Origin of the sequence: Terasakiella sp. SH-1 (assembly GCF_004564135.1) — a bacterium.
Classification (GTDB): Bacteria; Pseudomonadota; Alphaproteobacteria; order Rhodospirillales; family Terasakiellaceae; genus Terasakiella.
On sequence record NZ_CP038255.1, the window covers coordinates 262,299 to 377,641 of the forward strand.

The 115,343-nt window shown below is 48.5% G+C and carries 109 protein-coding genes, 2 tRNA genes and 4 pseudogenes (2 of these 115 cut by a window edge); 64 read left to right on the forward strand and 51 right to left on the reverse strand.

The window, feature by feature from the left end:
* Window positions 1-1,404 carry the 3' portion of a hypothetical protein gene (locus tag E4K71_RS01195; protein WP_135075373.1) on the forward strand. 951 nt of this gene lie to the left of the window's left edge, so only the last 1,404 of its 2,355 coding nucleotides appear in the window; its start codon lies off the left edge, out of view; it ends in the stop codon at window positions 1,402-1,404.
* A gap of 29 nt (window positions 1,405-1,433) precedes the next feature.
* Window positions 1,434-4,439 (forward strand): FecR domain-containing protein, encoded by a 3,006-nt coding sequence (locus E4K71_RS01200; protein ID WP_135075376.1) that lies wholly within the window; start codon window positions 1,434-1,436, stop codon window positions 4,437-4,439.
* On the opposite strand, the gene E4K71_RS01205 is transcribed toward E4K71_RS01200, so the two are convergent.
* Window positions 4,436-5,707 carry an adenosylmethionine--8-amino-7-oxononanoate transaminase gene (locus tag E4K71_RS01205; protein WP_135075379.1) on the reverse strand — a complete coding sequence of 424 codons (1,272 nt, stop codon included), beginning with the start codon at window positions 5,705-5,707 and terminating at the stop codon, window positions 4,436-4,438. The two genes, E4K71_RS01200 and E4K71_RS01205, sit on opposite strands and share 4 nt — an antisense overlap.
* Before the next feature lie 75 nt (window positions 5,708-5,782).
* Window positions 5,783-6,148, reverse strand: coding sequence for a DUF1476 domain-containing protein (locus E4K71_RS01210; protein WP_135075382.1), 366 nt, complete (start codon window positions 6,146-6,148; stop codon window positions 5,783-5,785).
* Between the two features lie 112 nt (window positions 6,149-6,260).
* Between E4K71_RS01210 and E4K71_RS01215 the strand changes: the two genes are divergently transcribed.
* A complete protein-coding gene (locus tag E4K71_RS01215) occupies window positions 6,261-7,004 on the forward strand; it encodes an NRDE family protein (protein WP_135075385.1) in 744 nt (247 codons plus the stop codon).
* On the opposite strand, the gene E4K71_RS01220 is transcribed toward E4K71_RS01215, so the two are convergent.
* Window positions 7,001-7,489 (reverse strand): GNAT family N-acetyltransferase, encoded by a 489-nt coding sequence (locus tag E4K71_RS01220; protein WP_135075388.1) that lies wholly within the window; start codon window positions 7,487-7,489, stop codon window positions 7,001-7,003. The two genes, E4K71_RS01215 and E4K71_RS01220, sit on opposite strands and share 4 nt — an antisense overlap.
* 266 nt (window positions 7,490-7,755) lie before the next feature.
* Window positions 7,756-8,052: a YciI family protein gene (locus E4K71_RS01225; protein ID WP_135075391.1), complete on the reverse strand. Its 297-nt coding sequence runs from the start codon at window positions 8,050-8,052 to the stop codon at window positions 7,756-7,758.
* A 55-nt stretch (window positions 8,053-8,107) separates the two neighbouring features.
* On the opposite strand from E4K71_RS01225, the gene E4K71_RS01230 reads away from it, so the two are divergent.
* Entirely contained in the window at window positions 8,108-8,980 is an 873-nt protein-coding gene (locus tag E4K71_RS01230) for a DMT family transporter (protein ID WP_135075394.1), read from the forward strand.
* A gap of 75 nt (window positions 8,981-9,055) precedes the next feature.
* Here E4K71_RS01230 and E4K71_RS01235 read toward each other — a convergent pair whose 3' ends face one another.
* Window positions 9,056-11,017 carry a sodium:solute symporter family protein gene (locus tag E4K71_RS01235; RefSeq protein ID WP_135081943.1) on the reverse strand — a complete coding sequence of 654 codons (1,962 nt, stop codon included), beginning with the start codon at window positions 11,015-11,017 and terminating at the stop codon, window positions 9,056-9,058.
* A gap of 245 nt (window positions 11,018-11,262) precedes the next feature.
* Between E4K71_RS01235 and E4K71_RS01240 the strand changes: the two genes are divergently transcribed.
* Window positions 11,263-12,639, forward strand: a complete 1,377-nt coding sequence (locus E4K71_RS01240; protein WP_240796856.1) for a DUF294 nucleotidyltransferase-like domain-containing protein — start codon at window positions 11,263-11,265, stop codon at window positions 12,637-12,639.
* 7 nt (window positions 12,640-12,646) lie between these two features.
* Here the strand turns inward: E4K71_RS01240 and E4K71_RS01245 are convergent, their stop codons facing one another.
* From E4K71_RS01245 to E4K71_RS01270, 6 genes are all read right to left on the reverse strand, one after another.
* Entirely contained in the window at window positions 12,647-13,210 is a 564-nt protein-coding gene (locus E4K71_RS01245) for a hypothetical protein (protein WP_135075402.1), read from the reverse strand.
* A gap of 120 nt (window positions 13,211-13,330) precedes the next feature.
* Complete coding sequence (locus E4K71_RS01250) at window positions 13,331-14,692, reverse strand: 3-deoxy-7-phosphoheptulonate synthase class II (protein WP_135075405.1); 1,362 nt, start codon at window positions 14,690-14,692, stop codon at window positions 13,331-13,333.
* 184 nt (window positions 14,693-14,876) lie between these two features.
* On the reverse strand, window positions 14,877-16,640 hold the full coding sequence (locus tag E4K71_RS01255; protein WP_135075408.1) for an outer membrane beta-barrel protein: 1,764 nt from the start codon (window positions 16,638-16,640) through the stop codon (window positions 14,877-14,879).
* A 273-nt stretch (window positions 16,641-16,913) separates the two neighbouring features.
* Window positions 16,914-18,269, reverse strand: coding sequence for a glutathione-disulfide reductase (gor, locus tag E4K71_RS01260; protein WP_135075411.1), 1,356 nt, complete (start codon window positions 18,267-18,269; stop codon window positions 16,914-16,916).
* A gap of 67 nt (window positions 18,270-18,336) precedes the next feature.
* The gene (locus tag E4K71_RS01265) at window positions 18,337-18,582 is read right to left on the reverse strand and encodes a glutaredoxin domain-containing protein (protein WP_135075414.1); all 246 of its coding nucleotides are present in this window, start codon (window positions 18,580-18,582) and stop codon (window positions 18,337-18,339) included.
* 84 nt (window positions 18,583-18,666) lie between these two features.
* The gene (locus E4K71_RS01270; protein ID WP_135075417.1) at window positions 18,667-19,191 is read right to left on the reverse strand and encodes a peroxiredoxin; all 525 of its coding nucleotides are present in this window, start codon (window positions 19,189-19,191) and stop codon (window positions 18,667-18,669) included.
* Window positions 19,192-19,372: 181 nt separating this feature from the next.
* On the opposite strand from E4K71_RS01270, the gene E4K71_RS01275 reads away from it, so the two are divergent.
* Both E4K71_RS01275 and E4K71_RS01280 read left to right on the forward strand, forming a co-directional pair.
* Window positions 19,373-20,746, forward strand: a complete 1,374-nt coding sequence (locus tag E4K71_RS01275; protein ID WP_135075420.1) for a deoxyguanosinetriphosphate triphosphohydrolase — start codon at window positions 19,373-19,375, stop codon at window positions 20,744-20,746.
* A gap of 21 nt (window positions 20,747-20,767) precedes the next feature.
* Window positions 20,768-21,511, forward strand: a complete 744-nt coding sequence (locus tag E4K71_RS01280) for a transporter substrate-binding domain-containing protein (RefSeq protein WP_167730190.1) — start codon at window positions 20,768-20,770, stop codon at window positions 21,509-21,511.
* 12 nt (window positions 21,512-21,523) lie between these two features.
* On the opposite strand, the gene queE is transcribed toward E4K71_RS01280, so the two are convergent.
* From queE to E4K71_RS01305, 5 genes are all read right to left on the reverse strand, one after another.
* Window positions 21,524-22,237: a 7-carboxy-7-deazaguanine synthase QueE gene (gene queE / locus E4K71_RS01285; protein ID WP_135075428.1), complete on the reverse strand. Its 714-nt coding sequence runs from the start codon at window positions 22,235-22,237 to the stop codon at window positions 21,524-21,526.
* The gene (locus E4K71_RS01290; RefSeq protein WP_135075431.1) at window positions 22,234-22,590 is read right to left on the reverse strand and encodes a 6-carboxytetrahydropterin synthase; all 357 of its coding nucleotides are present in this window, start codon (window positions 22,588-22,590) and stop codon (window positions 22,234-22,236) included. Before E4K71_RS01290 ends, queE begins: the two co-directional genes overlap by 4 nt.
* A 2-nt stretch (window positions 22,591-22,592) precedes the next feature.
* Window positions 22,593-23,303, reverse strand: a complete 711-nt coding sequence (gene queC, locus E4K71_RS01295) for a 7-cyano-7-deazaguanine synthase QueC (RefSeq protein ID WP_135075434.1) — start codon at window positions 23,301-23,303, stop codon at window positions 22,593-22,595.
* 109 nt (window positions 23,304-23,412) lie between these two features.
* Window positions 23,413-25,101, reverse strand: a complete 1,689-nt coding sequence (locus E4K71_RS01300) for an AMP-binding protein (protein WP_135075437.1) — start codon at window positions 25,099-25,101, stop codon at window positions 23,413-23,415.
* A 113-nt stretch (window positions 25,102-25,214) separates the two neighbouring features.
* Window positions 25,215-25,598 (reverse strand): hypothetical protein, encoded by a 384-nt coding sequence (locus tag E4K71_RS01305; RefSeq protein ID WP_135075440.1) that lies wholly within the window; start codon window positions 25,596-25,598, stop codon window positions 25,215-25,217.
* Window positions 25,599-25,723: 125 nt separating this feature from the next.
* On the opposite strand from E4K71_RS01305, the gene E4K71_RS01310 reads away from it, so the two are divergent.
* Both E4K71_RS01310 and E4K71_RS01315 read left to right on the forward strand, forming a co-directional pair.
* Complete coding sequence (locus tag E4K71_RS01310; protein ID WP_135075443.1) at window positions 25,724-27,310, forward strand: peptide chain release factor 3; 1,587 nt, start codon at window positions 25,724-25,726, stop codon at window positions 27,308-27,310.
* A 198-nt stretch (window positions 27,311-27,508) separates the two neighbouring features.
* A complete protein-coding gene (locus E4K71_RS01315) occupies window positions 27,509-29,281 on the forward strand; it encodes an ATP-binding protein (protein ID WP_167730193.1) in 1,773 nt (590 codons plus the stop codon).
* An 18-nt stretch (window positions 29,282-29,299) separates the two neighbouring features.
* Here E4K71_RS01315 and E4K71_RS01320 read toward each other — a convergent pair whose 3' ends face one another.
* The gene (locus E4K71_RS01320; protein WP_135075449.1) at window positions 29,300-31,165 is read right to left on the reverse strand and encodes a caspase family protein; all 1,866 of its coding nucleotides are present in this window, start codon (window positions 31,163-31,165) and stop codon (window positions 29,300-29,302) included.
* Between the two features lie 37 nt (window positions 31,166-31,202).
* Complete coding sequence (locus E4K71_RS01325; protein ID WP_135075452.1) at window positions 31,203-31,568, reverse strand: glycine zipper 2TM domain-containing protein; 366 nt, start codon at window positions 31,566-31,568, stop codon at window positions 31,203-31,205.
* Window positions 31,569-31,713: 145 nt separating this feature from the next.
* On the opposite strand from E4K71_RS01325, the gene E4K71_RS01330 reads away from it, so the two are divergent.
* From E4K71_RS01330 to E4K71_RS01410, 17 genes are all read left to right on the forward strand, one after another.
* A complete protein-coding gene (locus tag E4K71_RS01330) occupies window positions 31,714-32,559 on the forward strand; it encodes a hypothetical protein (protein ID WP_135075455.1) in 846 nt (281 codons plus the stop codon).
* Between the two features lie 14 nt (window positions 32,560-32,573).
* A complete protein-coding gene (locus E4K71_RS01335) occupies window positions 32,574-33,014 on the forward strand; it encodes a hypothetical protein (protein WP_135075458.1) in 441 nt (146 codons plus the stop codon).
* A complete protein-coding gene (locus E4K71_RS01340; protein WP_135075462.1) occupies window positions 33,011-33,730 on the forward strand; it encodes a lytic transglycosylase domain-containing protein in 720 nt (239 codons plus the stop codon). Before E4K71_RS01335 ends, E4K71_RS01340 begins: the two co-directional genes overlap by 4 nt.
* Before the next feature lie 52 nt (window positions 33,731-33,782).
* A complete protein-coding gene (locus E4K71_RS01345) occupies window positions 33,783-35,249 on the forward strand; it encodes a hypothetical protein (protein WP_135075465.1) in 1,467 nt (488 codons plus the stop codon).
* Window positions 35,246-35,767 carry a hypothetical protein gene (locus tag E4K71_RS01350; RefSeq protein ID WP_135075468.1) on the forward strand — a complete coding sequence of 174 codons (522 nt, stop codon included), beginning with the start codon at window positions 35,246-35,248 and terminating at the stop codon, window positions 35,765-35,767. Before E4K71_RS01345 ends, E4K71_RS01350 begins: the two co-directional genes overlap by 4 nt.
* Window positions 35,764-36,819 carry a DUF4384 domain-containing protein gene (locus E4K71_RS01355; protein WP_135075471.1) on the forward strand — a complete coding sequence of 352 codons (1,056 nt, stop codon included), beginning with the start codon at window positions 35,764-35,766 and terminating at the stop codon, window positions 36,817-36,819. The genes E4K71_RS01350 and E4K71_RS01355 overlap by 4 nt, the downstream gene beginning before the upstream one ends.
* Before the next feature lie 156 nt (window positions 36,820-36,975).
* Entirely contained in the window at window positions 36,976-37,545 is a 570-nt protein-coding gene (locus tag E4K71_RS01360; RefSeq protein ID WP_135075474.1) for a hypothetical protein, read from the forward strand.
* Between the two features lie 18 nt (window positions 37,546-37,563).
* Window positions 37,564-38,472, forward strand: coding sequence for a hypothetical protein (locus tag E4K71_RS01365; RefSeq protein ID WP_135075477.1), 909 nt, complete (start codon window positions 37,564-37,566; stop codon window positions 38,470-38,472).
* Between the two features lie 24 nt (window positions 38,473-38,496).
* On the forward strand, window positions 38,497-38,883 hold the full coding sequence (locus tag E4K71_RS01370; protein WP_135075481.1) for a hypothetical protein: 387 nt from the start codon (window positions 38,497-38,499) through the stop codon (window positions 38,881-38,883).
* Between the two features lies 1 nt (window position 38,884).
* A complete protein-coding gene (locus E4K71_RS01375) occupies window positions 38,885-39,382 on the forward strand; it encodes a hypothetical protein (RefSeq protein ID WP_135075483.1) in 498 nt (165 codons plus the stop codon).
* The gene (locus tag E4K71_RS01380; protein WP_135075486.1) at window positions 39,379-39,849 is read left to right on the forward strand and encodes a hypothetical protein; all 471 of its coding nucleotides are present in this window, start codon (window positions 39,379-39,381) and stop codon (window positions 39,847-39,849) included. The genes E4K71_RS01375 and E4K71_RS01380 overlap by 4 nt, the downstream gene beginning before the upstream one ends.
* A gap of 12 nt (window positions 39,850-39,861) precedes the next feature.
* Window positions 39,862-40,779, forward strand: a complete 918-nt coding sequence (locus E4K71_RS01385; RefSeq protein WP_135075489.1) for a hypothetical protein — start codon at window positions 39,862-39,864, stop codon at window positions 40,777-40,779.
* Window positions 40,779-41,429, forward strand: a complete 651-nt coding sequence (locus E4K71_RS01390) for a hypothetical protein (protein WP_135075492.1) — start codon at window positions 40,779-40,781, stop codon at window positions 41,427-41,429. The genes E4K71_RS01385 and E4K71_RS01390 overlap by 1 nt, the downstream gene beginning before the upstream one ends.
* Before the next feature lie 114 nt (window positions 41,430-41,543).
* The gene (locus E4K71_RS01395; RefSeq protein WP_135075495.1) at window positions 41,544-42,500 is read left to right on the forward strand and encodes an NADH:ubiquinone oxidoreductase; all 957 of its coding nucleotides are present in this window, start codon (window positions 41,544-41,546) and stop codon (window positions 42,498-42,500) included.
* A gap of 11 nt (window positions 42,501-42,511) precedes the next feature.
* Window positions 42,512-44,017, forward strand: a complete 1,506-nt coding sequence (locus tag E4K71_RS01400) for a nickel-dependent hydrogenase large subunit (protein WP_135075498.1) — start codon at window positions 42,512-42,514, stop codon at window positions 44,015-44,017.
* The gene (locus tag E4K71_RS01405; RefSeq protein ID WP_135075501.1) at window positions 44,014-44,508 is read left to right on the forward strand and encodes a hydrogenase maturation protease; all 495 of its coding nucleotides are present in this window, start codon (window positions 44,014-44,016) and stop codon (window positions 44,506-44,508) included. The genes E4K71_RS01400 and E4K71_RS01405 overlap by 4 nt, the downstream gene beginning before the upstream one ends.
* A complete protein-coding gene (locus E4K71_RS01410; RefSeq protein WP_135075504.1) occupies window positions 44,505-47,456 on the forward strand; it encodes a PAS domain S-box protein in 2,952 nt (983 codons plus the stop codon). The genes E4K71_RS01405 and E4K71_RS01410 overlap by 4 nt, the downstream gene beginning before the upstream one ends.
* Here the strand turns inward: E4K71_RS01410 and E4K71_RS01415 are convergent.
* Window positions 47,449-48,648: a TIGR03862 family flavoprotein gene (locus tag E4K71_RS01415; RefSeq protein ID WP_135075506.1), complete on the reverse strand. Its 1,200-nt coding sequence runs from the start codon at window positions 48,646-48,648 to the stop codon at window positions 47,449-47,451. The genes E4K71_RS01410 and E4K71_RS01415 overlap by 8 nt on opposite strands.
* 225 nt (window positions 48,649-48,873) lie before the next feature.
* Between E4K71_RS01415 and E4K71_RS01420 the strand changes: the two genes are divergently transcribed.
* From E4K71_RS01420 to mamZ, 8 genes are all read left to right on the forward strand, one after another.
* Window positions 48,874-49,581, forward strand: coding sequence for a Crp/Fnr family transcriptional regulator (locus E4K71_RS01420; RefSeq protein ID WP_135075508.1), 708 nt, complete (start codon window positions 48,874-48,876; stop codon window positions 49,579-49,581).
* Window positions 49,582-49,796: 215 nt separating this feature from the next.
* Window positions 49,797-50,708 (forward strand): vWA domain-containing protein, encoded by a 912-nt coding sequence (locus E4K71_RS01425; RefSeq protein ID WP_135075511.1) that lies wholly within the window; start codon window positions 49,797-49,799, stop codon window positions 50,706-50,708.
* Window positions 50,709-50,717: 9 nt separating this feature from the next.
* Window positions 50,718-51,692: a protein phosphatase 2C domain-containing protein gene (locus E4K71_RS01430; RefSeq protein ID WP_135075514.1), complete on the forward strand. Its 975-nt coding sequence runs from the start codon at window positions 50,718-50,720 to the stop codon at window positions 51,690-51,692.
* A gap of 44 nt (window positions 51,693-51,736) precedes the next feature.
* Window positions 51,737-52,660, forward strand: a complete 924-nt coding sequence (locus tag E4K71_RS01435; RefSeq protein WP_135075517.1) for a protein kinase family protein — start codon at window positions 51,737-51,739, stop codon at window positions 52,658-52,660.
* A gap of 9 nt (window positions 52,661-52,669) precedes the next feature.
* Window positions 52,670-52,969: a polyhydroxyalkanoic acid system family protein gene (locus E4K71_RS01440; protein ID WP_135075520.1), complete on the forward strand. Its 300-nt coding sequence runs from the start codon at window positions 52,670-52,672 to the stop codon at window positions 52,967-52,969.
* Window positions 52,970-53,147: 178 nt separating this feature from the next.
* Entirely contained in the window at window positions 53,148-54,503 is a 1,356-nt protein-coding gene (locus tag E4K71_RS18315) for a pentapeptide repeat-containing protein (protein ID WP_206201935.1), read from the forward strand.
* Between the two features lie 211 nt (window positions 54,504-54,714).
* Window positions 54,715-55,512 (forward strand): magnetochrome domain-containing protein, encoded by a 798-nt coding sequence (locus E4K71_RS01455; protein ID WP_135075522.1) that lies wholly within the window; start codon window positions 54,715-54,717, stop codon window positions 55,510-55,512.
* 4 nt (window positions 55,513-55,516) lie between these two features.
* Complete coding sequence (gene mamZ / locus E4K71_RS01460) at window positions 55,517-57,511, forward strand: magnetosome biogenesis transporter MamZ (RefSeq protein ID WP_135075525.1); 1,995 nt, start codon at window positions 55,517-55,519, stop codon at window positions 57,509-57,511.
* Between the two features lie 65 nt (window positions 57,512-57,576).
* Here mamZ and E4K71_RS01465 read toward each other — a convergent pair whose 3' ends face one another.
* The 12 genes from E4K71_RS01465 to E4K71_RS01520 form a co-directional block, all read right to left on the reverse strand.
* A complete protein-coding gene (locus E4K71_RS01465) occupies window positions 57,577-58,488 on the reverse strand; it encodes a vWA domain-containing protein (protein WP_135075528.1) in 912 nt (303 codons plus the stop codon).
* Window positions 58,489-58,777: 289 nt separating this feature from the next.
* Window positions 58,778-59,338 carry a magnetosome protein MamT gene (mamT, locus tag E4K71_RS01470; protein ID WP_240796857.1) on the reverse strand — a complete coding sequence of 187 codons (561 nt, stop codon included), beginning with the start codon at window positions 59,336-59,338 and terminating at the stop codon, window positions 58,778-58,780.
* Window positions 59,317-59,907, reverse strand: a complete 591-nt coding sequence (gene mamS, locus E4K71_RS01475; protein ID WP_135075531.1) for a magnetosome protein MamS — start codon at window positions 59,905-59,907, stop codon at window positions 59,317-59,319. Before mamS ends, mamT begins: the two co-directional genes overlap by 22 nt.
* A gap of 23 nt (window positions 59,908-59,930) precedes the next feature.
* Window positions 59,931-60,800 (reverse strand): magnetosome biogenesis CDF transporter MamB, encoded by an 870-nt coding sequence (gene mamB, locus E4K71_RS01480; RefSeq protein WP_135075091.1) that lies wholly within the window; start codon window positions 60,798-60,800, stop codon window positions 59,931-59,933.
* Window positions 60,790-61,044 carry a helix-turn-helix domain-containing protein gene (locus E4K71_RS01485; RefSeq protein WP_135075088.1) on the reverse strand — a complete coding sequence of 85 codons (255 nt, stop codon included), beginning with the start codon at window positions 61,042-61,044 and terminating at the stop codon, window positions 60,790-60,792. Before E4K71_RS01485 ends, mamB begins: the two co-directional genes overlap by 11 nt.
* A complete protein-coding gene (gene mamQ / locus E4K71_RS01490) occupies window positions 61,044-61,871 on the reverse strand; it encodes a magnetosome protein MamQ (RefSeq protein WP_135075085.1) in 828 nt (275 codons plus the stop codon). The genes E4K71_RS01485 and mamQ overlap by 1 nt, the downstream gene beginning before the upstream one ends.
* A 31-nt stretch (window positions 61,872-61,902) precedes the next feature.
* Window positions 61,903-62,550 carry a magnetosome protein MamA gene (gene mamA / locus E4K71_RS01495; RefSeq protein WP_135075082.1) on the reverse strand — a complete coding sequence of 216 codons (648 nt, stop codon included), beginning with the start codon at window positions 62,548-62,550 and terminating at the stop codon, window positions 61,903-61,905.
* Window positions 62,547-63,578: a magnetosome magnetite formation protein MamP gene (gene mamP / locus E4K71_RS01500; RefSeq protein ID WP_135075079.1), complete on the reverse strand. Its 1,032-nt coding sequence runs from the start codon at window positions 63,576-63,578 to the stop codon at window positions 62,547-62,549. Before mamP ends, mamA begins: the two co-directional genes overlap by 4 nt.
* A 1-nt stretch (window position 63,579) precedes the next feature.
* On the reverse strand, window positions 63,580-64,626 hold the full coding sequence (locus E4K71_RS01505; RefSeq protein WP_135075533.1) for a serine protease: 1,047 nt from the start codon (window positions 64,624-64,626) through the stop codon (window positions 63,580-63,582).
* Window positions 64,627-64,687: 61 nt separating this feature from the next.
* A complete protein-coding gene (gene mamM / locus E4K71_RS01510; RefSeq protein ID WP_135075073.1) occupies window positions 64,688-65,650 on the reverse strand; it encodes a magnetosome biogenesis CDF transporter MamM in 963 nt (320 codons plus the stop codon).
* A 64-nt stretch (window positions 65,651-65,714) separates the two neighbouring features.
* Window positions 65,715-65,945: a LapA family protein gene (locus E4K71_RS01515; RefSeq protein WP_135075070.1), complete on the reverse strand. Its 231-nt coding sequence runs from the start codon at window positions 65,943-65,945 to the stop codon at window positions 65,715-65,717.
* Between the two features lie 23 nt (window positions 65,946-65,968).
* The gene (locus tag E4K71_RS01520) at window positions 65,969-66,361 is read right to left on the reverse strand and encodes a hypothetical protein (RefSeq protein ID WP_135075537.1); all 393 of its coding nucleotides are present in this window, start codon (window positions 66,359-66,361) and stop codon (window positions 65,969-65,971) included.
* Between the two features lie 351 nt (window positions 66,362-66,712).
* On the opposite strand from E4K71_RS01520, the gene mamC reads away from it, so the two are divergent.
* Window positions 66,713-67,063: a magnetosome protein MamC gene (mamC, locus tag E4K71_RS01525; RefSeq protein ID WP_135075540.1), complete on the forward strand. Its 351-nt coding sequence runs from the start codon at window positions 66,713-66,715 to the stop codon at window positions 67,061-67,063.
* Window positions 67,064-67,219: 156 nt separating this feature from the next.
* On the opposite strand, the gene E4K71_RS01530 is transcribed toward mamC, so the two are convergent.
* Window positions 67,220-67,672, reverse strand: coding sequence for a hypothetical protein (locus tag E4K71_RS01530; protein WP_135075543.1), 453 nt, complete (start codon window positions 67,670-67,672; stop codon window positions 67,220-67,222).
* Window positions 67,673-67,766: 94 nt separating this feature from the next.
* Entirely contained in the window at window positions 67,767-69,104 is a 1,338-nt protein-coding gene (locus tag E4K71_RS01535; protein WP_167730195.1) for an amino acid carrier protein, read from the reverse strand.
* Between the two features lie 297 nt (window positions 69,105-69,401).
* Here E4K71_RS01535 and E4K71_RS01540 point away from each other — a divergent pair, with 297 nt between their 5' ends.
* The 4 genes from E4K71_RS01540 (at window position 69,402) to E4K71_RS01555 (ending at window position 73,797) form a co-directional block, all read left to right on the forward strand.
* On the forward strand, window positions 69,402-70,427 hold the full coding sequence (locus tag E4K71_RS01540) for a Fe(3+) ABC transporter substrate-binding protein (protein WP_135075548.1): 1,026 nt from the start codon (window positions 69,402-69,404) through the stop codon (window positions 70,425-70,427).
* A gap of 115 nt (window positions 70,428-70,542) precedes the next feature.
* Window positions 70,543-72,234 (forward strand): iron ABC transporter permease, encoded by a 1,692-nt coding sequence (locus E4K71_RS01545; protein ID WP_135075551.1) that lies wholly within the window; start codon window positions 70,543-70,545, stop codon window positions 72,232-72,234.
* A gap of 18 nt (window positions 72,235-72,252) precedes the next feature.
* Window positions 72,253-73,368: an ABC transporter ATP-binding protein gene (locus tag E4K71_RS01550; RefSeq protein ID WP_135075554.1), complete on the forward strand. Its 1,116-nt coding sequence runs from the start codon at window positions 72,253-72,255 to the stop codon at window positions 73,366-73,368.
* Window positions 73,369-73,389: 21 nt separating this feature from the next.
* Complete coding sequence (locus tag E4K71_RS01555; RefSeq protein WP_167730197.1) at window positions 73,390-73,797, forward strand: hemerythrin domain-containing protein; 408 nt, start codon at window positions 73,390-73,392, stop codon at window positions 73,795-73,797.
* A gap of 30 nt (window positions 73,798-73,827) precedes the next feature.
* Here the strand turns inward: E4K71_RS01555 and E4K71_RS01560 are convergent, their stop codons facing one another.
* From E4K71_RS01560 to hcp, 4 genes are all read right to left on the reverse strand, one after another.
* On the reverse strand, window positions 73,828-74,805 hold the full coding sequence (locus E4K71_RS01560) for a sterol desaturase family protein (protein WP_135075559.1): 978 nt from the start codon (window positions 74,803-74,805) through the stop codon (window positions 73,828-73,830).
* A gap of 73 nt (window positions 74,806-74,878) precedes the next feature.
* Window positions 74,879-76,291, reverse strand: a complete 1,413-nt coding sequence (locus E4K71_RS01565; protein WP_135075562.1) for a DUF4856 domain-containing protein — start codon at window positions 76,289-76,291, stop codon at window positions 74,879-74,881.
* Between the two features lie 294 nt (window positions 76,292-76,585).
* A complete protein-coding gene (locus E4K71_RS01570; RefSeq protein WP_167730200.1) occupies window positions 76,586-77,632 on the reverse strand; it encodes a 2Fe-2S iron-sulfur cluster binding domain-containing protein in 1,047 nt (348 codons plus the stop codon).
* A 64-nt stretch (window positions 77,633-77,696) separates the two neighbouring features.
* Window positions 77,697-79,352, reverse strand: a complete 1,656-nt coding sequence (hcp, locus tag E4K71_RS01575; RefSeq protein WP_135075568.1) for a hydroxylamine reductase — start codon at window positions 79,350-79,352, stop codon at window positions 77,697-77,699.
* A 144-nt stretch (window positions 79,353-79,496) separates the two neighbouring features.
* Between hcp and E4K71_RS18525 the strand changes: the two genes are divergently transcribed.
* From E4K71_RS18525 to E4K71_RS01600, 6 genes and pseudogenes are all read left to right on the forward strand, one after another.
* On the forward strand, window positions 79,497-79,622 hold the full coding sequence (locus E4K71_RS18525) for a hypothetical protein (protein ID WP_276321850.1): 126 nt from the start codon (window positions 79,497-79,499) through the stop codon (window positions 79,620-79,622).
* A gap of 317 nt (window positions 79,623-79,939) precedes the next feature.
* A pseudogene (locus tag E4K71_RS01580) lies at window positions 79,940-80,065 on the forward strand (DDE-type integrase/transposase/recombinase); the annotation flags it as partial.
* 316 nt (window positions 80,066-80,381) lie between these two features.
* Complete coding sequence (locus E4K71_RS01585; protein WP_135075571.1) at window positions 80,382-80,660, forward strand: helix-turn-helix transcriptional regulator; 279 nt, start codon at window positions 80,382-80,384, stop codon at window positions 80,658-80,660.
* Between the two features lie 112 nt (window positions 80,661-80,772).
* The gene (locus tag E4K71_RS01590; RefSeq protein WP_240796858.1) at window positions 80,773-82,323 is read left to right on the forward strand and encodes a recombinase family protein; all 1,551 of its coding nucleotides are present in this window, start codon (window positions 80,773-80,775) and stop codon (window positions 82,321-82,323) included.
* On the forward strand, window positions 82,323-83,183 hold the full coding sequence (locus E4K71_RS01595) for a plasmid partitioning protein RepB C-terminal domain-containing protein (protein WP_135075574.1): 861 nt from the start codon (window positions 82,323-82,325) through the stop codon (window positions 83,181-83,183). Before E4K71_RS01590 ends, E4K71_RS01595 begins: the two co-directional genes overlap by 1 nt.
* Complete coding sequence (locus E4K71_RS01600) at window positions 83,180-84,079, forward strand: plasmid partitioning protein RepB C-terminal domain-containing protein (protein ID WP_135075577.1); 900 nt, start codon at window positions 83,180-83,182, stop codon at window positions 84,077-84,079. Before E4K71_RS01595 ends, E4K71_RS01600 begins: the two co-directional genes overlap by 4 nt.
* Before the next feature lie 48 nt (window positions 84,080-84,127).
* Here E4K71_RS01600 and E4K71_RS01605 read toward each other — a convergent pair whose 3' ends face one another.
* A complete protein-coding gene (locus E4K71_RS01605) occupies window positions 84,128-84,808 on the reverse strand; it encodes an alginate lyase family protein (protein WP_135075580.1) in 681 nt (226 codons plus the stop codon).
* A 119-nt stretch (window positions 84,809-84,927) separates the two neighbouring features.
* Between E4K71_RS01605 and E4K71_RS01610 the strand changes: the two are divergent.
* Window positions 84,928-85,413: pseudogene (locus tag E4K71_RS01610) on the forward strand (helix-turn-helix domain-containing protein); the annotation flags it as partial.
* Between the two features lie 759 nt (window positions 85,414-86,172).
* Here the strand turns inward: E4K71_RS01610 and E4K71_RS01615 are convergent.
* Window positions 86,173-86,263: transfer RNA gene (locus E4K71_RS01615), tRNA-Ser, on the reverse strand.
* 200 nt (window positions 86,264-86,463) lie between these two features.
* Here E4K71_RS01615 and E4K71_RS01620 point away from each other — a divergent pair.
* The 10 genes from E4K71_RS01620 (at window position 86,464) to E4K71_RS01665 (ending at window position 96,660) form a co-directional block, all read left to right on the forward strand.
* Complete coding sequence (locus E4K71_RS01620; RefSeq protein WP_135075583.1) at window positions 86,464-87,159, forward strand: cytidylate kinase-like family protein; 696 nt, start codon at window positions 86,464-86,466, stop codon at window positions 87,157-87,159.
* Window positions 87,160-87,268: 109 nt separating this feature from the next.
* Window positions 87,269-88,249, forward strand: a complete 981-nt coding sequence (locus E4K71_RS01625; protein WP_135075586.1) for a calcium/sodium antiporter — start codon at window positions 87,269-87,271, stop codon at window positions 88,247-88,249.
* Complete coding sequence (locus E4K71_RS01630; protein WP_135075589.1) at window positions 88,250-89,005, forward strand: SDR family oxidoreductase; 756 nt, start codon at window positions 88,250-88,252, stop codon at window positions 89,003-89,005.
* A 13-nt stretch (window positions 89,006-89,018) separates the two neighbouring features.
* Window positions 89,019-89,432, forward strand: a complete 414-nt coding sequence (folB, locus tag E4K71_RS01635) for a dihydroneopterin aldolase (RefSeq protein ID WP_135075592.1) — start codon at window positions 89,019-89,021, stop codon at window positions 89,430-89,432.
* Window positions 89,433-89,847: 415 nt separating this feature from the next.
* On the forward strand, window positions 89,848-90,393 hold the full coding sequence (locus E4K71_RS01640) for a gamma-glutamylcyclotransferase (protein ID WP_135075595.1): 546 nt from the start codon (window positions 89,848-89,850) through the stop codon (window positions 90,391-90,393).
* Window positions 90,394-90,502: 109 nt separating this feature from the next.
* Entirely contained in the window at window positions 90,503-91,675 is a 1,173-nt protein-coding gene (locus E4K71_RS01645; RefSeq protein WP_135075598.1) for an aspartate aminotransferase family protein, read from the forward strand.
* Between the two features lie 3 nt (window positions 91,676-91,678).
* A complete protein-coding gene (gene argF / locus E4K71_RS01650; RefSeq protein ID WP_135075601.1) occupies window positions 91,679-92,587 on the forward strand; it encodes an ornithine carbamoyltransferase in 909 nt (302 codons plus the stop codon).
* A 123-nt stretch (window positions 92,588-92,710) separates the two neighbouring features.
* Window positions 92,711-93,634 carry an Hsp33 family molecular chaperone HslO gene (locus E4K71_RS01655; protein ID WP_135075604.1) on the forward strand — a complete coding sequence of 308 codons (924 nt, stop codon included), beginning with the start codon at window positions 92,711-92,713 and terminating at the stop codon, window positions 93,632-93,634.
* Window positions 93,635-93,662: 28 nt separating this feature from the next.
* Window positions 93,663-94,229: a hypothetical protein gene (locus E4K71_RS01660; RefSeq protein WP_135075607.1), complete on the forward strand. Its 567-nt coding sequence runs from the start codon at window positions 93,663-93,665 to the stop codon at window positions 94,227-94,229.
* A gap of 94 nt (window positions 94,230-94,323) precedes the next feature.
* The gene (locus E4K71_RS01665) at window positions 94,324-96,660 is read left to right on the forward strand and encodes an ATP-binding protein (RefSeq protein ID WP_135075610.1); all 2,337 of its coding nucleotides are present in this window, start codon (window positions 94,324-94,326) and stop codon (window positions 96,658-96,660) included.
* On the opposite strand, the gene E4K71_RS01670 is transcribed toward E4K71_RS01665, so the two are convergent.
* Both E4K71_RS01670 and E4K71_RS01675 read right to left on the reverse strand, forming a co-directional pair.
* A complete protein-coding gene (locus E4K71_RS01670; protein WP_206201936.1) occupies window positions 96,595-98,049 on the reverse strand; it encodes a TrkH family potassium uptake protein in 1,455 nt (484 codons plus the stop codon). The two genes, E4K71_RS01665 and E4K71_RS01670, sit on opposite strands and share 66 nt — an antisense overlap.
* Before the next feature lie 75 nt (window positions 98,050-98,124).
* Window positions 98,125-98,583: a hypothetical protein gene (locus E4K71_RS01675; protein WP_135075614.1), complete on the reverse strand. Its 459-nt coding sequence runs from the start codon at window positions 98,581-98,583 to the stop codon at window positions 98,125-98,127.
* Window positions 98,584-98,740: 157 nt separating this feature from the next.
* Here E4K71_RS01675 and E4K71_RS01680 point away from each other — a divergent pair, with 157 nt between their 5' ends.
* Window positions 98,741-99,742 carry a YeiH family protein gene (locus E4K71_RS01680; protein ID WP_135075617.1) on the forward strand — a complete coding sequence of 334 codons (1,002 nt, stop codon included), beginning with the start codon at window positions 98,741-98,743 and terminating at the stop codon, window positions 99,740-99,742.
* On the opposite strand, the gene E4K71_RS01685 is transcribed toward E4K71_RS01680, so the two are convergent.
* On the reverse strand, window positions 99,739-100,248 hold the full coding sequence (locus E4K71_RS01685; RefSeq protein WP_135075620.1) for an SH3 domain-containing protein: 510 nt from the start codon (window positions 100,246-100,248) through the stop codon (window positions 99,739-99,741). The genes E4K71_RS01680 and E4K71_RS01685 overlap by 4 nt on opposite strands.
* 154 nt (window positions 100,249-100,402) lie before the next feature.
* Between E4K71_RS01685 and E4K71_RS01690 the strand changes: the two genes are divergently transcribed.
* A complete protein-coding gene (locus E4K71_RS01690) occupies window positions 100,403-101,389 on the forward strand; it encodes a D-glycerate dehydrogenase (RefSeq protein ID WP_135075623.1) in 987 nt (328 codons plus the stop codon).
* A gap of 99 nt (window positions 101,390-101,488) precedes the next feature.
* Window positions 101,489-101,848, forward strand: coding sequence for a hypothetical protein (locus E4K71_RS01695; protein WP_135075626.1), 360 nt, complete (start codon window positions 101,489-101,491; stop codon window positions 101,846-101,848).
* Here E4K71_RS01695 and E4K71_RS01700 read toward each other — a convergent pair.
* A complete protein-coding gene (locus E4K71_RS01700; protein WP_135075629.1) occupies window positions 101,845-102,405 on the reverse strand; it encodes a gamma-glutamylcyclotransferase in 561 nt (186 codons plus the stop codon). The genes E4K71_RS01695 and E4K71_RS01700 overlap by 4 nt on opposite strands.
* Window positions 102,406-102,581: 176 nt before the next feature.
* Here E4K71_RS01700 and E4K71_RS01705 point away from each other — a divergent pair, with 176 nt between their 5' ends.
* A complete protein-coding gene (locus E4K71_RS01705; RefSeq protein WP_135075632.1) occupies window positions 102,582-104,537 on the forward strand; it encodes an acetoacetate--CoA ligase in 1,956 nt (651 codons plus the stop codon).
* 173 nt (window positions 104,538-104,710) lie between these two features.
* Window positions 104,711-105,853 (forward strand): HD domain-containing phosphohydrolase, encoded by a 1,143-nt coding sequence (locus E4K71_RS01710; protein ID WP_135075635.1) that lies wholly within the window; start codon window positions 104,711-104,713, stop codon window positions 105,851-105,853.
* Here E4K71_RS01710 and E4K71_RS01715 read toward each other — a convergent pair.
* From E4K71_RS01715 to E4K71_RS01730, 3 genes and pseudogenes are all read right to left on the reverse strand, one after another.
* Window positions 105,850-106,518 carry a Fe2+-dependent dioxygenase gene (locus E4K71_RS01715; RefSeq protein WP_135075638.1) on the reverse strand — a complete coding sequence of 223 codons (669 nt, stop codon included), beginning with the start codon at window positions 106,516-106,518 and terminating at the stop codon, window positions 105,850-105,852. The genes E4K71_RS01710 and E4K71_RS01715 overlap by 4 nt on opposite strands.
* An 89-nt stretch (window positions 106,519-106,607) precedes the next feature.
* Window positions 106,608-106,934: pseudogene (locus E4K71_RS01720) on the reverse strand (integrase core domain-containing protein); the annotation flags it as partial.
* A 286-nt stretch (window positions 106,935-107,220) separates the two neighbouring features.
* Window positions 107,221-107,294, reverse strand: a tRNA-Gly gene (locus E4K71_RS01730).
* 243 nt (window positions 107,295-107,537) lie between these two features.
* Here E4K71_RS01730 and E4K71_RS01735 point away from each other — a divergent pair.
* A pseudogene (locus E4K71_RS01735) lies at window positions 107,538-108,590 on the forward strand (IS3 family transposase).
* Between the two features lie 89 nt (window positions 108,591-108,679).
* Here E4K71_RS01735 and E4K71_RS01740 read toward each other — a convergent pair.
* The gene (locus E4K71_RS01740) at window positions 108,680-109,687 is read right to left on the reverse strand and encodes a response regulator (protein ID WP_167730202.1); all 1,008 of its coding nucleotides are present in this window, start codon (window positions 109,685-109,687) and stop codon (window positions 108,680-108,682) included.
* A 150-nt stretch (window positions 109,688-109,837) separates the two neighbouring features.
* Here E4K71_RS01740 and E4K71_RS01745 point away from each other — a divergent pair, with 150 nt between their 5' ends.
* Together E4K71_RS01745 and E4K71_RS01750 are read left to right on the forward strand one after the other, a co-directional pair.
* Complete coding sequence (locus E4K71_RS01745) at window positions 109,838-110,776, forward strand: radical SAM protein (RefSeq protein WP_135075651.1); 939 nt, start codon at window positions 109,838-109,840, stop codon at window positions 110,774-110,776.
* A gap of 80 nt (window positions 110,777-110,856) precedes the next feature.
* On the forward strand, window positions 110,857-111,777 hold the full coding sequence (locus tag E4K71_RS01750) for a hypothetical protein (RefSeq protein ID WP_135075654.1): 921 nt from the start codon (window positions 110,857-110,859) through the stop codon (window positions 111,775-111,777).
* A gap of 14 nt (window positions 111,778-111,791) precedes the next feature.
* On the opposite strand, the gene E4K71_RS01755 is transcribed toward E4K71_RS01750, so the two are convergent.
* The 4 genes in view from E4K71_RS01755 to E4K71_RS01770 are tightly spaced (at most 21 nt apart) and all read right to left on the reverse strand, a layout consistent with a single transcriptional unit that may run on beyond the window.
* Complete coding sequence (locus E4K71_RS01755; protein WP_135075657.1) at window positions 111,792-113,129, reverse strand: RsmD family RNA methyltransferase; 1,338 nt, start codon at window positions 113,127-113,129, stop codon at window positions 111,792-111,794.
* Window positions 113,130-113,133: 4 nt separating this feature from the next.
* Window positions 113,134-113,718, reverse strand: coding sequence for an ABC-type transport auxiliary lipoprotein family protein (locus E4K71_RS01760; protein WP_135075660.1), 585 nt, complete (start codon window positions 113,716-113,718; stop codon window positions 113,134-113,136).
* 21 nt (window positions 113,719-113,739) lie between these two features.
* On the reverse strand, window positions 113,740-114,708 hold the full coding sequence (locus tag E4K71_RS01765) for an MlaD family protein (RefSeq protein WP_135075663.1): 969 nt from the start codon (window positions 114,706-114,708) through the stop codon (window positions 113,740-113,742).
* Window positions 114,705-115,343, reverse strand: partial view of an ATP-binding cassette domain-containing protein gene (locus E4K71_RS01770; RefSeq protein ID WP_135075666.1) — the 3' portion only. Its footprint extends 192 nt past the window's final position; 639 of the gene's 831 nt are visible here — the last part of the coding sequence; its start codon lies off the right edge, out of view; it ends in the stop codon at window positions 114,705-114,707. Before E4K71_RS01770 ends, E4K71_RS01765 begins: the two co-directional genes overlap by 4 nt.

Sequence of the window (115,343 nt, forward strand, 5' to 3'; positions counted from 1 at the left end):
GGTTTGGGGCCGGATGGTTTTGTCACAGCCGGGGACACATTTGATTTTGGTGAGTTCGTTCTGAGCGAACCGTTTGACCTGCTGCCCCCACCCCCGCCTGATGAGGGGGATACATCAAAGGAGACGACCCCAGCACCGACATCTCCGCCGCCCGCTGTACCCGTGGTGAGTGGCGATGTGTTTTTGCAAGGGACTTATCTGGAGCTGGGGATTGCCGAAGCCGGCTCTTTGGGGACAACGGATGCAGCCCCGGATGCCTTTCATAATTCGACCTATTCAAACTTATCCATGCTGGCCGATGAGGATGGCTTTGACAGTGGGGAGGCCGTAAGCGAGGATTATTTTCTGCCGGGAACACCCACCGAAGGATTTGTGCTTACCCATAGCGGGCTGGCGACACCGCTCAAGAATATCGCACGTGAAGGTCATAGCGATATTGCGATGGAAACGTTTAATACATCTGGGGGGACAACCTTATCGGCAACCTCAAGCGGATCAACGGATTTTGCTGAGATCAGTCAGGTGATCTCTTACGATAAGGATGCAACTTTCTTTACAACCGAAGTCACCATTACCAATACATCCGGGGGGACGTTAAGCGGTCTGCGCTATATGCGCATTGCAGACCCTGATCAGGACAGTTCAACCATGACCGATAATGATGTGTTGAATAACCCGACTAATCCCGGACCTGCTGCTGTGATTGCCAAAGGGGCGATGACCGGGGATCATGTCGGTTTTCTCTCGGAAGATGCCAATGCACGGACATCTGCGACAAGCTGGCAGTATGATCCCAATAATGCGGCTGTTTATGACACCCCCACAGACCCGGATGGTGCGTCTGGGGATTTAACCATCCATATGACTTTTGAAGAAACCAGTTTGGCTGCCGGGGCGAGTGTGACGTTCACATTTTATACTTCTATCAGTGAGGCCACTGCGGGCCATGACCTGTTGATGGGATCAAATGGGGCTGATAATATGACATCTGCTGCGGGCAATGACCGTTTATATGGTTTTGACGGGGTTGATGTGCTGGATGGTGGAACAGGCAATGACATGTTATGGGGCGGGGCTGGTAATGATCAGCTGACAGGTGGAAGCGGTACGGACAAATTCCATTTTATTGCCTCACAAGGAACCGACACCATCACCGATTTCACCACCAGTGAGGATGTGATTTCCATTGATAAGGCCAGTTATGGTATTACATCTATTAATTATGAAGTCATCGCTACGGCCTATGACGGCACCAATGCGACAACCGGGTCCAATGTGATTCAGGATAGTAACGGGGATATCTGGGTTGATACCAATGATACGGCCGCAGGTGGATATTCCATTGTGACCAGTGTGGGCGCAGGCACCACCGTAACGGCCAGCGATGTTGAATTGTCGGAGTAACAGGATGTATCGTCAAGGAAGAGAAAGACATGGCTGACGATATGATGTTTGACCTTAACCAAATGGGTGAGCAAGGGGTCGAACTTGCACAGCTTGCCACATCAAGTGAAGCCGCAGGTCGGGTTGAAACGATTAACGGCACGGTTACGGTGCGTCGTTTAAGCGGGGAAACTGAAAACCTGAATGAGGGTGATGCCATTTATATGGGCGATACGCTGGAGGTCAGTGCACAGGGAAATGTCGGGTTGATTTTTGCCGATGACACCACAGTTGCACTGGGCGAAGGCGCGCAGCTTGTCATTGATGAAATGGTCTATGACCCGGAAGGGGAAAGTGGCTCTTTGGCTTTAAGTGTTGCTGACGGGGTGTTTTCTTTTGTTTCCGGCCAAATCTCCAAAACCGGGGATGAGGCAATGGTGTTGAATACACCCGTTGCCAGTATTGGTGTGCGTGGGACCAAAGGGGCAGGTGTTGCAGCGCCTGAAGGGTCTGAAAACCAGATTACCCTGATGCCTGAAGACGATGGTCAGCTGGGTGAAATCATTGTGCGCAATGATGCCGGTGTTCAGGTCTTAAACCAGCCCAATCAATCGGTTGCCATGACCAGCCGATTTGAAGCCCCACCTCCCCCCATTGTGATGAGTGCTGAACAGATTCAACAAGCCTATGGCAGTGCCTTGTCTGTTTTGCCCCCTCCGCCCAAGCGGCGTGGGGAAAATGAAGCCGATGTGACGCAAAGTGAAGGGGAAGAAGGCGAGGGCGAAACCGCAGAAGAAAGCGTTGAAGAAACCCAAGAAAACGCACAAGACGATGATGATGGTGAGGCCAACGCTGAAGAAGAGCTTGTCGCCGTTGAGGAAGAAGAAGCCCTTCAAGAAGAACGCCCCGAATCTGTTGTTGAAACCGAACCTATGTTTGCGGATATGGGCGGTCCCCTTGGTGAGACCCCGATTGTAGGGGGGGATGGTGAAGGGGATTTGATCGGTGGAGCAGGTGAGGATGGTGTCTTTGATGAAAAAGGCCACCCTTTTGCCGGTGATGATATTGGACTGGGCTTTGATGATTTGGGTTTGGTTGATCCCAATCGTTTATTGACCGATTTTGGTGGGGAACTCCCCCCGCCACTGCCCGATGATGATACACCTCCTGATTTGCCCCCGCCTGATGCAGGCCCTGCTCCAGAAACCACAGCGGCAAATGTCATCAATGGCACGGCAGCGGGAGAACAGCGCCTGGGAAGTGAGGGGGATGAAACCTTTTTCATGGCGGGTGGTGATGATTGGGTCATGGGGGATGACGGGAATGATATCATCTATGGGGAAGATGGAAATGATACCATCTATGGTGATGCCCCCATTATTGGGCGGATCAGTACAGATTCACTGGGGCTGGAAATCAGTCCGGCAACAGATGTGTCATTGGCGACATTGCCAACCCGGCTGTTTGCAGATACCGCAGGAAATCTGATTACGGTATTTGGGACCGGATCAACATCTTTGGTGAGCGATGATACCAATAGTGTGGATGATATCTATGTGAAAAAGCAGGGCGACCTTGTGTTAGGGAGTTCCAATGCCAGTGGGGTTGCAGGAAACGCAGCATCCTATAATGGCATTGTCTCAGGTGATGGGACCTATCTGCTTTTTGAGTCATTGGCGACCAATTTGGATGGGGGAGCGGGCTCTCACTCACAGGTCTATCGCAAAGACCTGATTACAGGAGAGGTGAAAAAAGTCAGCACTCTTAGCGATGGGACAACTGAAGGGGATAATATTTCTAAAATTCTGTCTGTTTCAGATGATGGAAATCTGGTGGTGTTTAGCACATATGCAACGAATTTTGCCTCAGATATTTCTGCCACGGATACAAATGGAGGGTATGATATCTTCCTGAAAAATATGACAGATGATTCCCTTCATTTGGTTAGCCGCAATGTAACGGCAACCTTGGGAACCGGGGGGGCGCAATCAACGCAAGCCGTGATTTCCGGGGATGGCAGCAAGATTGTTTTTCAAAGTGAAGCAAATGACCTGTGGGATTCCAATGCGGACAATGCCTCAGATGATACCAATACGGGATATGATATCTTCATCTATGAGGTGGCAACCCAGAAGGTGAGCGATATTGCATCTGTTGATTCTGCCGAAGCGTTGATGACCGGATCAAATTCTTATAATCCGTCGATTACCGCTGATGGTCGTTATGTTGTTTTTGAATCTGATGCGACGGCTTTGGTTGGGGGCGATACGAATGCGCTGCGTGATATTTTCAGGCGCGATACGGTCAGTGGCGATACCATTCGGGTGAATACGGACTCAGCTGGTGGAGAAGCCACAGGCAACCATTCCTATAATGCGACGATTTCCGATGATGGGGATTTTGTTGTTTTTGAATCGCTTGCCACAAATCTGGTGTCTGGTGTCACATCCGGATCACATATTTATATCAAGCAAATCAGTACCGGAAAGATTGAGGTTCTAGACACATCGGCTATGGGAGATTTGGGGGATGGCAGTGCTTTTCAGCCCCATATTGCCGCCGATGGCAAGAGCATTTTATTTCAAAGCTCATCGACCAACCTGGTTGTTGGTGATGGTAACAGCAAACATGATATTTTCATGGTGAGCAATCCCTTCTTGTCAGATACAAGTGGGGGGAATGATATTTTATCTGGCGGACTGGGTAATGATACGTTGGTGGGCGGATATGGTAATGATATCCTGACGGGTGGCGATGGGGCCGATACCTTTGCCTTTGATGTGTCCAGCGGTAGCGATGTGATTACCGATTTCACAACCGGGACAGATAAAATTTCCATTGATATGGCGAGCTTTTCCCTATCAGCCGGTACCATCCAGTTTGAGCAGATTTCAGGTACTTATGATGGCACCAATGCATCAGCCAGTTCCAACATCATTGTTGATGATAATGGCGATGTGTTTGTTGATAACAATGGTACGGCAGCAGGGGGATATTCCGTTGTTGCCAATGTGGGTACGGCAACGGTTGTGGCCGGGGATATTGAAGAGCATTAAAGTTCAGACCATTGCGTCAGGACCTTCATCATTGTATCTGTCAGTTTATCCAGTTCATCATCACTGATGGTGAAGGCGGGGGTGAGATAGATGATGTCGCGAAACGGGCGTAGCCAGACGCCTTCTTCAACAAAACGTTTTTTCAACCAGTTACTGTCTTTGATATCGTCAACCTGAACCACACCAATGGCCCCAAGGGTACGCACATCTTTGACGCCCTTGATCTCTGCCATTGGGGCAAGGTTTTGTGTGAGTTTTTTGTTGATATGGGCAACCTGTTCAAGGCGGGGTTCACTTTCAAACAGGTCAAGGCTGGCATTGGCAGCTGCACAGGCCAGCGGGTTCGCCATATAGGTTGGCCCGTGTTGAAGCGCATCATCAAAATTGTCACTTAGGAACGCATCAAAAATATGGTCCTGGGCCACCGCACAGGCCAATGGACAAACCCCGGCTGTCAGTGCTTTGGACAGACAGATGATATCGGGGACAATTTCGGCATGGTCAATGGCAAACATACTGCCTGTGCGGCCAAAGCCTGTGAAAATTTCATCCACAATAAACAACAAGCCATGTTTCTGAACTGTTTCACACATGTTTTTTAGAACATCCGGGCTGAACATTTTCATGCCACCAGCCCCCTGGACCAAAGGTTCAGTAATGACACCGGCAATTTGGTCTTTGTTGGCTTCTAGAAATGTCTCAAATTGGGCCAGTTGTTCTGCTGTGCGCGGTACATCAATGACAAATTGGTCAAACAAGACATCGTTAAAGACATGATGCATACCTTCTTCCGGGTCAGCAATGGACATACAGCCCAATGTGTCCCCATGATAACCATCTTTGAAAGAGACGAATTTTGAACGGCCCTTGATGCCTTTGTTGATCCAGTACTGGATGGACATTTTCATGGCGACTTCGACGGAAACTGAACCGGAATCTACAAAGAAAACACGATTGAGATCACCGGGAAGCATATCTGCCAGTCGCTTGGCCAGTTTCAGGGCAGGTTCGTGGTTCAGGCCCCCAAACATGACATGAGGCATGAGGTCGAGCTGTGCCTTCATAGCTTCAATCACATGGGGCGGGTTATAGCCATGACAGGCGGTCCACCACGAAGCAATACCATCGGTCAGTTCGCGCCCGTCTTCCAGTGTGATGGTGCAGCCTTTTGTCGCGTGGGCAGCCAGCGGGGTCGGGGTGGTTTGCATTTGGCTATAGGGAAGCCAGATATGGGGAAAACCGTCAGTGAACCATTTGGGGGCTGTCATGGGGAATATCCTTATATGAAAAAAGCACTACCTTATGCACAGATAAGGTAGTGCTTTTCATGAACTTAAAAATACTTAGAGACGGTGATCACCATCAAGGGGGGCCGGGTATTCATCGCGGTAGGATTTCTGGGCATCTGTCAGGGCAGAGGTCAGAGCGGCTAACAATTCAGCATTACTGACGCTTTTGCCTGCTTCATCAAGATCTGCAGTGACTTTTGTAATCAGGTTATCATCGCCTGCGGCTTCCAGATCAAGTTGAGCCGCCTTGAGGGCATAACTTTCAGCCTCTTCGCCTTGCAGGCCGATTTTTTCAGCAACCCATGTGCCAAATAATTTGTCACGACGGGCACGGATTTTGAAATTCTGTTCTTCATCCAGTTTATATTGTGCTTCAAAGGCTTGTTCGCGTTCCTGGATGGCGCGTGCGATGTCACTCATGATTCTCCCCAATTCTTTTTAATTTATTACTCTATAAAAAATATATGCATTTCACTGGTCAAGACAAGCAAATACGGTTTAAATAATATGAAAAAATATGGGAAACTGACGCATGTGTACTGTTGTTATATTACGTCGACCTGATCATGATTGGCCTTTGTTAATCGGGGCGAACCGTGATGAGATGAGAAACCGCCCTTCGCAGCCTCCCATGCGCCATTGGGCTGATCGCCCCCATGTGGTTGCCGGGCTGGATGAGGAAGCTGGCGGCACTTGGCTGGGGATCAATGATGATGGGGTTGTTGCCTGTGTGCTTAATCGTTTTGGCACGCTTGGCAGTCATCCTGATTTTCGTTCCCGTGGTGAATTGCCCTTAGAAGCACTGGAGCATGCGGAGGCCGAAATCGCCGCAGAAGCTTTTGTAGACCTAAACCCGGAAGCTTATCGTCCCTTTAATATGGTGATTGCCGATTACAAGACGGCCTGGTGGATCAAGAATGACGGGATGACCATTCAGACGGTGGAAATTGAAGATGGCTTGTCCATGCTGTCAGCCCATGATTTGAATGATAAGGAAAAATCAGATCGTCTTCAGTTGCACCTGCCACGTTTTCGAAGTGCACCAGCCCCTGATCCAAACAGCGATGACTGGATGAGCTGGACGGCTTTATTGTCGAGCCGTAAAAGCATTGGTGATGCGCGAAGTGCCATGCAGATTGAAACAGACTTTGGTTTTGAAACCGTTTCATCCAGTTTGTTGGCAATCCCCAAACCTTGGGAAAAAGAGCGCAAACCCATTTGGAAATTCAGCCCCGGCAAGCCAAGCGATACGCCCTTTGATGACGTTCAGATTTAAGTCAGTTTCTTATACATGACATAGGCATCGACAAATCCATGGGTGGGGTGGTCGAAAACATCGGGCAGGCGTGCCATGGTTTCAAACCCAAGAGATGTCCAAAGGCGGTAGGCCCCTTCGTTGCTTGCCACGACCAGATTAAACTGCATGGCATGAAAGCCTAAGCGCTTCCCTTCTTTCTGTGAATGTGTGCACATGGTTGAGGCCACACCGCGCCCGCGTGCCTGTTCAGAAACGATATAGCCGCAATTACAAATGTGCGATCCTTGGCCGGGCTGGTTTGCCTTGATGTAATAGGTGCCCAGAATTTGCCCGTCGTCATCCACGCAAACATAGGTCGCCTTGGGGGCAATAATCCAGTTTTGATAGGTCTGATCTTTGCTGATATCGCGGGGGTAGGGGTAGGTTTCCCCAGCACGAAAAACAGGTTCAATCAGGGACCAGACGGCGTTCCAGTCTTTTTCTTCAAAGGGGCTGATTTTCATTAGGGTCAGGACCTCTTAATTTACTGAGTTTGGCGGAGCTAAAAATAAAGGCGGATTAGGCATGAAACTCGCCGCAGTGCCACCCACTGCAAGAGTTTTATAACGCTAGCCACCTTTATTTTTAGCCCGTCCCTTCGGGATTTGTAGAAAATGACGCAAAGGCCACGTCAATGACTTTTGAAAGAGAAATACTCTTCCTGCAAGTCATTTCCTTGCCTTGCGACATTTTTTACAAACCAAACGCAATAAATTAAGAGGTCCTGACCCTAGGCATCATCCAGTTTTGCAATTCTCATTTTATGGATTTCAAAAGATTGCCAGACATTTTGCTGGCTATAAGGATCATCAGCCAGCCATTGTTTGAGGGCATCTTCATCTTGAAGTTCTAAATAGAGGCTGGAGCCAACCATCTGGTCATGCTCATCTAAAATCGCCCCGCCGAGAATAAAAACACCTTTTTCTTTTTCCAGGCGTGCCCGTTCAAAATGGGCTGGGCGTGCAACAAGGCGACGCTCAAGCGCATCGGGGTCTTTGCCGTCTTTTGCAACAACTAGAAACTGCATGGTCACATCCTAAAAGTTTATAGCCTAATCCATCATAGCGTAGTATTTAGTTTTAATGGAAACTATTTCTCCCACCACACGCGCTGCCCTTTGGGTGCTGTTTTTCTGTATCACCATGGCCTGTTTATCGGGGATGATCCGTCATCTTTCTGGTGAAATTCCTGCCCTCGAAATGGTGTTTTTCAGGAACTTTTTCGGCTGGCTGTTTATGTTGCCTTTTGTCTGGTGGGCAGGTCTTTCCATTTTAAAGACAAAGCGTATCAAGATGCATGGGGTGCGTGCCCTTTTTGGTACAGCTGCCATGTCGTGCTGGTTTTTAGGTGTGACCATGATCCCGCTTTCTGATGCCACCGCGTTGAGCTTCACCGTCCCCCTATTCACCACATTAGGGGCTGTGTTGTTTTTAGGCGAAGTGGTGCGCATGCATCGTTGGATGGCGTTGATCATCGGGTTTATCGGGGCGCTTATCATTATTCGCCCCGGTATTGAAGAGATTGCTCCGGGGATGCTGGTGATTCTGGCTTCTTCTGTTTTTATCGCAGCGGCCTTTTTATCGGTGAAGCATCTCACCAGTTCAGAACACCCTTGGGCAATTGTATTTTATATGGGGCTGTTTATGTCGCCCCTGTCCTTGATTGGAGCTTCCACTGTTTGGGTCTGGCCTGAGCCGGAACATTACCCCTGGCTTATTGCCATGGGTGTCTTTGCCTCCAGTGGGCAAATTGGCATGGCGCAGGCTTTAAAGGCCGCTGATGCTTCGGTTTCCATGCCCTATACATTCAGCCACATGATCTTTGCTTCGCTCATCGGTTATGTGTTTTTTGATGAGCTGGCGGACCTGTGGACATGGGTGGGGGCCGTGGTGATTTTTAGCGCGACCTTTTATATTGCAAGGCGGGAAGCCAAGCTGGCGAAAAAGCACGCCTAAGTGTTGTCCTTGCAAATGCGGGGACCTTTTTGATTTGACAGTTTCCCGATCAGGTCGGGAATGACACTATGATGCTTAATGGCCCAGTCCCGGATCAGCGATATCTTCACTTAAGGCTTCGATTTCCTGTTCGGGCACGGTGGACATTTCCATGAAGTAAGCAAGGAACCACAACAGGGCGACACCCAGCAGCCAGAACATAATTTGCCAGGCCCAGATGGACGGGATGCCAAACAGCCAACCTTCTCGCCCGGCTGTGGGTGCCCCAAAGGCATCATTGCCCACCACCACACCGGGGCCAATCGCAAAGAAAATCCAGATGATGGTCACAGACCATGCAACCGGGATGAGTTTACGTTTGTTCGGTGTCAGGGCGGCATGTTCTTTCAGGAAAGTATGGAATGTACTTTTATGCGTCAGGTTATCTTCTTTTTGTGTTATCGCGGAAACGCCAACACAGACCAGCAGGTTCAGCACAATGCCCCAGCCCCCGGAATGGATGGTCAGCGGCCAACGTCCCCACAGGTCCAGCCCAATCAGATCAAGCAGGGCAACACCGTAATTATCGGTGAAGAAAACAGCGAGCAAGCCGACAACCAGTCCGGCACAGACACCGCGTGCTGTAAACCATTTAATCCAGCATACCCCAAGCAGGGCAGGCCACATTTGCAGGCCAAAGGCGACGGCCATGCCCCCCAGTAATACAAGGGTATCCTTATTGGTCAGCGCCACCACAAGGGCACCAAGTAAAATAAAGAGGACACTGACGCGGGCAACGAACTTTTGAATGCTGTGTCCGGCCTGGGGTTGTAGGCGGTGTTTATAGATGTCTCGGGTTAACATGGCCCCGGCGGTAGACATATAAGCTGCGCCTGCCGATTGCATGGCGGCCAAGGCGCAAACACCTAGAAAAGCAGCCAGCCACGGCATGTGGTCTTGCACCATGGTCAGGATATAAGGCACAAGCGTGTCGGGGGTATCTGAAATATCTGTAGGCAGACTCCAGTCAATGGGCACACCACTGCCTGCCAGTGATGGGGTTGCCCCCAGCAGATGAGTACTCATGCCTTGGGCGATGGAAACCACAAACAATAATCCACCCAAAATCAGGCCAGATACCCAAACCTGTTGTGGGGCAAATGGTTTGGGGGAATTGTTGCCAAAGCTCCACATGGAAAAAGCAGGTGATGCCTGTACCCCCATCATCGCCATGAGGAAGGTCAGGATCATCATGCCAGTCCAGGGACCACCGCTGTAGGTGGTTTCTTCAACCCCGCTAACACCTTGCATGACGCCGGGAACAGCGAGGTAGGAATTATAATTGCCGCCTCCGGCTCCTTTGGTTGTGCCCCACAGGCCGAATTCAGAACTGCCCATTTTTTCAAAACTGGTGAGCAAAGGATCAAGGCCACCAATGGCATAAATGGCAATGCCGCCCGTCAGGATGACGCCAACGGCAAGCAAGATACATTGAAAACTGTCGGCATAGGCGACCGCACGCATCCCGCCATAAACCACATAGAGAAAAACAGCCAAAGCCAGTAACAAGGTGCCTACTGTGGTGCTGATTAACCCGTCACTCAGCACATAAAACAGATAGCCTGCTGCCCCCAACTGTACCCCCATAAAGGGGATGGTGAACAGGACGGCGACAATCACGGTGAGGAAACGAATGCGATCGCTTTTATAATAATCGGCCAGCATTTCCCCAGGGGTGACATAGCCAAAGCGTTTGCCCAGCATCCATTGGCGTTTGAGGAAAATCACCCCGGTCAGCGGGATCATAATGGTGAAAAACGAGATATAGGCATAAGGAAAGCCATCACGATAGATCATTGCGGGATGGCCAAGGAAGGTCCAGCCGGAAAATGATATTGCTGTAGCGGCCAGAACAAACACCCAAACAGGCAGGCTGCGTCCGGCCAAAAAATAATCGCTGGCCGTGCGTGCCAGACGGGCACCGCGAATTCCCAAATAAATGCAAAAGGCCCAATAAGCTGCAATGAGTCCAAGCAGCCAGAACAGCTTCTCGTTCAACACAAATTCTCCCAGAATGTCGGGCCTGTTTTTATTTTTATGAAAGCCCCCTGTTTTTACGGGCGATTGTTACGCAATGTGAGACGGAATGCAACAAATCATATATAATCATATGATATACATGGCTCCATAATCCTTATAAGAGAAAGTCCTGCCCGTTTATGCGATCCCACACAGAAATATTTTCCCGCCGTGTTGAAAATTTCATGAAGCCTTGCGTGTTATGCGTGCCTGTGGGGAGCGCTGTGGGGGATGTTATTGCACAAATGACAGAAAAATCAGCACGCTTTTGTGTGGTTGTTGATGGTCATGGCAAATTGGCAGGGGTTTTGCGCAATCAGGATATTGTGGAACGGATTACCTTCAAGGTCAGCGAACACACCCTGATTGACGAGGTTATGGATAAAAATATCTATACGGTGGCCCCCCATGAATATCTCTATCATGCCATTGGACGGATGCGTCGCTCAGCCTTGCGTGAATTGATTGTGGTGAATGAGGCGACGCAGCCTGTGGGGATACTTCATCTTACCACGGCCATTGCGGTGGCTTCGGATTATCTCTTGCAACAAATTGATCGCTTAAGTGCGGAAGGCACGATTGAAAGTTTGCGTGACGTGAAATCCGCACAGGTGGAGCTGGCCCATGATATGTTTAAGGATCAGGTTGCAGCCCCTTTGATCCAGAAATTGCTCAGCCATGTGAATGACGATCTGATTGCCCGTGTTGTAAGTGCCAATCTTGCCCATATGGAGGCCGAAGGCTGGGGCACACCGCCTGTTGGTTTTTGCGTGATTGTGATGGGGTCCGGCGGGCGGGGGGAAAATTACCTCAGCCCGGATCAGGATAATGGTTTTATTCTGGATGAGTATCCAGACGCAGACCATAGCCGGGTCGATCATTTCTTTCGTGAATTGGCAGAACGTATGTGTAACAACCTTAACGAAATCGGCTTTCCCTATTGTCAAGGTCATGTGATGGCGACTAACCCTTTGTGGCGCAAAACCTTGCCACAATGGATTGATCAAGTCAGGTTGTGGGGGAAAAAACGCAATTCTGTGGCCTTGCGTCTGGCGGATATCTTTTTTGATTTCCAGCCTGTCTGGGGGCAAACTGAATTGGCTGAAGAATTACGACATGCTGTTTTGACAATGGTGCAGAGCAATCATTTCTTTTTACAGGAAATGTATCATGCTCAACGTGATCACCGCGTGGCGATTAATATTTTTGGCCGTTTGCGCGATGACCCGGATGATAAAGTCAATAAACGCACCGTGGATCTCAAATACCGTGCCTTGTTGCCTTTGGTTGAAGGGGTGCGGCTGCTCAGCCTGAAACATGGCCTTACAGAGACCTCCACTTTAAAGCGGATTGAAGGATTAAAGGAGGTTGGGGAGTTGAGTGATGGGGAAGCTGAATACCTTGGTTCCGCCTTTCATTTCCTGACTCAACTCTTGTTGCGCCGTCAGGTCAAGGATTTTGAGAATGACCGCCCCGTGAGCCGTTTTGTCAAAATTCGGCGTCTCAGCCACCGGGAAAAAGAAAGTCTGGTCAATTCCCTGCGCAATATCGAATCCTTTCGTAAACGCCTGAAAGGGGAATTCACCGGAGATGTGTTTTAAAGTTCTATTATAGTTTGGATTGAATTTGCTTAATCAAAGATAAGGCCCGTTCTGGATAGTCTGGCTTTGTGCCATTTTCACATAAGGTACCGTAAATAAGGGCATTTTGTCCCCATTGGCCTTGCGACATGAATTTCTCGCCCAAGCCCTTGCTATAGGCAATACATTGCATGTAAGGGCGTTGGAAAAACGCGTATTTAATATCATGTTTGTTCACCTTGAGGTCCCATGGGGGGATTTGCAGGGGGGTACCCAGAACCTCATGCCCGTTAAAAATTAGCTGGAAGTCTTTATCTGATACCGGAATACGAAAGCCCCCTCGGTATTGGTATTCATACATGCTCAAACCATTCTCCATATGAATCTCTTCAACATATTTTTGAGTAATACCGATATGAACGATTTTAGTTATGGTCTGGGACAACTTTGCGGGGAGGGTAACTTTACTTTTTTCTATGGAAATGTTTGTGTAAACAGGTTTCCCGTAATTTTGCCCATTGATATCTTTGATCCCTTCTGTCGCACAAGCTGCCATAATAAGGCACATCATAAAGGTAAAAATAAAGCGCATAACTTCCCCTCATTATAGTGCAATGAATATGATCTAAAGGTTGTTATGTGTCAATATAATGCATCAAAAAAAGCCTTGCCGGTTAGGCAAGGCTTTTTAAACTTTAACAGGAACTGAAGTTTAACCTTCGCGCTCTGCCTTAATGGCTTCAGACAGCAGGAAGGCCATTTCCAGGGCCTGATTGGCGTTCAGGCGTGGGTCACATTGGGTGTGGTAGCGATCACCCAGATCGCCTTCTTTCACTTCATAGGTCCCGCCGACACATTCTGTCACGTCTTGGCCGGTCATTTCGAAGTGAACACCACCAGCATGTGTGCCTGCTGCTTTATGGGCGGCAAAGAAGCCTTTGACTTCGCCCAGGATACGGTCGAAGTGACGGGTCTTATAACCGCCTTCCGCAGAAACCGTATTGCCATGCATCGGGTCACAAGACCACACCACATGACGACCTTCGGCTTTGACGCGTTCCAGAAGCGGCAGGAGACCATCTTCGATTTTACCATCGCCCATACGAGTGATCAGGGTCAGTTTACCGGCTTCGTTTTGTGGGTTGACCAGATCAATCAGTTCAATCAGCTCGTCCGGTGTCATGGTCGGGCCGACTTTACAGCCGATTGGGTTGGCAATGCCACGCATATATTCAATATGGGCTTCATCCAGCAAGCGTGTACGTTCGCCAATCCACAGCAGGTGGGCAGACGTGTCATACCATTCTTCGGTATCACGCGTGCTGTCCACACGGGTCATGGCTTGTTCGTAGTTCAGTAACAAGGCTTCGTGGGAAGTGTAGAATTCAGTTTCGCGCAAAGACGGTGTTGTCTCGCCATTGATGCCACAGGCATCCATGAAGGACAGCGCATCGGAAATACGCTGGGACAGGTCTTTGTAACGTTCGCCTTCCGGTGTGCCGGAAACAAAACCCAGGTTCCATGTGTGGACCTTGTTCAGGTTGGCATAGCCCCCTTGAGCCAGTGCACGCAGCAGGTTCAGGGTCGAAGCAGACTGGTTGTACATCTGGATCAAACGATCCGGGTCCGGAATGCGGGCCTCTTCTGTGAACTCGATACCATTGACCGCATCACCGCGGTAGCTCGGCAGGGTCACATCGCCTTGTGTTTCCACATCACTGGAGCGCGGCTTGGCAAATTGACCTGCCATACGACCAACCTTAACGATTGGGCAAGAGGCACCAAAGGTTAAAACCACAGCCATTTGCAGCAGCACGCGGAAGGTGTCGCGGATGTTGTTCGGGTGGAAGTCCGTAAAGGATTCAGCGCAGTCACCGCCTTGGAGCAAGAAGCCGTTGCCCATGGCAACCTGGCCCAGTTCCATCTTGAGGCGGCGAGCTTCTCCGGCAAAGACCAGCGGAGGATAAGAAGACAGAGTTTCTTCAACCTGTTTTACCTTCGCTTCGTCCGTATAGGTCGGGACCTGACGGATCGGTTTTGCGCGCCAACTGTCGGGGGTCCAAGTGTTTGCCATGATAGGAATCCTTAAATTCATCTGTTCTTAAAAAATCTAGAACTTCCCGTATAAAAGGGAATCGTTAAGATTTCCAGAAGAAAACGGACCGGGAATGTGAAAATTGCGTGAAAAGGCCAATAAAAAACACCCTGACATAAACCATATCAGGGTGCTTAGAAATCTTGAAAAAAGAACTTTGGGTTTAGAACTGTTTGTAAAGACCCAAAGAAATATTATGAACATCAGACTTACCGGAGTCATCAACGCTCTGGTTCACACCTGATTCTCGACCCAGGTTCGGCAGGAAGTCCCAGTTTGCACGCAAGCCAAAGCTCTCGTTAAGTGCGTATTTTGCACCCAGACCAACGGTCCAGCCTGTGCCTTTATCGCGTTCAACAACATTTGCACCTGCATCGTCCTGTTCACGGCCAACCTGCCATGCGGTTAAACCTGCCTTGGCAAATGGGACAAAGCGTTCTGTCATCGGGATGCTGTATGTGGCGCTCAGGCTCCCAACTGCGGCTTCGGCACGTTCGTTGGAGTTATCGTCATCAACAGATTTACCCAGATCCGCATAGGCGGCTTCGATACCGTAGGTTTCATTAAACTGATAACCGATAATGGCTTGATACGACAGGTCTCGACCTGTGTCATAGTCGCTGGATGCGCCTTCAAAGCCGTTATATTCAGATAGGCCGATGGTCCCGGCCACATAGATGCCATCATTATCCACATTTTGAAGTGGTGTGACGTCTTCGCGGCGCATGGGGCTGATGTGGTACATCAGGTTCAAGCCCAAAACAGAAACAGACGCTTCCCCAACAGGCTCCAAACCATCAGCAAGTTTGGTGATATTGCCCAGATCAGGGTAGAAGTCATAGTTGGCGCGCAGACTGAACTGGTTATCAATCTGATAGCTGGCCCCTAAGCCAACGGAATAGCTGTAACCATTGTCTTTGTAACGTCTGTTTGACTGATCCATATCAGTACGAGTCATACTGTATTTAACCAGTCCGGCCTTACCCAACAGGGCAAAACGTTCTGTGACAGGAAGGGTACCAACAAGATCAGCATTCCACATGGTCAGGTCAATGGTGTCCAGAGGGTAATCCTCATAAACCATATACTGGCCCAGATCGCGATATCCAGCTTCGACGGCAAGGTAGCTGTTATATTGATAGCCGAAGAAACCTTGCCAGGTCATTTCAGTGTCTTGGGCTTCGTTTTCGGGGTTTTGGTTTTCACAGCCTGCATCGCTTTCATCACAGATGCGGCCGTCAAAATCGGCCACAGCCAAACCTCCGCCCACATAAAAACCACTGTCGCTACCTTGACCAAGCGGAGCAACCTCTTCGAAAGGACGATCGCCATGGAGAATAAGGTTTAAGCTTACGCTGTCGTTATTCAAGACACCTGTTGCCTTTGTTCCACCGTGAATTCCTGCCATCTCTTCATAATGATCCCAGGCAGCACGAAGGGTCAGGTTTTCATCCATCTGATAATCCAGACCCAAGCCGACGGTCAGGTCTGCAGAGCGTTTTTTGTCGATCCCTGGATCACCACCACCGTCAACCAGTTTGGATGTGACAAAAGCCGCACCAATCTTACCATAGCTGGTGAACTGGGAGGTTAAGGGCACACGGCCTAAGGCATTGAGTTCCCAAGCCTTTGCTTCAAATGTGTCATAGAATTGGTCATCGTCATGGCCTTTACCCATAGAGATAAAGCCCCCCTCAATGGCAAAATGAGGGTTGATGTTGTATCCAACAAAGGCTTTGAGCGTTGCCCCTTCTGAACCGATGACAGCATCAGCAGCAGCGCTTTCTGCTTCACCGCCAGAGAATTTTGGGATACCGATACCTGCCCCAATATACAAATCTTTTGGTAATAGACTCTCATCTGCATAAGATGCCGATGTCGCAAGCACCAACAGGCTTGCCCCAAGAAGAAAACGATTCTTGTTCATTCTATAACCCCAATTCAGAATTGCATGTTTGGAAAATCTCTAATTCATATCAAGGCAAGAGTCAATTTAATTACAGTCAGGATTGGTTGTAAGTTATTGAAATGAAAATATTTTTCTATTTTAGGTGGTGATTGGCGCGGTGCATTCCCGCCTTTTTGCTTCTCTCAGGTTGATTAAGTTGAAAAAAGGCAGCTATAGTTAAAAAAACATGCTGCCTAATTCATTTAGGGAATCGCCCTTTAACTTAAGGGGATATGTTGATGACGTTCTCTGTTAAGGCCGCTTCTCACGCATGGTGACAAATTCCTCAGCCGCACTGGGGTGAATGCCGATGGTGGCGTCAAACTGGGCTTTGGTGGCCCCACATTTCATGGCGATGCCAATGCCTTGCATAATCTCAGCCGCATCTGGTCCCATCATGTGCGCCCCGATCACCTTGTCACTGACCGGATCAACAATCAGTTTCATGAAGGTGCGCTCATCACGTCCTGAGAGCGTATGTTTCATCGCCTTGAAGCTGGAGGTATAAACATCTACACGTTCATAGCGCTCACGTGCCTGTGCTTCGGTCAGGCCAACCACGCCGAGGGGCGGTTGGGAAAAGACTGCGGACGGAATATTGTCGTAATCCACACTGTTGCGATCTGCGCCATAGAGATGTTCGACCAGAGCCATACCTTCGGCCAATGCTACAGGGGTCAGGCAGACACGGTCTGTGACATCACCAATGGCATAGATGCTGTCTACATTTGTCTTATAGTTACGATCTACCTTGATTGCACCGCCATCAGAGATGTCTACCCCGATATTTTCAAGGCCAAGTCCGTCGATTTTGGGTTTGCGCCCTGTGGCATACATGATGGCATCGGTTTCAATGGTTTCGCCATCACCCAGGACAATTTCATAATGATTGTCTTTTTTAGTGATGCACTGCACGGTGGTTGATCCCATGATGTTAATGCCGCGCTTGGTCATTTCACGTTCCAGCTCAGATCGCAGGTCATCATCAAAGCCACGCAGGATACGGTCTGCACGGATGATTTCTGTGACTTCTGCGCCCATGCCTGCAAAAATTCCGGCAAATTCGACAGCGATATAGCCTCCGCCGACGATGACGATGCGACGGGGCAGTTCGGCCAGATCAAGCGCTTCGTTGGAGGTAATGGCATGCTCAATCCCTGGTACATTGGGCAAGGTCGGCCAGCCGCCAACGGCAATAATGATATTTTCGGCTGTATAGCGTTTACCGGCAACGTCGACGGTATGTTGATCCACAATTGTGCCACGCCCTTGCAGGGTCTCAACACCGTTGGAAGAGAGAATGTTGTTATAAATGCCGTTGAGGCGATCCAGTTCGCGATTTTTGGTCTCAATCAGTTTGGGCCAGTCGATTTTAGCATTTGTGCTACTCCAGCCAAACCCCTGAGAATCTTCAAAGGCAGAAGAATATTCAGAAGCATAGACCAGCAGCTTTTTAGGGACACAGCCGCGCAGTACACATGTCCCGCCGACGCGATCTTCTTCACAAACGGCCACGCGCTTACCCTTTTGGGCTGCCATGCGTGAAGCGCGCACACCGCCGGAGCCGGCACCGATAACAAGAAGGTCATAATCATATTGCTGGGACATTTTTAGCCTCTATTTCTATATCAATTAGGAGTCAAGATAAGCGGTTCTTTACGGTCGTCAAGCGAGGTTATTTTTTAAGCTTGGCAAAAATTGGTTCTTTATGGGCATCCAATACATCAAAGCCGCCGATTAAATGACCATCAATGATGATTTGTGGAACGGTGCGGGCCTCTGGCAGGCGTTCCTGCATTTCCTTGAATTTAGCCACGCTGCTGACATCATGTTCAATATAGTCAACATCATTTTCCTGAAACAGGGCTTTGGCCTTTTGGCAGAAGATACAGCTTTCTTTGGTATAGATTTCAACAGCCATGAGATGTTTCCTTTGTTCAAAAGTAAAAGAGGAAGGGGCTAGGGGTAAGGGGGCGGGGATGCCCCTTCCTCTTGGGGAAGAACCTTAGCGGTTCTTGAGATAGTTTAACATTGTATCTGCATCAGACACTTCAAACGGATCAGTTGGGCAGTTGTCGGAAAAACCGTCTTCAGAGAATAGTTGTTTAATCTCGCCATTTTCCACATACATGGAATAACGCCAGGAACGCATGCCGAAACCAAGGTTGGATTTATCAACCAGCATGCCCATCTTGCGGGTGAATTCTGCATTGCCGTCAGGCAGCATGAAGACGTTTTTACGCCCCAGTTTCAGGCCCCATTGGTACATGACGAAAGCGTCGTTGACAGACAGGCAGATGATTTCATCGACGCCTTGGGCTTTCAGCTCATCATAAAGTTCTTCAAAACGCGGCAGGTGGGTGGAAGAACAAGTTGGTGTGAAGGCACCGGGCAGGGCAAAGACAACGACATTTTTACCGTCAAAGATTTCAGCGCTTGTCAGGTCTTTCCATTCAAATGGATTGTCCCCTTCCAGGGCATCATTGCGTACGCGGGTTTTGAAAGTTACGTCAGGAACACGGTTTTGCATGTCTTTATCTCCAAAGTATGTGTCTGTGTTTGTGTCTGAAAAGGAAGATAGGGGAGTTCGTAAAATTAGTAAAATGAGTTATTTTTATCATATTGATAGGTTTTTTCTATTAATGAAAGAGGTTCCTTAAAAAGGCGCAATCCGCTAGTGTTTGCAACAGTCAACAGGGCGGAGAAAACGGATGATGAATTGGAAAGACCTGCTTTCAAGTGGCCGCATCGGGGTGAGTGGGGCAAGTGCCGGTGGGCGTGAAGAGAGCCCGTTTCTACTGGATCTGGACCGGATTACCTTTTCCTCTTTTTTCCGTCGTTTGCAGGATAAAACACAAGTCCACCCTTTGTCAGAAGGTGCACGGGTGCGTTCGCGCCTGACACATAGTATCGAAGTGGCTTCTGTTGGCCGCTCGCTTGGTTTTGGGGTGGGGCGTCAATTGATTGAGAGCGGCACTGATATTCCTGAACATATCACACCGCATGACTTTGGTTATATCGTGCAGGTTGCCTGTTTATCCCATGATATTGGCAACCCCCCGTTTGGGCATGCAGGGGAATCTGCCATTGGGCAGTGGTTTAAAGATAATGCAGAGACTGTATTTGATAAAACGATGACAGCCCCACAAAAAGCTGATTTGACAAGTTTTGAAGGCAATGCACAGGGGTTTCGTATTCTCAATAAACTGGATTATTTCCGTGCAGAAGGCGGTTTTCGCATGTCCTATGCCACATTAGGGGCCTTTACCAAATATCCGGGGGATGCATCTGAGAAATCCGTTTCTGTGATTGAGGCAAAAAAGGCAGGTTTTTGTCAGGCTGAAAAAGAAATTTTTTCACAAGTGGCAGATCGTCTGGGGCTTATTCAACATGGCACAGAAAACCTGTGGTGTCGCCATCCGCTGGCTTATTTGATGGAGGCGGCTGACGACATTTGTTATCGCGTGGCTGATTTGGAGGATGGTGTGACGATGGAATGTGTGTCTTTTGAAGCCGTGGAACATTATCTCGCCCCCTTGGCCTGGTCCCATAAACATGGGGATAGCATTGAGGAACGCCGGGAAAACCTGCTTCATGATGAATGGTATCGGGAAAAACCTCAAAATGAGAAACTGGGGTTCCTGCGATCAAAAGCCATCAGCAATTTGACACAGGCAACGGTAGATGCGTTTATCGCCCATCAAGAAGATTTGCTGAAAGGGCAGCTTAATGCCGAACTGCTGGCGCTTACACCATTTGCTGAAGAGGCTGCAGCCTGTAAGAAATTTGCGGGTCATTCTATTTTTGGAACCACACGTAAGCTGGAAATTGAAACGGCCAGTTTTGAAATTTTGGGGCAATTGCTGACGTCTTTCACAACGGCAATGCTGGATTTTGAACAGCGCAAAGGTGATATCACACAAACAACGCCACAAAATCAGCGTTTGTTGAAAATGATGGACTTGCCAACGACTTACAGTGATAACCGTTATGAACATTTATTACAGGTGACTGATTTCGTCTCTGGACTTAGTGACCGCGCTGCCGTAAACCTATACAAAGTGATTAAAGGGGTATCTCTTTAGTATTAGGTGATGGGAGGCCGGATGGCACGTTTTTGGCTGTTTTGGGCATTTTTATTTTGTTGGTTGATCCAGCCATTGGAAGCCAAGACATATCGTGTGGCCTTGGCTAACATTCCTCCTTATGCCTTTTATGATAGTAATGGTAGCCCTCAAGGTATTTTGGTTGACATTGCCCGAGAAGCTTTTGGCGGGCAGGGCCATGAGGTCTCTTTTCAATTCTTTCCCTGGCCCCGCGCAATTCAAAATGTAAAAGTCGGGCGGGTGGATGCGATTACACCTTTTTTTCGAAATGCACAGCGTGAGGAATATGTCTATTTCCTTGGGAAAGGGGGTGTCACAATGGACCTCCAGTTCTTTAAAGAGCAAACAAAAGCATTTCAGGTCTCAAATTTGGATGAAGCTGCTGGTTTGCGTATCGTGAAAGTGAGCAAGGCATCACTGGGACCGGACTTTGCTGCATGGGAAAAGGCCGGGCTGTTAAAGATTGATTATGTCCCAAATACGCAGGCGGGATTGAAAGTCCTGTTGGCTGGACGTTGTGACCTTCTGGCCAGTGTTAGTGCCATTGCGAAATTCAGTGCGCAAAACGCTGGTGTGGCAACAAATATCGTGCCTGCTGGTGTTCCTTTTGCACAGATGACGGCCTTTCTCGCTTTTTCCAAAGCAAGCATGAGCGAACAAGAAGCTCGTACAATTGCTAGTGAGTTGGACAAAATGCACAAAAATGGCCGGGTAAAAGAACTTGTTACAAAGTATACGCCGTAATAGGTCCTGACCCTAAGCCGCGCGTTTATTGCCCCAGGTTAGTACGTGGAGCTGAGGGAGAACGCAGGCTTCTTGCCAGCGGTCTTCTGCGACTTTTTCGGCCAGCCATCTTAAACGGTTCAGCACACCGGGGATATCGGCGTCCTGGGTATCATCGACCATATGATTGCCAGCTTGCAGGTAAAGTGGCAGGTGCGGGAAGAGTTTAGCGGCAAATTTGGCATATTCGTAATCAGCCTCATCAAAAATGACGATTTTCAGGCTGGTGTTGGTTTTATCGCCTGTGACCTCAATACATTCACTTAAGATTTCCCAATTTGTTTCAACCCCGGAAGAGGGGCCTTTGGGGCTAAGTGTCAGGTTATCCAGTTTGGCAAACCAGTCACGCGGTAAGCTGCCTTGGGTTTCCATGGAAAAGTCATAGCCTTTGGCCTGCCCCAGATCAATCAGGTCTTCCAGCGGTTGCATGGCCGGGTTGCCGCCAGACAGGGTGACGGACATGGGGGTATTTTGGCTTAAGCGTTCAATTTCCGCCATGACATCAACGCTCTGCACTTTACGCCAGTCTTTGGCATGGTCGGTATCGACAGCATAAAGGGTGTCACACCAGGAGCAGCGATAGTCACAGCCTGCGGTGCGCACGAAAATGGTCGGACGACCCATTTGTGCACCTTCACCCTGAATGGTTGGGCCAAAGATTTCACACAGATTAATCGGCTTGCTCATGGACGATACTCCGCCCAGGTTTTCGGCGTTTCACTGATCCGTACCGCGACGACTTCGGACCAGCGGGCGTGTGACCAGTCATAAAGATGTTTCGCCATCAGTTCCGCCGTGGTGTTGTTCTCGCCTAACACATCATTGAGGTGGCGGTGATCAAGATGGTCATCAATGTAATGTTTCAGGTCAGACAGTTCGCGGTAATCACGCACAAACCCAACACTGTTGAGTTCAGCGCCTTGCAAGATGACTTCACAAATATAATTATGACCATGCAGGCGCGAACAGGGGTGATCATCGGCCAACCCATGGAGCTGGTGGGAGGCTGAAAAATGAAACTGTTTTGAAATGGTGAACATGATTATTTTTCCTGTCCTGCCTGATAGTCTTCACGTGCCTTGATCCAGAAATCAGGATCGGCATATTCAGTGGGGTCTGTTGCACCAGCCAGATGGAAGGCTTCGCGCCGTTCCACGCAGGTGCCGCATCGCCCACAATGGACCTCGCCGCCTTTATAACAAGACCATGTGTCTTCATAAGGCACATTCAGTTTGATGCCTTCTTTGACGATGCCATCTTTGGGGATATGGACGAAGGGGGCATAAAGCTCCACATTGGCATAGCCATCCAAGGCATGGGCTTGCATTTTATTGAAACTGTCGATGAAATCAGGACGGCAATCGGGATAGATAAAATGATCCCCGCCATGAACAGCCGTTGCCACACAATCACAGTCTTGGGCCGCGGCTGCGCCAAAGGCGATGGTCAGCATGATGGCATTGCGGTTGGGCACCACGGTGGTTTTCATGGTGTCTTCGGCATAATGACCATCGGGCACATCCACATCATCGGTCAGGGCTGACCCCGTTAGCAAGGCCCCAATTGTGGTGATGTCAACCGTGTCATGGGGCACGCCCAAACGTTCTGCGCATAAGGCAGCATAAGCTGTCTCTTTCTTATGGCGTTGGCCGTAATCAAAAGAGATCAGTCTTTTCAGTTCATGTTCATGGGCCATTTTATAGGCCAGTGTGACGGAATCCAATCCGCCAGAGCAAATCACAATGGATTTCATTTGCAGGTATCCTTGTTTTATCCGGGTAGGCTGCGACCGGGGTGACCAAAAGGCCACACACAAATTTGTGCCAGCTTATGACAGAAAGTAACGTCTGAGGCAAGGGTGTTTAGGCGGTTTCAACATCCTGCAAATCTAAATCCTGGGTCATTTCCTTTTTCATGACGAATTTCTGAATTTTACCGGTCACGGTCATGGGGAAGTGTTCGACAAAACGGATGTATCTCGGCACTTTATAATGGGCAATTTGACCTGTGCAGAAGTCTTTTACATCTTGATCACTCAGCTCTTCACCTTCATGGAGGATGATCCAGGCGCTAATTTCTTCACCATATTTTTCATCTGGCACACCAAAAACCTGGACATCCATGATGGCGGGGTGACGATAGAGGTATTCTTCGATTTCACGGGGATAGATATTCTCACCACCACGAATAATCATATCTTTGACCCGCCCGGTGATATTGACGTAGCCTTCTTCGTCCATACAGGCGATGTCACCTGTGTGCATCCAGCCATCGTTATCAATGGCTTCTTGGGTTTTTTCCTCATCCCCCCAGTAGCCTTTCATGACACTATAGCCACGGGTGCACAGCTCGCCTTGTTGACCAAAGGACAGGGTGTCACCAGAAACATCAATGATTTTAACTTCTACGTGGGGATGGACCCGTCCCACCGTTGAGACGCGTTTTTCAACGGAATCTTCCGGTGTTGTCTGGGTGCTGACCGGGCTGGTTTCCGTCATGCCATAACAGATAGTGACCTCGCTCATATTCATTTGTTCCAGCACTTGTTTCATGGTTTCCACCGGACAGGGGGAACCTGCCATGACACCCGTTCTGAGGTTGCTTAAGTCATAGTCTTTGAAATCAGGTAAGGCCAGTTCGGCGATAAACATGGTCGGCACACCGTAAAGGGCGGTACATTTCTCATCACTCACAGCCTGAAGAACAGACTGCGGTTCAAAAGCTTCATCGGCAAAAATCATGGTTGCCCCATGGGTCAGACACCCCAGAACGCCCATCACCATGCCAAAACAATGATAAAGGGGCACAGGAATACATAAGCGATCCAGATCGGTGAAATTCTGGCGTGCCGTTACATTCTTACCGTTGTTGAGAATGTTTTTATGGCTAAGCGTCGCTCCTTTGGGAAAGCCCGTTGTGCCAGATGTAAACTGGATGTTGATGGCATCATCAGGGTCAAGGGAAGCGGCAATTTTGACCATTTTCTGATCTGATGCAGCCGTTCCAGCCTGGGCAATGTCATTGAAGGCCAGGAAACCTGCAGGCGCGTCATTGCCGATGACAATGGCATAATCCAGTGTTGGGAGTTTTTCTGATTTTAAAGAACCGGGTTCACAAGATGATATTTCAGGGGCAAGTTCTTCCACCATTGCCACATAATCGGATGTCTTAAAACGGCTTGCCATAACAAGGGCGCGACAGTCGACCTTGTTGAGGGCATATTCAAGTTCACAGACACGATAAGCCGGGTTAATCGTCACCAGAATAATCCCGACTTTGGCTGTCGCCAGTTGGGTTAAGACCCATTCTGCATTGTTGGGAGACCAGATGCCAAGACGATCGCCTTTTTCAAGCCCCAGTGCGAGAAGACCGGAAGCGACCTTATCAACCTGATGCTGGAGTTCTCTATAGGTCCAGCGAATGTTTTGATGGCAGCTGATTAAAGCCTCATTCCCCCCAAATTTCTGGACGGTTTCACCTAAGGCTTCATCAATGGTTTGATGGAGAAGTTCACTTTCCGTTGAACCGACTGTATGACTTACATTAGACATGACAAGCTACCCTATATGCATTTTGATTTCTTATAGGATAAGTAAAAAAACGGCCCTTTTCACGGCATATTACATTTTTTTACATCTTGTAAGAGCTGTAACAGGTAAGGGCGCTATTTTTTCTTCTTCTTGTCTTTTTTATCCTTCTTGGGCTTTTTGCTTTTCTTCTCTGTCGGTGCACCCAGATCAATCTGCACATTATGTTCACTGATCAGCCAGATATTGAGCAGGGTCTGGCTTGCCTTGGCCCAGTCGGGAACCACATCATCAACAGCCTTTTCCAGCGAGGCAATATAGGCAGAAGACGGCGTGGTTTTATCGCTGTTGGCATTTTTTGCCAAAGATTTAAAGCATTCCTTGGCTTCCCCCGGCACCCATGTGGCGAGCCACTCTTTGCCTTCGGCGCGTTTGCGTTCCATATAACTGGCTTGGGCATTGGCATGGCGGGCACGTTTTTGTCTCGCCGTGGGTTTTGCTGATGTGCTTGTATCAGTCATGATTATCATTCCTCCCGTGATTTTGTAACAGGGTATCAAGAAGCATGCGTTTCGTCAAAAAAAGGACTAGCCATTTTCCCCAATATGCCTATTGTCGGAAAAATTTTGTTTGAGTTGAGCATGCCATGACTTTTGAGACAGAAATCCACAAACGTCGCACATTTGCGATCATTTCCCACCCGGATGCGGGTAAAACCACCTTGACCGAAAAACTGTTGTTATTCGGGGGTGCTATTCAGATGGCGGGTGCGGTTAAGGCCAAAGGCGATCGTCGTCGGGCGCGTTCTGACTGGATGAAGGTGGAACAGGAACGCGGGATTTCTGTAGCCTCATCAGTAATGACATTTGATTATCTCAATAAAACCTTCAACCTGTTGGATACGCCGGGGCACGAAGATTTTTCAGAAGATACCTATCGCACCCTGACGGCGGTGGATTCTGCGGTCATGGTTTTGGATGCGGCCAAAGGTATTGAGAACCAGACCCGCAAATTGTTTGAAGTGTGCCGTCTGCGTGATGTGCCGATTACAACCTTTGTCAACAAGCTGGACCGTGAAGGTCGTGATCCGTTCGAAATTCTGGATGAAGTTGAACAGGAACTGGCTTTGGATGTGGTTCCAGCCAGCTGGCCCATTGGCATGGGGCGCAACTTCCTGGGCTGTTACGACCTGTTTAATGACAAACTGATTTTGGTGGATAAGGGCAATAACGACCAGATTGCCGAAGGGATTGAATGTCAGGGATTGGATGATCCAAAGCTGGACGAGCTGTTGCCCGCTGATGCGCTGGAAAAATTGCGTGAAGAAGTCGATATGGTGCGCGGCTTGTGCCCGGAATTTGACCTTGAAAGCTATCTTGGGGGGCATTTGACCCCGGTTTATTTCGGTTCGGCCATTAATACATTTGGTGTGCGTGAATTGCTGGAAGGTCTGGCCAATGCTGCACCAAGCCCGCGTCCGCAAGCCACTACCGATCGTGAGATTGAACCGACAGAAAAGAAAGTGTCCGGCTTTGTCTTTAAAATTCAGGCCAATATGGACCCGAAACACCGTGACCGTATTGCTTTTATTCGTTTGTGTTCAGGTCATTTTAAACGCGGCATGAAGCTTAAGCATGTGCGGACCAATAAAATGATCAACGTGCATAACCCGACTCTGTTTTTGGCCCAAGACAGGGAGTTGGCCGAAGAGGCGGTGGCCGGTGATATCATTGGTTTGCCGAACCACGGCAACTTGCGCATTGGGGATGCATTGACTGAAGGCGAGCCATTACGCTTTACCGGAATTCCAAGTTTTGCCCCGGAAATTTTGCAAAAGGCACGCCCTGAAGACCCGATGAAGGCCAAACATCTAGGTAAGGCCCTGCAACAGATTGCCGAAGAAGGGGCTGCACGTGTGTTTAAGCCGCTGATCGGGTCTGACTGGATTGTTGGTGTTGTAGGGGCATTGCAGTTTGAAGTACTGGCTGACAGGATTCGCACGGAATATAACATTCCGGTGATTTTTGAATCCACACAGCTTTACACAGCGCGCTGGGTGACTTGTTCAGATAATTTGAAACTAAAGAAATTTCTGGATGAAAATCGCGGGGCCATTGGCGATGATCATGATGAAGAGCCTGTCTTTTTAGCGCGTAATGCCTGGCATTTGGATAAGGCGCAGGAAGATTACCCGGAACTGGAATTCCATAAAACAAAAGAGCAAGTGATATAACGTTTTATGCAAGATCCTATTATTTCGTATTTTACCGAACAAGCGTTGCGTGATAGAAAGAAAACGCGTAGCTTGTTTGTGATAAGTAATCAGTAATAGGGTCTTTTTTACGTGTCGCTTTTTCCGGGAAGAGGTAAGTCAATTGGGGGTAAGCTGCGTCTTGCGCTTATGCCGCCCTTTGTGATGGCCGCATTGTTCATGGCGGGCCTGTTCGCATTTTTGACCTATACGGACCTTGAAGCCGAACTGGAAACCAAGCAAAAAACACTGGCTGATATTTATGCCACTGCCCTTTCTGATGCGGTCTGGAACCTGGATCAGTCTGGTGCCGAAGCGATTTTGGCGGCCCTTAGTTTGGACCCCGATGTCGCCGGTGCTGAAGTAAAAGAACAATTTTCCGGTGTTCTAGCAACTGTAGGCAATGCCTTGCCCGGTGACATGGCCGGGCCGTTGTTGGTACGTCGCGCCATTCGTTCTGATGCGGATGTCGGCGGGGAAACCATTGGGGAAGTGGTCATCCTGTTCCATAAGGAACGCCTTGAAGTCCTGTTGCAAGATTCTGTTATTCAGATTTCCGGCCTGTTGTTGCTGTTAATGCTGGTGTTGAGTGTCAGTGTGACAGGGGCAATCCGCCGTTATGTTTCTGACCCGCTGGAAACGCTTTTGCGTGGTATTCAGCGTACCGAAGGTAAGCACAGTCGTGACCCGATCCGTTGGCAGGCTGATGATGAATTTGGCATTGTGATTGATGCGTACAACCGGATGATTGAACGGTTGAGCGAAGAAGAAAAAGCCTTGATTCATGCCAAGAACACAGCGGAAAAAGCCAATAAGGCGAAATCTTCCTTCCTGGCAACCATGTCCCATGAATTGCGCACGCCGTTGAACGGGATTACTGGTATGGCGCAATTGATGGAAGATACGGGGCTGGATGATCGTCAACGCAATTACCTTCACAGTCTGCGCAGTTCCGGTGAATTATTGCTGGCTTTGGTGAATGATATTCTGGATTTCTCCAAGATCGAAGCCGGGGCACTGGAAATTGACCATCATGCCTTTTCACTGCATCAAATGGTGAAAACTGTTGAACAGTTGATTACAACACAGGCCAAAAGCAAAGGCATTCACCTTGAGGTGAGCTGTGATGTGGGGAAAGATGACTATTTCTGGGGTGATGGCTCAAAAATTGCTCAGGTGATGACGAACCTGGGCGGCAATGCGGTGAAATTCACTGATGAAGGTCATGTGAGCCTGCGCATTTCGGTTTTGGAAACAAGCACCGATGATGCGCTGATCCGTTTTGAAGTTGCCGATACAGGGATTGGTATCCCACAGGAACAGATGATTAATCTGTTTAATGCCTTTACACAGGTTGATACGTCTATTTCGCGCCGCTTTGGCGGTACGGGTCTGGGGCTGGCGATTTCAGCCGGGCTGGTTGAGACCATGGGGGGGGATCGTATTCATGTTGAAAGCGAACTGGGCCAAGGTACTCTCTTTTACTTTGAATTGCGTTTGCCCAAATCAGAAGCACCCAAGCATATGTGTGCAGCCGCCCCTCAGGCAGAGGTTATGCGCGAGCTAAACATCTTGTTGGTGGAAGATAACAAGATTAACCGCACGGTGGCCAAGGGCCTGCTGGAAAAAATGGGTCATCAGGTTTCCATGGCTCACGACGGGCAGGAAGGTGTCGATGCGGTTGTCGATGGGGATTACGACATCATTTTGATGGATATCCATATGCCACGCCTCAATGGTCTGGAAGCCACAAAACAGATCCGCAGTATGGATGACAAGGCCAAGGCCAATGTGCCGATTTTGGCCCTGACGGCAGATGTGATGCAAGATAGTATTGAGGAATATTCCAGTCATGGCATGCAGGGCTATGTTGCCAAACCTGTACGCCGCGAAGCATTGGCCGATGCCCTGTTGCCCTATATACTGGGGAATGAAGAAAGCAGTTATATTTAAGGTGTAAGGATTCCGCTTTTATCGCCTTGGTGGAGGGGGGCGCCGGAAAGGTGGCGGCGGTGGCCGTTTGAAACTTTGTCGGTCTGTTTTGACAAAAGGTTGATTGCGAACTGTATCATCAATGACAGCCTGATCCGGGATTTGACATAATGTGTGCAGGCGTTCTGCTTTGGCAATAAAGCGGCGGCGGGCTTGTTTTTCTTTAAATACAAAGGGGCCGTATTGGAAAATTTCCAGCTTGCTTGTTATTTTTCCGCCGATGTTCCTGATTCTGAATGCTCGTTTTTTTCGAGGCAGCTTTTGCCAAAACCCAGCCTGGACTTGATGGTCGTGGATATTAAAGTCACGGGCAAATTGTGCGTTGTGCTGTAAAGAAATAGAGGCCGTAATCCGGCAGTGATCCACATCGACCCTGATCCAGTTATAGTTAAATTTAGTGGATTGTCCGAGCTTATAATGTTGGATGAAACTTTGTTTGGCGAGTAGTGCCCCCATGGATTTCAAAGTGGTCTTGATTTGCATATAGGGCGAGACGGTCGTGCCCCAGTCATCATCCAGATTTTCTTCTTCAAGAGGTCGGCGTTCAACAATCTGGTTCTGTTTTTCAGTTTGTGGTTTTGGGGCCGGCAGGATGTCTTTGGCAGAAAGGCGGGTTTGCTTCTCCAGTTTCTCCAATCTGGCCTTGAGTTCGCGGATACTGCGATTTTCTTCTTCTGTCGCGATCTCTTTTTCTTCCCCTAAAAGATCGGCAAAGACATAGCCAATAATGCCATCACCGCGTTCAACTGCATACCAGGGCTGATCAATGATTTTGGCGGCGACATGGATGGGTTCGCCTTTGGGCAGTGTCATGACCCGTTTGGAACGTACCGTAGGTAAACGCCGGATATTGGCGTTTTTCAGGGCAAACATATTCTGTTCAACCGGATAGAGTTTAAATTCACTGGTATCAATGACGGGGGGCTCAACAACGTCTATGTCTTCTTCATCGCTTTCAATCTTTGCTGGGCGCTTGGGGTAAATCCCGTTTACAGCTGCAACCAGAACCTGTTCACGATTGCCTTGAATGGTGGGCATTTGATCCCGGTTATAGGTTCTGCGTGCCTTATAGCGCATGTCTTCACTTAGGAAACGAGAGACTTCTGCCAGCTTGACCTGACCGTCTTTATCTTGATCGGCTTCCCCGTACAGGGCACGCAGCAGATATTCGGTGAAAAGCCCATGCTGGCTTTCTTCGTCCCAGCTGGCAAGCTGGTCTTTGGAGGCTGCGGTGATGACGGTGAGTGTTTCTTTTTGATCAATATCGCTTGTTTTCTTCTTGGGTAGGATGGTTGCACCGGAGGCCCGTGAAATCAGACTGCCACCATGACTGTTCCCACTGAAACAGGCATCCAGAAAAACCGTAACCGATCTGGCCCCAACCTTTGACAGGTTTTCATAAAGAGTATCAATCGGGTAGCCATTGATCTCAGCGGTTTCAATTTCAGCATCGACAGGTAACAGGTAGTTTTGATTGTCATGTAGTCCGGGCAAGCCATGCCCGGAATAGAAGACATAGAGGTTAGAGACCTGCGGTTTGACATATTGAAAAGCCTTGCCGCGATGATTGCCCCGTCGGCCAAAGGCAGTTTGCATTTTTGCCTGAGTGGCGTCTTTGAGAAAAATGATATTTTCTTCGCGAATTTTCAGGACCGTGCGGGCAAAATGCTGCATAGCCGTTGCATCATTATGTGCAAAGGAAACCTCAGGAATATCCTGATCGACATAGGATTTATTGCCAATAATAATGGCAACGTCGTCATTTTGGGGTTCTGTGCCTTGGGCGGGAAGGGTTATTCCGGTCCAAAGCAAGGAACCCGTCAGGAGAAGATGCAGCGTTTTCATGTTGGTCCTGCCAATTTCAATGGGGTAATTTTACGCCTTAGTCATACCATTGGCAATGTCTACCATTCTTGTTGCAGATGAGAATATCATCACCATAGCGCACAACTCGCTTGTTCTTTTTAGGATAGCGTTTGTATCTGGGGGATTTGTCCCGATAAATTACACGGCGGCGTTCATATTCATCTTGTGCGATTTCATTGCCCAGAACTGCTCCAATAATGGTGCCTGCGGCTGTGGCAACGATGCGCCCCTTGCCCTTGCCAAGGGTGGACCCAAGCAAACCGCCCCCAACAGCACCGATAATCGTGCCAAGGGTGGCGTCATTATTGGCCTTAGCCTGTTGTGTTGCTGTCCCCAGTAATAATGTCGAAGCCATTAAAGCTGTGATGATCAAGCGTTTCATGGTCTTTGTCCTTCATCTAATTGCCTGTGTTCTGGTTATGTCGGGGCCAGAGGCCGTTTTTATTTTAGATGGGAAAATAAAAAAGAAGCTCTGATCCCTCCATAGCTTTGAGCAGATTGAAAACCTGTCAAAAAGGTGATGAAAGATGTTTAGAAAACTGATGTATACATTGGCTGCTTTAAGCCTTTCCACCACAGCCTTGGCGGCTGAAAAATCCCGTGTTCTTTATATGGGGGTGGATGAAGGGACCCAGTTGATTGAACGTGATCATCCGGCTTTTCGCCGGGTGTTTGATCATACGGGCAATTTTCTGGCCCATGAAAATATTCGCCTATTTGAAGAGCGTGCAGGTAAGGCTGTGGGCACGCGCTCTTTTGAAGAGGCGGTTGCTTTAGCGGCCAGTGCCAAACGCAAACAAATGGATGCGGTTGTGCTGATTTCTTTAAAACATATCCGTCATAACCTTGGGGTTAAAAGTAAAGACAAGCTGGTTGCCATTGCAAAGATTTTGGATGGGCGTACCCTTGATGTGGTTGATACGTTAAAGGTCAAAAGCCCAACCGCATCAGTGCGTGAGCGGGTTTGTCATCAACAATGTCGCCAAATGATCATACGCCGACATGTGCGTGAGGTCTTACCGGAGTTCAAGGACAAGCTGGCTAATCGGTTGCGGAAATTTCGCCCGATGAAACACCATGTTAAACAGGCGGAACCCTCTAAAATCACTTTGACTTTAAAGGGGTTTAACGCCCGTGAGGTTCGCCATATCGAAGATCGACTGGTGCGTTTATCTTCAACGCGTGATTTGAGTTCTTTGAAATCAAGCCCGTCAAAACCATCCTTTTGGCTGGAACGTCGCAAAAATGCGCCCAGTGTGCGTGCGGACCTAAGCAACGTCCTCCATACATTGGATTTACAAGCCCGCATTATTCAGACCCCCCGTTATGTTACTCTGGTCAAGGTTCAGCGTGACCTCGCCTTGCTGGATTAAGGGGAGGATGTGATATGAGCGATACAACACAGACAAATGCCATGGCGGAGATCGCATTGGCGCTGGCCATGGGGTTCTTTTCCATCATGGTGTTGACAATGGTGTCCATGGGCTCTGGCATGGTGACACAGGGCACAGCCTCAACAATTAAGGAAGAACCGATCTCTCTTGCCAAGACAGCTGAAAAAACCCCACCAAGTGAGGAACAGGGGGCAGGCGCACAGGTTAAACATGAAGATCTGGTGATTTTCTATAACGGGATGTTTCTAGATCATCGCCTAAAGCCCATTTCAAGTGTGCAGATCAGTAGGCGTGAGAAAATTATATTGGCTGTTTCCCCTGATTTGCCCATGTCTGAAACCATGCAGGTGCGCTCTCAGATCTCTTCAAACGATATGACGGTGGTTATGTTAAATGACATGTGGCTCAACGCCTTGAAGGAGGCCGGATTATGAAACATTTTGTGAAACTTATTTGTTTGTTGGTCCTGTTTTCCATGGGGCAAGCCGATGCAGCAACGCGTTTTGAAGTTAAACAAATGGTGATGGAAGAAGCCATAGATACGAACGTGCCTGTCTCTTTGGCTCTGGCTGTGGCGAAAGTTGAATCAGACTTTAACCCCAAGGCACTTAGTTCAGCTGGTGCGCGTGGCGTGATGCAGATTATGCCGAAAACCGCACGCGATGAATTTGGTGTTTCACCGCGCCGTTTGTGGGAGCCAGAAGTCAATATTCGTTTAGGGGTAGAATTTCTGGAACAACTTTATGATCAGTATGATGGTCGTTGGGAACTCGCGCTTTCCCATTACAATGGCGGTACGGTGAAGGGCAACCGACCACACAGCTATACCCGCAAATATATTGCCAAGGTGCAAAAATGGCAGAAAATCTATCAGGAACAGGCCAATCTGTGGGAAGCTTTGAGTGTAGAAGAAAACGCCTTTGATGAGAAAGAAGACTTCGAGCTGGTTGATTTCAGGGAATGGCGTTATCGCGGCGATCATGGCGATTGGCGGGATGAAGGGTCTTTACGCGATGATTTTGAAGACGACTGGCCTGAAACCCGTATTATCATTGTGGAACGTCAGCAGAAACAGGGCTGGCGCCGCCCACCGCCGCCACCTTTTGGCGGTTGGAAACAACGTCCCCCTCGTCCTCGCCATTTCCATTGATTAGGAAGGGGCTTCTGGATATTCTCTTTGCAAAGATCAAAGAGGGTAGCTCGTGGATAATACACAAAATATATTGTTAAAGGCTGGGGGGAAAGAACAGGTTCTGGTGGACTTTGGGGCCATTTGTGAAGCAACGACCACCGAAGGCTTGCCCAAATATGCCACCCGCCCGACCTTGGAAAATCTGGCGAAATTTATCACGGCCCAAGGTGTAGGCCCCAATAAAGACCTGGCCTTGTTTGAATTGTGCCATCTGGTGTACGGTGTTGCTGCGCTCAAGGGGAGCGAGGCGCTGGTGAATTTCTTTATAAGCCCGCACAAAGCAACTCCTGCCCAATATCGTGATTTTTTAAAAGGCGGGGACCATGAAAACGTCCATTATATGGAAGATCATATCCGCCTGAATATTGAGGGTAAATGCTTTGACATCCGTTTTGGCCGGATGCCCTTTTTGGTCTGCCTCTATGAGTTCCTTGTTGCGATGGACAGTTTTGCCCATTTTGCTCATTTCAATGATTTATTTTCAGTACTGATTGAACAAAAGTTGACGGATAAAGCCTTACGTGACTGTACGAACGCTTTGGCCGCAGAGTTACGCAAATATCGCATTGCCAATCTGGCGACAGCTCAGGCTGATGGGAAATTCGTGCAGGTTTACAAGTTCCTTCAGGAGCAAAGTCAACAAAATCAAATAATTTTGGATGATCATTCAGTTTTGAACTTCTGGTGCCTCCATAACGGAGGGAAAGATTACAGAGGATATAGAACTGTGTTTGATCTCTTTAGTGATTTTGCCAAGTCGTTTGAAGAAACGCAACGTATTGAAGCTTCCCATAATGCCCAGTCTCTTGGGGTGAACAGGGAAGAGGGTGAAGTTGATATCGCAAATGACGATGTACAAAGTGACATGCTGGCCGATTGGGTCATGCCCTTTAATACCTTTGATCAGGAAAGCTTTAAGGATGTACGTTTTTTCAAAAAGAAAACCGAACGTAATCCGGTTGAGAAATTGATGGCTTATGGCCCGGATGCCTTGCGTCTTCCCTTGGCCTTTATCCGTTATGAAATTTTCGGTCAGGTTCAGTCCGGGATCACGAATGATTTACAGGTCGGGCGTTCCAAAGAGACGCTTGAGCAGCGCATCACCTGTGAAGATGTGCTGACCTATGAAGAACGCATCGGCCAATGTGAAGTGATTTTGGAACATGTCAAAAAACTTCAAGCCTCCAGTCTGCATGTTTTATCGCAGAAACAAGACAATGTGGTGGCCTTCCCCGGTGGCGGGGCTGAGGCTGCACAAACGGCTTTTAAGAAAATGAACCGCAAGGGCTTTGATGAAATGGCCTTTGAACAGATGGATATTTTTGAACAGGCAGCTCAGGCCCTTGTGGTGATGGAACGTCAGCTTAATAAATATCTCGCCTTGTTGAAAGAACGTCATATTACAGACCAATTTGACGGGGATAAAACATCCTTTAGCACACAGTTTCAAAACCTCTATCAGGAGGTACTCTTATGATAACCATTAAAAAAGAACAGGCGGATGCGGCCAAAGAAAAATTCGTCGAACTACAAACCTATCGCCATTTGATGGCAAATAAGACGGGTGGTGGGATTTCGCCAACCCGGCTTTATTCCTTCATGAGGGGGGATGTGGATGACGAGGTCGCTGCGCAGCTGAAAGTTAATCTGGGTTTGCGCCGGGCCTATCGTAATTTGCTTAAATCCCAAGCTTTCTTCCATGTGCCAGAGGCACTGGCGGCAAGTACGGATGAGTATCCAGAACGCCACTGTGATGGCTGTGTTGTCCGCCTTCAGGTCTCACGCGCTCAGGAAAATCAGCTGTACCTGATTATTGAACTGAGCGATCAGCGACGTAACATTCCCTTTACCCTATCGGTTTTTGGCAGTGATGAAAGCTGTGAGATGCTGGATCTGCCTGATGCACGCAATGGGGTGATCCAGACGATTATTAACCGCCAGTCTGGTCTTGCCCGTCTGTTGGCTGACCCGAAAACGGAGATTTTCCTCAGGTGAAAAAGATCGCCATTCTCATTGCGACGACAGGTGGGCCTGTTTTGGTGGATCGCATTACGCCAGAACCGGCCCCGCAATCCATGGTCTGTTTGCGCCGTCAATCTGATGTGTTGCCTATCAGTGCGGATTATGATGATTTCGTGCGTCCGGGAAGTGGTGTCATCATGCGTGAATTTGGTCCTTATGAAGAAGGGGCCTTTCGTATGGATGTCAGCGGGCCGATTGGCACGGGGCTCAGTTGGCAATTGGGTATCTTTGCTGCCCATGCGGTCTTTAAATCAGATCAGTGTGAATTGTCTGATTTGGAAAATGCCGATTTGATCCTGTGGCTTTCAGGCACGGTGGACTATGACCTTAATGTGGGGGAGGTCGGCCATATGGCTGAAAAAGTGGAAAGTTCAGCCATTTTATTTGCAGATTATATTGCTCGTGGCACACCGATCTTGTTTGGAGCTGGTGTTGAAAATGCTAAATTTTTGGCAGAACACAAACCACCGAAGGGCATTGAGATTGCCAGCCTGAAGACCACCCATGACTTGTTGCCTTATCTGGGTGGGGCTGAGGACGAAAAAACAGATAAAAACGCTGCGGGTTTTTGGGTGATGGCAGGGTTCGTTCTTGCGGCTGTCGCTGGGTTGTTTTTCTTTACCCAGCAAAAAGAACAGACCGATATTTTCCCCCAAGAAACGCTTTCCAAGCTGGAAATTACCCTGACTTCTGATCAGGGTAAGGAACCCGTCTATTATTTTGGCGATGAACTAAACCTGATTGTTTCACTGAGCAAAGATGCCTGGGTTCATTGTTTTTATGAACAGGTTAACGGGGATGTCCTGAAAATCTATCCCAATGCCCAGGTCTCCGGTGATGGCTTTTTAGAGGCGGGTCGTCTCCATGTCCTGAGTGGTGGAACAGATAGTGAATTCATTATCCGGTTAGGCCCTCCTGCGGGAGAAGAAAAAGTCATCTGTTTGGCGAGTGCAGAGGACAGGGCCGTTGAAGAGCCTGTTGAAGATTTAGCCCAAGATAGTTTGTTTATTACGTTGAAGCCCTGACACCCCCGTCCTCGCGTATAGCAGGGACCTTTTTCAAGACGAGAAAGATTTCGCATCAAGTGCGAAATGACGACTTTTTTCTCCTGCCCATATAAAAAACACCTCTGTTCCCTCCATAAGGTTTGTAAGCACATTAACCAAACGGAGAGTAAGAGGATGTCTGCTTTATCCAAAACCAACAAGAAACGCGCACTGGCGGGCCTTTCCCTGTTGTGTGCCAGCGTGGCACTCAATGCCTGTGTGACGCAACCGCCGTCTTTTGGGGGCGGGATTGATTTTCGTCAGGCTCGCTTTAATGAAATTTCAGCGATGCGCGAATATCGCGACTGTCGCGACCATGCTTTGGAACTGGACCGTGAAGCTCAGACCAAGCATGATCCCGCAAAATACCTTGCCAGTGCCCGCATGATTGAAAAATGTGAGTCCAAGTTGGGTCCCGATGTGGCTGATGTCGCCACAGATGAACGGATGCGCGCTTATGCCCTGACCATTCAAAACCATTTGAAAGGCGGCAATATCGAAGGGGCGCGTGAGAACCTCGATAAATTCAGCACCAGTTTCCAAGGTCAGGATCTTTATTTTGCCGATGGGTCTTCGTTTATTCAAACCATGGAAGTGCTGTTGGGTAAACGTGGGGCAGGCTCTATTGGGCGCTATTCCGATGCCAATGTGAATGCGGAACTAAAATCTGAATTACGCCGCGTGCGCTATTGGGAACGCAATTAAGTAAAGGAGGCCCTGATCATGTCTGAATTTCCCCTTATCATTCATCGTGTAGAACCTAAAAAACTGGCCTTGGCCCTGGGGGCTGTCTTCTTGGGTGGTGTGGTTCTCATGGGGACAGCCTCGGTTGCGTTAAGTGCACCGAACTGGACACCACAAAGTTCGGAACGTCTGGTGAAATTACCACCGAGTTATCTTAAAAAATCCATTGATCATGATTTTGCCAATTCTGCCCTTGGCAGTGCGATTGCTGAAAAAGAAGAAAATATTTCCTTAAAAGGCGGGACATTGGGCGATTTACAAAAAGCCATTGAAACTGCCGACGGTGACGTACGTGGTGAGTTGCGCCATCAATTTTTGGCGGAAAAACGTAATTACCTTTCCATGATGTCAGAACGCAATGACCTGCGCCGCAAGCATTTGCGAACCAAAAAACGGTTGTTTGACGATATGATGGATCGCCTGTCTCAGGAAGAAGGGGCAATGACACCGGAAAAAGAAGAATTGATTGAACTGCAAAAGGCGGCAGCAGAACGTTTTGAAAGTTCGCTGGCACAGGTTGATCAACGCTTGTTTGAAGCCCCGGAACTGGAAGAAAGTAAATATTCCAAGGCGTACGCCCAAAATAGAACAGCCATTGAACAATTGGTTGCACGTATTGAAAACCATCGCATGAATCAAAGCCCTGTCTCTGAAAACGGTGTGGAATTGACCCGCGAAGAACATGTTCGCCGCATGATGGCTGATGTGCAAACCGAACTGGCCGTTCTGGATCAGGAAGAAACCATTCTTGGCTATATGGCGAAGCTGGTGGCACTGGATGCGATGGCACTGGCTGAAGAAGGACTGGATGAAGAGTTGCTCGACAGCGATGTAGCTGTGACCTCCATGACACCTGCCAAGAATGTATCGTTTTTCTTAAGTAACTGATTTTAATAGGGAAGGAGTAATCCCATGAAACCCAAGCTTATGATTTTTGCCGGTGCGGCCCTGATGGCTTTGGCAACAACCACAGCCCATGCTGATACGTTGGAAAATCTGGAACGTGAACGCTCTGTCACCATTCGCACTTTCTTTGATGCCAGTCTGACAACAGATCAACGCCAGGCCAAACTGGATAGCCAGCGTCGCCGCTTGGTGGATCTGGAACGTATGGTGATGCGTGATAAATCTCTGCGTGGCAAGAATACGAAAACAGTGCGGATTGCCTTTAAAAACTATGATGTGACATTTCTTGGCCATGCTTCGGCTGAAAAGGGCCACACCATGGTGGATCATTGGTTGATGCAATTTGGCGTCTCCACCGATGATTTGATGTCCACCCGTGTGGGGAGACGTTAAGATGTCTTCTTTCCTGCATATGGCTGATAGCGGGTCGCGTGCGCTAAGTTATCTGCTTGGGGCGATCTCTATCGGATTGGCAGGCGCTGTGTTTGCCACCTCTATGGCGCCAACGGCGATTGCCCAATGGACATTGGAAGTCTTTGGTGTTTCGTTTGTTACCCTGTTTTCCATGCTTGTGTTTCTGACCCTTTTTGCCTGGGTGCGTATGGGCCAGTTTGTGGAACGCAAAGATTTCTGGCTGGAGGTCGGGCTTCATGGGGCCAATGGTGTCTCCACACTGGCGCTGACCTTTACCTTGCTGGGGATCAGTTTAGGGATCGGCACATTGGCGGAACAGGAACTAACCCCTGAAACGGTTCAGCCGATTATTCGTGACCTGACCAAACATTTCTCATTGGCCTTTTTAACCACGGTTGTGGGGTTGCCCAGTGCGGCTGTCTTACGTGCGTTATTGAGTGTCAGTCACCAACGGTTAAATGAGGAGACACCATCATGAAATACCTTATCTTTAATGCGGCTGTTTTTCTCGCCCTTGGCTATTTGATCGCCGGGGGAAAGCCCGCTGATATGCAACAGCATGTGGAACGCAGTGTGCAGAAAGTCAAAGCCCAGGCAGAACGGATTGTTGAAAAGCCAGCACCGCCTAAAGTGACAAAGCCAATTGCGCAAAAAATTGTGGAAAGCGTGAAAAAACCACAACCTGTGAAAAAAGAGGTTCAGAAACCAGCAAGCCCGCCCCCACTGCCCAAAGCTGTGGATGTGGCAAAGGTTGAACCGAAAAAGGCACCGTCTCGTGCGCAGGCAACAGTTCAAAAAACAAAAGTTGCCCCTGTGATTGAACAGGCTGAAAAAACAGCGACAAAACCGGTTACAGCCCTAAGTGATGCAAAAGAACGCAGCAAAGCCTTGCGTCAGATGGTAGCGGATATGGAACAGATGTTCGCTGAAAAAATGACCCGCTAAGGATGATTGATCATGACCCGCCAAACAGCCCATAGACTATCCATTTTAACCACGTTGATTTTTATTGGCTGGGTGGTCTGGTTGTGGGTGATGGGAATGGAGTCTGATCAAAAACATGTTGAGGAGGTCCAGAAACCTCAGGTCGTCGAACGCACCAAGCCCCAGGAGGTTCAACAGGCTCAGGTCTTTATCTTGCCTGCGCCGCCCAAGGCAGAAGCGAAAAAACAGGATGTTGTTCCCGTTCAGGCTCCCCAAGAAAAAATAAAGCCTGCCCCGGTTAAAAAAGCAGAACCCGTTGAAAAAAAGCTTATACAAACTGTTCAAAAAGAACGCCCCCTTCAGAAACAAAAAACTCAAAAAGTTATTTCAGAACAGCAGGTTCAGCAGGTGAGCCCGGTGCAGGTTGCCAGTGGACGGGCGCTGTTGCGGGTGTTGGAACATGGCAAGGGGCCGCAAATTGAAATTGCATGGCCGCAGAAGGCAAAGGCCCGTGAAACCCTTTATGAGAATTTTCAGTCTTGTTTTGGAATGGAAAATGCGCTGATGGACCGGGCGGGTAATTTGTTTCGTATGGCAGAAGCCCGTGGTGTGCGCTGGGAAATTAATATGGATCGCTATAGCGGCTTTTTGCGCCAAGCTGCGGGGCGGCTTCCCCGTGGGGAGCAGCGGATTTATCAATCAGTGATCCGTCACCATAAAAGCCTGAAGGCCCCCATTGTTGTGCGTATTTTTCCACGCCGTGTGGATGCATCTTTGTTGGGGGGACTCAGGGCGGTGGTCGGGGATACATACATGCAGGCCAAATCCATACAGGCGCGTTATGATATCCAAAACCGCCAAATTGTCGTGCGTGATCTTATTTATGATGGTCGTCCGATTGCAGGGGTGATTGCCCTGACCCCTTATCAAAGATGTGCATGGAGGGTGTGATGAAAAAAGTAGTCCTTGTCTTGATCGGCTGTGGTTTGTTTCTTACAGCTTGTGTCACCCCACAATATCGCGAAGCTTCTTCTGTTGGGGCAGAACAGCAATTAAATGCGCTGGACATCAATTATCAGGTCACGGGTTTGTTTCATCGTGATCCCCCCGATTGTGTGACGGTGATGAAGGCGCAGGCTCCACAGGCTCCGCAGATGGGGGAGGTGCTGTCCGTTGCCTTGGCACGTCATTTGGGTGAAAAAGTTGATCGGGTGATTTTCCCGCGCAAACGAAAATCTATTGAACGCACACAGGGCTATGACCTGCAAGACCAAGGGGATCGCCGGCGTTATTCCCTTTATACAGGTTGTCGTTTTTATGCCGTGGCCCAGCTTTATGATCTCGGGGATGATTATGTTGGCTTTGCGGCTAAAAAACATGTGGGGGTACGTCTTGATTTACGCCGTATAGAAGATGACCAGCCCTTATGGCAGGCAGCCCATACGGTCTGGCGTGCAGAAGGCAACATGCCCCTTTCTCCTTTTAGTGTTATTGGTGGGGTAGCCAGTGCAACGGTTTTTAATAACGATTCTCAGGTTCTTCCCTCATTGGTTGATGATGCCATGCGCAGAATGGTCAAAACCCTGCCTTATAGCCTGTAAAACGGGATAAATAAGGTGTTTTTCGGGATTTAAAGTCGCAAAGCTTGACCACCCCTCCCGCCAAAGGGCATCATAATGAAAAGATTGGTAAAAACTCAATCTGGGGAGGTGTATATGAGCGCGATCACCAACCCGTCTTTGATGTGGATACAGGCGGGATCATGCAGCGGGGATTCCATGTCGTTGCTGTGTGCAGAAGATCCGGACTTTGCAGGGTTTTTAGAACGTAACAAGGTGGACTTGTTATGGCATCCCTCTTTATCTGTTGAACCAACAGATATGTTGCAAAAACATATTGATGACATTTGTAACGACCAGCGTGAATTGACGATCCTGTGTGTTGAAGGCAGCTTGATGCTTGGCCCCAATGGCACCGGGATGTTTGACAGTTGGCGCAATCAGCCGAAAAAAGATATCATCCATGCCTTGGCACAAAAGGCTGTGCATGTGGTCGCCATTGGGACCTGTGCCTCTTTTGGCGGGGTGCATGCTGCCAACCCGAACCCGACAGATTGTACGGGGATGCAGTTTCATAAAGGGGCCATTGGCGGGCTTTTACCCATGGACTGGAAGGCACGTGGCGGCTATCCCGTGATTAATATATCAGGTTGTCCGGCTCACCCTCATACGATGATACAGGTGTTGCAATCTTTGGTGCGTGGGGTGGCGCTGGACTTAAATGATGTGCAACAGCCGGAAGTCTTTTTCAACACGATGGTCCATCAGGGCTGCACGCGTAATGAATATCATGAATATGATATTGAAGAGACCGAATTTGGCAATGAAGGATGCTTGTTCTTTAATCTGGGTTGTCAAGGGCCTGTGACCCACGCAACCTGTAATACGGAACTCTGGAATAAAACCAGTAGTAAAACCCGCGCAGGGGTGCCTTGTATTGGCTGTGTAGAGCCGACTTTCCCTCGTGACAAGGCATTGTTTAAAACAGATAAGATCGGCAACGTTCCGGTGGAACTGCCCCTTGGTGTCACCCGTCCACGCTATATGGCCTATAAGGGGTTAGCCAAGGCCGCAGCTCCCAAGCGTGTCTCTTCTCGCAAGATGAAGCCATAAGGGGGAAAGAGATGTCGAGACGAATTTCAATTGATCTTAATCGGGTGGAAGGCGACCTTGAACTGGATGTTGAGGTTAAAGACGGCCATGTGGTGGATGCCTGGTGTAAAGGGGTGCTTTATCGTGGCTTTGAACAAATCCTGATTGGGCGCGATGCCATGGACAGTTTGGCAATTACCCCACGCATCTGCGGGATTTGTGGCACTGCCCATCTTTATACCGCTGTATTGGCCCTGGAAAATGCATTTGATTTCGCTGTTCCTGAAAATGCCAAACGTGTGCGCAATATCTGTTTGTTGGCAGAAGAAATCCTGTCAGATTGTCGCCAGACCTTTTTGATGTTTACCCCAGACCTGTGTCATGAGCGCTATAAACACATTGCAGGCTTTGAACAGGTTGTTGCCGAATTTCAGGAACTCAGTGGGCAGGCATATCGTGATGCGATTAAGCAGAGCAAGAATATCGTTAAAATCGTTGCGATTTTTGGTGGGCAATGGCCGCATTCCTCTTACATGGTGCCCGGTGGGGTAACAACCCCGATGAATGGTCGCAATCTTCATGATGCGCTTAATATTCTGGATGGATATGTTGACTGGTTTGAACGCCGGGTTATTGGCGGGGGGCTGGAAAACTGGATGGCGATCAACAAGGTTGAGGATTATCTGAGCTGGTGTGACGATACCCCCCAGGCGGTTGCCTCTCTCTTTAGTCGTTTTTCGCGCAGCCTGTCGATCCAGAATTATGCACAAGGTTCGCAAAACCATCTGAGTTATGGGTATTTACCCACAGGGCAAGATCGTTTGTTGCGCCCCGGCGGGTTTATTCGCACAGGCCAAGTCGATCAACCGGAAAGGTTTGATCAGGCAAAAATCACCGAAGACCTGTCCCACGCCTGGTTTAATGATGAAGGCGGGGTATGCCAGCACCCCTTTAACGGTATCACCCAGCCCAATTATACCCAAGGGGGCAAAGCTTATAGCTGGGCCAAGGCTCCGCGTTATGAGGGGGAGGTGGTCCAGACCGGGGCATTGTCGTCCTTGCTCAATAGTGGGGATGAGCTGATGCGCGATTTTGCAAAGGCAGAAGGCAGCAATGCATGGCTGCGTCAATTTGCCCGTATTCGCCGTCAGGCGTCCAGCCTGTTGATTTTGCGCCAATTACTACATGAGTTGCTGGATCATGCCAAACAGCCTTTTATTGAAAAACAGGACTTGTGGCTGGATGGAGACGGATTTGGCACGATTGAGGCTGCACGAGGGGCGCTGGGCCATTGGGTGAAAATCCGTGATGGGAAAATTGCCCATTATCAGGTGGTGACGCCGACAGCCTGGAATGCTTCGCCACGTGATGAAACAGGGCGTCGGGGCCATTGGGAAGAAAGTTTGATCGGTGTGCCTATCGCTGATGAAAAGGACCCTTTGGAAATTGGTCACGTTATTCGCTCACATGATCCCTGTTTGGTCTGTACCGTCCATGTGATGGGCCATGAGACACGTTTAGTGATTGGAAAATCATGATGGGGGAAGGTGTCAAAACGCATATTGTTTGTTTTGGGAATCCCCTTCATGGGGATGACGGATTTGGCACGGCTGTCTATGAACAATTGTGCAGCAAAGATTTAGGGGCGCATGTCAGTGTGATGGATGGGGGAACCTCCAGCTTGTCAGCCTTGGCATTATTTGAAGAATGCGCTCATGCCATTATTGTTGATGCCATTAATGATGAAGGCGAAGCAGGGAAACTGTCCTGGCATGAGGCCAGTAGTTTTCAAAAAGCCCGTTCTTGTGGGCAGATGTCTTCTCATGGCCTTGGGGTTGGGGCGATCTTACAGGGGCTTGAGATCATAGGCGAAGATCAGCAGGTCGTTGATCACATTGATGTTTTGACCTGTTCTGTTGCCCCGTTGCAAAGTTTTAAAATGTCGCTGAGCCCTGTTGTACAGGAACAAGTCATGATCGCGACACAGATGGTTCTCGATAAGCTAAATGCAGGAAGGGGGCTATCATGACTTCTTCCTCCCTTCAAGGTTTGCCCATTCGGGTGAAGATTCTTGATGAAGTTTCTGTGGCAGAAGCCACGCGCTGGACGGCGCGTGTGCTGTTTAAAGGGGAGGATCAACCCAGTGACATTCTGATTTTGCTGGTGGAAGGGCGCTACAAGGCATTGCCGTTGCTATGCCCTCATGGGCAAGCCTCTTTATTGTATGCCCCACTTGAGGGGACACGCCTGACCTGTACGCGTCATGGGCGGACCTTTGATCTGGTGGGAGCCGATTCCATTGCCATGGATGTGTTGTGTGATCATGAGAATTTTTATGTTCTGGATACGACCAGCCCGGAGGCGGTTGATAGCACGGCACTTAAAGAAAAAGTTCTGAGCCTTGAAATTGAACTGGAAGCCCAGCGGGCGGCAAATTCCGCGCTGGAAGAACAGGTTGTTTCCGGCATGGAAGAAATGGATGTCATGTTTTCTGAGCTGGAAAGCCGGAAAACCGAATGGAAGGAAAAGTCCCACCATTTGGGCAAGCTGAATGATCTGGTAACTCGTGTCACAGATTCCATGCGCGATGTGATTGTGATTGCAGGACGCAATGGGCGTATTCAACGGGTGAATAAATCGGCCATGTCGGTTTTTGACTGTGAAGAATTTGATTTTATTGGCCGTCCCGTTGATGATTTATTGGCTGCAAAAGATCTTGAGCGTTTGAGCAGTCAACATTATGAAAAAGTCGCCCCGGACTTACCTGTACTTTATCAATTATGTTTTGCGATTCAAGGGTTTGAGCAGGAAGTGTCCCTGCGATTTGATATCCGTTCCAACGGGAATGCCGCCTTGGCCCATCCGTTCTTGTTACGGGGGACCCGCCTTTATGATTCCCACAACAAGGAAGAAGGGGCCATTTTTGTCTTTAGTGATATTTCCGGTGTGAAAGAACGGGAATTTCGCCTGCGCCAGAAAGAAAATGAAAAAGCCCTGCGCTTGCTGGAGGCAACGCTTAGTAATATTTCCCATGGGATTGCCGTTTTTGATGAAGATGGCGAATTACTGGTGTCAAACCCGGCCTTTGTGCGCATAACGGGCTGCAAACAGCGCTGGGCCGTGCCGGGGACACCTTATGAAAAATTCCTCGCTCTGGAAAATGAGCGCACCAACCTGTGTTCGTTAGGGCCGGATGAAAGAAGCCTGAAAAGCCTGCAAACGTCTTCTCGTTCATGGGAAAGCTATTATCAGGGTGGCCGGGTTGTTGATTGCCAGACAAATGTGATGGGGGGCGGGCGCTTTGCCCTTGTCTCTCAGGATGTCACCCGTTTGCGCGAAGATGCTGAGCAGATGCGCCTGATGTCTTATGCACTGGAACAATCCCCGGCAGAAGTGATCATTACTGATGAAGATGGGGTGATTGAATATGTGAATGCAAAATTCACGGAAAATACGGGCTATACGAAGGAACAGGCCATTGGCCATCGTACCAACATGGTGCGTTCCGGCCAAACACCGAATGAATATTACGAGACCCTGTGGCAAACGGTTAAACAAGGCAAGCATTGGAGTGGTGAAGTCCTGAATAAACGCAAGGATGGAAGCCTGTTCTGGCAGCTTTTATCAATTGCCCCGATGTATGAACCAGATGGCCGGATGCGTCGTTATCTCGCCATTAAAGAAAATATTGATGAGCGTAAAAAAGCAGAAGAAGAGCTGGCCCGCCATCGTGATCACCTTCAGGATCTTGTGTCAGAAAGAACGCGTGAATTAAGTGTGGCACGTGATGAGGCTGAAAAAGCCAATAAGGCGAAATCTGAATTTCTTTCTTCCATGAGCCATGAGTTACGCACCCCGTTGAACGGTATTTTGGGGTTTGCCCAGTTGATGGAAATGAGCCGCAAAGACCCGCTTTCAGAAATGCAGCGTGAATATATCAGCCATATCTTGAAAGCGGGTCAGCATTTATTGGGGCTGATTAACGAGGTTCTCGATTTGGCAAAAATCGAAGCCGGGAAGATGCCCTTGTCTATGGAGGATACCGACCTGTCCTCAATCCTTGAGGATTCAATCTGTCTTGTGGGGACAATGGCAGAAGAACGCCATATCACGCTGCATAATCTGACCGGGGAAAAACCGCTTAGGGTTCATGGGGACCCTGTGCGTTTAAAACAGATTGTGGTCAACCTGCTTTCCAATGCGGTTAAATATAACCGGGAAAAGGGGAATGTTTTCATTGAAGCTGAACAAGAAGACGGTGTGCAAACTCTTTCCATTCGGGATACGGGCTATGGTATTTCGCCTGATCATATGAAAGATTTATTTACCCCTTTTAACCGTTTGGGGGTTGAAGGCCAGAATGTGGAAGGCAGCGGTATTGGCCTTACCATTACCCGCAAGCTTGTTTTGATGATGGAAGGTGATATTCAGGCTGAAAGTGTTGAAGGGGAAGGCTCGGTTTTCAAGGTGTTATTGCCGATCCCTGCCAAGGAAGTCAAAAGACAGGCACGGGCTTTAAATCAAAATATTTTTTCCATTCAGTTTAATGGAAAAGGGCCTGCCACGCCCCCGTTGACAGCAGCTGTAGCTGAACCTGTTGAACAGACTATTCTTTATGCCGAAGATAACCCTTCCAACCAGTTTTTGATTGAACGGGCAATGACAAACCTGCCCAATGTGGCACTGGTTACTGTTAATAATGCCAAGCTGGCTGTGGATTATGCCTGTAAGGAGCAACCCAATCTGATCTTGATGGATATTAATCTGCCGGGAATGGATGGTTATGAAGCCATGAAATTGTTACATTCAAACGCACAGACACAGGCAATCCCGGTCATTGCGTTAAGTGCCAAAGCTCAGCCCTGCGATGTTGAACAGGGGTTAAGGGCTGGTTTTCGTGCCTATATTACCAAGCCTGTGAATGTTGCAGATTTGTTGAAGACGGTCCGAACAGTGCTGGAAAAAGAGATTATTTGACCCATTGCAGGACACCAAGCCCGGCCCGTTTGCCCAGGGCCAGACAGGCTGTCAGCAAATAGCCCCCGGTTGGGGCGTCCCAATTCAGCATTTCCCCACATAAAAAGAGGCCGGGTTGTTGTTGCACCATCAAGTGGTCGTCAAGGGCATCAAAAGAAACACCACCAGCACAGCTGATGGCTTCATCAATGGGACGCATTCCTGTAAGGGGAACGGGCAAGCGTTTGATCCCATCGGCCAGTTTGTTCATATCGGTAAAGTTATTTTTATCCAGACATTCGCGCAACAGGCCCGCTTTGGCCCCGCTTAATCCGCTGGCACGTTTGATATGGGTGGAGATGGATTTGGCCCCCCGGGGTTTGTTCAGCGCAGTGCTTAGTTTTTCAAGGGAACGATCCGGACACAGGTCTAGATACAGGGTGGCTTTGCCTTTTTCTTCCAATTCAAGGCGCAAGGTGCGGCTCATGGTGTAAATGGCACTGCCTTCAATGCCATCTGCGGAAATGACGAATTCGCCTTTGACCTGTTGTTGGTCTGCATGAAGGATTACCGGTTTAATTGGGGAACCTGCAAATTTCTCTTTAAACGGATCACTCCAGTTGACCAAAAAGCCGCAGTTGCTGGGCTTGAAAGGGTGGATGGGAAGATTAAGAAGCCCCTGCCAGTGCCCGTCTGATCCCAGTTTGGGCCAGCTTGCCCCACCAAGGGCAAGGATGGTTGCATCGGCCTGAAAGTTGTATGGACCGTTTGGTGTCTCAAACCATAAAGCCTCTTTTCGCCAGCCAGCCCAGCGATGACGGACATGGGTGTGTAATCCTTTATTTCGCAGGCTTTTTAGCCAATTGCGCAGCAAGGGGGCAGCTTTGAAGTCTGTGGGGAAAACCCGGCCTGAACTGCCGATAAAGGTGTCTATCCCCAGCTCATGCACCCAATTGCGAATATCATTTGGGGTAAAATCAGCAATGATATCTTCCAGCCGTTTGCCACCGTCATGGTAGCGCGATAAAAATATGCTGAATTCCTCGCTATGAGTAATATTCATCCCACTTTTACCGGCCATGAGAAACTTGCGCCCCAGCGAGGGCATGGCATCAAACAGATGGATTTCCAGCCCGCTGTGGCCGACCAATTGTTCAGCTGCCATCAACCCTGCGGGACCGCCGCCAATAATTGCGATTTTTTTTCGATCCATAAGGTACCTGACAAAGAAAAAGAGAGAATGGCTCGGGGTGGACCATTCTCTCTATAGGCATAATTCCAAGCGATGTCTAGGGGTGCGCATCGCCGGGAAAGGGAGGCTTCCCTTGAGGGCAACAAGAGAAGTTACCTATTTTATAACCTGACGAGCTATTCTTTATCTGTGACCTGCTTCACAAACCTGCTATTTTGTTTTTAAATTTAAAAAAGGCACGTTGAGATGGTTATTCGCGATAAAAAACAATTACTGGCAAATAGTGAGCTTCTGCACGGGTTAGAAGGCGATATGCTGGATCGTTTGCTGTCCATGACGGTGACGCGAAAACTGGCTAAGGGGGAAACCCTGTTTGTTAAAGGTGATCCTGGCGATAGCCTGTTTGGTGTGCAGGAAGGCAAAATCAAGATTGTCACCACCTCGCCCAATGGTAAGGAAGTCACGCTGAATATTATCGAAGAAGGGCAGTTTTTTGGCGAGATTGCTCTGCTGGATGGTATGGACCGCACTGCGGATGCCATTGCGATGGAAAAAAGCGAGCTGCTGGTGATCCAGCGTCGTGACTTTATCCCTTTTTTGGAAAAACATCCCAAGCTGTGTATTCAGGTCATGCAGCTTTTGTGTCATCGCGTACGCATTACCTCAGAAATGGTGGAAGACGCCGCCTTTTTGCCCCTGGATGGGCGCCTTGCCAAGCGCCTGTTGAATTTGGCCGAACTTTATGGCGAAGAACAGGATAATGGCGGCGTGTTGATCGGCCTGAATTTGCCGCAGCAAGAATTGGCGCGCATGATGGGGACGTCACGCGAAAGTGTGAATAAACAGCTACAAATCTGGCGCGGCGAAGGCTGGATTGAACTGGCGCGCGGCCGTGTCACCATCATGAATGAAGAAGCCCTGCAAGGTGTACTGGAAGCCGCTGAGTTTGAGTGACAGCACCGCACCTTTAACTGCGTCTAAATTGCAAAAGTGTCATTTGTGACAAGTGTGAAAATACCACTAGCCCTGCGGAGTCGCCTTGTGTTAATCTTTTCTTAACTATTTTGAAAAAGGGCGATGAAGCTCGAAATTGTCTGCTGTTCTTGGCAGGCTTTTTTGTAACCCATGCGCACCCATGCAGGTAAGACAGCACAATCAGGGGACCGACGATGGACTTCAACCAGAAACCGAATTACTCTCAGGAAATCAGTTCCAGCACACCCGGCGCGATCCTTTTTCTTGTGGATCAGTCGCGCTCCATGAACAAGCCTTTTGGCACCAACGCAAGTGGCCAGCCGGTCAAGCGTGCTGAAGTCGTGGCCGAAGCGCTCAACAACACATTGGCCGAACTGGTCAATCGCTGTACCCGCGATGAAGGGGTGTCTGATTATTTTGAAGTGGGTGTGATCGGTTATGGCCGAAATTCCCGCCCGGAATTCTGCTGGGAAGGTCCACTGAAAGGACGCCGTATGGTGTCGATTTCCGAAGTGGCGAAACATGCCCATGTGGAACAGAAAACCATTGAGACCGAAGTGCGTGGTACCATCGTTAATGAAACGGTTTCTGTTTCAAGTTGGCTCTCCCCGGTTGCGGGGGAAAGCACACCGATGAACGGGGCCATCAATATGGCACGCCAGACCCTGGAAGAATGGATTTATCGCAACCCGAAATGTTTCCCGCCCATCGTCATCAACATCACCGATGGGATGGCAAATGATGTGTCATCTGCTAACGAGTTGATCATGAGCACCAAGCGCCTAACAGACCTGACGACCACAGACGGTCAAGTGCTGCTGATCAATTGCCATATCACAGATGAGAATGACACCACCGTGACTTTCCCCTGGTCCAAGATGGAACTGCCAGACGAAGATTATGCCCGCATCCTGTTTGAAATGTCCTCAGACATGCCGGAACGCTATAAGGCCATCATCTGCGAAATATTTGATCGCGACCAGTCCCAAACCCCAATCGTAAAAGGTATGGCGTTTAACGCAGATGCCACAGCCCTCGTCAAACTGCTCGACATCGGCACAAGACAAGCCTTCGTCATTAATGCCGCATCTCACGCGGCGGAGTAGAATAAGAATATGCAAGAGACTGCTGCTGCCACTGTGACAAAAACAGTGACAGAAATTGATGTGCGCGGCCAAACCATGGCTAAGCCAAAAAATGATGTGATCAACGGGGCTACCCAGGCCGTTGTGCGCCAGAATGAAGATCGTTTTCGTGTTGAACAGAATGACGGGCGTGTCCTGATGGCGGTGGCCGATGGAGCTGGGTCATCGGGGATGTATTGTGGGGCCTGGGCGGAAAAGCTGTGCTCCCGACTGCCTGAAACGCCGCTGTCTTCCTATGATGATCTGAATGGCTGGATTGACGGTTTTTGGGAAGAGTTTTCCACTTTTGCCAAGAAGCAATGTGCCAATAATCATGGACAGCATAACAAGCTGGTAAAAGAAGGCTCCTTTGCCACACTGGTGGCAAGCTGGCTGGATCAACAAGATGATCGCCTGACATTGGATTGTCTGAATTATGGCGATAGCACACTCTATGTGTTTGAGGAAATGGGCAATGAGGTCATGTTGACAGCTGCCCTTCCCGGTAATCTCGCCAGTCAGGAAGCGGACCCTCATTTGCTCAATTGGAAAGACTTGCCCAAGGCCGAACAGGTGCAGGTCTTAAGCCATGAGATTAAAAATGATGCCATGGTTGTGCTGGCTTCTGATGGCATGGGGCTGTTTGTGATTTTGCGTTATTTATCCTATCTGGCGCAAAAACAGGAAACGGCCTATAGTGATGTGGCGAGAAACTTCATGTCAGAATATCGCCACTTGTTACAAAATGGCACAAGCCCGGTTGCAAATTTTGTCCGCACCCATCAGGCAGAGCCGGTGTCGGACTTTAAAGGTGAGCTTCTGGATCTTTATCATGCCTTGGGAACTGCGGAAGGTTTTCAAGGATATATTGCTGAGCGTTATGAAGAGGGGTTGCTCCCCAATGATGATTCAACGCTGGTGATGACCATGATTAAAAAACGCGAAGAGAGCATTGCGCAGAACTAACGCCTTGTCAGGCGTACCTTTTTAAGGGGAAGAAAGGGACTAAAATGGCATATCCAATTATTACTGAATATAAAAACGCCCTGCGCAATTTTGAGGGCCGCTTTGCAAGCCTGAAACCCAAGCCGTTTTTTGATGGTAAGGGAGAACCTGTTTTTTGGGCAGGGAACTTTGCCGTGGTATTCAAAGCCTATGTGGAAGGCCGTTCAGAACCTGTTGCACTCAAATGTTTTATTAATGATCTGCCGGATTTGGAAAAGCGCCACCGTGCCATGTCTTTGACCTTTGCCAAGTTAAAAGCGCGCTATCTGATTGATGTGGATTTCCTTAATGACGAGCTTTATGTGACCTCGAGCATTGGGGGGAATCGCGATTACCCGGTTGTGGTCATGCCCTGGGTGGAAGGCGAAACATTAGGAGCCGTGATTGAGCGCCAATGTGTTAAAAACAATCGTCGTGGGCTTGTGGCTATTACCAAAGCCTGGGCGAATTTATCGCTGGATATGCTTGGCAAAAAAATTGCCCATGGGGATTTGAAACATGACAACGTGTTGGTCACACCTGACGGGCAGTTGCGCCTGATTGATTATGATTCCCTTTTTGTCCCGGCCATGGCGAAAATGGATTCCATTGCCATTGGCGGGCCGAGCTATCAGCACCCAAAGCGTGCTTTTTATCATTTTGACAAGACACTGGACCATTTTTCCATGTTGGTGTTTGTCTTATCCTTGCGTGCCCTTGTGATTGAGCCAGGGCTTTATCAAAAATATAACACCGGACAAAATCTGATTTTTACCGGCGAAGACTTTATTTCCGGGGGACGTTCAGAACTGTTTATGCATTTGAAACGCAGTGCAGACCCAGTGGTACGTGAATGGACGGACTTGCTTATTAAGGTGATGCAATCTAAATCTATTGCGGTACCGCGTATTGAACGCGTGTTGAAATTAGCCCGCAAAACAGAAATTTAGATTTTTTTCATGTCCAAAATTGATCTTGAAGTCAAACATAGCCTGAAACAGGAAGAGGCCGCCAGCCGTCTGGAAGCTTTCTTAAAAGAGCAGGGCAAATATAACAAACAGTTGAGCAATGCCGTCTTTGAACGTGAGGGCCGATTGTTTCGTTTTACGGCAAAAGTCAAGGGATTCAAGATCAAAGGAGCCGTGGCCGCACTTGAACATTCTATCAAGGCGCAAATTGTCCTGCCCCTGACAGCACGTCCGTTTAAAGGTAGTGCAGAACAGATTTTACGTGAGCAATTGCAAAAAGCAATGAGTTGATTATACTTTTGTATAAACCTAAAGTATCATTTTTGGCACCCCCCCCGCAAATTGTTAATGATTGATTAACAATAGGTTATGCGGTATTATGAATCGTCTAAGTTGAGTCTTAATAGTTGTATTTCGATTTTTGATTCGAGTTAGCAAGTGTGTCATCAGCTGAACATAGGTGTTGAATATGTCAAACGTGTATCACCTTCAGAACCTTGGGAAAGGCTCTACTGAATGGAATGCATGGCGGGAGTCTGACAAAAATGTGACCCCGGACTTATCCCATGCCGAAATCAAAGCGGTGAACCTTGCCCGAATCGACTTGCAAGGTGCATTGCTGACCAAAGCCAACCTGAAACAAACCAATTTGAGTGGCGGTGATTTATCCGGGGCCAATATGGCCGGAGCCAATATGGAAGGGATTTCACTGGCGGGCTCTAACATGGAACGGGCCAATTGTGCCGGGGCCTATATGCATAAGGCCAACTTAGCAGGCAGCAAATTACGCTGGGCAAACCTGTCTGGTTCTTCTATCGTTGGCAAAAGCAACATGTCCGGGGCTGACCTGACCGGGGCCAATTTATGCGGTGCTCGCCTGATTGGGGTCAACCTGTCTGGGGCAAACCTGACGGGGGCGAATCTGGCCGGGGCTGACTTCAGAGATGCGGACCTGACCGGGGCTGATTTCACCAATGCCGATACCAGCGGTGCCTTTTTTGGTGGGGCAGATCTGCGCGGCACCATGCTGGAACAATATTACGATCTGTTTGGCGCAGACGATGAACCAGCAGCCCCAGAAGAAGAATATGTCGAAGAGGTTGTTGAAGAAGAACCTGTTATCGAAGAAGTCCTTCTGGAAGAAGTGCCTGAGCCAGAACCGATTATTGAACCAGAACCAGAGCCCGAACCGGAACCAATGCCGGAACCAGAACCAGAGCCTCAACTGGCTGATATTCTGGAACCGCCTGCGCCGGAACCTGTCGTTGAAGATGACTTTGACGAGAATGCATATAATGTTTATGAGACAAAGGAATGTGCCATTGTCACCCTTTGTTTGCCCAAGTTTAAAGAAAAAAGCACGCGTGATGAACATGACTTCCTTGACCTGTTGCGTCGCTATAACCGCTATTTCTTAAATACAGAAGAAAATGTTGCCATGGCGGCACGTGGGGATGCTTTCTTCGGGGCATTTGAAAACCCGAATACGGCGCTCAGTTGTGCGCGGGGCTATCTCAACATTTTGCGCGATATGAAAACCGATGCCTTTGTCGGGGTGAACTGGGGCAGCGTGACTTCTTGCGGGTCAGCCGAAAGCGATACCAAGGATTTGATTATCAATTCCATCACACCGATGGCACGTTTGGTTCCACTGGCCGAACCGGGGGAAGTCTTGATGCTGGATGAACTTTATAGACGTCCGGAAATCAAGAAAGACTTGTTCAGTTTTGAAAAAGTATCGCGTAAATGGACCAAGACCTTTAATCAGGATGGGCCCAGCTTCGAAGTGCTGTGTTATTCTGTCAGCGAAGCCAAATCTGAATAGATTCTCTATGAGAAAATGCGAAAAAATCCCCTCTTTTTATGAGGGGATTTTGCATTGCAGCGAGGGTTTGTTGCAAAAAAGTCGCTGCATACGTGTATATGGGCATGCTTGTGGGTGACTTTGCTAATTTATGCTTTATAATCGCGGAACTCTCAATTAAAGTGCTGCCTCGTGGTCGGTTTTTGAATAATTATAAACTAAGGGTTCTTCGTTGAAATACATCCCTCATAGTGTCGCTGAATGGGTTATGGCTCTTGGCATTGCTTTCAGCTTGGGTATTTTCTTTGTTGCCGTGGTGGAAGATAACCCTTGGCAGGATCATTCCTATGGTGATGCGCCACCGATTACTCTTGGAACACCTGCCCCGCATACCGATGGTAAAGAGAAAATGACATGTTCAACCTGTCATGCGATTCTCCCACCGGACCCCAACCAAAGCAAAGATTTTCGTATTCCGATTGCCGTTGGTGCACCCTCACCACACGGCGATGAGCGTGACCAACAACCTTGTAGCAACTGTCACCGCTATGTGAACAGCCTGCAACAAGATGTGGGTGGTAGTGGTGTTGCCCAAGCTGTCACCGCTGCCATGGCGATGCCGCCTCAAGGCGAAGTGAAGAAAAAACCGTCTTTACGTTTCCCGCCCAAGGCCAAGCCTTTGGATAAAGAAGCTCATGAAATTTTCACGTTTTTCCGCTTTCAGGGAAAGGTGACACGCATTTTCCCCAAAAATCCCAAGCTTGACCCACAAGCGAACATCGTGGCTCTGGTCGATAACGGGATTACACAACCCATGTGGGTCGATCTCGCCCCGAACTGGTTCCTGAAATCAGAAGGATGCCGTGTTTTCAAAGGCATGTTTATCAAGGGCCAAGCAGCAGCCGAAGACCCCAAAGATAGAACCGAGTTGGCTTATGCCACAACACTCGGTGTAAATGGTAAATCCTGTTTCCTGCGTAATTCCCACTTGAGGGGACTATGGGACCCAATGGCAATGATGGGGAAATAAGGCAATGATGTTATTGAATAATTTAGAAAGCAAATTCCAGAACCATCAATGGAACGGTATTTATTTGCTATCGGCCATTTCAACCTTGATTGGGGCCTTGGCGGTTTCTGTACAGCCTTTGCTGTTGGATCAGATTTTCAATATTCCCTTTGAAAAAGAAGGTGAAATCAACGCCGACATTCAGGTAGTCGCCGAAATGGTTTCCATCCTCTGTGTCGGTTATTTCAGTTACAAGTCTGATTTTATTGGTCGTGTCCCCATTATTTTCTATGCCTTTCTCTTTATTGCTGTCGGTGCCTTCCTCACGCCGATGAGTTATGAGTTGGGTGTGTATCTGGGTGTTGGGGGGCTGTTTGCCTTTTACTTTGCCCGTGTTCTGGTGACGTTGGGCTCTGATACCGTTCAGGTGCAGCTTCTTACTCTTGTAGGGGATCTGTCAGATTTTAAAAACCGCCCTAAATTGATGACAAATACAGTCTTCATGGTGGTTTTTGGCGGTACAATCCTAACTGCTATCGTCATGCAGATTGCCGAATATGAATATGGCATTGAACTGATTACCTTTAGCCTCGTCCTTTTTGGAGTCTTTGGGGCATGGGTCACGAAATACTCTCTCCATGATGTTGCAGAATTTTGTGCCGGGGAAGAAAAGCGCCACCCCTTGCTCCGCGTTTGGGACTTGGTGTCCAATGACCCTCGCATGCAACTGGCTGTGGCTGCGGCTTTTTACACCCGTATGGATTTGGTTGTGGTCAGCCTGTTTTATTCCCTATGGTGTATTTCCGTTGCCGATATCATTGGCGTAACCCGCGTTTATGCCACCGCACATGCCGCGACCATGGTTGGGGTCATGGGGGTCGGTGTTCTGGCCTCAATCCCATTTTGGCAGCATTTGATTGAACGTCACAGTCGCATCACGGCCATTGGTGCCTCTTTGTCTATTGCGGCTATGGGCTATGTCTGGATCAGCTTGTTTAAAAACCCCTATGACTGGGGGATTGCCCTGCCGCTGCTCTTGATCGGGATCGGTCATGGCGGGGCGACGGTCACATTGAAAGTTTTAACGGTTGATATTGCCCCAAAACCCTTACTTGGTGCTGTTCTTGGTATGATTTATCTGGCCGGCAGTGTCGGCATTATCATGCTGGTACAAAGTGGCGGTTATTATTTCGATGCCGTTGGCCCACGTGCTCCCTTTGTTTTGATGGCCAGTGGCAAGCTCATGGTGGTGATCTTTGCCAGTTGGCTGGTCATGCATCAGGTTGAAGAAGATAAAGACCATGTACTGACCAAGAAAATCCAGATCAGCTGGCGCCCCCTGATTTTCCTCACCTCCGCCCTGCCTTTTGCCTGGTTGCTGGGCCGAATGCTGTTGGGGGGCTATCTCTGGGGGGTGGATCATGAAAATATTCCGGTGGGCTTTATCAACCGATATCTCGGTGACTGGGCCTTTACCTTCCTGATCCTGTCTTTGGCAATTACACCTTTTGCCGAACTGACCAAGATTAAAGCGGTTCATAAATACCGCCGTATGATCGGGCTCTATGCCTTCTTCTATACCATGTTGCACTTCATTGTATATGTGTCACTGGAATGGACCTTCGATCTCGATCACATGCTGGCAGATGCCTATAAACGTCCGTTCATCTTCCTCGGGATTGTAGCCTTCTGTATCATCACACCACTGGCGGTAACATCGCTCAAGTCTGTGCGCAACAAGATGGACCCGAAAAACTGGCGTCGTTTACATAAAGGGGCCTATATTCTCAATATCATCGTTGCGTGGCACTTTATTCTGGCGGCAAACAAGGAAAATGGTGAACCTTATATCTATGCAGCCTTGATTGCGATCCTTCTGGGCTATCGTGTCTATGAGAATATTCAGAAACACAAGCGCCGTGCAAATCGCAAACCGCGCCGTAAACGCCGCGTGAAAAAGAAAAAATCAGCTGATGGCGCAACCGGGGATGCCCCCATCGCTGAAGCAGCATCTGAATAAGCCATAAAAAAAGGGCTGAGGTCATAAAAAACCTCAGCCCTTTTTCTTTCTCTATAAAAACCTTTCTACTCCGCCGCGTGAGATGCGGTATTAATGACGAAGGCTTGTCTTGTGCCGATGTCGAGCAGTTTGACGAGGGCTGTGGCATCTGCGTTAAACGCCATACCTTTTACGATTGGGGTTTGAGACTGGTCGCGATCAAATATTTCGCAGATGATGGCCTTATAGCGTTCCGGCATGTCTGAGGACATTTCAAACAGGATGCGGGCATAATCTTCGTCTGGCAGTTCCATCTTGGACCAGGGGAAAGTCACGGTGGTGTCATTCTCATCTGTGATATGGCAGTTGATCAGCAGCACTTGACCGTCTGTGGTCGTCAGGTCTGTCAGGCGCTTGGTGCTCATGATCAACTCGTTAGCAGATGACACATCATTTGCCATCCCATCGGTGATGTTGATGACGATGGGCGGGAAACATTTCGGGTTGCGATAAATCCATTCTTCCAGGGTCTGGCGTGCCATATTGATGGCCCCGTTCATCGGTGTGCTTTCCCCGGCCACAGGCGAGAGCCAACTTGAGACAGAAACCGTTTCATTAACGATGGTACCACGCACTTCGGTCTCAATGGTTTTCTGTTCCACATGGGCATGTTTCGCCACTTCGGAAATCGACACCATACGGCGTCCTTTCAGTGGACCTTCCCAGCAGAATTCCGGGCGGGAATTTCGGCCATAACCGATCACACCCACTTCAAAATAATCAGACACCCCTTCATCGCGGGTACAGCGATTGACCAGTTCGGCCAATGTGTTGTTGAGCGCTTCGGCCACGACTTCAGCACGCTTGACCGGCTGGCCGCTTGCGTTGGTGCCAAAAGGCTTGTTCATGGAGCGCGACTGATCCACAAGAAAAAGGATCGCGCCGGGTGTGCTGGAACTGATTTCCTGAGAGTAATTCGGTTTCTGGTTGAAGTCCATCGTCGGTCCCCTGATTGTGCTGTCTTACCTGCATGGGTGCGCATGGGTTACAAAAAAGCCTGCCAAAAACAGCAGACAATTTCGAGCTTCATCGCCCTTTTTCAAAATAGTTAAGAAAAGATTAACACAAGGCGACTCCGCAGGGCTAGTGGTATTTTCACACTTGCCACAAATGACACCTTTGCAATTTAGACGCAGTTAAAGCTGAGAGTAGTCACTCAAACTCAGCGGCTTCCAGTACGGCGAACTTATCTGGACTCCCGATCATATCGGGAATAACAAGAGAGTGTTAGAACCACTTAAAGCCATTATCCTTTGGCTTTTCCAAGGGGACTTTGACGACGATATCGTGACATTTGATGCAGCGCCCCGCAGGTGGGTGGGGCATTTCAGAGTTGGGCGGTAAAGGTGGGCCCATCTTGCGCACATTCTTGGAAATCTCTTCCAACGCAGCCCCCACCGGGGTCTTATATTGATTGCCCGGTCCCGGGCCGCCAACATAGAGGTGACATTGCGTACAGGCCCCCACATAAGGGTGTGGCATACGCTGCCCGGCCTTAATGGCTGGAATATGCTTCATGGTCATATAGCGATATTCCGTGTTGGGTGGGGTCAGGCGCTTTTCAATTTCCGCCCCGATACCTTCTTCAAAAGGTGTCTGATGCTGACCCAGGAACAAGCCCTGAATAGTGCGTTTGGTCAGGGCTGTTAGTTCCGTGCCATTGACCACGACAAAGGAGAACCCACAGACGATCAGCACGGCGATAAAGACAGAGCCTCGTCGTCCTTCAAAGAGGGTCAGGATATGTTTGAATATCCTCATGACTTTTAGCCGAGGCGGTTTGACCATAGGGCAAAGCCTTCGTCGTTGCGTAGGCGACAAGTGATGCCGTCAACGACAATATTCTTGGCGTAAAGTAAGCCGTTGGGGTCTTGTTTATCGAACTTGTAGGCGATGCCGCGCACGTTTTTGCCTTTGGAGAGGCGACAGCCCAAGTGATTGAGGAACCAGTTGGGGCCGATGGAGACTTCTTTGGCCACACCCGGTCCGGTATCTACCCAGATATGAACTTGCCCCCAGCCGATGGTATCGCCCCGGCTGAGCATACGCAGCACATTGCCTTGATATTTCACCGTCGGGGCTTTGTTCAGGGCCTGCATCTGGCCCATTTGCGCATCCGGGCGGTTCCAGGCAAGCTCGCCGCCTGTGCCTTGTTGGGTCGTCTGACCTTTGGGGGTGGCGAGCATCTGGTTGGACGGGGTCATTTCCTGGGTCTGATTTTGCACCTGTTCGCGTTTGATATCGCGCAAACGTTCCTGGGCATCAGGCTCATAGAGCCCGGAAGAGACCAGAGCCCCGATGACCATGCCCACAAAGGCAAGGCCACCAATCCCTAAAACCAGATGTTCTGACTTCATCACTCGCCCTCTTGCGCTTTCTTTTAACTATTCACAACGGCAATCTGCACGTCGGTGACGTGACGGACTTCGGCATAGATGCGTTCTTTCAGGGCCTGAGCAATAAGATCACTCTCATAGACCTTAAGCGAGCCACTCACCCCGATGGAGATATCAAGATGGATGTCTTCGCCCACGTTACGACCGCGCAGGTGACGGACCTCTTCAATATTCGGCACGTTGGCGGCAATATTGTAAACATCTTTAAGAACGTCCATTTCAACAGAAGTATCCATCAAGCCGTCAATGGCATCAATGTTCAGCTCAATCCCGATGCGTGCCACCAGGATCGCCACGACCATGGCGGCCACAACGTCAGCGATGGGGAAGCCAAGAACCGCAAACAAAATACCGATCAACACCCCGACAGAAGACAGCGCATCCGAACGGTTGTCCCACGCGTTGGCAATAATCGCCGGGCTGTTGTTTTCTTTCCCCACACAATGCTGGTAGCGATACATCAGCTCATTGACCACAACAGACATACCCGCACCGAGCACGGCAAGGAAGCTTGGCGCTTCAATATTGCCTTCGATGATCTTGAGGATGGATTCATACATCAGGTAGATCGCCCCCAAAATCAGAATGATCCCGACGATGGACGAAGAGATAAACTGGATGTTCCCGAAGCCATAAGGATATTTATCAGACGCCTTGCGCTTGGAGATTTTCACACAGAGCATGGTCACGATAGAGGCGATTACGTCCGCACCGGAGTGCAGGGAGTCTGCCACCAAAGCCACAGATCCGGTCATGGCGCCCAACAGGCCCTTATAGGTCATTTGGCAGATATTGACGACAATGGCCCACCAGACGACTTCTTCTTTACATTGCTTACATTTATTAGGAATCATGGCTCAAATACTCAATTATGCTGCTACCGGGAACGCGGTAATTGCCATTGACAAGGCGCCCGCGCATGCGTCCCTGTTCTAAAAGTCGGATCACTTCCTTACGTTCCACCCCCAAAAAACGGGCCGCTTCCGTAGAGTTATAAATCCTACTTGAGTTCACTTCGCGATGGCGCGAATTGTATAGTTCCATCAGGGCGGCGCCTAAGGACATTAAGGTGCCCACCCGTGCGATCATGGTCCACATTAGTGTCCGCCTCCCTCGTCAATGAAAGGAACCAGCGGGCGATAGGTTTCCAGACCCAGCTTCGGTGCGCTGTCGGTGATGGTTTTCTCGTTGAAATATTCAAAGCGCGGGAAGTTGGTGAAATCCGCCAAAATCTTCCAGGGGAATTTGGAAATCGCTGAATTATAAATGCGCAAGGACTCGTTATAATCCATACGACGCTGGGTAATCAGGTCTTCCATCTGTACCAAAGCGACCATGGCTTCGGTGTAGGTCTGGGCCGATTTAATATCCGGATATTTTTCCACAACCGCAAGCAAGCGACCAAGAGACGCTCCCATGTCATTAAGGTCCAGCCCATCTGCCCCATTGGCTTCGCCCACACCCAAAGCGCCTAAGCCCTTGGCCAGGTCCTTGTTTTTCCCCAAGGCATCTTTCACCGCTTCTGGCGGCAACACATCACCAGTTTTCTTGATGATTTCCGTGCGCATCTTGGCGGTATAGGAGAAAATGGAATGTTCAAGCGACGCATGGTTCAGCGTCAGGTTGACCAGGTTGGAGAACAAGTCTTTGCGCCGTTGTAAGGCTGATTGCAGGTTCCCGGCCTTGGCCAGCACGTCTTCACGGAAAATAATGAAGTCGTTGAACTTGTAAAATAGTGTGCCGGAAAACAGCAAAATCCCCAGTACCGAGACCAGAAACAGGGTTTTCACCCCTTTCATGGACGGCACGGAAAAGCGCGGTTCCGTCTCATCACGATAGAGCTGCGCCAGCATCGCTTCGGAGCGTTTGAGCCGTTGCAGTTCCTGAGACGGGGCCTGATTGCCGGTATTAAAGAAATTCACCATGGTTCACACTAACCTTCGCTTTTAAAAGCGATTACTCCCCACCGCCGAGCTCGTTGGCACGTTTGAAATGCGCCATGGCTGCTTCGTGATCATCCATCTGTTCAAAGGCATACCCCACGCTGCGGTGGATACGCGCTTCATCCGGCTTGATCTCAAGCGCACTGAGGAAACATTCCACCGCGCGCTGATAGTTACCTGTATTGTCGTAAGCCACACCCAGACGATAGAGGATATTGGCCGAGTTCGGCGTATCTTCAATGACTTTTTCCAACAAAGGGATGGCTTTTTCAAAATCTTCATTCTGAATGTAAGACAGGCCGAGCACGGTGGCGAGTTTGATATCGTCCTTATGTTCATCGCTGGCTTTTTCCAGAAGCTCGATCCCTTCATTGCGATGGCCGAGTTTAAGGTAGCACACGCCCAGATGCAGCATGACTTCGCCGTCTTCCGGGTTGGATTTATAAAGCTGTTCCAGCAATTGGCCGGCACGCTGGTGCTTGCCGGCTTTCGCCAGATTGATGGCCTTGTCACGGAAATATTCCATGCGCGTTTCATCATCGATGGTAAACAGGTCGTGGAAGCCCCCAACCAGTTTGGTGCCCAAACGTTTTAAGATGATCGCGGTATATTGAGCGTATTCTTCCGAACGCCCAACCAGGTCGCCTTTGATAATGCTCATGGGTTCTTTCCTTTTTGGTCTTTACGAATCAAATGACAGGCTTCACAGGGGCCACGGTCGCGGTGCGGGCGAATACCCTTAACCACAGTGGCATGATCGATAACGGGCGGCGGGACAGAGACCAAATCCGGGTCCGGGCTCAGCTCAAAACCATCACCCACTGTGTGGCAATTGGTACAGACTCCGCGGTGCGGGTGCGGGCGCGGATCACCGGGCAGGATCATCGGTGCCCCTTCCACCTGTGCCATACCCAAATCCGGCTGGCCCATCATGACCAGGGTGAGCGTGCGCATGGGGAAGCGGCCGTCTTGCTTTTTCTTACCCGGACGCATGAGGCGCAGCTTCACATTGGTCTGGGTGCGCACTTCACGGGTCGCCATCTGGAATTCTTCAAGGGAGCTGACTTTGACATCGCCCACCTTATTGATGATATCACCTGCGAGAATACCGGCTTCGGCGGCGTTCAGCGTGACTTCACCGACCAGAATACCCGTCAGCCCCTTGGGATATTTAAGTTTGCGGCGCAGCTCATCGGTCCAGGCGCGGCTATCAAGGCCCTGCCAGTGCGCTTCAAACAGCTCCACCGTCTTGGGGATATAGTTTGGCGGCACCTCAGCCGCTTTTTCCGGCTGGATCAACTGGCTCAACGGCTTTTGAAACTGGATGGCCGGGCTGGATTGCGCCGCCATATCCGGCTGAACCGGGGCAGGCTGTGCCTGAGCTTGTTGCGGTGACTGAATGTTCACGTTCGGGCTCATCGGCTGAACCGCCCCTTGCACCGGGGACACCCCCACATTACCCTGAAGAGACGGGCTCTGATAGGCTGCCACAGGCGGAACCGCCGCCATGGAGGGTACAGAGGTCGAGCCTTGAGGCGCAGGAGAAGCAAGCGACGAAGAGGTCGCTGCAGAAGCCTGATCACCCGCCGCCTTCTTGCCAAAGCCGAAGCTGTCGACAAAAAACACAACAAGCAAAACAAGCAAAACTGCCCCTAACGTAAAACCAGCCAATATGACATTGCGTGTCATCTTACTGGCCGCCTAAGCCCATAGTGTTCTGTGCTTTTTGCCACCAGGACTGTTGCTGTTGCACAGGCTGGCGCATTTGCTGCATCTGTTGAACAGGCATTTGTTGCATTTGCTGTTGCATGGCCATCGGTTGAGCCGTTGCGCCCATGCTAGGGCCCCAAGCCACAGGGGCAGCGGCAGGCGTCATTTGGCGAACTTGCGGGGCTGCAGGGGCTTGAACTTTGGGTTTAGCAACCTTAAAGCCAACCACATCCTGAAAGTGAGAGACAACCACGTGAGCGGGAACAATAAAGCCTTCAACCGTATTGTTTGCCCCGCTGAATGCCATGTTGACACCAACGATTTCACCACGATTGTTGATCAGCGGACCACCTGTTTGCTGCCAAGAGAAGATCGCATTGGTCGCAGCCAGTGATTTCATTGCCACACCACCTGCGTTGATGGTGTTGTTCAGGGATTGGATAGACCCGTTGTTGATCAGGATAGAGCCACTGTTGGTTTGACCCATGGCGATTACAGCAGAGTTCACACCAAGACCAGCCGTATCGGCCAGTGTGAAATATTGGAAACGTTCCGGTGTCAGAATTTTCAGGACAACCAGGTTATGTGCATCATGGGATTTCGCCACTTGGGCTTCATAACGTTTGATACCTTGCAGGGTACGTACATGAACGTCAATGTCTGTCAGACCCTTGATTGGATGAAGGGCTGTCAGAACATGACCTTTCGGGCTGACCAAGGCACCAGAAGACACCAGCGGCATATTGGCGCCAGCGGCACTAATACCAACGATACCTGGTGCCAAAGAATTTGCCAATTCCTGCGGGGAGGGGCCACCAGCATCACGAAACAGGAATTCAGGCACGCTCAGGTGCTGATATTTTTCAAAATGGTCATCATGTTTGTATCCGTTAAGGATCACAAAGCCCCAGACAAAGGTCAGGATGACCATGGAGGCAAAACCAAAGGCCAGACCACGCCACGGAGACGAACAGAAACCTTTTGTCCCGATCAAAGAACTATGTTCAAGTTTTTCGCTTAGTTTCATCTTTTAATACTCTACTGGCGTGTCTGTTTAAGTGTCAGTTGTTCGGTTGTACGCATCATTTTTAAGCCGTTCCACCTTGCGGTGCGGGACCCTCATCCAGCAAGCTCATGGCATCTGCGGCTTCTTCAGCAGCCGTGCTTTCCTTGCTGCCTTGTGCTTCAGCCTTGACCTGAATCGCGCCAATGCGTGCCACCGTATGGACAATGGTGTCTTTCACCTTATCGGCAATGGCCGTGGCCTCATCGACGGTGCAGTTTTCATCCACCCCGATGGTGATTTCCGCAGAGATGTTCTGACCGATATAGCGTGTGCGCATTTCTTTGAGCTGCTTCACACCTTCCACACCCAGCACCAGATTGGTGAGGATTTTGCGTTTCGGCATGTCGATCTGACGGTCCATCAGGCCCATGACAGAATCTTTAAAGACATGGCCGCCCAAATGCATCAGGTGCAGGGTTTCCACCACAGCCACACCCGTATCAATCCAGGGCATATTGAGGTAATGTGCCCCAACGATCCCCACCGCAACCGCGCTTGAAGAAAAGGCATCGGCGTGATGATGTTTGGACAGGGTCTTGATTAGCGGGCTGTTGCTCTCATTAGCCGCACATTTGGAATAGGCATACATGACCACATTGACAACCGCACAAAGCACAGCGGTCCAAAGCGCGATTAGGTGCGGGGCTTCGTGGATATTATCGCCAAACAGCATGGAGATGGCGTAAACCAGCAAGAAGCCGGTGACGACGAGAAAGACCACACTGACAAAGAGGGAGAGGACAAATTCGATCTTGCCGTGGCCGTACGGGTGTTCCTTATCCAACGTCTGTTCAGACACCTTGCCGCCGACAATGACGAGAAGAGAGCTGACCACATCTTTAAAGGAATACAGGGAATCGGCCAAGAGGGCGTGGGAACCGGAAACCAGCCCGACAAAAGCCTTGAGAAAAGTCAGCACGGTATTGACCACCAAGCCGACCCAGCCAATGGTTTTTATGCACTTACCGCATTTATCGTATTTCATTCCCTAAAATCCTAAGTCTTTAAAGTCGTCTCAAAGGTCATTTGGAAACAAAGCAAACATCATCTCATTTGGGATGATATTCGATCTGTTCCCGGTTTTTCTTTTTCATTGTTATGCGCGCCACACTAAAGAGTGCCGCAATGAAGCCACTGAAAAAGGCCAGAGCAAGGACCAAAATCATCGGCATCTGCACAGGGGGCAAAAAGATCAAATCAATCACCACCGGCACATTGTTTTGCAGCGCAAATAACAAGATAGCAATCGCCAAGATCAAATATATGATCAGTTTTGCCACGTTCTATTCTCCAACCAATATCTTCACGAGCCTTGCACAGGGGCGGGTTGCGAAGTCTGGTTTTCTTTGCGGATTTGCTGGATGATTTCAATGTCATCAATTTTTGGTTTGGTGCGCAGGTCATAGAGCTTTTGATACATAAAGGCACTCATGTCCGCGATCCCTTCGTGAATACCTTCACAGACCATAACATAGCCTGCCTCGGCATGGGGGGCGAGTTTTTGATGTGCTGTCATGCAGCCATCAATGACCACTTCCAATCCATCGCCGAGAACATTCACGACACCGTTAAACAAATCCTCAACAGGAATTTCCTGTTTTGCTTCTTCAGATGGACTCGGGGTCGCGACAGACATTGGGGCCTGTTCTGTTGCAAGGGCAGCAGTGGCCTGATGTTGCGGGGCGTCCGAGTTCATAAATTCAATCCGACTGTATATATTACAAGTTCAAAATCTTTGAGTGATGGAATACCAGTGTAGTCTGATTTTGTCTAATAAAAAAGGTCCCTCAACTATCTGAATGTACAGTTTTCTTAGAAGTTATTAATGAGAATGAATTGCAATAAATAATTTTAAAAAAGACTTTGTATGCTATCGACTTGAGATTATTATGGTATTCAAGATTGTAAGGGAATTTTCAAGCCTGAATTCTATTGCGAGATCAATAGCTTGATTGTCAGTCCTTATGATTGGTGCTAGAGTTATTTTAGCGATTCTAAGTTAGAGTCGTTCTGAATTTGATTTTAAACATATGGAAGTGTAGGAATCATGGCGTTTCAATTAGCCCCTTATTTGGCTCAAAGCGTTCCCGGTGTGGGGGCTTTGGGCGCGATTGTCGGTGGATCGGGTGCACTGGCAAAGAATCTTCAAAAACATAAAGCCGGTGAAATGGACACAAACGAAGTTGTTGTCGATACAGCGAAAGAAGCTGCTGGCGCAGGTGTTGCGACGGCTGTAAGTGCTTTTACCGTTGGTGTTGTTGGTGGCGGTCTGGCGGTTTCAGTTGGGACGGCCTTTGTTGCAGCGGTTGCAGGCAAGTATGTTTGGGATCGTGGTATGGAATATATCGAAGGCGATAAGGATTTTGCCCCGATTCTCGATGAAGAAGCCCTGAAATAAGAGCTGCTTTTATAAAAGAGTATTAAAAAGGGTCGCTGAACATCAGCGGCCCTTTTTTTGTGGGGCCACAAATGTTGGGAGTGTCGTAAATAAAAAAGGCCCGAACGAGTCGGACCTTTTTCTTTATTCTTTATAACGAACGCTGTGTCAGAGAGTTTACACAGTGTCCGCCTTGATGGATGGTTCATCCAGAACAACGTTGGAACGGTGTTCGCTGTATTTTTTGTAAGCGAACCAACCGCCAGCACCAACGCCAGCCAACAAGATAACCGGACCCCAGATGCCAAGACCCAGACCAAGGCCGAGACTTAAGCTTTTAGAGCAACCAGCCGCTGTACCAACAGCTGCTTTGGTTGTTGTCGAAGTACCTGTTGCAGCAACCGCATTTGTGCCCGCTTTTGCTGTTGCGATACCTTTGCCTGCACCCGCAGCTGCCAGTTTGGCTGTGCCTGCTTTGGCTGCAGCGCCGGCTTTGATCTTTGCCGCTGTTGCTGCTTTGGCTTTGGCCGCAGCAATCGCTTTTTGGTCGGCGATGGTTTCAAGACTGTCAGACATGGTCTGAATTTCTTGCGGCGTCATGCCACGAACGAGTTCATTTAATGGTAACATGGGTCCCCCGAAAAAAAACATACGCCCTTATGCGCGAATAACCCTAAATTTATTAGAGTAATTTAAAAAAGTCAAGGGAACGAGTGAGTTATAATTACAGTTGAGAGTTGTTCTTATTTGCTGACAAAAGCTCACGGCACATGACTTTTGAATGGCGCACCACAATATAAGTCAAGGGCATGAGGTGAATGATCAGCATGGTGCCAATCAAGATATCGCCAAGTGACCAGAGCGGACCAAGCGGCAGGAAGGGACCGACAAAGGTCACGCCTGCAAAGAAATAGCGGAAGTATTTGACATTGGTCCCGCCCAGGTATTCAAAACACCGTTCTGAAAAATGTGCCCAGTTGATAATGGTGGTGAAGGCAAAAACCACCAGACAGGCCGTGACCAGAATGCGTCCGATCTCACCTGTAAATTGGGTGAAGGAGGAAACGGTGAGAAAGGCCCCCGTTGTGTCCATCCACTGGTTTGCTGTTAAAACCACAAGTCCAGTGGTGGTGCAAACAATCAAGGTATCAACAACGGGAACGGCGGCGGCTAACATGGAGCTTTGTGCTGGGCAGTCGCGGTTGGCCCCTTGCCAGAACGGCGCAATGCCGATGCCCGAGCCATGGGAGAAAATGCCGCGCGAAATGCCATATTGCAGGGTTTCCAGCACCGCATAACCAGCTACACCGCCTGCAATGGAATAAGGCTGAAAGGCATATTTAAAGACAGAACCCAAAGCTTCCAGTGTGTTGGCTTCGGTAAAGAGCAGGATAAACCAGCCACACAGCAGGTAGCCGACAATCATCCAGGGAGCCGTAATGGTGGAAAATTTCAAAATGCTTTTAAAACCACCAACAACGACCAAGGCAACAGCACTGCCGAGCAATAGGGCGACCCAGATGTTGGAAACTCCGATTTCACCTGAAATGGCATGGGCGACCGAGTTGGCCTGAATCAGATTGGCGGTAACCATACCTTTGATCATAATCATAGCGGCCAGGGCAGTTGCCAGCCATCGCCAGTTTTTACCCAGCAGTTCCACAATATAAAACATGGGGGTGGCAAACAGATCATGTTCTTCATATTTTTTGGCGAGCTTAACGGCGAAAAAGACCGAACTCATGCGAAAGGACATACCGAGTAAGGCGGATACCCACATCCAGAAAAGGGCACCAGGGCCGCCAAGGTGAAGGGCAGTTCCCACACCTGCGAGATTGCCCACACCCACACTGGCCGATAGGGCAGCGATAAAGGCGGCATAATGGGCGACATGTTCGCCTTCATGATGTTTGCCTTCACGGCGCACATGCCAGAGCTTGGCAATGGTATTCCACACCCCACGAATGGCGGCACCACGGGTCAGCACGACAAAAAGAAGGCCGAGTTCCAGATAGATAAAAACCAGAAACGGATTCCAGAGAATGGAGGCAATAGTTTCCATGATATCCAAGCTGCCTTGAAGGTGGGGTTGAGGTGTCGTTTCAGATAGCTGATCTAGCATATGGTATGCAGGGAGGCAATCTGAATCCCGTATTTTCGCCTGTGTTGCAGCATATTATCGACTTATGTAATTAAGTTATTTATAATATTAAGAATTATTATCAAAAATTACTTGCAATTCATTCTTACTAAGATTACAGGTTGATAATGGAATGAAGTGAATAGTATGCGCAACCCTGCATGACGCAAGGCGGCGTGCGGCTGTTCATGGATATTTGTATCTCATGGAGTTGGATGGATGTCCTTTAAAAAAATTACAGGTATGGCACTTGGTGCATTTTGCGTCACAATGGCGGCTTCTGCACAGGCTGAGGAAGTAAACCTTTATTCTTCCCGTCAACCGTTTTTGATTAACCCGTTGCTGGAAGCTTTCACGGAAGAAACCGGCGTTAAGGTAAACATGGTTTACATTAAAAAGGGGATGCTGGAACGGATTAAGGCAGAAGGCGAAAACAGCCCGGCTGACCTGATTTTGACATCTGATATCGGCAAGCTGGACAACCATGTTCAAGCAGGTCTGCTGAAAGCGACATCTTCCGACGTTTTAAAAGAGAAAATTCCGTCACAATATCGCCACCCGGATGGCCTGTGGTACGGTTTGACCACACGTGCGCGTATCATTTATGCACATAACAAACGTGTGAAGCCGGAAGAAGTTCAAACATATGAAGATCTGGCCAAGCCACATATGGAAGGCCGTGTCTGCACACGTTCTGGCAAGCACGAATATAACGTTTCCCTGCTGGCTTCTATCGTGGCTGCCAAAGGTGAAGAATATGCACTGGAGTGGGCGAAGGGTCTGAAAAAGAATCTGGCACGCAAACCACAGGGTAATGACCGCGCACAAGTGAAGGCCGTTTACCAAGGTGAATGTGACGTATCACTGGGCAATACTTACTATATGGGTAAGATGGTCACCAATGAGAAAAACCCGGAACAAAAAGACTGGGCGGCTTCTGTTTTCCTCGTATTCCCGAACCAGGCTGATCGTGGCACACATGTGAATATCTCCGGTGGTGGCGTGCTGAAAGGCGCGATGAACGAAGCCAATGCGATCAAACTGCTGGAATTCCTCACAGGGCCGAAAGCACAGGCGCTTTATGCCGAAGGTAACTTCGAATATCCGATTGATGAAAATGCGAAACTCCATCCGGTTGTGGCCTCTTGGGGCAAGTTCAAGGCCGATGAGATGGACCTGACGAAGATTGCGGAATATCGCAAGATTGCCACGCGCATCATGGATAAGGTGCGTTACAACAACTAGGTTGGATGCCCTTTTATAAAAAAGCGAAGCAACGCAAGTTTTGATCACCTGAGATTAGGCTTGCGTTCTTCGACTTTTAATAAAGACGACAAAAAGAGATAGAGACGAGATCAATATGAACGAAGCAGTCGCCACAGCGAATATGGCCCAAGGGGTGGCAAAAAACAGATGGGCATGGCTTAATGTCTGGACGGTCGGGACTGTTCTTATTGCCCTGATGGCTGTTGCCCCAATCTGTGCGGTGATCTATCTCAGCCTGACACCGGGGGATGATATTTGGTCCCATCTGGTTGAGACGGTTCTAACGGACTATATCTCGAACACACTTTTGTTGATGATCTTTGTCGCGCTTGGCACCCTCTCCATCGGGGTGGGGTCTGCCTGGGTTGTCAGCATGTGCCGTTTTCCCGGTAAAAAGATTTTTGAATGGGCCTTGTTGTTGCCCATGGCGATGCCTGCTTATGTAATCGCCTATGTCTATACGGACATTTTGGAATATGCAGGTCCGATCCAGACCATGCTGCGTGACATTTTCGGCTGGGAAACCAAGCGTGAATATTGGTTCCCGGAAATTCGTTCCCTTGGTGGGGCGGCGAGCATGATGACATTGGTGCTCTATCCCTATGTTTATCTGCTGTCGCGTGCTGCCTTTTTGGAGCAATCCGTTTGTGTGTTGGAAGCCAGCCGTGTCTTGGGCCGTGGACCGTGGCGCAGCTTTTTCTCCGTTGCCCTGCCACTGGCGCGTCCGGCCATTGTGATTGGCCTGTCACTGGTGATGATGGAAACATTGAATGATTTCGGGACTGTGGATTTTTTCGCGGTAAATACTTTCACCCTGGGTATTTATGACGTGTGGCTGAATATGAACAATATTGCCGGGGCGGCGCAGCTTTCCTGTATGTTGTTGTTCTTCGTAATGTTTTTGATTGCAGCAGAACGTTTTGGTCGCCGTAAACAGAAATTCCACCACACTACGTCTAAATATAAAGCGCTGCCCGGCTATGAACTGCCGTTTAAATTTGCCCTGCTGGCGACAATCGGCTGTGCACTGCCCATCGTTCTTGGCTTTGTTCTGCCAGCAGGTGTGTTGTTCTATTATGCGATCATCCATTATGATCCGTATGCGACATCTGAAGTTCTCGGCCATGCAGGTAACAGTGCACTTCTGTCTGTTGTTGCGGCGGTTCTTGCCATTGCTATTGGGACATTCATGGCTTATGGCGTGCGCTTGCGCAAAGAAAAGACCCTGAAATTCATGGTGCGTTTTGCCAGCCTAGGTTATGCGGTACCGGGCTCTGTTCTGGCCGTGGGGGTGTTGGTGACACTTGGTGGTCTGGATAACGGGATTGATGCCTATATGCGTGAAAACTGGGGCATTTCCACCGGATTGATTTTCAGTGGCACCATTGCGGCCGTGACCTACGGTTATCTTGTGCGTTTCCTGGCGCTGTCTTTTGGTAGTGTGGAAGCCAGTCTGGGTAAAGTTACCCCGAATATGGATGGGGCAGCACGCAGTCTGGGGCATGGGGCCTTTGCCACCTTGCGCAAAATTCATGTGCCGATCATTCGCGGTTCCATGTTGACCGCGGTGATGATGGTTTTTGTGGATTGTATGAAGGAGCTGCCCATTACGGTGATCCTGCGTCCCTTTAACTTCCATACGCTGGCAACTTACGTGCATCAATATGCATCTGACGAACAATTGGGCGAAGCGTCACTCGCGGCCCTGGCAATTGTGGGCTTCGGGATCTTCCCGGTGATTGTGCTCTCTATTGCCATTAACAAATCCCGCCCTGGGCACCATTAATTTACAAGGAAGAGAATAATGCAAGGACTTCATATCTACGGTGTTACGCACTCTTACGGTTCAAACAAGGTTCTTAATGGTGCCTCTTTGACAATTCCGGCAGGTGAGCTGGTTTGTCTGCTTGGCCCATCCGGTTGTGGTAAATCCACTATCCTGCGTTTGGCAGGTGGACTGGAAACATTGCAGGAAGGCAATATCGTCATTGATGGCGAAACCGTTGCCAATTCTGACATGTGCCTGCCGCCGGAACGCCGTAAAATTGGTTTGATGTTTCAGGATTATGCCCTGTTTCCGCATCTCGATATCATGGATAACGTTACCTTTGGTCTGCATGGGATGGAAAAATCCAAGGCGGAAAGACGCGCTCTTGAAATGCTGGAGCAGGTTGGGATGAGCCAATATGTCCGTGCCTACCCTCATATGCTTTCCGGTGGTCAGCAACAACGTGTTGCTCTGGCCCGTGCCTTGGCTCCGGAACCCAAGCTTTTGTTGTTGGATGAACCATTTTCCGGTCTCGATACCAACATGCGTGAAAAAATCCGTCAGGAAACGCTCTCTGTCCTGCGTGATGCAGGGGTTGCAACATTGATGGTCACGCATGATCCGGAAGAGGCCATGTATATGGCGGATCGTATCAAGATTCTGGGCCGTGGCGGTAAAATCCTGCAAGCAGGTAGCCCGAATGAAATTTACTATAACCCTGCCGATGAGTTTGTCGCCAACCTGTTTGGTATGATGAACAAGCTGGAAGGGATTGCCAAAGGGGGAATGGTTGAAACACCCCTTGGCAAGGTAGCCTATAAAGACAAGAATATCCGTGATGGGGAACTGGTTCAGGTTCTGGTTCGCCCGGAAGGTATCCTGTTTGACAATAAGCCGGGTGAAAATGCGGTGAAGGTGGAAGTGGTTTCCAATCATCTGTTGGGTCACAGCAGTATTGTGCGTATGCGTGTGCCTGATGGCAGTGATAAGGGCCTGATGTTGGATGGGCGCGTGCATCGTGAATTCACCCCAGAATTGGATAATGAAACATGGGCGACGGTTGATCCGGTCAATGCCTTTGTTTTTCCCTTGAAAAGCGTCGAGCAAAATAACGAGCCTCAAGAACAAGCAAGCCCCATTGCTGCCCAATAATCCTGTGAACGGAGAATGAAAATGATTGATATTGATGATTCATTTTTACTGGAATGTGAAGAAATCGACAAAGATCATGCATGGTTAAATCAGCTGGCAGAAGATATTAATGCCGCCATTGATGAAAACCGGCCACAAGACTGTGCTGAGCTGTCTCGTCGTTTTGTCAGCCTGTGTAAAAAGCATTTCGGGGCAGAAGAAGCCTTGCTCAAGAAAATCGACTACCCTGATGCCAAGCACCATCATGAACACCATCAGTCTTTATACGGTAAGATGGATACGATCTTGAAGCTGGGCGAAGCGGCTGCGAGCAACGAGCTGGCCCGCAAAAGCCTGAAAAAAGAAGTCTTCTATCTGTTGATGGACGACATTATTAATGAGGATCTCTCTTTTAAAGAGTTTGTCCATAGCATCAATAAGGCTGGCTAAAGAATAAGCGCTCCGATGGGGCGCTTTTTTTTATTCTTGTTGTTTCCAATTTGATGACGTGGGGGAACGTTTGGGGGGGAGGGCCTGTAGTGCTTCAGTAAACGGTGTGAGATAGACTGTTTTTAGATGATGTGGTGTCTCTTCCCCCACAACGCCAAAGTGGATGTTTTCTTCCCCTTTGGACAGATAAAGGCTTTTGCCCATCCAGTCCCAAACCGCTAGTACAGCCCCGTAATTTTTATCATAATGACGCTCAGCCACAGAATGGTGGATTTGATGTTGCGCCGGTGAGATCAGGAGATGTTCGAGAAACGGCCAATAGGGCAGCCAGACATGGCTGTGGCGCAGGTTGGAGCCGGTGATATGGAAGACAAAAAGCACGGCATTTGCGCCAAGTACATCAATCAGTTCAAAGCGGTTGCCAAAGAAAAAGAAGAAACTGCCTAAACAGACGGCCTGCACAAAAATGGCACGCAGGGCAAAGAGAATACCTTCCACAGGATGAACGCGCAGCACGGTTAAAGGCGTAAGCGTCTCTGCCGTATGATGTACCTTATGAAAAGCCCAGAGAAAGGGCACGGTATGAAGCCAGCGATGGACGAGATATTTGGATCCGTCTTCAAGTAAAAACAGGCTCAAGGTAAAAATCAGGGCAATGGTATGATCGCTTAAACCTGTAGCGATTTGTGTACGCCCATCAAAGACATGGTGGAGATTTTCAAAAATAAAGGTTGCAATCACCAGCTTGCCGATCAAAAGCGGGACCACTCCCATCATGACCAGCTTGTTAATCAGAATGATCAGATAATCACTTTTGGCGGATGGCGACCACCAGATGTCTTTGCCAAAAATTTGGCGAACAGAGGTGTGTGGAGAATTTTTACGGATAAAAAACAGATAAAAAAAGGCGAGTAGGCAGGCGCTGAGCAGATAACCCCAAAACAATCGTTTCTGCGGGTTGATCACCAGATCAAAGGTGCCTTGCCAATATGAAAGAAAAATATCCATGGAATGTGGTTTATAAAGAAAAAGGGGGCTGAACGCAAAGTTTCAAGCCCCCTTTATTCTTTAGATATGCAGATTAATCTGCTTCAGCAGCTTCCTGATCACCCAGTTTGCTCAGCATGTCTTCCAAGCCAGCTGTTACATCGTTGCCACGGGCTGTTACGCCCATTTTGTCGATCATCAGCTTTTGAACCTGTGCCATCTGAACCATATACTGGCTCCAAGATGTGTTGCCCTGATCACGCAGATAGTTGCCACGGCCATCAATGTTGGAGACCTGGCTACCATCAAGCATCAGCGGGCCAGCACCCACCAGTGTGTTCAGCTCGTCAGCAACAGAACCGAGGTTGTTTTTACCTGTTTGCAGCGCCAAAGAGAAACCTTTCAGCTCACCCCAGTGTTTGATGTATTTGCCAACAGCTTTGGATGTATCACCTTTGGCATCAACAATGGTTTTCAGCTTTTCCATGTCTTTATAGACAGAACCGGCATATTTGAAGGTTGCTTCCGCCAGAACCATTTCCCAGTTTTCAGCAATGACAGAGGCATAGCCTTTCACTTTTACGCGCTGATCAGATGTCAGTTTTTCCCCTTTGGCTTCTGTGATGGTTTTACGACCATCCAGATAAGCTTTGGTGATATCGCGCAGGTAAGTTGTCTTGCCACCTTTATCGAAGCCAGCGGCATAATAAGCCGGGCCGAATGTCATTTCTGTGCGCAGGTCAATCTTGCCGTCTTTGTTGTAATCAGCCAGAGCAACCGCGCTGTCTTTACGTTTGGCAATATCAACAACCTGTGCCGGGGTCAGCGTCAGGGTATGGGCCGGCGCACCGAAGTAACCGAAAGCTTCGTCCCAATAGTGCTCTTTCCCTGTGTAAGGTGCGCCATCTTTATACGCTTTGTCGTTTGGCTTCTTCTTGGCGGACATACCTTCATCAAGGTAGTTGTCAACCGCCTGGTTGTACATGACCGCACCTAGGATGAACTTGGAAATCAGCTGCGGGTAGTTATAGCCTGCAACCGGGTCCACACCTTTGTTGGCGGAGGATGCTTTGTCGATCCAGAATTTAACCAGATCAGCCCCTTTCATGTTGCCCGGCATACCTGTAATCACACCTTTAAAGGTTTTGCTGGCCAGATCCTTGCCTTTGGAGATACCATCCACATCTGTTTGTGAAATGGCAAACGGGCCTTTGGTTGTTGGGGCAATAATGGCACGGCCTTTATCTTTGCTGGCGTAATAGGACAGCAATTGTGCTTTCAAATCCGGGTTCGGCTTGCCGTTACCTTTACCTGCCAGTTTCTTCAAAGAATCATGTAGTGTGTGGCGTGCGATTTGGCCGGTGTAAGCAACAGAAGATGTTTTCTTACCTGCGTAATCTTTGACTGTGATGGGGAAACCAGAATAAACGTCACCATTAGCCATTGCCGTGCCAGAAAGCAGAACAAGGCCAAGAGCGGAAACGCCAAGTTTCAAAGAAAGTTTCATTGCTGTACCTCAATGTTAATGAATTTTTCTGCGAATGAGAATAGTTGTCATTCGCGAAAAGGCAAGCGTTTCTTACGCAAAATATGAAAAAAATCAGACTAAAGTTTCAACCCTTGGCTTCGGTATATTATTGATTTTTAATAAGATAAGGAAAAGAGATGGTTACAGCTATATGTGTAGATACGGTTTAGCGTACCTTTGGTGTACATTAAGGAGATAAACCAAAAAGCGAACCGGGTTTTCTGACGGTTCGCTTTTAGAATCTGAAGTAGATTGAGAATGGTAAAGGTAAGATCAACTGGGGAGAAAACGCTCTGAATAGACATTTTCCTCTGCCAAACCAATGGTGCTTGCGGCTGATTTTGCAGCATCAATTAAACCCGGTGGACCGCATAGATACACTTCTGGTGTCAATCCGCGTTTAATCAGTTTAGCAAGATCATCCTTGAAGGCATCAACGGGGGTGCCGTGATAGCCCTTCCAGTCTTCTGTCGCTTTGAAGACGCAGACTTCTACGTTTAAGGCAGGTAAACTGCTCTTAACGGCGTCTATTTCTTCAAGCGCGAACAGATCTTTTTCCTCATTGACCCCGAAATAGAGATAGCTTTCATTTGTTTCCCCAAATTCAGCCATCAGACGCAACATGGATAGCATGGGGGCAAGCCCGGTCCCGCCAGAAACAAAACAGCGCGGGTTGATGGTCCCTTGTTGCAAGACAAAACTGCCTTGCGGGCCACGCACTTGTAACTGTCCGCTGACTTGTGCCTCGTTGGCAATCCAGTGGGAAAATTTACCGTTGGGTTGCAGGCGAATGATGAATTCCAGTTCTGATGCCCAGTTAGGTGCATTGGCAACCGAATAGGCACGCCAAATGTCCGTTCCCGGAATTTGTAGTTCGAAAAATTGCCCCGGTTCAAACGGGGGGCAGCTTTCACCGTCTTCATTGCTTTGCACCGTGACCAATAGGCGCCGTACTTCACCGCCCATATCGTCCACAGCTGTGATGTCAGCCTTGAAGCTTTTGGCAGGGCCTTGTGAAATATGGTTCAGGTCTGAATTGATGGCAACGTCAAGGTCACTTTTTGGGAAGGTGCGACAAAATAAAACCTGCCCTTCTTCCTGTGCTTCCTTGCTGAGAGCTTCCGGGTTGATGTCGGTTAATTCGTAGTTTCCTTTGGAACAGTTTCCTTTACAAGTTCCACAACCGCCCCCACGACAGACAGCAGGCAGGCTATAGCCTGCATTTTCAGCGGCTGTTAAGACATCACTGCCCTCAGGACAATCAAAATGAACGTTTTGACCGTCGCGTGTGGAAAGACTGATTTTATAATTTGTACTCATTATTCCCTGTCCTAAAAAGCTCCGGCGGCACATGTACTATATATGTGTCGCCGGTGGACTTTTTTTATTCCGCTGCCGCACCAAGGGCGTCGGCAAGGTCAGCCTCTGGTGTGGTAATGGTCTTGATATCAAAGGCTTCAACCAATGTATTCACCACAGCCGGTGTCAAAAAGGCTGGGAGTGTTGGGCCAAGGCGGATGCCTTTGACATTCAGGGCCAGCAGGGTCAGCAAAACAGCGGCGGCTTTTTGCTCAAACCAAGAGATGTTCAATGTCAATGGCAGCTCATTGATGTCACAGTCAAAGGCATCAGCTAATGCAATTGCCACCTGAATGGCAGAATAACTGTCGTTACATTGACCAACATCCAACAGGCGAGGAACGCCGCCAATATCCCCAAGGTCAAGGTGATTAAAGCGATATTTGCCACAGCCCAATGTCAGAACCACAGTATCTTTTGGCGCTTGTTCAACAAAGTCAGTGTAGTAGCTACGCCCCGGCAAATGGCCGTCACAACCGCCAACCAGGAAGAAGTGCTTGATTGCACCGCCTTTAACCGCATCAATCACGGTGTCAGCAACACCCAAAATGGATTCACGTCCAAAGCCAACCATGGCTGTTTTTTCTTCTGCATCCTGTGCAAAGCCGGGCAGGGCTTTGGCAGCTTGAACCAGCATAGAAAAATTATGGCCCTCAATATGGCGCAGGCCCGGCCAACCCACAGGACCGGTGGTGAAAATGCGCTGGCGATAAGAAGCTTGCGGTTCAATCAGGCAGTTTGAGGTCATCAGGATAGGACCGGGGAAATCTGCAAAATCTTGCTGCTGGTCTTGCCAGGCCCCACCATAGTTTCCTGCCAGATGCTCGAATTTTTTCAATTCCGGGTAAGCGTGGGATGGTAACATCTCGCCATGGGTGTAGACATTGATACCTGTGCCTTCGGTTTGTTCTAAAATGGCTTTCAAATCGACCATGTCGTGACCGGAAATCAGAATAGCTTTTCCTGCCTTGGGAGACATGCGAACCTGAGTTGGTTCTGGAATGCCGAATTTATCACGGGCACCGGCATCCAGCAGTTCCATAATCTTGTAATTAACCTTGCCGCCTTCCAGGGCTTTGGCAGTCAGTTCATTGACATCAGTGGGATCGCTGGCAAGATAGGCCAAGACATCTTCAATACCCGCAAAAACCTCATCGGCCTCTTTATCCAGAACCAGAGCGTGGAAGCCATAGGCGCAAATCCCTTTCATGCCGTAAAGCAGGAGGGAGCGCAGCCCGATGATATCTTCACCAACTTCGGCCTCACCAGCACGAATTGCCGCCATTTCAGCTTGGGCCAGGAGTTCTGATGTTTCTGCCGGAATGCGCCAGCTGGCTGGGCCTTCAAGCTCAACAGCACTGCCCGCAGCTTTTTCACAAGCATCTTTCAGACGGTCTTTTGTTTCTTTTGCTTCTTTGATCAGGGCATTGATGCGGGCGGGAACAAAGTTCACATTCGTCAGCGTGGTAAACATGGCGCGCATCATGAAACGGCCGGCTTCATTATCGGCTACACCTAACTCGCGTGCTTTTTGCGCATATTGCGCGACACCTTTGACGGCATAAATCAACAGGTCCTGCAGGTCCGATGTTTGTTCATCTTTACCGCACATCCCTACTGTTGAGTTACACCCTGCACCGCCTTCATAACGGGCCGTTTCTTCACACTGATAGCAAAACACTTTAGATCACTCCCTAATAAAAAATCTGGAGTTTTCTAACTTTAATGTTTCCTAGAGGGATTTGACGTTCGTCAAAAATTAAAAAATTAGATGTTTAGTCCCGGAATGTGTCTCCTGAGTTAATTATGCTGACTACAGAAGAATATGATGAGTTGCAAACGTACCCCAGAATTTAGAGAAGAAGCGACCCGTGTTGCTTTAAGCAGTAATCAGCCGCGTAAAGTGGTCGCCGCCGATTTTGGTGTCAGTGTCGGCAGTTTGAAGCGTTGAGTTTCCCAATATTGTGAACGAGAAGGTTCAGCCCTAATGATGATGCTCAAAAGGAGTTAGCCCATCTTCGCCGTGAAGTACGAGAACTGCGGGAGGAGAGGGCTCGCGAAGCGGACGGAACGGCACATTCTAAAAAAGGCGGCTCGTTACTTTGCGAGCCAAAAGCCGTGAAGTTTCAGTTTGTTCACCAGCACCGTGATATCTACAGTATTGCAGGTTTGTGTCGTGTCATGAATATTTCACAGAGCGGCTATTTTGCTTGGCGAAAGCGTCCTGCCAGCAAACGCCAACGTGAAGATATGGTTCTGCTTGCCCATATCACCTACCTGTGGACGGGTGAAGGTTGGCTCTATTTGGCGGTTGTTATCGACCTTTACTCCCGCCGCGTGATTGGCTGGTCTGCAAGCAGACACATGAAAAAAGATTTGGTGATTGATGCCCTGAACAAGGCGTCTAGGAAAATAGGGGCTATTCACAGAAACATATTTCTACCCTGGTTTTTCAATTTGCAATCGTATCCTATCTCACAGACTTAAAGAAACAACTCGTATTAACCTGCTTTCAGGTCACACCCTTTTACCTCCTTTCTCTGGCACCAAGTCGCAAGCAAATTATCCACTGTGCTATAAGTGTTTTACGGTGGATTGAATGTTGTTTCGTAATTTTGTGGCTTGATTTGTTGACATTCTATGTCATTAGATATCATTCAGCTTTTGAAACTTGATAGATACATTCTATAGATACACAAAACGTATAATAATGAATAAAGACCGAGAACAAAAAAAACTATTGGATGTTGGAAATCGACTCAGGATTTCCAGGACGGCACTTGGTTTATCCCAGAAAGATCTATATCAAACACTTGGTGTCAAAGCTGCCAGTTGGAGTCACTGGGAAAGTGGGAAGAGAATGCCTGATCCAATTGTTATGTTTGATCTTTATGAAAAATTTGGGATCACGATGGAATGGATATACGGCGGTGATATCCGAGGGTTACCTTTTTCCATCGCCCAGACCATTCTAAAGGAAGCGTCGTAACGTCGTTTGTTTCTTTCAATGTGCCATATATTCACGCAAAGCTTGAAATTATACAAATTGTAAAATACTATCTACAAGTGTTTCAATAGTTTCAAGCTAGGCAATTGTGAGTATGGCTGAACAATCTCACAATAAGGCAGTTCCTGTTCGAGCTGCGCAATATGTTCGGATGTCCACTGAACATCAAAAGTATTCGACTGAAAATCAGAGCGATGCAATCCTTCAGTATGCCCTGAACAAAGGCTACGAAATTGTAGACACATATGAAGATAAGGGCAGGAGTGGCCTCAATGTCGAGGGTCGTAGTGGGCTACAGTGTCTTCTTTCTGATGTGGAAAATGGAACAACCAATTTCTCCGTGGTCCTTGTTTATGACATCAGTCGTTGGGGCCGGTTTCAGGATTCCGATGAAAGTGCCTATTACGAATATTTGTGTAAGCGTGCCGGAATACGTATCGAATATTGTGCCGAGCAGTTTGAGAATGATGGTAGCATCAGTTCTACAATTGTTAAAACAGTCAAGCGGGCCATGGCTGGCGAATACAGTCGGGAACTTTCAACAAAGGTATTTGCAGGGCAATGTCGGTTGGTGGAACTTGGCTATCGGCAAGGTGGGCAAGCGGGCTATGGGTTACGACGCCTTTTGATTGATGAAAAAGGAATTCCGAAAGGCATTCTGAAACGAGGAGAGCGCAAAAGTCTTCAAACAGACAGGGTAATTCTGACCCATGGGCCTCAAGATGAAGTGGATACTGTGTGTTGGATGTATCAGGTTTTCACTCAGGGACACATGAATGAGAGGCAGATTGCAGAATATCTAAATGATCAAGGCATTCTGACAGACCTTCATCACCCCTGGAGCCGGGCAACTATTCATCAGGTTCTAACAAATGAAAAATATATCGGTAACAATGTCTATAACCGTTCATCAGGAAAATTAAAAAGAACACGAACAAACAACCCAGTTGAAATGTGGGTTCGCTGCAAAGGTGCTTTCGATGCCATTGTTGACATTGAAACCTTCGACACAGCCCAGTCCATTATTGAAGAAAGAAACAGGCGTTTCACAGATGATCAGATGTTGGAATGTCTGGTGAAGCTTTTAAATAAACATGGATCTCTTTCTGGCTTTATTATTGATGAGACAGACGGAATACCATCTTCAGGTGCTTATCGTAACCGTTTTGGCAGTTTGATCCGTGCCTATAAGAAAGTCGGTTTCACACCAGAACGTGATTATCGCTATATCGAAATCAATAAACATTTAAGAGGACTTCATCCTGAACTGGTTCAGGAAACGATCTCTAAAATCGAAGAGCTAGGTGGTCAGGTATCCATTTCTCAACGAGCTGGTTTACTCACGATCAATAATGAATTTACCGCATCACTGATTTTAAGCCGTTGTCAGGAAACAAAAGCCGGATCATTGCGCTGGAATATCCGGCTGGAGAGCAGCTTAAAGCCGGACATTACCATTGCCGTAAGGATGGCATACAACAACAAAGAGGCATTGGATTATTACCTTTTACCTTCAATAGACACCATATCTTCCCGTCTCAGATTGGCGGAAGACAACGGCATTAATCTTGATATCTATCGATTTGACAACTTGGACTACCTCTATCGTCTTGCAAGACGTGTAAACTTGAAGGAGGTCGTTTAATGGAACATGCAAACCCATCTATTCAAATAATCCCGATCAATAAGATCAGGGTCGTGAACCCTAGGTCTAGGAATAAGAAAATATTTGCAGAACTTGTGGATAATATTGCGTTGCTGGGCTTGAAACGGCCTATCAAGGTATCTCCAACGAAAACAGGTTATGACCTCATCTGCGGACAAGGCCGTATGGAAGCTTATCAGGTTCTGGGAAGTAATGAAATTCCTGCAATCGTGACCAAAGTCTCAGAAGAAGACCTTCATATCATGAGTCTTTCAGAAAATATCGCACGTCGAAAACACAGCAACGAAGACTTGCTTTACGGTATCAAAGATTTGGAAGACCGAGGATACAGCCCCAAAGAAATCTCTAAGAAAACAGGTCTGGATCCAAACTATGTAAGAGGAATCTCACATTTGCTGAATGCTGGTGAAGAAAGATTGATTGCCGCTGTTGAAAAAGGAACCGTTTCCCTCAGTCTTGCCGTTGAGATATCTCGTGGGAATGACACAGATTTACAAAAAAGTCTGACAGATGCGTACGAAAGCGGGGAGCTAAAAGGCGACCAACTCTTGAAAGTGCGCAGAATTGTCAGTCAAAGGCGACATATGGGAAAGCGATACGGAGCATCAAGAAGACGTAACGGTAAGCCTTTATCTACAACAAAACTGGTGCAGGCTTATCAGGATGAAGTCAATCGGCAAAAGCTTATGATCAAGAAAGCAGATATCAACGAACAACGTTTACTTATTCTCGTTTCAGCTTTACGCCATCTTATGTCAGATGAACATTTCAAAACGCTCTTACGGGCCGAAGGGTTTAATGATATGCCGGAAGTACTCGCTGAGAAGTTAAAGTCATGACTGATATCACTAAAAGCTTCCAGGATGATATGATCATGGTCGCGTTGGAGCGGATTGCTCCAACACGACTTGTTTCACCAAGTTTACGCCAAACTCAGAAATACCGCACGATATTAGCAACGATCAAAGATGTGGATATCATCGAACCTCTGGCGGTTTATCCAGATCAGAACAAAGTAAATGGCCAGCGCAATTATATCTTGTTAGATGGCCATCTCCGTTATGAGGCCCTAAAGGAATTGGGCAAAAAGAAAGCCCTTTGTTTGATCTCAACTGATGATGAAAGTTTCACATATAATAAGAAAATTAATCGCCTGACTTCCATCCAGGAAAATAAAATGATCGTAAAGGCAATTGAACGTGGCGTATCGGCAGATCGTATTGCAAAAGCCTTGGATGTGAATATTAAACGTATCAGAGCAAAGCAGAATATGCTGCGTGATATTGCTCCAGAAGTTGTGGAAATACTGAAAGATAAAATGGTCAGCGTTCAGGTTTTCTCTGTTTTACGAAAAATGAAACCCATGGCACAGATTGAAACCAGTGAAATGATGCTTTCTGCCAATAGATATACGGTGACTTATGCGAAAGCTCTGTTGGCAGGAATGCCGCAGGAAAAGCTTGTGAAAGCAAAAAACAAGAAAAACATAAAAGGTGTATCGCCAGAAGACATTGCAAAAATGGAAAAAGAAATGGAACGCCTTCAGGCTGCGTACAGAAATATTGATGAAAATCTGGGCGAAACAATATTTTCCCTTGTTGTCACCAAAGGGTATTTATCGAAAATCCTGGAGAATGAAGAAATCGAGAGCTATTTGCATCGCCATCATGCTTCCACGCTGGATGAAATTCATGCCGTCATAGATAAAATGGGGGAAGAAATTCAGCTAAATTGATCAGCTTATGAAAAGGGGCGGAAGAACGAACTTCCTGCCCCTGACACATCAATATGCAATAATTTCCTTCACCGGCTTGAAGAAGCATGTGGTGTAGCCACCGTAATGGGCGCCGTAGGCACCCGCTGAGCTGTAGTAAGAGCTGTTTGTTTCCTCAAGGAAGTGAACGATAAGTTCATTTATTTTGTCGTTCGGAAAACGAGCACGATAGGCTTCGGCCCAGGAGATGTTCATCGCACCAGTAGATTTCACCCGATATGCGAAGGTTAAGTCCTGGTTATCTGGAGAATTTGCAGTGTGATTTTCGTCCATTGCTGAAGAAAGTAGCCAGCGAATGGCATCTCTCAAGTTTTGACCACGCGCATTCTTGAGTTCATAATCAGGTACATTCATGTTTTCAGCGGTTTCCGCAGCCATGACGGCATAGCCGATTACCATGTTTGTGTACCGCAACCGGTTCTGGGCAGGTACCGTACTGGTCCAGCGCTTTGAAATGACGGAGCTGATGTGACCATCTGCTTGAATGGTACCGATCACTTCCTTGAAATACTTATAGCTAGCTTCAAAAATATCTTGAGCGCCGGTTGCTGCTCCCCAGGACATCCAGGCAGCCGCAAGTGTGGACCTGCGGTCAGGACCTCGGGCGATGATGCCTGCGATATTTTGTTCAGAGGCATACATGGTATTGCCCCAATCTTTCATCTGGCTCAAAAAGGTTGATGAACGCATTAAAGACTTTATTTGGAATAGTTCCGATCCGATCTGACAGCCGACGTTGAAAAAGGGCGGGTTACCTGTTTTGATGAAGGTGCGAACCTTTAATCATTAAAACTCAAAGAGGTAACCCTATGCTTCAAAGTAACGAAAGAATCATTAAACATAAAGTCGGACTTCTCAATCTGGCAGAAGAACTTGGTAACGTCTCCAAAGCCTGCGGATTATCCAGAGACACTTTTTACCGCTATAAGGCGGCTGTTGATGAAGGGGGCGTTACGGCTCTTTTTGAAAAGAGCCGTAACGCCCCTAATCTCAAAAATTGCATCGACATGGCAACCGAAGAAGCAGTTGTCGCCTATGCCATTGAATACCCAGCCCACGGGCAACAACGCACCAGCAATAAGCTTCGTAAACGTGGCGTATTCATCTCTCCCAGCGGAGTTCGATGTTGTTGGTTGCGTCACGATCTGGGTAACTTCAAATCTCGCTTGAAAGCCTTGGAAGCCAAAGTCGCTGAGGAAGGCATCATTCTGACTGAAGCTCAGGTTCAGGCTCTGGAAAAGAAGAAACTGGATGACCAAGCAAGTGGCGAGATTGATACGGCTCATCCCGGTTACCATTCTGAGCGTGTGAACCTTTGGTCCCTGTGAGCGAGTAGCTTGAGCCATGGCAGGTCAATTAATGTTTTGATCGTGTCATATTGGGGAACATTAGAGGGGAGGTGCCAACCACCCAGATACTCGTCTTCCTGTGTGAATATCCAGAGGTCACCAATGATCTTGTTGTTTTCGATGAGCATGGAGAAGAAACCTTTCTTGTTCGTTGTTGATTGCGCTGGAGAACATGAGTCAGACGGAATCGTAGAACAAGACTTGTAATTAAGTTTCTTCTGAGTATGATAAAATCAATAAATTCAAATAGATACGGCAGCGTATGTAATTTCATGCCTATGCTGTAAAGGACCAGAACCCGCACGGGTAGATACGCCAGAACCTGCATCTGGTTCACGAATAAAACTGAACTTTCAGCAAAACCCTATTCAGGCATCAGAACCTAAATCTGACGTGATGATCAACTTCACCACATCGACTTAAAAGTCATTTGTCCAATAACTAGACAAGCTTGTCCATATTCAGGACAGGCATGGCGTAGGGCTACGACATTCTGTGTCGTATTGAGTTTTAGCTTTTCTGAGCCTATCCATGGTTATCACTCTCTGCTGATAAAGAATATACAGCGATGGAAGTTCAGAAAGCTGTGTGGTATACCTGTATGGTAAGTCTGTATGGTAGGTAAAATTAGCGCTTGCGTATGTATTGCATTAAGTCGCTGTTTTCAAAGAAAAAACCGAGGCGTTAACCTCGGCTTGATCAAAGTGGCGGACAGAGAGGGATTCGAACCCTCGATGAGCTGTTAACCCATACCCGCGTTCCAGGCGAGCGCCTTCAGCCACTCGGCCATCTGTCCACAATATATATCTTGCCCCAAAGGGCAGTGCGCTGGAACGGGCGCAACCTAGCGAAGTCCGCTCTTTCCTGCAATAGTTTTTTTGAAGTTTTTGTTTCTTTTTTCAACTTGTCCCACCTCAAGTCCTTGAAATCGGATTTTGGTATAATATCTGGTGAAACATAAGACCTGTTCACACACTTTAACAGGGGAGAAAGACGATGACCATTGACGTCCAAGGTGTCATCCAGGCTCTGAGTAGGGCCGTAGAGGTTTCACCTACCGATGCAGATGAAGATCTCCATCCGGTAATTACCCTTTCGCGTGATTTTGGCACAGGTGGTGCAGAAATTTCGCGCATGCTGGCTGAACGTTTGGGGCTGGAAATTTATGATGAAAATGTCATTGACGCCATTGCCCAACGCTCAGAAGTGAATAAAAGCCTGCTGAAAAACCTTCATGAAAAAATCAGCTCTGCCAGTGATGCATGGCTTTATGCCATGGTAACTGGTAAAAATGTGGCACGCGAAGATTATGTCAATGCGTTGGTCACGGTTATTCGCTGCATTTATCATAAAGGCGGGATCATCATTGGCCGGGGTGGCCATGTGGTGTTGCAGGGGCGTGATGTTTTGCGGGTTCGCTTGACCGGATCACGTGAAGCTTGTGCCAAACGGGTTGCGCATCGTGATCGCTTAACCCTCACAGAAGCCAAGCGCAAATGTGGGGAAGTGAACAAGATGCGGGCAAAATTCGTCTGGAATATGTTCAACTCTCGTCTCAATGATCCAACAAATTTTGATATGACGATCAATACGGATCATTTTGCCCATTACGAGCAAGTTGTCGAAATTCTGATCCGTAGCATGGAAATGATGGGATATAATAAGCGTCGCACAGGAACGACCAATAGATAACACCTGTAGGTGAAAAACGCGCCAATACGGGTTTATGCCCTTTACATTGTGCATCGGGCATGGCAAAGCTCTCGCACGTTTTGACAAATTCTAAAGGTCTTCCTTACTGATGATGTACTTATATATTGCGATCGGATTTGTTCTGCTCTTGGGTGGGGCGGAGTTTCTGGTCAAAGGGTCCGTTGGCTTGGCGCGACGCGTAGGCGTTTCACCATTGGTCATCGGGATGACGGTTGTTGCCCTTGGCACGTCCGCCCCGGAATTTGTTGTCAGTCTGGATGCAGCCCTTGAAAATGCCGCTGGGATCGCAACGGGTAATATCATTGGGTCCAATATCGCCAATATTTTATTGATTTTGGGGGTGACGGCTCTGATTAAACCCATCAAGGGGGACCCCAGTGCGATTATGCGCGACGGGGTGATCTTGCTGGGCTGTAGTGCAGTCTTTACGTTCCTTTGTACCCAAGGGGTACTGGGCTTTAGCTCCGGTGCGGTTCTGTTTGGGCTGTTTATTGCCTTCTTGGGCTATTCTTATTGGCGAGAACGTCATGGGGATGACCCGGAAGCTGCTGAACTCCATGCTCAGGAAGCTGATGAAATTGAAAGTCCAGAAAATGTCTGGGTGATGTTGCTTATGACTTTCGGGGGCATTGGCGCTGTTGTGTTTGGGGCGGAGCTTTTGGTCGATGGGGGTACGCAAGTCGCCCGTCAGTTTGGTGTCTCAGAAGAAGTGATCGGTTTGACCATGATTGCCATTGGCACCAGCTTGCCGGAACTCGCAGCCAGTGGGATGGCAGCTATTCGGGGGCATACGGATGTGGCCTTGGGGAATGTAATCGGCTCTAACCTGTTTAATATCTTGGGAGTACTAGGGGCGGTTGCCATGATCCAGCAATTGCCTGTGGCTGAACAATTGCTTGATTTTGACTTGTGGATCATGATGGGTGCAACGGTCCTGCTTATTCCATTTATGGTGACGCGCTGGGAACTGTCACGCAAAGAGGGACTGGTTTTTGCGGTTGCCTATATTGCGTATATTTCCGCCCAAGCCTATGGCGTGGATCGTGTCTTGGAACTGGTTCAACTATAAATGAAAACCGTCTTAATCACAGGGGCCGCTCACCGTATTGGGGCACATGTGGCCAGGGAACTGGCCCAACAAGGTTGGGCAGTGGCAATCCACTATCATGGTTCCAGCAAGGATGCGCAGGCCGTTTGTCATGAAATTCGGGAGCAGGGTGGTGTTGCTGAGCTGTTTTCGGCTGATTTTTGCCGGGAAGATGATGTGCAGGCTTTGATACCAAGCGTTCTTGCCCAAATGGGACGTCTGGATTGTTTGATTAATAATGCATCGACTTTTGTTAATGATACGGCCTTAAATGCCACGCGGGAAAGCTGGGACTTGCATATGGAGGTCAATATGCGTGCCCCTTATGTTTTATCTCAGGCGTTTGTCAATGAACGTGAAAAAGGAGCTGAGGGCAATATTATTAATATTGTGGATCAGCGTGTCTGGAACCTGACCCCCCATTTCAGCACCTATAGCTTATCAAAGGCAGGGTTGTGGGCAATGACGCAAACTTTGGCGCAAGCCTTTGCCCCCCATGTGCGGGTGAATGCCATTGGACCGGGGCCGACCTTACCGAGCATTAGGCAATCCCAAGAAGATTTTCAGGCGCAATATGGGGCTGTTCCTCTACAAATCCCTACGGATTTGCTGGATATTTCCAACGCTGTGTTGTATATCATGGGCGCAAGATCAATGACGGGGCAAATGATTGCTCTGGATGGCGGTGAGCACCTGGGCTGGGCCCAGGGTGATAATCATACCCCGCCAAAAGAATAGGTAAGATCCGATTATGACAGCCTTTACAGCCGATAATGTCCAGCCTTTGCGTATTGCAGATGCCGAGAAATCCGTGCGACATGTTTTTATCCGCGATCTTGTGCTGATGTGTTCCATCGGGGTTTATGAACATGAACATGAGGCCCCGCAGCGTATCCGCGTAAATTTGGACCTGACGGTTTCTGAAAGCCACCACAACGATAATATCGACCATGTGGTGTGTTATGAGCAAGTCTCTAACAAGGTGCGTGATATTGTATCGGGGGATCATACCAATTTATGTGAAACCCTTGCTGAGAAAATTGCAGCGGCCTGTCTGGAAGATATTCGCGTGCAATGTGCGCGCATTCGTGTGGAAAAACTGGATGTGTTTGAAGATATCGCCAGTGTCGGTGTTGAGATTGAGCGCTTCAACGCAGGGGCATAAATCCCTGTAAAATTTAGACAGTTTTGGTATGTCCAGTTGAAGGGCGTTTAGAATCGTATTTTGCGAATCCAAGCGAATCTCTCAAGCCCTCTCCTGCAAAGTTTTGCACATTCTGTAAAGAGAAAAAAAGTATTTCTTTTTTATTAACATCCTTTGTCGCTCAGGTGATTGAGAATAGATGTGAATAAATTTTACCTTTAAAAACAATAGCTTATTTACATGCCTAAAAAATAGGCAATCCTTCGGAAATGGCAGTTTTACTGGCGTAACTGTTTATCTCCAAGAAGTACCCACAAACTTATCCACAAGGTTCGTGGATTAAAAATTTGCACCGCAGAACAACTCGGATTCTCACTTGAAAAGCCTTTTTGAATGGTGTTGAGTCAATGCGGTGAGAAAAAAATATTGGGAAAAAATGACGCAAGAAAATGACAAATGGGTTTTTGCCTATGGTTCACTGATGTGGAACCCTGGTTTCGACTATTTGGAGGAAGCGCAGGCCACTTTGTCAGGTTATCATCGTGACTTGTGTATCCTGTCCTATGTGTTTCGAGGTACGCGTGAGGTCCCCGGTCTGGTTATGGGGCTTAACCCCGGTGGTCATTGTGTCGGTCGGGCTTTTTGGGTGGCGGCTGAAAAATGGGAAGACACAGTGAGCTATCTTGACGAACGTGAAATGATTAATCGGGTCTATGAACCTGCTTGGGTGGATCTGGTGCTGGAAGATGGGCGAGAGGTTTCAGCTTACACATTTTTGGCCGTTGGCGATCATGATCAGCATGTGGGTCATTTCAGTCTGGATGAAAAAGTTGAACATGTCTTACAAGGGGTAGGGTGTGGCGGCAGTGCGCTGGAATATTTGGAAAATACGATTTGCCACCTTCAGAAAATTGGGATTCGCGATGAGATGTTGGAGGCAATCTCGACGGCCAGCCTGCAAAAAAAGGCAAAAAGCCCTTAAAAACTGTCATTTTCACATTGACAGGGGGGTGTTCCCTATTGATACTCATCGGCTTTCCCGATAAGGGAATTTCGTAATTTGTGTAGAACGTGTGGTAAAGGTTCAAAAAATGACTGACGCTGTCATGAAAACCTATGCCCCGGCTGATGTCGTTTTCGATAAAGGCGAGGGGGTATACCTATTCGCTGAGGACGGGAAACGATATCTCGACTTTGGCGCTGGTGTGGCTGTGACCTGTTTGGGGCATGCCCATCCTCATTTGGTGGGGGCTTTAACCGAGCAATCCCAAAAACTGTGGCATTGTTCCAACCTCTATAAAATCAAGGGGCAGGAACGATTTGCCGAGCGCCTGGCCGAACATACGTTCTGTGATGTGGTTTTTTCCTGTAATTCAGGGGCTGAGGCCAATGAATGCGCGATCAAGATTGCGCGTAAGCATTTTGCGGCCAAAGGATCGAAGCGCTATCGCATCCTGACCTTTGAAGGGGCGTTTCACGGTCGGACCATGGCGACATTGTCCGCAGGCAAGCAAGCCAAACATTGTGAAGGCTTCGGCCCCATGTTGGAGGGCTTTGATCAGGTTGCTTATAATGATCTGGAAGCTGCACGCGCAGCCATCACCGATGAAACAGCAGCTATTCATGTGGAACCTGTTCAGGGTGAAGGCGGTATGCGCCCCGGTGAGGTTGCTTTCCTGCAAGGTTTGCGTAAGCTTTGTGATGAACATGGCATCCTGTTGATGTTTGATGAAGTTCAAACAGGCGTGGGCCGCACAGGCAAGCTCTTTGCCTATGAATGGGCGGGGGTCACACCGGATGTGATGGCGATTGCCAAGGGGATTGGCGGTGGCTTCCCGGTGGGGGCTTGTTTGGCAACGAACGAGGCGGCCAGCGGTATGGCACCGGGCTCTCATGGATCGACCTATGGCGGGAACCCGTTGGCAATGGCGGCGGCAAATGCCGTCTTGGACGTTGTCTTGGAAGTGGGCTTCCTTGAAAAAGTTTGTGCCATGGGCGAACGTTTACAAGCGCGCATGCAAGACCTTGTGAGTGCATATCCTTCCATCGTGAAAGGTGTGCGTGGCCAAGGGCTGATGGTTGCCTTTGAATGCGTCATTCCCAACATGGACCTGGTGAACAAATGTTTTGAAAACGGCCTGCTGGCCGTTCCAGCTGGTGATAACGTGATGCGTTTGTTGCCGCCACTGGTCCTTCATGAAGAACATATTGAAGCAGCAATGGCGATTTTGGATCGCAGCTGTAATGAACTTTCGGAAGCTTAAATCATGACACCGAAACATTTTTTGGATTTGAGCCAGCTCGATTCAGCCGAGCTTCGTCATATTTTGGATTTGGCCTATGGCTATAAGAAGGGCATGAATGTCGCAGGCGGCACTGCGCCCTTGGCTGGCAAGACCTTAGCCATGGTTTTTGAAAAACCCAGTACCCGCACCCGTGTGTCGTTTGAAGTGGGCATGGTGCAATTGGGCGGCTACCCGGTGGTCATGCAAAGCGACAGTTCGCAACTGGGGCGCGGCGAAACCGTTGCTGATACGGCGCGGGTTTTATCGCGCATGGTTGACGGGGTGATGTTGCGCACAGATGCCCATGACAAGCTGATGGAAATGGCGCAATATTGTACGGTGCCGGTGATCAATGCCCTGACCGATGACAGTCATCCTTGTCAGTTGATGGCAGATATTATGACCATTGAAGAACATCGTGGGGATATTGCGAGCAAGGTTGTCACCTGGATGGGTGATGGCAACAATATGGCCAATTCCTATGTGGAAGCGGCGACCCGTTTTGGCTTTGAACTGCGCCTGTGCTGCCCAGATGAATTGATGGTGGATGATCATTATCTTAATTGGGCGGCCAATGAGGGCGGCAATATTTCCATTGTTAAAGACCCGAAACAAGCCGCCAGCGGATCAGATGTGATTGTCACCGATACATGGGTTTCCATGGGGGATACGGATTATGACCGTCGCGTGGAATTGCTCACGCCTTATCAGGTCAACGCGTCCTTGATGGCAGAAGCGGCCAGTGATGCGCTGTTCCTGCATTGTTTGCCGGCTCATCGTAACGAAGAAGTGACCGATGAAGTGATTGATGGCAAGCATTCCGTTGTTTGGGATGAGGCTGAAAACCGTCTTCATGCACAAAAAGGTGTTATGGTCTGGTCAATGCTCTAAGAGCTGATTATATAGAGGCCAAGTTTAAAGTAAAAGACGTTGTCCCCATGAAAATGGGGGCCTTTTTCCTTATTTTTATGAGGTCCTTGCTTGCGCGAGGATGACATTGATTGGTGATGAGTCATGAGCACACAATTATTGGAAGATCGCATCCTGCCGTTTACGGTTGACGGGTTGGATATTCGGGGCCGTGTGGTGCGCCTTGGCCCCTCCGTTCGTAAAATTCTGGAGGCCCATAAATACCCTGCGGCGATCGAAAATATTCTTTCAGAAGCGATGGGGCTGACGGTTGCGCTGGCCTCTAGCCTGAAATATGACGGCATTTTCTCCCTTCAAGCTATTTCGGAAGGGGAAGGTGCAGGCCCGATCAAGGCGCTGGTCAGTGATATCACCTCAGAAGGTGGTTTGCGTGGCTATGCCGGTTTTGATATGGATAAATTGGCTGCTTTGGGGACAGATGTGGAACCGACTGTGGATAATCTGCTGGGGACTGGCCGTCTGGCTTTCACAGTTGATCAGGGCAAGCATATGCAGCCTTATCAAGGGATCACAGCTCTTGAGCCAGGATCTTTCAGTGAATGTGCTCATAGCTATTTCCAGTCTTCTGAACAATTGGATAGCGCTTTTAAGATTGTCCATGGTGAAAGCGGCATTTGTGTCGTGATGATCCAGCGTCTACCTGATGAAACAGGCAATGAGGAAGAAGCTCAGGAAAAGTGGAACCACGCCAACATCATGCTGAACAGCTTGACGGAGAAAGAGATGCTGGATGCCTCTCTTGGATTGGCAGATTTGCCATATCGCCTGTTTCATGAAGATGGCGTGCGTGTTTATGAAACCAAAACGGTGCATCAGGAATGCCGTTGTTCTGAAGAACGTTTGGTTTCAACTCTTAAAGGGATGCCTGTGCCGGAGCTCGATGATATGATCGAAGAAGGCGGCACAACAGTGACCTGCCATTTCTGTTCGACTGATTATGCTTTCAGTAAGGAACGTTTGGCACAATTACGTGACGAAAAAGTTGCAGAGACATCTGTAAAACACTGATTTCGTCATATTCATGGGGGAGAATAGAATGAAAAAAACATTGTGCATGGTGGCCTGCACGATGCTGCTAAGCGGTTGTTTACAAAGTAATATACCCGTTGAAGCTTTGCCAGAATTGACGTTTAAGCATCTGGCCCCGGTCCCTGTGAATGCAGCCAAGATTGAAGTGCTGGATAAAACGGCGGCAAGAGTAGATGGTGGCTATGTTGATCACAGGTTGCCGACCACGCCGAAAGATGCGCTGAAAAACTGGGCACGTGATCGTTTGAGCCCCTATGGGCAGCTGGGTCTTGCCCGTGTGATCATTAAGGAAGCGGGTGTCAAAGAAGAAAAATTGACCAAAGAGACTGGGCTTAAGGGCATCTTTACCGCAGATCAATCTGAACGTTATACGGCCACAGTTGAGGTTGTTATTGAATTGCGTGATGACAATCAAAACATCATCAGCTCGGTAACGGCAAACGCCAGTCGCTATACGACCATGGCAGAAAATTTTTCTTTGTTGGATCGGGAAAAAGCCTGGTTGGAACTGGTCGAAAAACTGATGGTGGATTTTGACCGGGTGGTTGTTGGGAAAATGCAAGGGCGTTTTTAGAACCTGCCCCTAAGGTTATATAAGAAGAGTCTATTCTTATTGTCTAAAAAGATATATATGTAACTCTGGGGTATAAAACCGGGGTAGATACGTAATGGGTCCATTAGGTAAACGGATATTTCTGTTTATTACGCTGTGCATTTTTGTAGCAGATGCCTGTTTTGTACTGATCAATTATTATCAGGATAAAACTAGTCTTCAACGTGAACTGGAACTGAAAAGTCGTCAGCTGCAGCTTGGCTTTGAAGTTGCCATGTCCATGACGACGAAGAACATGTTGCAACTGGCAACTTTTGTGGCAAATGATGTGGGGGTGCGTCGTCAATTTGCCCATGCCGCCCAGGCCCATCGGGACGAAGGGGGGGGGAAAGGCGGGCCGCTTTCTGCCCATTATCGGGTGAAACTGTACGATCAGGTTGCCAGTAGTTGGGAAAAAATGAGCGAACAATTTTATGTGCGTCAGCTCCATTTCCACCTGCCACCGGATGACACCAGTTTTTTGCGCGTTCATCGCTTAGCCAAATGGGGGGATGACCTTTCTCCATTGCGGTATATGATCGTGGATACAATGAAAGATCATCAGCCTCGTGAAGGGCTGGAGCTGGGCCGGATTTATGCTGGTATTCGCGGGGCCGTTCCTGTTTTTGCCCCAACAGAAGGGGGCTTTGACGGTCAATTCCTTGGGGTTTTGGAAGCCGGGACATCTTATTCAGAAATTATTGATACCTTGAAACAACAGGTTGGAACCGATATTGCGATTTTGCTGAATGGTGAACGGGTGTCCAAGGTGAAATGGCAAAATGGTCTGGGCGGGGCGCATGCCGAAGAATGTGGATGTTTTATCGAAGCCAGCTCAGATGATACCCTGAGAGAAATTTTGCCAACAATGAATTTGGCGCGATATCGCAGTGACGAACCCTTTACATTGCGCACCGATATTGTGGAATGGAATGGTCGGCGTTTTGCCCTGACAAATTTTGGTATTCGCGATTATATCGGGGATAAAGAACATGCCGCCGCACCGGTTGGGCGGATTGCCATGTGGTCAGATGTGGAAGAGAAGTTTGTTGCACTGGCGCTGAATACCCAAATTAACGTGGTTTATGCGATCTTTGGCTTCCTGTTGATTGAGGCGCTGATCCTTTTTGGGATGCGTTTTGCCCTGGGCCAATTGCGTACCGAGGTTGAGCGCCAATCCGGGGAAATCAACGGCCTTTTGCGTGAAGTGACGGTGCAAAAAGACAAGGCTGTATCTGCCAGTCAGGCCAAAAGTGAGTTTTTGGCAAATATGAGCCATGAGCTTCGTACCCCGATGATGGGGATACGCGGTATTCTGGATTTGTTGAAAAGTGATGACAAACTTCCCAAGGAATCTCAGACCTTATTGTCTGATCTGGATGCCTCTGCCCAAAGTTTGATCCATATCGTTGATGATGTGTTGGATCTGTCAAAAATTGAGGCTGGGAAGCTAACGGTTGAACAGGTGGCGGCAGAACCCAGTGCACTGGTGATGGATGTGGCACATGTTTTTCAGTCAGTTGCCCAGAAAAAGCAGCTCAGTTTCATAACCAATGCTGAAGAACATACAGGTTTTTGGTGTTTGACTGATCCTGTACGTTTTAAACAGATTGTGACCAACTTGGTGAACAATGCCCTGAAATTTACCAGTCAGGGGGCGGTTGCCATCACGATGGAACGTGGTGAGAAAGACGGTGTGCCTTATTTGAACCTCCATGTGCGTGATAGCGGCATTGGGATGGATAAGAAACAGGTCGACAAGATTTTTGAACGTTTCATGCAGGCTGATACATCCACCACCCGTCAATATGGGGGAACGGGGCTGGGCCTGACGATTTCCCATCAGTTGGCTGTTCTTCTTGGCGGGACATTAAGTGTCACAAGCGAAAAAGGTGTTGGTTCAACATTTACGTTGACCTTACCTGTTGAAGAAACAGCCCCTGACAGAATGCCCGTTGATGTACGAAAAGCCCTGTCGGATAAAGATATCTTATTGGCAGAAGACAACCTGATTAATCAAAAGGTGGTTGTGGCGATGCTTGAAAAACATAATCACCGGGTGGTTTTAGCCAATAATGGGCAAGAAGCGGTTGAGTTGGCCAGTAAGCAGAAGTTTGATGTGATCTTGATGGATATGCAAATGCCGGTTATGGATGGTTTGGAAGCTACCGATCAGATCCGCAAAGGCTATGGTCCGAATAAGAACACCCTTATTTTTGCCTTTACTGCAGATGCGGTGCGTGAACATCGTGACAAGTATTTGGACGGTGGTGTAAACGATGTGGTGACTAAGCCGATTAATCTGGAACAGTTGGAAGAAAAAATCCGTCGCTGTGTCGATTGTGGCTTAACCGCGCCAGAATGTCGGCATAAACAGCACGAGAACTGTAAAGAGTTCCAGACGGCCCAGTAACATGCCAGAGGCCATGAGCCATTTGGCCCCGTCAGGCAGGGTCTGGAAGTTGCCACTGGGGCCTGCGATATCACCCAGTGCCGGTCCCACATTGGCAAGGGCGGTGGCTGCACTGGAAATTGCGGTGACATAATCCAGTCCCATCATGCCCAATGCCATGGCAAGAAGGGCAAAACAGACCCCGAAAATAAAGAAGAACCCAAGGACAGAGAACATGACCTCATCAGGGATGGGGCGACGGTTATAATAGGGGATGAACACACCGTGGGGTTCTAACAGGCGTTTAATCTGTGTTTCTGCCGCCGCATAAAGAACTTGAAACCGAAAGATCTTGATGCCACAGGTTGTGGAGCCGGAACACCCCCCAATAAACATGATAAAGAAGAAAATCGGCCAGGCAAAATGTCCCCAAAGCTGATAATCCATCGTGGCATATCCGGTCCCGGTGATGATGGAGACTACGTTAAAAGCCCCATAACGCAGGGACTGGATGGGGTCATAGCCTTCCTGTACCCATAAGAAACCGGTGGCAAGGGCAATCAGCAAAAAGACAATCACCAAAAACCATTGAACCTGTGTGTCATTGAGCAGGGCCTGGAAATTCCCGCGCAGGGCACGCAAGTACAGCATGAAGGGCAGGGAACCAACGATCATGCCCAGTGTAATAATCAGGTCAATCTGGCCGCTATCAAAATGCCCCACTGATCCATCTGATGTGGAAAAGCCCCCTGTGGCAATGGTGGTCATGGCGTGATTGATGGCTTCAAACGGGGTCATACCGGCAAACCACAGGGCTATGGCCCAAATAACAGTCAGCCCCACATAGATTGCTGAAATACTGGCTGAGATTTGTGCTGCCTTGGGCAGGGCCTTGTCTGAGGTTTCAAAGGCTTCCACCTTAAAGAGCTGCATCCCCCCCACATGAAGCATGGGCATGATGGCAACAGCCATAACAATAATCCCGATACCGCCCAGCCATTGGAGCAAGGCTCGCCATAGCAACAGGCCCGGTGGGGCGTAATCCAGCCCGGTAATGACGGTTGATCCGGTTGTCGTGATGCCTGACATCGCTTCAAAAAAGGCATCGGTATAGGACATGTTGAGTTCGGAAAATGCAAAGGGCAGGGCGGCAAAAACCGTCATGACCAACCAGCTGAAGGTCGCCATGATAAAGCCCTGACGGATGGAAAAATACATTTTCTCTTTGGTGAAGCCGGCAAGAATAAGGGCACTGGCTACAAAGATTGTCACCGCAGAAGACATCATAAAGACCTGCCAGTCTGGATTGCCTTCTGCCAAGTCAACCAGCATGGGCAAAAGCATGCCCACCGCCAAGGTCATTAAAAGCAGGCCGATAATAAAATAAATGGGGCGTAGATCTATCTTCATTTCAGCACTTGGCCATTGGCAGGTTTCCGTTTGCCCGATTCTTGGCTGAATTCATGTCGAAAGTCTAGAAAAAACCTATTTTACAATTAGTTTATAGTCCAAGGTGGGATTAAGGGGACAGGAATAGAGATATTCACCGGGCTTAAGGTCAACCGTAAAGGTCTTGGAGACCCCTTGCGTCAGGCCACCGCCGGAAACACTGGTTTTTGATAGCTTGTGCAGCGGATTTTTCCAGTTATAGTCTTTGTCACGCAACCAGAAACCGACTGTATAAGGGATGTTCTTGTTGGTCACACGAAAGGTATGTGTTCCCGCTTTTAAGGTCAGGGGGCGGGCATCTGCCAAACGTTTATCTTTGGTTTGGGCATTGATCTTGTCGCAGTCTGCTGATGAGTTGGACTGAAAACCGTGATCCATCCCATTTTCACCTTCTATAAACTGGCAAGGTGTTTGGGTCAGTTCAATAACCTCTGCTCCCTTTGCTTGAGAGAGAGGAAGGGAGAGAAAGGCAGCGAAGGTCAGAAGCCGTAACATTGTAAGCACCTTTTTAAAATTGCGTTTGAAGAAGTGTGCGCCAACGGCAGCCGTAGGACAAAACACATTTATGTGAAGAGATTTTGAACACAGGTGTTTTGTTGATTTTGTGACGCGATATTTTTATATTCAGGAAAACTAATTTTTCGACAGGGCCATGAACAGTTTATATAGATTTTATAGCGAGCACTTTTCAGGACTGACGGCTGCGGTCATGATTGCCATTGCGGCTGTCTTTTTGTCTGAACATTACGGTGGGCCGACCATGCTGTTTGCCCTGTTGTTGGGCATTTCCATGAATTTTTTGGCTGATCATGAAAAATGCCGTAGTGGTGTGGATTTGGCGGCAAAGAAAGTTTTGCGCGTTGGTGTGGCCTTGCTTGGGTTGCGTATTTCGTTTGAAGCTGTTGGGCAGTTGGGGCTTGGCCCTGTTATCTTGGTTGTTGTGGGGGTGTTTTCAACCATGGTGTTGGGATTCATTTTAACCCGAACCATGAAAACCAACTGTGCCTTTGGCTGTTTGACGGGCGGGGCAGTGGCGATTTGCGGGGCTTCTGCGGCTATGGCTTTATCTTCTGTCTTGCCTTCCGATGGGGATCGGGAACGTGATACGATCTTTACTGTAGTGACGGTGACAGCCTTTAGTACGATTGCGATGGTGTTGTACCCTGTAATTGCCAGCTTTTTGGGGTTGAATGATCAGCAAACAGGGATTTTCCTGGGGGCAACTATTCATGATGTGGCCCAGGTTGTGGGGGCTGGTTATAGCGTATCAGATCAAACGGGTGATACGGCCACCATTGTCAAGCTGTTGCGCGTAGCCATGTTGTTGCCCGTTGTACTGGGGGTGATGATGATTGTTCGCTATGGCCTGAAAACACAGGCAGCCCCGGATGCGAAATTACCATTTCCCTGGTTTGTGCTGGGCTTTGTCGCCCTTGTTGGCTTGAATAGCACAGTGGAAATTCCAGCTCAGGTATCCGGCTTTTTTATCGACCTGTCACGCTGGTGCATTATCACGGCTGTTGCTGCTTTGGGCATGAAAACATCTTTTGGGGCGCTGGTTAAAGTCGGCTGGATGCCTGTGGCTGTCGTGGCGATTGAAACGGTTTATCTGGCTGTTTTATGTTTGGCCGCGATTTTCCTGTTTGGGCTCTAGTCGAGGCTTTCACCGGAATAGACACCCCAGAATTCAGCCTTGCGTAACCACCCTTGATAGCCTTCGGCATCGACTTTGCACCATGTCATGCCTTGTGGGCATTCCAACAGGCGGGCAATGACCCCTTCTTCAAGGCGGGCATTAGGGTCTGAACTTGTTTTTGGGGAACTGCGCAGGGTACGCAGATCGCCCATCACGATGATGCTGCGTTTGCCAGACAGCATGCCTTGATGGACCCAGCCCTGTGTGCCTTGCCAATCGCGGATTTTGCGCCAGGTGTCATATTCAGCGACCACTTCAACGGGAAGATGGCGTTTTTTATAGACCCATTCCACCGGATAGCGCACGCCGGGACCGGCCCGCAAATTAACTTCACCGGAACGCAGGGTTACAAAACGGGGCAAGGGCAGGCCAGAGCCACTGCGCGCTTGGGCAACGGCAGAAGAAACCCCAAGAAACAGAAGGGAAATCAACAAAACTGTAGAGATTAGTCGCTTACTCGTCATGGCAATATCGTCGCTTCATAAAAAAAAGTGAAAAAACGCATAAGACACTGTACCAATGAAATAGTTGACGTATTATAAACGTGCTTGAAAAAAATTCCCGCCGCCCCTACAAAACAGGGGTAAACACAAAAAAATCCCACGGGGAAGGAATACCATGGTCCAGAAAAAGCCTGTTGTTGTTGTAACTCGTAAACTGCCAGATGCGGTGGAAACCCGCATGATGGAACTGTTTGACGCCCGTCTGAACACAGACGATACACCAATGAGCAAAGCAGAATTGGTTGAAGCGGTCAAAGAAGCTGATATTCTCGTACCCACACTGACAGATCGAATCGATGCTGGCATTTTGGCACAAGCAGGTCCGAATCTGCGTCTGATCGCTAACTTCGGTACGGGTGTTGACCATATTGATTTGAAATCAGCTCGTCAGCGCGGCATCACTGTGACAAATACACCGGGTGTATTGACCGAAGATACAGCCGATATGACCATGGCCCTGATCATGGCGGTACCACGTCGCATCGTTGAAGGTGTGCAGCTGATCGAAGGTGATGAGTGGGAAGGCTGGGCACCAACGTCCATGTTGGGCCACCGTATTAATGGCAAGCGCCTAGGTATCGTCGGCATGGGTCGCATCGGTCAGGCTGTTGCGCGCCGTGCTCAGGCATTTGGCATGTCCATTCATTATCATAACCAGCACCGTGTCCACCCGGATATCGAAGGTGAATTACAGGCAACCTATTGGGAAAGCCTTGATCAGATGCTGGCCCGTATGGACGTGATTTCCATCAACTGTCCGCATACGCCAGCAACCTATCACTTGCTGTCTGCGCGTCGTTTGAAACTGATGCAATCACATGCCTACATCATCAATACCGCTCGTGGTGAAATTGTTGATGAACCTGCCTTGATCCGTATGTTGGAAAAAGGTGAACTGGCAGGGGCTGGTCTGGACGTGTTTGAAAATGAACCCGCGATTAATCCGAAACTGCGCAAGATGAAGAATGTTGTGCTGCTGCCGCATATGGGGTCTGCCACCATTGAAGGGCGTTTGGATATGGGCGAGAAAGTCATCATTAACATGAAGACATTCATCGACGGCCATACACCGCCGGATCGCGTGATTGATGCCTTCTATTGATCAATGATCATCTGAATTAAAAAAGCCCTCATCCTATGGATGGGGGCTTTTTTTGATAAAACAGGCCACACCCTTTCATAGCAAGATGAAAAGGAGACAGTGATGAGTGTGGTTTGTGTCGGAAAATATCATTCAGTGGAAGAGGCACTGGTGGCAAAATCAAAATTGGAGTTTTACGGAATTCCGGTTTGGTTTGTTGAGGAATATGCTGCCCGATGCAAATGGATCTATTTGCAAGGCGCATCACATTGTCATATCGAAGTCCCGAAAAGTTGCATGGATGATGCGATTTTTCTTTTGGAGCAAACGGACAATGTTGAAGATGAAGACTATGATGAAGTTCAGCTTTCTTCGCGTTTCTGGCCTATAGCTTTATTGGTTTGCCTTTCCGTTCACTCTATCGGCCTGATTTTTCTATTGGATCATTTATATCACTGGTGGAGGAAGTCGCGCTGTTAAATCCCTGCGCCAGCTTCAATGATACCTGTGAGATATTCGACCTTTTTCAATAATTCATGCAAATGTGGGTCGGCATAGCCGTGAGCTTCCAGTTCGCGCACGCTATTGATCAGGTAATCCCGGTTGAGCCCGGTATTGCCTTCGGCCTCCATAATCAGGGTGGCTGCTTTTTCCAGACCTAAATCGCCTGCATAAAGGGCATGATTGGGGTCTGCAACAAAGGTATAGGCATTGATTTCTGTATTGCAGTCCAGTGAAAGCGGCAGGGTTTCAGCCACATAGGCATAACCGCACAGCTCGCGTTCTGTCAGATAGGCAATGACCGCATCTTTTTGATCATCTGCAATGCGAAAGGCCACACCGCGACATTCTGCACCGGGGTGAGGGTCAAGCCCTAGAACAAGGCCGGGGCGTTGGGGGGTACCACGATAGTAATGGGAATAAATACAGAAAGAACGGGAAAAGCCGCGCAGGGTTGCGGGCTGGGCTTCTTCGTAAGAAAAGCCGGGGCGCCACATTAAAGAACCATATCCAAAAACCCAAAAGGCGTTCTGCATTATCTATTCCCTTCATTTCCTAATGGTCATAAGCCTGAAATTTATAAAAGGCAAGGTGGGAAAAAATGGTTTCAAATGAAATTAAATATGATATTTTACAGTTCTTAAAATTTGGCGGGTCTTTTTTCTGATATGGTCCGCCCCCATATGAAGCTAAAACAGAGAGACTTTGCGTGATGAGTGATTGCCTGTGGACCCCTTCGGCTGAACGTATTGAAAAATCCAATATGAAAGCTTTTATGGCGCATGTGAATGAGCGTTGGTCACTGGATATTCAGGATTATGAACATCTTCACGATTTTTCAGTCAATGAACGCGAAAAGTTCTGGGTCAGTTTAAAAGATTTTACAGGCTTGAAAGCGCAGGACTGGGGCTCTCGTGTGTTGGTAAATGGCGATAAAATGCCGGGTGCGGAGTTCTTTCCCGATGCAAAAATTAATTTTGCTGAAAACCTGCTGAAGAAAAATGATGAAACAGAAGCTTTGGTTTTTTGGGGGGAAGATCAGGTCAAGCGTACCTTGTCGTGGAAAAGTTTACATGATGAAGTTTCTGTTTTTGCCCAAGCCCTGCGTCAATCCGGGGTGAAAAAGGGCGATCGGGTTTGTGCCTTTATGCCCAATATGCCGGAAACCATTATTGCCATGTTGGCAGCAAGTTCGCTTGGGGCAACCTGGTCATCAACGTCACCGGATTTTGGTGTGAACGGTGTGCTGGATCGGTTTGGTCAGATCGAGCCGACGGTCCTGATTGGCGTAGAAGGCTATTATTACAACGGGAAAGCCCATGATTGCCTTAAAAAACTGGAGGCCATTACAGAAGCGCTGCCGACGCTGAAACATTGCGTGATTGTCCCCTATACACGTGATAATCCGGATATTTCGAAAGTTAAACAGGCTGTTTTACTGGATGATTTTGTTGCTGATTTTGAGCCTCAAGATATTGAGTTTGAATATGTCAGCTTTAATCACCCTCTCTATATCATGTTTTCTTCTGGCACCACGGGAAAGCCTAAATGTATTGTCCATGGTACAGGTGGGACTTTGTTGAAACAGGTGAGTGAACATGTCCTTCATTGTGACAATGGGCCGGGGTCACGGGCGTTTTATTTCACCACCTGTGGCTGGATGATGTGGAATTGGCTGGTGGCTGGGTTGGCTGCAGGTTCGACCCTGTTGCTTTATGATGGTTCCCCCTTTTATCCCAGTGGCAATATCCTGTTTGATTTTGCGGATGCTGAAAAGATGACTATGTTTGGCACCAGTGCAAAATATATTGATGCGCTTAACAAGGCGGAGATCAAACCGAAGCAGACCCATGATTTATCGTCTTTGTTATCCATGACCTCAACAGGGTCGCCCTTGGTTGCAGAAAGCTTTGATTATGTGTATCGCGACATTAAGGATGATCTGCATCTGGCCTCTATTTCTGGTGGAACGGATATTTTAGGCTGTTTTGTGTTGGGCAACCCGATTGCTCCTGTCTATCGCGGGGAAATTCAATGCCGGGCACTGGGCATGGCGGTTGAAACGTTTGACGAGGCAGCGCAACCCATTCGGGGCGAGAAAGGGGAGCTGGTCTGTGTGAAAGGGTTCCCATCCATGCCGGTGATGTTTTGGAATGATCCGGGCCATGCACGCTATAAAGCAGCCTATTTTGAAAAATACGATAACATCTGGTGTCATGGGGATTTTGTTTCTATTGACCCTGATACAGGGGGCATGGTGATTTACGGGCGATCTGATGCCACGCTTAACCCCGGTGGGGTGCGCATTGGAACAGCAGAAATCTATCGCCAGGTTGAAGCCCTGCCTGAAATTCAGGAAAGCATTGTGATCGGTCAGGATTGGGAAGATGACGTGCGGGTGGTTCTTTTCGTTGTGATGAAAGGAAGTGCGACTTTAAGTGAGGCGTTAATTCAAACCATCAAGAAAAAAATTCGCACTGGCTGTACTCCACGCCACGTTCCGGCCAAGGTCATTGCGGTTGCTGATATTCCGCGTACAAAATCCGGCAAAATTACCGAGTTAGCGGTTCGGGATGTGGTGCATGGTCGTGAGGTGAAAAATAAAACGGCTTTAGCGAATCCTGAGGCATTGGAATTTTATAAAGATTTACCTCAACTTTCTGGATAGGAAAAAAATGGCACGTTTGGGCTGTCTATAGTCACCTGTTTACATCGGGTTGAGAAAAGAGGCAAAAAAACGCTTTTATTTCATTTTTCTCATTCAAATGGGTAGGTGAAAAGGATATATACTGACACTAAGTAATACTAACAGGTGTCTCAAAATCCGGGCGGATAGTTCAAATGGATACGTCTACTGGCGACGAATCTGGCGTCACGCAAACACAGAAAACGGATATTTTCGTTGTTTCCAGCCATGAGAAACATCTCCATGAGATGTGTCAGGCGCTCATGTCCTTTTATGTGGTCCATGCTTTTAATGACGTGAGCCATTTGAGTGAAGCTTTGGTCGCTTTTGCTCCCACCGCGATTATTGTTGATGAGAAAATTGATCCTGTTGGGGGCTTGAAACTCATTGAAGGTTTGCGCAAAACCGACAAGCTGAACCTGATCCCGATTGTGTTTACGGCCCGAAAAGGGGCGCTGGAACAAATCCAGATGGCAAAAACCATGCCTTTGGTGCGTACACTGGTTAAACCCTATCGGTTCAGCTCTTTAATCGGGGCGATTTCAGATCAGGTCAATGCTCAGGTCGAAGCCCAGTGGGAAACCATGGAGCCCGTTCAAAAGGCGGCTTTGGAAAATACGCTGGAGTCCTTTAATTCGGTTGCTGATCTGATCGCAGAAGGCAAACCACTTCCTTATAATGATATTCAGGAAAGCTGTGACCCGCTGGTGGAGGCCGTTCAGGGCGGATGTTACAAGGAACTTCTTAAAGGGGTACGGGGGCATGACAATTATTCCTATGTTCATTCCCTGCGTGTTGCGACCTTTTTGACTTTGTTTGGCGATCATCTCGGGATTAAGGATGATGATGTCAAAATTCTTGCCAGTGGCGGTGTTTTGCATGATGTGGGCAAAATGATGATCCCACATCAGATTTTGAATAAACCGGGCAGGTTAACTGATCATGAATTGGTGATCATGCGCTCCCATGTCACCGAAACCATCGACTTTTTGGAAAGTACGTCTGGTCTGCCTCGTGGTGTGACAGTGATTGCGGGGCAACATCATGAAAAACTGGACGGAACAGGCTACCCTTATGGCTTGAAGGGGAAAGAGTTGAACGAACTGGCGCGTATGGCGGCCATCATTGATGTGTTCAGCGCCCTGACGGACCGACGGTGTTATAAGGAAGGCATGTCACCCGTTAAGGCAATCAAGGTTATGGAAAATATGGCCGGGGGGCATCTGGATGCCCATTTCCTGACTTCTTTTAAAGAACTATTGCTGGATGCGACCAGTGATGATGTGGTTTTGTTTTAGAGTTCAGCCCAACGGCGCAGCAGATTGGCATGGGCTTTGGTTAAAAGGTCAAATTCACGGCTTTTCCCTTCTCTATTAAAAAGAGAGCGCCGTGCGCTATCCATATCAAATAGAATTTCACGTTGTTCAGCACTGCGCACACGGCTTTGAACCCAGGTACATGCGACAATACGTTCCCCCGATGTGACGGGTTCAACCCGATGAAGGGTGGTTGAGGGATAACAAACAGCCGCCCCCGCAGGCAGTTTGAAGCGACGCTCCCGTGCCATGTTTTCGGTGACGAGTTCACCGCCTTCATATGTTTCAGGTGCTGTCAGAAAAACCGTCATGGAAATATCTGTTCGGCTGACCCTTTCGCCAAACATCAGGCTGTTATCCACATGGGTGCCGTAATAGCCGCCATCTTTACAACGGCTGATGAGAAAAGGGCGCACAACATGGGGGTGGGTTGCAATATTAAACAATTCGTTGCGTTGTAAGGCTTGCATTAAAATTTGATTGATTTCCTTAAGTTGGGGGCAATCGCACATTTGTTCATTGTTTTTGACCATGCGGGCATGCCAGCCTGCGGTTTTCTTCCCATCTTCAAAAGCAGCTCCCTCTACCAGAGACATGATTTTTGTGCGTTCGGTGTTATTGAGCAGGTCGGGGAGGGGGATAATCATGATTTGGCTCTTTCCCTAATTTCGATGTGGGATTTCTTATGTGATTGTACTGACCTGTTTCGAGAATCCCGGACCAGTATGGTCTTTTGTTAGGCTGCTTTCATGGTTATTTCCATGCAAGCTTGCAGAGACGTTTTATATCCGATGGCTGAATGTAGCCTCTGTCGATTGTAGAAGATTTCAATATATTCAAACAAGGCCGCTTTTGCCTGCTTTCGCGTTTTGAAGTGATTTCGGTGGACACATTCTGTCTTCAGGGAGTTGGAGAAGCTCTCCATGGGAGCATTATCCCAGCAATTTCCTTTGCGGCTCATGGAGGCTTTCATGCGGTGCCGCTTAAGGATTTTGCGGTAATCCTTACAAGCATATTGCACGCCACGATCAGAATGATGAATTAACCCTTTGGGCGGATTACGGTTCTGGATCGTCATGTCTTCAATTACCCAACAGATATACCAAGATCTTGAGCAACCGCCGTAGGTTTTTCGCCTTGGTCCAAAACTCGAGCAACAGCACAGGCTCTGAATTCGTCAGAATAGGTTTTACGTTTCGTCATCATAGTTCCTTTCCAGTGATAAATGGAGTTTATCAACTGGTCCGGGATTCTCGAAACAGGTCACATCACTTTAGACATCACTTTGAGCCCTTACAGAATGGAAAGACTGTAAACTCAATGCCTTACATGAAATATTTTGGAGAAACTGGAGCGGGCGAAGGGAATCGAACCCTCGTGTACAGCTTGGGAAGCTGTCGTTCTACCATTGAACTACGCCCGCCTCTAAGTGCTTGAAAGTATATAGAGAATAAGCACTAAAAATATATGTTTGCAGGTTTCTTGCAGGTGGGGTGGAAATCCATGTTATCAACAAGCGGCCTGTGAGGCATGTTTTAGCGCCTTTATTAAGAGCATGGCAAGCCTTTTGTCCGCAACCAACAAACAAAAAAGCCGTTGATTGGACCTGTATGGAAAAAGTGGAGTGTGTCTCCTGAGTTAATTCTGCTGACTACAGGAGAATATGATGAGTCGCAAACGCACCCCAGAATTTAGAGAAGAAGCCGCCTGTGTTGCTTTAAACAGTAACCAATCCCGCAAAGTGGTCGCCGCCGATTTCGGCGTTAGTGTCGGCAGTTTGAAGCGTTGAGTTTCCCAATATTGTGAACGAGAAGGTTCAGCCCTAACGATGATGCTCAAAAGGAGTTAGCCCATCTTCGCCGTGCAGTTTCAGTTTGTTCACCAGCACCGTGATATCTACAGTATTGCAGGTCTGTGTCGTGCCATGAATATTTCACAGAGCGGCCATTTTGCTTGGCGAAAGCATCCTGCCAGTAAACGCCAACGTGAAGATATGGTTCTGCTTGCCCGCATCAAATCCATTCACTACGCTAATTATCAATCCTATGGACGAGGCCGCATGACAGATGAATTGCAGGAAGAAGGAATTTGCGTCGGTGAACACCGCGTTGCCCGGATCATGAAGCAGAACAATCTGCGGATCGTGCAAAGCCAGAAATTCAAACGCACAACCGATAGCGATCACAAACATAATATCTCGCCTAATCTGTTGGATGGTAATTTTGCTGCGACAGCACCGGATCAAAAATGGACGGAAGATATCACCTACCTGTGGACGGGTGAAGGTTGGCTCTATTTGGCGGTTGTTATCGACCTTTACTCCCGCCGCGTGATTGGCTGGTCTACAAGCAGACACATGAAAAAAGATTTGGTGATTGATGCCCTGAACAAGGCGATTGCCCTTCGCAAGCCACCTGCTGGTGTGACTTTTCATGCAGATAGCGGTTCACAATATTGTTCAAATAAATTCCGTAAACTGCTGGCGATGTACAAGTTCAAACAGTCGATATCCGGCAAAGGGAACTGCTATGATAATGCCGCTGTAGAGACCTTCTTTAAGACCTTGAAAGCGGAAATGGTTTGGAAAATCGCCTTCCAAACCCGCGATCATACTAAAAAGGAGTTGTTCAAATATATAAATGGATTTTACAATGCCCGTCGCCGTCATTCATATCTAAATGGCCTCAGTCCGATTAAATTTGAAAAACGGGCTGCTTAAGTGAGTGAGACACACTCCATTTTTTCCATACAGGTCCAGAGGTTATGGCTGGATATGTTCTTGTGCCTGAGGTTGCTTATATATCTATTTCATGAAGCGCCGATTTCCAAAGCATTCAGTCTTTCCAGCAGTTCTTGCTGGGTAATGACAGGCTGTTCTTCTGGCGGAGGAGGGAGTTCGTCATCCTGTGGGGCAGGAATGTCTTTTTCTGGAAAGAGTTCGGGATTGATATTCACAAAAATATCGTGAATCAGCTCTTTCAGGTCGAAAAGTTTCGCAAGATTACTGTCTTTTGGGGTCTCTGGTTCACGTTTTAGGCGATGGGCGATATCGAGCAAAAGAGAACAGGGCTTTTTGGCCTGAATATAGGGGGAATCCGGTAGTTTTTCTTCCAATTTAGAAGTGAATTGTTCCAGTTTTTCAATGGTTGGCAGCGGTTCGTGAGGTATGCCAGCCTCGTAATCTGCGAGAAGTTGCTCAGACAGGGAAATGACCTGATAAGCCCCGCGTTCCACTTGCATTTGGGCGATTTTGTGCTGTGCATCCTGAATAGCATGGCGCATTTGGTGTAAGCTGTTTCCGCTGGTGATATCTTCCAACGGGTTGGGGACCGGGATCGTGGGGATGATCTGTTTACCGGGGCGAGGGGCACCTTTTCGTCTGTCCGGTCCGAGATAATCAGCTGTGACAATAAACTCTTTGCGCTGTTGCGATAGCAGCATGATATGTTCGCTAAAGGCATTTCCATCAAGAGGTTTGACCAGTACATCATCCACACCGGCATTGATATACTGCTGTTTTAAATCGTCCTCGGGGTGATCGCTGAGAGCAATAATGACGATAAACGGGTTGGAGCCAATTTTACCGTAACGAATATCACGTACAAGCTGGCTAAGGTCGCCGCCTTCCATATGGGTATCCACAACCAGCAAATCTGCCCGGTCAGAGGCTACATTGTCCCTGATACTTTCCAGTTCAGAGGCAAAGTTGACATTGCGAAAGCCCTTTTCACGCAAGGCAGCATAAAAGGTGCGCCGGGTTTCAACATCGGGTTCGCCCAAGACCAGTCTGACATTTGTATAGCTGTGATTTTCCACGAAAAAGGTCCGCTGCCTGAATATTTTTGATCTTTCTTGTAAGTATAGCTTTTTTCAATGGGAAATCACATTTTTTTGAATTGCCTTTTGAAACGGGAGAAGTAGGTTAGTACATAGAACGATAGATCCTGACTCTAGAGTGTGAAAACAGTGGATAATCTTGCGCAATATCAAAAGTTTGAACATCCTGACATTACGGCCAAGGGGGAAACCCGTGCGTTGGTTGGGCTGACACACCTTCATACTGTTTGGTTTAATACAGGAAGCCTGTGCAATATCACGTGTAAGGGGTGCTATATGGACTCCAGTCCGCAAAATGATGCGCTGGCGTATATTTCAGCACAAGAAGTCGCCACATATCTGGATGAAATGCGCGACCATCAGATGGATGTGCGTGAAATTGGCTTTACGGGCGGCGAACCATTTATGAACCCGGAAATCATCGACATTATTACCGATTGCTTGGAACGGGATTTCCGGGTTTTAGTGCTGACCAATGCGATGAAACCCCTTCATCATAAAAAAGAAGCCTTGCTCTCTTTGAAGGAAACGTATGGGGGGCAGTTGAGCATGCGGGTTTCGGTTGATCATTATCGACAGGGTGAACATGAAGCCCTGCGGGGGGAAGGAAGCTGGACACCGATGATTGAAGGCTTGTCCTGGTTGGCGCAGCATGGGTTTAATCTGGCAGTTGCCGGGCGGACCATTTGGCCGGAAAGTGAAGAAAGAGAACGTCAGGGCTATGGCGAAATGTTTGCAAAAGAGGGGATTGCGATCAATCCCTTTGATCCGGTGGAGCTGGTTTTATTCCCGGAAATGGATGAAAAAGCGGATGTACCGGAAATTACCACAGCTTGTTGGGATATTGTCGGGGTGCAGCCAGAAGCCATGATGTGTGCCAGCTCTCGTATGATTATTAAACGAAAAGGGGCTGCGCATCCGGTGGTGGTTCCTTGTACGTTGCTGCCTTATGATGAAAAGTTTGAAATGGGGCGCAAGCTGTCCCAAGCCGATAAAGATGTTAAATTGAACCACCCTCATTGTGCAAAATTTTGCGTTCTGGGTGGGGGGGCTTGTTCTAAAACATAGTTTTAGTTGAGACTTTCACGAATATATTTCATATTAGGCCCTGTCCCTGAGATTACTTTAGCTGGAAAAGGTAGCCATAAATGACAGTCATTAGACCCGTATTGGTGTGCTTCCTTTTAATCATAACTTCTATTGAGAGTGTTTCAGCCGAACCCAAAAGGCCGGATCATGTCTATGCAAAGGTGCAGGCCCTGAATGAAAAGCTTGTCCATTTTTTACGTCATGACCATTCCGGTGAGAAGCTGGTTATCGTTTCCCCGATTTTTCAAAGGCGTGAAATTCAGCCACGCCATGTCTATCAAAAAGCATTGGATGTTGAGCTAAAACTCGCAGGTATTCTGCGGGCAAATGGCATTGAAGTGACCGAGACGCAAAAAGTTGAATTGCGCCCTTATGCACCTGATCAGGTTTTTGCGGTGATGGATCGTATTATCGAACGGGTGGACCGGTTGCTGACTTCCCATGATTTGGCTTTTTCATCTGAATTAGGGTCAATGGTGGAAAAGAAACCCCGTGATGTCTATCAACTATTGCGCCGTGTGGAGCGCTTTTTGTTGAAAATGGGGGCCTCGACAACCATGCCGGGGCATGTGTTGCGCCGTGCGCGTGTGCTGGCCGGATTGGTGAAAAAGCTATGTTTGGGGGAAACCTGTAAAGGTTTGTCCCTCCAGGAGGTGACTCCAGGCGAAATTATTATCCCGCGTAATGTGTATAAAGAAACGTACGACTTCATTCATGAACTTAATCAGTTTGTCGAAAAGAAGAAGGTGCCGCTTCGGGGCGGGGTGATTGCCTTGCCTGCCTTAAATACGTTGGTGACACCTGCGGATGTGAATGAGGTCATGTCAACCGCGTTGGCGGATACGATTGGCGTTATTCAACATTATGGCCATTCTGGGTATATCGAATTAAAGGGCGTGGATGTCCATGCTATGCCAAGAGATGTTTGGCAGCAAATCCAGTATGCCCGTCGGGTTATTGCCCGGTTGAACAGTCTCTAAATCCTGACTACGGCCTAGGCTTTACGGAAGATCGCGGCAACTTCGACATGATCGGACCAGATGAACTGATCAACAGGCATCAGTTTGTCAATGTGATACCCGCCTTTGAGCAAAGCGTTAGCATCGCGTCCAAAGGTGGCCGGGTTACAGGAAATAGCGATGATAAGCGGAATATTGCTTTCAGCCAGAGCTTCGGCTTGTTCGCGAGCCCCTGCGCGTGGTGGGTCAAACAGGACAGCATCATATTTATCCAGTTCCTTACCCATCAGGGGTTGGCGATCAAGGTCGCGTACTTCGGTGGTGATACGTCCGCCAAGGCTTGCCCGTCCTGCAGATAGTTCCAATGCTTTCAGGGCTGCTTCATTGGTTTCTACAGCATGGACAATCCCTTTGGTTGCCAAGGCAAAGGTGAAGCTGCCACAACCGGCATAAAGGTCGAGGATTTTCTTTTCCCCCGATAAGGCGCTTAAGGCAAAGTCGACAAGGGCTTGTTCGCCTTCTTTGCTGGGTTGCAGGAAGGGTGCTGGGGGAAGTTCAATGGTTGTACCAGAAAATTCGGTTGTGACCGGGCAACGCTGGGCAATGGTTTCAGGCGTGCCTCGGCCATTTTCCTGCCAGGACAGGCGTCCGATATTCTGTTGTTCTGCAAAAGCCATGAGCTTTTCATGAACTTTCAAGTCCGGGCGACCGGGCAGGGAGAAGACAATATCACAGGCTTCCATTGGGGCATTGATGATAATGTCCCCTCGGCCTTCCTGTTTCAAAATTTGAGGCATGAGGTCGCGCAATGCCGGGATCAGGCTATTGAGTTTTTCGCTCAGTAACAGGCAAGTGGTGATTTCTTCAATGCGATGGCTGGAGCGGGCATTAAACCCAAAGACAATTTTCTTGCCTTTTTTCATTACGGCAAAAGAGGCACGGCGCCGCGTTCCCGCACGACCCAGAAATGGTTTTTCCATTTCGGTAACAATATCGCTGCGGCGAATGATATCTGTGACCTTGTGGGTTTTCCACTCGCTGTAATAATGGCTTTCAAGATGCTGTAAGTTACAGCCGCCACATTTTGTATAATGGGGGCAGGGGGCGTCAACACGGTGGGTACTGGGGGTGACGATGTTCTTAATTTCACCGCTAAAGCTGTCGCCGCGTTTATTGGTGACTTTAACTGTCACCACATCACCTTCTACACTATAAGGCACGAAGAAGTCATGGCCTGTATTATCGCGGCCTAACCCATCACCTTTGGCCCCGACGCCATAGATGGAAACATCCATTAATTCTTTAGGCAGGGCAGGTTTTTTGGTGGTTTTACGGGCAGGTTTACGACGGCGCGAGGAATGGGGGCGGGGCACAGATCTATCTCACATCAAGTAGGAATTCAGCGTAAATATCGCTTAGCGCCGCATTCATAGCAGCAACCGCCCCGTTAACACCAGAAGAAGATTGCACCAATTCCCGCTTATAAGTTTTCAGGACCAGAATTTTGTCATCACCTGTGCGTTTCAGGCCAATTTCGATTTCTACCGCCACCTTGTCCTGACGGGACAGGTCGCGTTCCAGACGTTTGATCTTACCGGTGAGCAGATAGTCTTCATCCATGCGCAAGTCTGGCGTGACCACATGTTTGGCAATATTGGCGGCACGCAGGAAATTGACCATGGCATCTTGTAACAGGTCGACAGGCGGTTCGACCCAGAAATGGTAATGATATTCTGACAGATGGCCGTTGCCTTCACTATAAGCAATCGGGCGACCGGAAATCAGCCCGTCAGCACGAAACCGTTCCACTTCGACCACACCATCAAGGGACATGGGCATTTTCGGCGGTGTTTTCACCGACAGGCGGTAATAATGGTCCTGGGGCAATTCTGGTTGGGCGCAGGCCGCAAGAAGAAGAGCGGATGTCGCAAAAGCAAGGGAGGTGAGTTTTAATTTTTTCATTGTTTCAATCTCCTTTACACCTTAACGGGCCTTATCTGTGGGCGGGGTGCCGCCCAGCAATAAGCCCGGATTTTGACGGATATGGCGGCTGAATTCATACATGTTGCGGCTGGTACCTTCCAAATTTTGTGAAATGGTATCAATATGGCGCGACAGGGTTTCCATAACAAAACGCAGGTCAGAAATGGCTTTTTCCATTTCCGGTTTACTGTCTGTAACCAGATTATCCATATTGCCAACCATATGATCCGCTTTTTCCAATGTGTTGCCCAGTTTGTTCATGTCGTCAATGGCTGTATTGATTTTCTGGCGGTTCGTAGCAGACAGGATTTTGGACAATTCATTACCAGAGGCATTGAGGTCTGCACTGAAACCTTCCAGATTATCGGCAATTTGCGGGGTGCGCAGGCTGATGTCATCCAGAATATCTTTTAATTGCTGGCTCATGGCTGCACCGTCTTCGGCCAGCAAGATTGCCGCAGAATTGACAGCCGTATTCAGGTTCAGCAGCAGCGGACGCACATCTGTTTCCATGAGGGAACTAATCTGTTCGGCCAGAGTCGACATGGCGGCAAACATATCGGCATTTTCAAGCCCCATGATTTTATCACCGGGCTTTAAGGCTGTTGTGCTGTCCCCGGCACGGATATTGATGGTAAGTGCAGACAACAGCCCGGCAGAAGAGACAGCAGCAATACTGTCTTGTGGGATATCCCAGCCTTCAGCCACAGACATTTCGATTTTAAAACGCATGCGGCCATCATGCTTTTCCGGGATGATCTGTTCGATTTGTCCTACAGGATAGCCTTCATAGACCACCTGTGTGCCAAACTTCAGTCCCTGTACCCGATTATAGGTGGTGTAATAGGTATCCACCGTTCCTGTACGCCCCGTCAAAAGCGCAACGGCGATGATCAGACAGGCGATAGAGGCAATGACAAAGCTGCCAACGATCATATAGTTCATCTTGGCGTTCTTAAGTGCGCTCATGGGTGAAGGTCCTCTCCGGTTAGGCGACGAAGATAGGCATCTGGGTCCAGCTCCTCTTCTTCGATACGGCGGTTTAACAGGTTCTGGATACGTTGATTGGATGAGTTTTTCATATTTTCAGGTGTATCCACCATTAAAATATTGCCCCGGTCCAACATGGTGATGCGATCTGCAATGCGAAAGGCACTGTCCAGTTCATGCGTCACCACAACAATGGACATGCCCATTGCATCGCGCAGGCGCAGGATCAACTCATCTAACTGGGCGGCAACCACCGGGTCCAGCCCGGCGCTGGGCTCATCAAAAAACAGTAATTTGGGGTCCATGATGATGGCACGTGCCACCGCAGCGCGTTTGAGCATGCCGCCGGACAGTTCACTGGGGGCAAGGTCTTCAAAACCGGCAAGATCCACCACTTCCAGCTTCATGCGCATCATGATGTCCATGGTCATTTCGGGCTGTTTGGTGTGTTCACGCAATGGCAGCTTGATATTTTCCCCTACGGTCATGGAGCTAAACAGTGCACCGCCCTGAAAGGCCACGCCGATTTTCTTGCGCAGGTCGTAGGTTTCTTTTAGCGACAGGTCAGCAATGTTCTTGCCCAGCAGTTTCATGGTGCCTGAGGTCGCTTTTTC

Excerpts from the sequence above, each read along its gene's own strand:
- E4K71_RS01620 (WP_135075583.1), top strand. The coding sequence starts at position 86,464 with ATGACCATTGACGTCCAAGGTGTCATCCAGGCTCTGAGTAGGGCCGTA.
- E4K71_RS01205 (WP_135075379.1), bottom strand. The coding sequence starts at position 5,707 with ATGACAGCCCCCAAATGGTTCACTGACGGTTTTCCCCATATCTGGCTT.
- E4K71_RS01330 (WP_135075455.1), top strand. The coding sequence starts at position 31,714 with ATGTTTAGAAAACTGATGTATACATTGGCTGCTTTAAGCCTTTCCACC.
- E4K71_RS01405 (WP_135075501.1), top strand. The coding sequence starts at position 44,014 with ATGATGGGGGAAGGTGTCAAAACGCATATTGTTTGTTTTGGGAATCCC.
- E4K71_RS01550 (WP_135075554.1), top strand. The coding sequence starts at position 72,253 with ATGCAAGGACTTCATATCTACGGTGTTACGCACTCTTACGGTTCAAAC.
- E4K71_RS01410 (WP_135075504.1), top strand. The coding sequence starts at position 44,505 with ATGACTTCTTCCTCCCTTCAAGGTTTGCCCATTCGGGTGAAGATTCTT.
- E4K71_RS01265 (WP_135075414.1), bottom strand. The coding sequence starts at position 18,582 with ATGGCTGTTGAAATCTATACCAAAGAAAGCTGTATCTTCTGCCAAAAG.
- E4K71_RS01685 (WP_135075620.1), bottom strand. The coding sequence starts at position 100,248 with ATGACGAGTAAGCGACTAATCTCTACAGTTTTGTTGATTTCCCTTCTG.
- E4K71_RS01530 (WP_135075543.1), bottom strand. The coding sequence starts at position 67,672 with ATGTTACCATTAAATGAACTCGTTCGTGGCATGACGCCGCAAGAAATT.
- E4K71_RS01290 (WP_135075431.1), bottom strand. The coding sequence starts at position 22,590 with ATGTTCACCATTTCAAAACAGTTTCATTTTTCAGCCTCCCACCAGCTC.
- E4K71_RS01570 (WP_167730200.1), bottom strand. The coding sequence starts at position 77,632 with ATGAGTACAAATTATAAAATCAGTCTTTCCACACGCGACGGTCAAAAC.
- E4K71_RS01690 (WP_135075623.1), top strand. The coding sequence starts at position 100,403 with ATGGTCCAGAAAAAGCCTGTTGTTGTTGTAACTCGTAAACTGCCAGAT.
- E4K71_RS01305 (WP_135075440.1), bottom strand. The coding sequence starts at position 25,598 with ATGACTGATACAAGCACATCAGCAAAACCCACGGCGAGACAAAAACGT.
- E4K71_RS01210 (WP_135075382.1), bottom strand. The coding sequence starts at position 6,148 with ATGAGTGACATCGCACGCGCCATCCAGGAACGCGAACAAGCCTTTGAA.
- E4K71_RS01670 (WP_206201936.1), bottom strand. The coding sequence starts at position 98,049 with ATGAAGATAGATCTACGCCCCATTTATTTTATTATCGGCCTGCTTTTA.
- E4K71_RS01200 (WP_135075376.1), top strand. The coding sequence starts at position 1,434 with ATGGCTGACGATATGATGTTTGACCTTAACCAAATGGGTGAGCAAGGG.
- argF (WP_135075601.1), top strand. The coding sequence starts at position 91,679 with ATGACACCGAAACATTTTTTGGATTTGAGCCAGCTCGATTCAGCCGAG.
- E4K71_RS01465 (WP_135075528.1), bottom strand. The coding sequence starts at position 58,488 with ATGGACTTCAACCAGAAACCGAATTACTCTCAGGAAATCAGTTCCAGC.
- E4K71_RS01280 (WP_167730190.1), top strand. The coding sequence starts at position 20,768 with ATGGCACGTTTTTGGCTGTTTTGGGCATTTTTATTTTGTTGGTTGATC.
- E4K71_RS01665 (WP_135075610.1), top strand. The coding sequence starts at position 94,324 with ATGGGTCCATTAGGTAAACGGATATTTCTGTTTATTACGCTGTGCATT.
- mamQ (WP_135075085.1), bottom strand. The coding sequence starts at position 61,871 with ATGGTGAATTTCTTTAATACCGGCAATCAGGCCCCGTCTCAGGAACTG.
- E4K71_RS01585 (WP_135075571.1), top strand. The coding sequence starts at position 80,382 with ATGAATAAAGACCGAGAACAAAAAAAACTATTGGATGTTGGAAATCGA.
- E4K71_RS01700 (WP_135075629.1), bottom strand. The coding sequence starts at position 102,405 with ATGCAGAACGCCTTTTGGGTTTTTGGATATGGTTCTTTAATGTGGCGC.
- E4K71_RS01310 (WP_135075443.1), top strand. The coding sequence starts at position 25,724 with ATGACTTTTGAGACAGAAATCCACAAACGTCGCACATTTGCGATCATT.
- E4K71_RS01645 (WP_135075598.1), top strand. The coding sequence starts at position 90,503 with ATGACTGACGCTGTCATGAAAACCTATGCCCCGGCTGATGTCGTTTTC.
- E4K71_RS01270 (WP_135075417.1), bottom strand. The coding sequence starts at position 19,191 with ATGCAAAACCGTGTTCCTGACGTAACTTTCAAAACCCGCGTACGCAAT.
- E4K71_RS01520 (WP_135075537.1), bottom strand. The coding sequence starts at position 66,361 with ATGAACTCGGACGCCCCGCAACATCAGGCCACTGCTGCCCTTGCAACA.
- E4K71_RS01440 (WP_135075520.1), top strand. The coding sequence starts at position 52,670 with ATGTCCAAAATTGATCTTGAAGTCAAACATAGCCTGAAACAGGAAGAG.
- E4K71_RS01220 (WP_135075388.1), bottom strand. The coding sequence starts at position 7,489 with ATGAAAATCAGCCCCTTTGAAGAAAAAGACTGGAACGCCGTCTGGTCC.
- E4K71_RS01340 (WP_135075462.1), top strand. The coding sequence starts at position 33,011 with ATGAAACATTTTGTGAAACTTATTTGTTTGTTGGTCCTGTTTTCCATG.
- E4K71_RS01555 (WP_167730197.1), top strand. The coding sequence starts at position 73,390 with ATGATTGATATTGATGATTCATTTTTACTGGAATGTGAAGAAATCGAC.
- E4K71_RS18525 (WP_276321850.1), top strand. The coding sequence starts at position 79,497 with ATGATGAGTTGCAAACGTACCCCAGAATTTAGAGAAGAAGCGACCCGT.
- mamT (WP_240796857.1), bottom strand. The coding sequence starts at position 59,338 with ATGGTCAAACCGCCTCGGCTAAAAGTCATGAGGATATTCAAACATATC.
- E4K71_RS01225 (WP_135075391.1), bottom strand. The coding sequence starts at position 8,052 with ATGCAGTTTCTAGTTGTTGCAAAAGACGGCAAAGACCCCGATGCGCTT.
- E4K71_RS01435 (WP_135075517.1), top strand. The coding sequence starts at position 51,737 with ATGGCATATCCAATTATTACTGAATATAAAAACGCCCTGCGCAATTTT.
- E4K71_RS01255 (WP_135075408.1), bottom strand. The coding sequence starts at position 16,640 with ATGAACAAGAATCGTTTTCTTCTTGGGGCAAGCCTGTTGGTGCTTGCG.
- E4K71_RS01400 (WP_135075498.1), top strand. The coding sequence starts at position 42,512 with ATGTCGAGACGAATTTCAATTGATCTTAATCGGGTGGAAGGCGACCTT.
- E4K71_RS01485 (WP_135075088.1), bottom strand. The coding sequence starts at position 61,044 with ATGTGGACCATGATCGCACGGGTGGGCACCTTAATGTCCTTAGGCGCC.
- E4K71_RS01230 (WP_135075394.1), top strand. The coding sequence starts at position 8,108 with ATGGAAACTATTTCTCCCACCACACGCGCTGCCCTTTGGGTGCTGTTT.
- E4K71_RS01215 (WP_135075385.1), top strand. The coding sequence starts at position 6,261 with ATGTGTACTGTTGTTATATTACGTCGACCTGATCATGATTGGCCTTTG.
- E4K71_RS01675 (WP_135075614.1), bottom strand. The coding sequence starts at position 98,583 with ATGTTACGGCTTCTGACCTTCGCTGCCTTTCTCTCCCTTCCTCTCTCT.
- E4K71_RS01545 (WP_135075551.1), top strand. The coding sequence starts at position 70,543 with ATGAACGAAGCAGTCGCCACAGCGAATATGGCCCAAGGGGTGGCAAAA.
- E4K71_RS01370 (WP_135075481.1), top strand. The coding sequence starts at position 38,497 with ATGAAACCCAAGCTTATGATTTTTGCCGGTGCGGCCCTGATGGCTTTG.
- E4K71_RS18315 (WP_206201935.1), top strand. The coding sequence starts at position 53,148 with ATGTCAAACGTGTATCACCTTCAGAACCTTGGGAAAGGCTCTACTGAA.
- mamB (WP_135075091.1), bottom strand. The coding sequence starts at position 60,800 with ATGATTCCTAATAAATGTAAGCAATGTAAAGAAGAAGTCGTCTGGTGG.
- mamS (WP_135075531.1), bottom strand. The coding sequence starts at position 59,907 with ATGAAGTCAGAACATCTGGTTTTAGGGATTGGTGGCCTTGCCTTTGTG.
- E4K71_RS01350 (WP_135075468.1), top strand. The coding sequence starts at position 35,246 with ATGATAACCATTAAAAAAGAACAGGCGGATGCGGCCAAAGAAAAATTC.
- E4K71_RS01715 (WP_135075638.1), bottom strand. The coding sequence starts at position 106,518 with ATGATTATCCCCCTCCCCGACCTGCTCAATAACACCGAACGCACAAAA.
- E4K71_RS01680 (WP_135075617.1), top strand. The coding sequence starts at position 98,741 with ATGAACAGTTTATATAGATTTTATAGCGAGCACTTTTCAGGACTGACG.
- E4K71_RS01710 (WP_135075635.1), top strand. The coding sequence starts at position 104,711 with ATGGATACGTCTACTGGCGACGAATCTGGCGTCACGCAAACACAGAAA.
- E4K71_RS01560 (WP_135075559.1), bottom strand. The coding sequence starts at position 74,805 with ATGGATATTTTTCTTTCATATTGGCAAGGCACCTTTGATCTGGTGATC.
- E4K71_RS01245 (WP_135075402.1), bottom strand. The coding sequence starts at position 13,210 with ATGCGCTTTATTTTTACCTTTATGATGTGCCTTATTATGGCAGCTTGT.
- E4K71_RS01315 (WP_167730193.1), top strand. The coding sequence starts at position 27,509 with ATGGCGGGCCTGTTCGCATTTTTGACCTATACGGACCTTGAAGCCGAA.
- E4K71_RS01380 (WP_135075486.1), top strand. The coding sequence starts at position 39,379 with ATGAAATACCTTATCTTTAATGCGGCTGTTTTTCTCGCCCTTGGCTAT.
- E4K71_RS01765 (WP_135075663.1), bottom strand. The coding sequence starts at position 114,708 with ATGAGCGCACTTAAGAACGCCAAGATGAACTATATGATCGTTGGCAGC.
- E4K71_RS01640 (WP_135075595.1), top strand. The coding sequence starts at position 89,848 with ATGACGCAAGAAAATGACAAATGGGTTTTTGCCTATGGTTCACTGATG.
- queC (WP_135075434.1), bottom strand. The coding sequence starts at position 23,303 with ATGAAATCCATTGTGATTTGCTCTGGCGGATTGGATTCCGTCACACTG.
- E4K71_RS01390 (WP_135075492.1), top strand. The coding sequence starts at position 40,779 with ATGAAAAAAGTAGTCCTTGTCTTGATCGGCTGTGGTTTGTTTCTTACA.
- E4K71_RS01300 (WP_135075437.1), bottom strand. The coding sequence starts at position 25,101 with ATGTCTAATGTAAGTCATACAGTCGGTTCAACGGAAAGTGAACTTCTC.
- gor (WP_135075411.1), bottom strand. The coding sequence starts at position 18,269 with ATGTCCCAGCAATATGATTATGACCTTCTTGTTATCGGTGCCGGCTCC.
- E4K71_RS01625 (WP_135075586.1), top strand. The coding sequence starts at position 87,269 with ATGATGTACTTATATATTGCGATCGGATTTGTTCTGCTCTTGGGTGGG.
- E4K71_RS01395 (WP_135075495.1), top strand. The coding sequence starts at position 41,544 with ATGAGCGCGATCACCAACCCGTCTTTGATGTGGATACAGGCGGGATCA.
- E4K71_RS01250 (WP_135075405.1), bottom strand. The coding sequence starts at position 14,692 with ATGGCAAACACTTGGACCCCCGACAGTTGGCGCGCAAAACCGATCCGT.
- E4K71_RS01425 (WP_135075511.1), top strand. The coding sequence starts at position 49,797 with ATGGACTTCAACCAGAAACCGAATTACTCTCAGGAAATCAGTTCCAGC.
- E4K71_RS01360 (WP_135075474.1), top strand. The coding sequence starts at position 36,976 with ATGTCTGCTTTATCCAAAACCAACAAGAAACGCGCACTGGCGGGCCTT.
- E4K71_RS01335 (WP_135075458.1), top strand. The coding sequence starts at position 32,574 with ATGAGCGATACAACACAGACAAATGCCATGGCGGAGATCGCATTGGCG.
- E4K71_RS01430 (WP_135075514.1), top strand. The coding sequence starts at position 50,718 with ATGCAAGAGACTGCTGCTGCCACTGTGACAAAAACAGTGACAGAAATT.
- E4K71_RS01385 (WP_135075489.1), top strand. The coding sequence starts at position 39,862 with ATGACCCGCCAAACAGCCCATAGACTATCCATTTTAACCACGTTGATT.
- E4K71_RS01605 (WP_135075580.1), bottom strand. The coding sequence starts at position 84,808 with ATGCGTTCATCAACCTTTTTGAGCCAGATGAAAGATTGGGGCAATACC.
- mamM (WP_135075073.1), bottom strand. The coding sequence starts at position 65,650 with ATGAAATACGATAAATGCGGTAAGTGCATAAAAACCATTGGCTGGGTC.
- E4K71_RS01660 (WP_135075607.1), top strand. The coding sequence starts at position 93,663 with ATGAAAAAAACATTGTGCATGGTGGCCTGCACGATGCTGCTAAGCGGT.
- E4K71_RS01420 (WP_135075508.1), top strand. The coding sequence starts at position 48,874 with ATGGTTATTCGCGATAAAAAACAATTACTGGCAAATAGTGAGCTTCTG.
- E4K71_RS01590 (WP_240796858.1), top strand. The coding sequence starts at position 80,773 with ATGGCTGAACAATCTCACAATAAGGCAGTTCCTGTTCGAGCTGCGCAA.
- E4K71_RS01655 (WP_135075604.1), top strand. The coding sequence starts at position 92,711 with ATGAGCACACAATTATTGGAAGATCGCATCCTGCCGTTTACGGTTGAC.
- queE (WP_135075428.1), bottom strand. The coding sequence starts at position 22,237 with ATGAGCAAGCCGATTAATCTGTGTGAAATCTTTGGCCCAACCATTCAG.
- E4K71_RS01565 (WP_135075562.1), bottom strand. The coding sequence starts at position 76,291 with ATGAAACTTTCTTTGAAACTTGGCGTTTCCGCTCTTGGCCTTGTTCTG.
- E4K71_RS01750 (WP_135075654.1), top strand. The coding sequence starts at position 110,857 with ATGACAGTCATTAGACCCGTATTGGTGTGCTTCCTTTTAATCATAACT.
- E4K71_RS01365 (WP_135075477.1), top strand. The coding sequence starts at position 37,564 with ATGTCTGAATTTCCCCTTATCATTCATCGTGTAGAACCTAAAAAACTG.
- E4K71_RS01705 (WP_135075632.1), top strand. The coding sequence starts at position 102,582 with ATGAGTGATTGCCTGTGGACCCCTTCGGCTGAACGTATTGAAAAATCC.
- folB (WP_135075592.1), top strand. The coding sequence starts at position 89,019 with ATGACAGCCTTTACAGCCGATAATGTCCAGCCTTTGCGTATTGCAGAT.
- mamZ (WP_135075525.1), top strand. The coding sequence starts at position 55,517 with ATGATGTTATTGAATAATTTAGAAAGCAAATTCCAGAACCATCAATGG.
- E4K71_RS01320 (WP_135075449.1), bottom strand. The coding sequence starts at position 31,165 with ATGAAAACGCTGCATCTTCTCCTGACGGGTTCCTTGCTTTGGACCGGA.
- E4K71_RS01595 (WP_135075574.1), top strand. The coding sequence starts at position 82,323 with ATGGAACATGCAAACCCATCTATTCAAATAATCCCGATCAATAAGATC.
- E4K71_RS01535 (WP_167730195.1), bottom strand. The coding sequence starts at position 69,104 with ATGGAAACTATTGCCTCCATTCTCTGGAATCCGTTTCTGGTTTTTATC.
- E4K71_RS01760 (WP_135075660.1), bottom strand. The coding sequence starts at position 113,718 with ATGAAAAAATTAAAACTCACCTCCCTTGCTTTTGCGACATCCGCTCTT.
- mamA (WP_135075082.1), bottom strand. The coding sequence starts at position 62,550 with ATGAGCATTATCAAAGGCGACCTGGTTGGGCGTTCGGAAGAATACGCT.
- E4K71_RS01325 (WP_135075452.1), bottom strand. The coding sequence starts at position 31,568 with ATGAAACGCTTGATCATCACAGCTTTAATGGCTTCGACATTATTACTG.
- mamC (WP_135075540.1), top strand. The coding sequence starts at position 66,713 with ATGGCGTTTCAATTAGCCCCTTATTTGGCTCAAAGCGTTCCCGGTGTG.
- mamP (WP_135075079.1), bottom strand. The coding sequence starts at position 63,578 with ATGACACGCAATGTCATATTGGCTGGTTTTACGTTAGGGGCAGTTTTG.
- E4K71_RS01600 (WP_135075577.1), top strand. The coding sequence starts at position 83,180 with ATGACTGATATCACTAAAAGCTTCCAGGATGATATGATCATGGTCGCG.
- E4K71_RS01375 (WP_135075483.1), top strand. The coding sequence starts at position 38,885 with ATGTCTTCTTTCCTGCATATGGCTGATAGCGGGTCGCGTGCGCTAAGT.
- E4K71_RS01415 (WP_135075506.1), bottom strand. The coding sequence starts at position 48,648 with ATGGATCGAAAAAAAATCGCAATTATTGGCGGCGGTCCCGCAGGGTTG.
- E4K71_RS01275 (WP_135075420.1), top strand. The coding sequence starts at position 19,373 with ATGATGAATTGGAAAGACCTGCTTTCAAGTGGCCGCATCGGGGTGAGT.
- E4K71_RS01630 (WP_135075589.1), top strand. The coding sequence starts at position 88,250 with ATGAAAACCGTCTTAATCACAGGGGCCGCTCACCGTATTGGGGCACAT.
- E4K71_RS01505 (WP_135075533.1), bottom strand. The coding sequence starts at position 64,626 with ATGAAACTAAGCGAAAAACTTGAACATAGTTCTTTGATCGGGACAAAA.
- E4K71_RS01540 (WP_135075548.1), top strand. The coding sequence starts at position 69,402 with ATGTCCTTTAAAAAAATTACAGGTATGGCACTTGGTGCATTTTGCGTC.